The organism is Paracoccus sp. DMF-8 (assembly GCF_029309835.1).
GTDB lineage: Bacteria > Pseudomonadota > Alphaproteobacteria > Rhodobacterales > Rhodobacteraceae > Paracoccus.
This window is the reverse complement of record NZ_JARJHL010000014.1, coordinates 279069-387557: the sequence shown is the minus strand read 5'-3', so window position 1 is coordinate 387557 and position 108489 is coordinate 279069. Positions and strand designations below refer to the sequence as shown.

General features: G+C 64.0%; 137 protein-coding genes, 1 tRNA gene, 4 pseudogenes and 2 riboswitches (2 of these 144 running past the window's edge). Of the genes and pseudogenes, 78 read left to right on the top strand and 64 right to left on the bottom strand.

What is annotated here, in order from left to right; translation table 11 throughout:
* Positions 1-244 carry the 5' end (the start) of a hypothetical protein gene (locus PE067_RS16370; protein WP_276190761.1) on the bottom strand. Its footprint begins 323 nt before the window's first position, so only the first 244 of its 567 coding nucleotides appear in the window; the start codon lies at positions 242-244; the stop codon falls past the left edge of the window.
* A 189-nt stretch (positions 245-433) separates the two neighbouring features.
* On the opposite strand from PE067_RS16370, the gene hemB reads away from it, so the two are divergent.
* Both hemB and PE067_RS16360 read left to right on the top strand, forming a co-directional pair.
* A complete protein-coding gene (gene hemB / locus PE067_RS16365) occupies positions 434-1441 on the top strand; it encodes a porphobilinogen synthase (RefSeq protein ID WP_276190760.1) in 1008 nt (335 codons plus the stop codon).
* A gap of 57 nt (positions 1442-1498) precedes the next feature.
* The gene (locus PE067_RS16360; protein WP_276190759.1) at positions 1499-2074 is read left to right on the top strand and encodes a YSC84-related protein; all 576 of its coding nucleotides are present in this window, start codon (positions 1499-1501) and stop codon (positions 2072-2074) included.
* A gap of 57 nt (positions 2075-2131) precedes the next feature.
* On the opposite strand, the gene PE067_RS16355 is transcribed toward PE067_RS16360, so the two are convergent.
* Complete coding sequence (locus PE067_RS16355) at positions 2132-2779, bottom strand: transglycosylase SLT domain-containing protein (RefSeq protein ID WP_276190758.1); 648 nt, start codon at positions 2777-2779, stop codon at positions 2132-2134.
* Between the two features lie 239 nt (positions 2780-3018).
* On the opposite strand from PE067_RS16355, the gene ssb reads away from it, so the two are divergent.
* Positions 3019-3498, top strand: coding sequence for a single-stranded DNA-binding protein (ssb, locus tag PE067_RS16350; RefSeq protein ID WP_276190757.1), 480 nt, complete (start codon positions 3019-3021; stop codon positions 3496-3498).
* 18 nt (positions 3499-3516) lie between these two features.
* On the opposite strand, the gene PE067_RS16345 is transcribed toward ssb, so the two are convergent.
* Positions 3517-3681 (bottom strand): hypothetical protein, encoded by a 165-nt coding sequence (locus PE067_RS16345; RefSeq protein WP_276190756.1) that lies wholly within the window; start codon positions 3679-3681, stop codon positions 3517-3519.
* A 473-nt stretch (positions 3682-4154) separates the two neighbouring features.
* Between PE067_RS16345 and PE067_RS16340 the strand changes: the two genes are divergently transcribed.
* Together PE067_RS16340 and PE067_RS16335 are read left to right on the top strand one after the other, a co-directional pair.
* Positions 4155-4673 (top strand): hypothetical protein, encoded by a 519-nt coding sequence (locus PE067_RS16340; protein ID WP_276190755.1) that lies wholly within the window; start codon positions 4155-4157, stop codon positions 4671-4673.
* Positions 4670-5089 (top strand): integrase core domain-containing protein, encoded by a 420-nt coding sequence (locus PE067_RS16335; RefSeq protein ID WP_276190754.1) that lies wholly within the window; start codon positions 4670-4672, stop codon positions 5087-5089. The genes PE067_RS16340 and PE067_RS16335 overlap by 4 nt, the downstream gene beginning before the upstream one ends.
* Positions 5090-5457: 368 nt before the next feature.
* Here the strand turns inward: PE067_RS16335 and PE067_RS16330 are convergent.
* A pseudogene (locus tag PE067_RS16330) lies at positions 5458-6214 on the bottom strand (IS5 family transposase).
* Positions 6215-6602: 388 nt separating this feature from the next.
* On the opposite strand from PE067_RS16330, the gene PE067_RS16325 reads away from it, so the two are divergent.
* The 4 genes from PE067_RS16325 (at position 6603) to PE067_RS16310 (ending at position 8886) form a co-directional block, all read left to right on the top strand.
* On the top strand, positions 6603-6893 hold the full coding sequence (locus tag PE067_RS16325) for a hypothetical protein (protein ID WP_276190753.1): 291 nt from the start codon (positions 6603-6605) through the stop codon (positions 6891-6893).
* Entirely contained in the window at positions 6890-7510 is a 621-nt protein-coding gene (locus tag PE067_RS16320) for a hypothetical protein (RefSeq protein ID WP_276190752.1), read from the top strand. The genes PE067_RS16325 and PE067_RS16320 overlap by 4 nt, the downstream gene beginning before the upstream one ends.
* Positions 7511-7855: 345 nt before the next feature.
* Positions 7856-8356 (top strand): hypothetical protein, encoded by a 501-nt coding sequence (locus PE067_RS16315; protein WP_276190751.1) that lies wholly within the window; start codon positions 7856-7858, stop codon positions 8354-8356.
* Positions 8357-8481: 125 nt separating this feature from the next.
* On the top strand, positions 8482-8886 hold the full coding sequence (locus tag PE067_RS16310; RefSeq protein WP_276190783.1) for a DUF6283 family protein: 405 nt from the start codon (positions 8482-8484) through the stop codon (positions 8884-8886).
* A gap of 214 nt (positions 8887-9100) precedes the next feature.
* Here PE067_RS16310 and PE067_RS16305 read toward each other — a convergent pair whose 3' ends face one another.
* The 14 genes from PE067_RS16305 to PE067_RS16240 all read right to left on the bottom strand — a co-directional run bounded on the left by PE067_RS16305 (position 9101) and on the right by PE067_RS16240 (position 18158).
* Entirely contained in the window at positions 9101-9319 is a 219-nt protein-coding gene (locus PE067_RS16305) for a hypothetical protein (protein ID WP_276190750.1), read from the bottom strand.
* 3 nt (positions 9320-9322) lie between these two features.
* Positions 9323-9889: a glycoside hydrolase family 108 protein gene (locus tag PE067_RS16300; RefSeq protein WP_276190749.1), complete on the bottom strand. Its 567-nt coding sequence runs from the start codon at positions 9887-9889 to the stop codon at positions 9323-9325.
* Between the two features lie 53 nt (positions 9890-9942).
* Positions 9943-10212, bottom strand: a complete 270-nt coding sequence (locus PE067_RS16295) for a hypothetical protein (RefSeq protein WP_276190748.1) — start codon at positions 10210-10212, stop codon at positions 9943-9945.
* Positions 10202-10615, bottom strand: a complete 414-nt coding sequence (locus PE067_RS16290) for a hypothetical protein (protein ID WP_276190747.1) — start codon at positions 10613-10615, stop codon at positions 10202-10204. The genes PE067_RS16295 and PE067_RS16290 overlap by 11 nt, the downstream gene beginning before the upstream one ends.
* A complete protein-coding gene (locus PE067_RS16285; RefSeq protein WP_276190746.1) occupies positions 10608-10916 on the bottom strand; it encodes a hypothetical protein in 309 nt (102 codons plus the stop codon). Before PE067_RS16285 ends, PE067_RS16290 begins: the two co-directional genes overlap by 8 nt.
* Positions 10913-12082 (bottom strand): hypothetical protein, encoded by a 1170-nt coding sequence (locus tag PE067_RS16280; RefSeq protein WP_276190745.1) that lies wholly within the window; start codon positions 12080-12082, stop codon positions 10913-10915. The genes PE067_RS16285 and PE067_RS16280 overlap by 4 nt, the downstream gene beginning before the upstream one ends.
* A 68-nt stretch (positions 12083-12150) precedes the next feature.
* Entirely contained in the window at positions 12151-13254 is a 1104-nt protein-coding gene (locus tag PE067_RS16275) for a hypothetical protein (RefSeq protein WP_276190744.1), read from the bottom strand.
* On the bottom strand, positions 13254-13496 hold the full coding sequence (locus PE067_RS16270; RefSeq protein ID WP_276190743.1) for a hypothetical protein: 243 nt from the start codon (positions 13494-13496) through the stop codon (positions 13254-13256). Before PE067_RS16270 ends, PE067_RS16275 begins: the two co-directional genes overlap by 1 nt.
* Before the next feature lie 2 nt (positions 13497-13498).
* Positions 13499-13768: a hypothetical protein gene (locus PE067_RS16265; RefSeq protein ID WP_276190742.1), complete on the bottom strand. Its 270-nt coding sequence runs from the start codon at positions 13766-13768 to the stop codon at positions 13499-13501.
* A gap of 185 nt (positions 13769-13953) precedes the next feature.
* Complete coding sequence (locus PE067_RS16260; RefSeq protein ID WP_276190741.1) at positions 13954-14931, bottom strand: DUF5309 family protein; 978 nt, start codon at positions 14929-14931, stop codon at positions 13954-13956.
* 13 nt (positions 14932-14944) lie between these two features.
* A complete protein-coding gene (locus PE067_RS16255) occupies positions 14945-15859 on the bottom strand; it encodes a hypothetical protein (RefSeq protein ID WP_276190740.1) in 915 nt (304 codons plus the stop codon).
* The gene (locus tag PE067_RS16250; RefSeq protein ID WP_276190739.1) at positions 15846-16097 is read right to left on the bottom strand and encodes a hypothetical protein; all 252 of its coding nucleotides are present in this window, start codon (positions 16095-16097) and stop codon (positions 15846-15848) included. Before PE067_RS16250 ends, PE067_RS16255 begins: the two co-directional genes overlap by 14 nt.
* Positions 16097-17491, bottom strand: a complete 1395-nt coding sequence (locus PE067_RS16245) for a hypothetical protein (protein ID WP_276190738.1) — start codon at positions 17489-17491, stop codon at positions 16097-16099. Before PE067_RS16245 ends, PE067_RS16250 begins: the two co-directional genes overlap by 1 nt.
* Positions 17421-18158, bottom strand: coding sequence for a hypothetical protein (locus PE067_RS16240; protein ID WP_276190737.1), 738 nt, complete (start codon positions 18156-18158; stop codon positions 17421-17423). Before PE067_RS16240 ends, PE067_RS16245 begins: the two co-directional genes overlap by 71 nt.
* A 75-nt stretch (positions 18159-18233) precedes the next feature.
* Between PE067_RS16240 and PE067_RS16235 the strand changes: the two genes are divergently transcribed.
* Positions 18234-18641, top strand: a complete 408-nt coding sequence (locus tag PE067_RS16235; RefSeq protein ID WP_276190736.1) for a hypothetical protein — start codon at positions 18234-18236, stop codon at positions 18639-18641.
* 184 nt (positions 18642-18825) lie between these two features.
* On the opposite strand, the gene PE067_RS16230 is transcribed toward PE067_RS16235, so the two are convergent.
* The 30 genes from PE067_RS16230 to PE067_RS16085 all read right to left on the bottom strand — a co-directional run bounded on the left by PE067_RS16230 (position 18826) and on the right by PE067_RS16085 (position 36602).
* Positions 18826-20418: a hypothetical protein gene (locus tag PE067_RS16230; protein WP_276190735.1), complete on the bottom strand. Its 1593-nt coding sequence runs from the start codon at positions 20416-20418 to the stop codon at positions 18826-18828.
* Entirely contained in the window at positions 20415-22025 is a 1611-nt protein-coding gene (locus PE067_RS16225; protein WP_276190734.1) for a phage tail tip lysozyme, read from the bottom strand. Before PE067_RS16225 ends, PE067_RS16230 begins: the two co-directional genes overlap by 4 nt.
* Complete coding sequence (locus tag PE067_RS16220; protein WP_276190733.1) at positions 22025-23161, bottom strand: hypothetical protein; 1137 nt, start codon at positions 23159-23161, stop codon at positions 22025-22027. The genes PE067_RS16225 and PE067_RS16220 overlap by 1 nt, the downstream gene beginning before the upstream one ends.
* Positions 23158-23646: a hypothetical protein gene (locus PE067_RS16215; RefSeq protein ID WP_276190732.1), complete on the bottom strand. Its 489-nt coding sequence runs from the start codon at positions 23644-23646 to the stop codon at positions 23158-23160. Before PE067_RS16215 ends, PE067_RS16220 begins: the two co-directional genes overlap by 4 nt.
* The gene (locus PE067_RS16210; protein ID WP_276190731.1) at positions 23646-23996 is read right to left on the bottom strand and encodes a hypothetical protein; all 351 of its coding nucleotides are present in this window, start codon (positions 23994-23996) and stop codon (positions 23646-23648) included. The genes PE067_RS16215 and PE067_RS16210 overlap by 1 nt, the downstream gene beginning before the upstream one ends.
* Positions 23993-24286: a hypothetical protein gene (locus tag PE067_RS16205; protein ID WP_276190730.1), complete on the bottom strand. Its 294-nt coding sequence runs from the start codon at positions 24284-24286 to the stop codon at positions 23993-23995. Before PE067_RS16205 ends, PE067_RS16210 begins: the two co-directional genes overlap by 4 nt.
* A complete protein-coding gene (locus tag PE067_RS16200; protein WP_276190729.1) occupies positions 24283-24480 on the bottom strand; it encodes a hypothetical protein in 198 nt (65 codons plus the stop codon). The genes PE067_RS16205 and PE067_RS16200 overlap by 4 nt, the downstream gene beginning before the upstream one ends.
* A complete protein-coding gene (locus tag PE067_RS16195; protein ID WP_276190728.1) occupies positions 24477-25931 on the bottom strand; it encodes a hypothetical protein in 1455 nt (484 codons plus the stop codon). The genes PE067_RS16200 and PE067_RS16195 overlap by 4 nt, the downstream gene beginning before the upstream one ends.
* Complete coding sequence (locus PE067_RS16190) at positions 25928-26539, bottom strand: hypothetical protein (RefSeq protein WP_276190727.1); 612 nt, start codon at positions 26537-26539, stop codon at positions 25928-25930. The genes PE067_RS16195 and PE067_RS16190 overlap by 4 nt, the downstream gene beginning before the upstream one ends.
* On the bottom strand, positions 26532-26729 hold the full coding sequence (locus PE067_RS16185) for a hypothetical protein (RefSeq protein WP_276190726.1): 198 nt from the start codon (positions 26727-26729) through the stop codon (positions 26532-26534). The genes PE067_RS16190 and PE067_RS16185 overlap by 8 nt, the downstream gene beginning before the upstream one ends.
* 5 nt (positions 26730-26734) lie before the next feature.
* Positions 26735-27112, bottom strand: coding sequence for a hypothetical protein (locus tag PE067_RS16180; RefSeq protein WP_276190725.1), 378 nt, complete (start codon positions 27110-27112; stop codon positions 26735-26737).
* Positions 27109-28410 carry a phage terminase large subunit gene (locus tag PE067_RS16175; RefSeq protein ID WP_276190724.1) on the bottom strand — a complete coding sequence of 434 codons (1302 nt, stop codon included), beginning with the start codon at positions 28408-28410 and terminating at the stop codon, positions 27109-27111. Before PE067_RS16175 ends, PE067_RS16180 begins: the two co-directional genes overlap by 4 nt.
* Entirely contained in the window at positions 28397-28831 is a 435-nt protein-coding gene (locus tag PE067_RS16170) for a hypothetical protein (protein WP_276190723.1), read from the bottom strand. The genes PE067_RS16175 and PE067_RS16170 overlap by 14 nt, the downstream gene beginning before the upstream one ends.
* Before the next feature lie 572 nt (positions 28832-29403).
* Positions 29404-29928, bottom strand: coding sequence for a hypothetical protein (locus tag PE067_RS16165; RefSeq protein ID WP_276190722.1), 525 nt, complete (start codon positions 29926-29928; stop codon positions 29404-29406).
* On the bottom strand, positions 29925-30140 hold the full coding sequence (locus tag PE067_RS16160; protein WP_276190721.1) for a glutaredoxin family protein: 216 nt from the start codon (positions 30138-30140) through the stop codon (positions 29925-29927). Before PE067_RS16160 ends, PE067_RS16165 begins: the two co-directional genes overlap by 4 nt.
* A 226-nt stretch (positions 30141-30366) precedes the next feature.
* On the bottom strand, positions 30367-30957 hold the full coding sequence (locus PE067_RS16155; RefSeq protein ID WP_276190720.1) for a hypothetical protein: 591 nt from the start codon (positions 30955-30957) through the stop codon (positions 30367-30369).
* Positions 30954-31202 carry a helix-turn-helix domain-containing protein gene (locus PE067_RS16150; protein WP_276190719.1) on the bottom strand — a complete coding sequence of 83 codons (249 nt, stop codon included), beginning with the start codon at positions 31200-31202 and terminating at the stop codon, positions 30954-30956. Before PE067_RS16150 ends, PE067_RS16155 begins: the two co-directional genes overlap by 4 nt.
* Positions 31199-31471 carry a DUF6378 domain-containing protein gene (locus PE067_RS16145; RefSeq protein WP_276190718.1) on the bottom strand — a complete coding sequence of 91 codons (273 nt, stop codon included), beginning with the start codon at positions 31469-31471 and terminating at the stop codon, positions 31199-31201. Before PE067_RS16145 ends, PE067_RS16150 begins: the two co-directional genes overlap by 4 nt.
* Positions 31468-31821, bottom strand: coding sequence for an NUMOD1 domain-containing DNA-binding protein (locus PE067_RS16140; RefSeq protein ID WP_276190717.1), 354 nt, complete (start codon positions 31819-31821; stop codon positions 31468-31470). The genes PE067_RS16145 and PE067_RS16140 overlap by 4 nt, the downstream gene beginning before the upstream one ends.
* Positions 31818-32222 carry a helix-turn-helix domain-containing protein gene (locus PE067_RS16135; RefSeq protein WP_276190716.1) on the bottom strand — a complete coding sequence of 135 codons (405 nt, stop codon included), beginning with the start codon at positions 32220-32222 and terminating at the stop codon, positions 31818-31820. The genes PE067_RS16140 and PE067_RS16135 overlap by 4 nt, the downstream gene beginning before the upstream one ends.
* On the bottom strand, positions 32219-33667 hold the full coding sequence (locus PE067_RS16130) for an AAA family ATPase (RefSeq protein ID WP_276190715.1): 1449 nt from the start codon (positions 33665-33667) through the stop codon (positions 32219-32221). The genes PE067_RS16135 and PE067_RS16130 overlap by 4 nt, the downstream gene beginning before the upstream one ends.
* A complete protein-coding gene (locus tag PE067_RS16125; RefSeq protein WP_276190714.1) occupies positions 33664-34014 on the bottom strand; it encodes a hypothetical protein in 351 nt (116 codons plus the stop codon). The genes PE067_RS16130 and PE067_RS16125 overlap by 4 nt, the downstream gene beginning before the upstream one ends.
* Positions 34001-34822 (bottom strand): hypothetical protein, encoded by an 822-nt coding sequence (locus PE067_RS16120; protein WP_276190713.1) that lies wholly within the window; start codon positions 34820-34822, stop codon positions 34001-34003. The genes PE067_RS16125 and PE067_RS16120 overlap by 14 nt, the downstream gene beginning before the upstream one ends.
* Positions 34819-35310 (bottom strand): hypothetical protein, encoded by a 492-nt coding sequence (locus PE067_RS16115; protein ID WP_276190712.1) that lies wholly within the window; start codon positions 35308-35310, stop codon positions 34819-34821. The genes PE067_RS16120 and PE067_RS16115 overlap by 4 nt, the downstream gene beginning before the upstream one ends.
* Positions 35294-35470, bottom strand: coding sequence for a hypothetical protein (locus tag PE067_RS16110; protein WP_276190711.1), 177 nt, complete (start codon positions 35468-35470; stop codon positions 35294-35296). Before PE067_RS16110 ends, PE067_RS16115 begins: the two co-directional genes overlap by 17 nt.
* Positions 35467-35817 (bottom strand): hypothetical protein, encoded by a 351-nt coding sequence (locus tag PE067_RS16105; RefSeq protein WP_276190710.1) that lies wholly within the window; start codon positions 35815-35817, stop codon positions 35467-35469. The genes PE067_RS16110 and PE067_RS16105 overlap by 4 nt, the downstream gene beginning before the upstream one ends.
* Positions 35814-36014, bottom strand: a complete 201-nt coding sequence (locus PE067_RS16100) for a hypothetical protein (protein ID WP_276190709.1) — start codon at positions 36012-36014, stop codon at positions 35814-35816. Before PE067_RS16100 ends, PE067_RS16105 begins: the two co-directional genes overlap by 4 nt.
* Positions 36011-36166: a hypothetical protein gene (locus PE067_RS16095; protein ID WP_276190708.1), complete on the bottom strand. Its 156-nt coding sequence runs from the start codon at positions 36164-36166 to the stop codon at positions 36011-36013. Before PE067_RS16095 ends, PE067_RS16100 begins: the two co-directional genes overlap by 4 nt.
* The gene (locus PE067_RS16090; protein ID WP_276190707.1) at positions 36163-36339 is read right to left on the bottom strand and encodes a hypothetical protein; all 177 of its coding nucleotides are present in this window, start codon (positions 36337-36339) and stop codon (positions 36163-36165) included. Before PE067_RS16090 ends, PE067_RS16095 begins: the two co-directional genes overlap by 4 nt.
* On the bottom strand, positions 36336-36602 hold the full coding sequence (locus PE067_RS16085; protein WP_276190706.1) for a hypothetical protein: 267 nt from the start codon (positions 36600-36602) through the stop codon (positions 36336-36338). The genes PE067_RS16090 and PE067_RS16085 overlap by 4 nt, the downstream gene beginning before the upstream one ends.
* Between PE067_RS16085 and PE067_RS16080 the strand changes: the two genes are divergently transcribed.
* From PE067_RS16080 to PE067_RS15990, 19 genes are all read left to right on the top strand, one after another.
* Positions 36601-37059 carry a helix-turn-helix transcriptional regulator gene (locus tag PE067_RS16080; protein WP_276190705.1) on the top strand — a complete coding sequence of 153 codons (459 nt, stop codon included), beginning with the start codon at positions 36601-36603 and terminating at the stop codon, positions 37057-37059. The two genes, PE067_RS16085 and PE067_RS16080, sit on opposite strands and share 2 nt — an antisense overlap.
* A gap of 251 nt (positions 37060-37310) precedes the next feature.
* Positions 37311-37520 carry a hypothetical protein gene (locus PE067_RS16075; RefSeq protein WP_276189089.1) on the top strand — a complete coding sequence of 70 codons (210 nt, stop codon included), beginning with the start codon at positions 37311-37313 and terminating at the stop codon, positions 37518-37520.
* 510 nt (positions 37521-38030) lie between these two features.
* On the top strand, positions 38031-38366 hold the full coding sequence (locus PE067_RS16070) for a hypothetical protein (protein ID WP_276189088.1): 336 nt from the start codon (positions 38031-38033) through the stop codon (positions 38364-38366).
* Positions 38367-39032: 666 nt separating this feature from the next.
* Positions 39033-39296 (top strand): hypothetical protein, encoded by a 264-nt coding sequence (locus PE067_RS16065; protein WP_276190704.1) that lies wholly within the window; start codon positions 39033-39035, stop codon positions 39294-39296.
* Positions 39293-39484 carry a hypothetical protein gene (locus tag PE067_RS16060; protein ID WP_276190703.1) on the top strand — a complete coding sequence of 64 codons (192 nt, stop codon included), beginning with the start codon at positions 39293-39295 and terminating at the stop codon, positions 39482-39484. The genes PE067_RS16065 and PE067_RS16060 overlap by 4 nt, the downstream gene beginning before the upstream one ends.
* On the top strand, positions 39481-39717 hold the full coding sequence (locus tag PE067_RS16055; protein ID WP_276190702.1) for a hypothetical protein: 237 nt from the start codon (positions 39481-39483) through the stop codon (positions 39715-39717). Before PE067_RS16060 ends, PE067_RS16055 begins: the two co-directional genes overlap by 4 nt.
* Positions 39714-40052 (top strand): hypothetical protein, encoded by a 339-nt coding sequence (locus tag PE067_RS16050; RefSeq protein WP_276190701.1) that lies wholly within the window; start codon positions 39714-39716, stop codon positions 40050-40052. Before PE067_RS16055 ends, PE067_RS16050 begins: the two co-directional genes overlap by 4 nt.
* Entirely contained in the window at positions 40052-40204 is a 153-nt protein-coding gene (locus tag PE067_RS16045) for a hypothetical protein (RefSeq protein WP_276190700.1), read from the top strand. Before PE067_RS16050 ends, PE067_RS16045 begins: the two co-directional genes overlap by 1 nt.
* Positions 40204-40518 (top strand): hypothetical protein, encoded by a 315-nt coding sequence (locus PE067_RS16040; protein WP_276190699.1) that lies wholly within the window; start codon positions 40204-40206, stop codon positions 40516-40518. The genes PE067_RS16045 and PE067_RS16040 overlap by 1 nt, the downstream gene beginning before the upstream one ends.
* A 59-nt stretch (positions 40519-40577) precedes the next feature.
* Positions 40578-40847 (top strand): HU family DNA-binding protein, encoded by a 270-nt coding sequence (locus PE067_RS16035; RefSeq protein WP_276190698.1) that lies wholly within the window; start codon positions 40578-40580, stop codon positions 40845-40847.
* Between the two features lie 86 nt (positions 40848-40933).
* Entirely contained in the window at positions 40934-41173 is a 240-nt protein-coding gene (locus PE067_RS16030; RefSeq protein WP_276190697.1) for a hypothetical protein, read from the top strand.
* Positions 41128-41820 (top strand): ribonuclease H-like domain-containing protein, encoded by a 693-nt coding sequence (locus tag PE067_RS16025; RefSeq protein ID WP_276190696.1) that lies wholly within the window; start codon positions 41128-41130, stop codon positions 41818-41820. The genes PE067_RS16030 and PE067_RS16025 overlap by 46 nt, the downstream gene beginning before the upstream one ends.
* 1 nt (position 41821) lies before the next feature.
* On the top strand, positions 41822-42403 hold the full coding sequence (locus PE067_RS16020) for an ERF family protein (protein WP_276190695.1): 582 nt from the start codon (positions 41822-41824) through the stop codon (positions 42401-42403).
* Positions 42400-42813 carry a single-stranded DNA-binding protein gene (locus PE067_RS16015; RefSeq protein ID WP_276190694.1) on the top strand — a complete coding sequence of 138 codons (414 nt, stop codon included), beginning with the start codon at positions 42400-42402 and terminating at the stop codon, positions 42811-42813. Before PE067_RS16020 ends, PE067_RS16015 begins: the two co-directional genes overlap by 4 nt.
* A 253-nt stretch (positions 42814-43066) precedes the next feature.
* On the top strand, positions 43067-43465 hold the full coding sequence (locus PE067_RS16010) for a recombination protein NinB (protein WP_276190693.1): 399 nt from the start codon (positions 43067-43069) through the stop codon (positions 43463-43465).
* Positions 43462-43800 (top strand): DUF2493 domain-containing protein, encoded by a 339-nt coding sequence (locus tag PE067_RS16005; RefSeq protein ID WP_276190692.1) that lies wholly within the window; start codon positions 43462-43464, stop codon positions 43798-43800. The genes PE067_RS16010 and PE067_RS16005 overlap by 4 nt, the downstream gene beginning before the upstream one ends.
* Positions 43797-44186 (top strand): nuclease domain-containing protein, encoded by a 390-nt coding sequence (locus PE067_RS16000; RefSeq protein WP_276190691.1) that lies wholly within the window; start codon positions 43797-43799, stop codon positions 44184-44186. Before PE067_RS16005 ends, PE067_RS16000 begins: the two co-directional genes overlap by 4 nt.
* Positions 44187-44277: 91 nt before the next feature.
* Positions 44278-44469: a hypothetical protein gene (locus PE067_RS15995; protein ID WP_276190690.1), complete on the top strand. Its 192-nt coding sequence runs from the start codon at positions 44278-44280 to the stop codon at positions 44467-44469.
* Entirely contained in the window at positions 44466-45548 is a 1083-nt protein-coding gene (locus PE067_RS15990) for a tyrosine-type recombinase/integrase (RefSeq protein ID WP_276190689.1), read from the top strand. The genes PE067_RS15995 and PE067_RS15990 overlap by 4 nt, the downstream gene beginning before the upstream one ends.
* A gap of 8 nt (positions 45549-45556) precedes the next feature.
* Here the strand turns inward: PE067_RS15990 and PE067_RS15985 are convergent.
* From PE067_RS15985 to phaC, 4 genes are all read right to left on the bottom strand, one after another.
* Positions 45557-45646, bottom strand: a tRNA-Ser gene (locus PE067_RS15985).
* Positions 45647-45698: 52 nt separating this feature from the next.
* Positions 45699-46283: a polyhydroxyalkanoate synthesis repressor PhaR gene (gene phaR / locus PE067_RS15980; RefSeq protein WP_276190688.1), complete on the bottom strand. Its 585-nt coding sequence runs from the start codon at positions 46281-46283 to the stop codon at positions 45699-45701.
* 168 nt (positions 46284-46451) lie between these two features.
* Complete coding sequence (locus PE067_RS15975; RefSeq protein ID WP_276190687.1) at positions 46452-46928, bottom strand: Phasin; 477 nt, start codon at positions 46926-46928, stop codon at positions 46452-46454.
* Positions 46929-47090: 162 nt separating this feature from the next.
* Positions 47091-48779, bottom strand: coding sequence for a class I poly(R)-hydroxyalkanoic acid synthase (phaC, locus tag PE067_RS15970; protein ID WP_346429712.1), 1689 nt, complete (start codon positions 48777-48779; stop codon positions 47091-47093).
* Positions 48780-49774: 995 nt separating this feature from the next.
* Here phaC and phaZ point away from each other — a divergent pair.
* Positions 49775-51139: a polyhydroxyalkanoate depolymerase gene (gene phaZ / locus PE067_RS15965; RefSeq protein ID WP_276190685.1), complete on the top strand. Its 1365-nt coding sequence runs from the start codon at positions 49775-49777 to the stop codon at positions 51137-51139.
* Positions 51140-51214: 75 nt separating this feature from the next.
* On the opposite strand, the gene PE067_RS15960 is transcribed toward phaZ, so the two are convergent.
* On the bottom strand, positions 51215-51979 hold the full coding sequence (locus PE067_RS15960) for an alpha/beta hydrolase (RefSeq protein WP_276190684.1): 765 nt from the start codon (positions 51977-51979) through the stop codon (positions 51215-51217).
* 130 nt (positions 51980-52109) lie between these two features.
* Between PE067_RS15960 and thrS the strand changes: the two genes are divergently transcribed.
* From thrS to PE067_RS15910, 10 genes are all read left to right on the top strand, one after another.
* Entirely contained in the window at positions 52110-54059 is a 1950-nt protein-coding gene (thrS, locus tag PE067_RS15955; protein WP_276190683.1) for a threonine--tRNA ligase, read from the top strand.
* Positions 54060-54264: 205 nt separating this feature from the next.
* Positions 54265-54471: a cold-shock protein gene (locus PE067_RS15950; protein ID WP_017998352.1), complete on the top strand. Its 207-nt coding sequence runs from the start codon at positions 54265-54267 to the stop codon at positions 54469-54471.
* Positions 54472-54587: 116 nt separating this feature from the next.
* A complete protein-coding gene (locus PE067_RS15945; protein WP_276190682.1) occupies positions 54588-56063 on the top strand; it encodes a class I adenylate-forming enzyme family protein in 1476 nt (491 codons plus the stop codon).
* Positions 56060-56758, top strand: a complete 699-nt coding sequence (locus PE067_RS15940) for a class I SAM-dependent methyltransferase (protein ID WP_276190681.1) — start codon at positions 56060-56062, stop codon at positions 56756-56758. Before PE067_RS15945 ends, PE067_RS15940 begins: the two co-directional genes overlap by 4 nt.
* 50 nt (positions 56759-56808) lie before the next feature.
* A complete protein-coding gene (locus PE067_RS15935) occupies positions 56809-57450 on the top strand; it encodes a DsbA family oxidoreductase (RefSeq protein WP_276190680.1) in 642 nt (213 codons plus the stop codon).
* Positions 57447-57917: a metal-dependent hydrolase gene (locus PE067_RS15930; protein WP_276190679.1), complete on the top strand. Its 471-nt coding sequence runs from the start codon at positions 57447-57449 to the stop codon at positions 57915-57917. The genes PE067_RS15935 and PE067_RS15930 overlap by 4 nt, the downstream gene beginning before the upstream one ends.
* A 46-nt stretch (positions 57918-57963) precedes the next feature.
* Positions 57964-60198 (top strand): adenosylcobalamin-dependent ribonucleoside-diphosphate reductase, encoded by a 2235-nt coding sequence (locus tag PE067_RS15925; protein WP_276190678.1) that lies wholly within the window; start codon positions 57964-57966, stop codon positions 60196-60198.
* Positions 60199-60319: 121 nt separating this feature from the next.
* Positions 60320-60736, top strand: coding sequence for a transposase (locus tag PE067_RS15920; RefSeq protein ID WP_119752218.1), 417 nt, complete (start codon positions 60320-60322; stop codon positions 60734-60736).
* Positions 60736-61089 carry an IS66 family insertion sequence element accessory protein TnpB gene (gene tnpB, locus PE067_RS15915; protein ID WP_119752217.1) on the top strand — a complete coding sequence of 118 codons (354 nt, stop codon included), beginning with the start codon at positions 60736-60738 and terminating at the stop codon, positions 61087-61089. Before PE067_RS15920 ends, tnpB begins: the two co-directional genes overlap by 1 nt.
* Before the next feature lie 68 nt (positions 61090-61157).
* Positions 61158-62723, top strand: a complete 1566-nt coding sequence (locus PE067_RS15910) for an IS66 family transposase (protein WP_276190677.1) — start codon at positions 61158-61160, stop codon at positions 62721-62723.
* A gap of 297 nt (positions 62724-63020) precedes the next feature.
* Here PE067_RS15910 and PE067_RS15905 read toward each other — a convergent pair whose 3' ends face one another.
* Positions 63021-63590: a hypothetical protein gene (locus PE067_RS15905; protein ID WP_276190676.1), complete on the bottom strand. Its 570-nt coding sequence runs from the start codon at positions 63588-63590 to the stop codon at positions 63021-63023.
* Here PE067_RS15905 and PE067_RS21935 point away from each other — a divergent pair.
* The 6 genes from PE067_RS21935 (at position 63508) to gltS (ending at position 66963) form a co-directional block, all read left to right on the top strand.
* On the top strand, positions 63508-63936 hold the full coding sequence (locus tag PE067_RS21935) for a DUF6634 family protein (RefSeq protein WP_346429710.1): 429 nt from the start codon (positions 63508-63510) through the stop codon (positions 63934-63936). The two genes, PE067_RS15905 and PE067_RS21935, sit on opposite strands and share 83 nt — an antisense overlap.
* Before the next feature lies 1 nt (position 63937).
* A complete protein-coding gene (locus PE067_RS15895) occupies positions 63938-64489 on the top strand; it encodes a metallophosphoesterase (protein WP_276190674.1) in 552 nt (183 codons plus the stop codon).
* Between the two features lie 63 nt (positions 64490-64552).
* A complete protein-coding gene (locus tag PE067_RS15890; RefSeq protein WP_276190673.1) occupies positions 64553-64756 on the top strand; it encodes a hypothetical protein in 204 nt (67 codons plus the stop codon).
* Between the two features lie 7 nt (positions 64757-64763).
* Positions 64764-65165: a hypothetical protein gene (locus tag PE067_RS15885; RefSeq protein ID WP_276190672.1), complete on the top strand. Its 402-nt coding sequence runs from the start codon at positions 64764-64766 to the stop codon at positions 65163-65165.
* A gap of 40 nt (positions 65166-65205) precedes the next feature.
* Positions 65206-65553, top strand: a complete 348-nt coding sequence (locus tag PE067_RS15880) for a hypothetical protein (protein ID WP_276190671.1) — start codon at positions 65206-65208, stop codon at positions 65551-65553.
* A gap of 204 nt (positions 65554-65757) precedes the next feature.
* Entirely contained in the window at positions 65758-66963 is a 1206-nt protein-coding gene (gltS, locus tag PE067_RS15875; protein ID WP_276190670.1) for a sodium/glutamate symporter, read from the top strand.
* Here the strand turns inward: gltS and PE067_RS15870 are convergent.
* Positions 66941-67312, bottom strand: coding sequence for a hypothetical protein (locus tag PE067_RS15870; RefSeq protein ID WP_276190669.1), 372 nt, complete (start codon positions 67310-67312; stop codon positions 66941-66943). The two genes, gltS and PE067_RS15870, sit on opposite strands and share 23 nt — an antisense overlap.
* 175 nt (positions 67313-67487) lie before the next feature.
* On the opposite strand from PE067_RS15870, the gene PE067_RS15865 reads away from it, so the two are divergent.
* The 7 genes from PE067_RS15865 to PE067_RS21925 all read left to right on the top strand — a co-directional run bounded on the left by PE067_RS15865 (position 67488) and on the right by PE067_RS21925 (position 74229).
* A complete protein-coding gene (locus PE067_RS15865; protein WP_276190668.1) occupies positions 67488-68057 on the top strand; it encodes a TetR/AcrR family transcriptional regulator in 570 nt (189 codons plus the stop codon).
* 133 nt (positions 68058-68190) lie between these two features.
* Positions 68191-69258, top strand: a complete 1068-nt coding sequence (locus tag PE067_RS15860; protein WP_276190667.1) for an efflux RND transporter periplasmic adaptor subunit — start codon at positions 68191-68193, stop codon at positions 69256-69258.
* Positions 69255-72032: a ribosome-associated ATPase/putative transporter RbbA gene (gene rbbA / locus PE067_RS15855; protein ID WP_276190666.1), complete on the top strand. Its 2778-nt coding sequence runs from the start codon at positions 69255-69257 to the stop codon at positions 72030-72032. Before PE067_RS15860 ends, rbbA begins: the two co-directional genes overlap by 4 nt.
* Positions 72033-72036: 4 nt before the next feature.
* Positions 72037-73149, top strand: a complete 1113-nt coding sequence (locus PE067_RS15850; RefSeq protein ID WP_276190665.1) for an ABC transporter permease — start codon at positions 72037-72039, stop codon at positions 73147-73149.
* The gene (locus PE067_RS15845) at positions 73146-73286 is read left to right on the top strand and encodes a hypothetical protein (RefSeq protein ID WP_276190664.1); all 141 of its coding nucleotides are present in this window, start codon (positions 73146-73148) and stop codon (positions 73284-73286) included. The genes PE067_RS15850 and PE067_RS15845 overlap by 4 nt, the downstream gene beginning before the upstream one ends.
* Positions 73283-73768 carry an alpha/beta hydrolase gene (locus PE067_RS21930; protein WP_346429709.1) on the top strand — a complete coding sequence of 162 codons (486 nt, stop codon included), beginning with the start codon at positions 73283-73285 and terminating at the stop codon, positions 73766-73768. The genes PE067_RS15845 and PE067_RS21930 overlap by 4 nt, the downstream gene beginning before the upstream one ends.
* Positions 73765-74229, top strand: a complete 465-nt coding sequence (locus PE067_RS21925; RefSeq protein WP_346429708.1) for an alpha/beta hydrolase — start codon at positions 73765-73767, stop codon at positions 74227-74229. The genes PE067_RS21930 and PE067_RS21925 overlap by 4 nt, the downstream gene beginning before the upstream one ends.
* Before the next feature lie 250 nt (positions 74230-74479).
* Here PE067_RS21925 and PE067_RS15835 read toward each other — a convergent pair whose 3' ends face one another.
* Positions 74480-75511 (bottom strand): hypothetical protein, encoded by a 1032-nt coding sequence (locus tag PE067_RS15835; protein ID WP_276190663.1) that lies wholly within the window; start codon positions 75509-75511, stop codon positions 74480-74482.
* A 24-nt stretch (positions 75512-75535) separates the two neighbouring features.
* A complete protein-coding gene (gene miaB, locus PE067_RS15830) occupies positions 75536-76855 on the bottom strand; it encodes a tRNA (N6-isopentenyl adenosine(37)-C2)-methylthiotransferase MiaB (RefSeq protein ID WP_276190662.1) in 1320 nt (439 codons plus the stop codon).
* Between the two features lie 112 nt (positions 76856-76967).
* On the opposite strand from miaB, the gene PE067_RS15825 reads away from it, so the two are divergent.
* Positions 76968-77297, top strand: a complete 330-nt coding sequence (locus PE067_RS15825) for a TfoX/Sxy family DNA transformation protein (protein ID WP_276190661.1) — start codon at positions 76968-76970, stop codon at positions 77295-77297.
* Between the two features lie 148 nt (positions 77298-77445).
* A complete protein-coding gene (locus PE067_RS15820; protein ID WP_276190660.1) occupies positions 77446-78807 on the top strand; it encodes an aminotransferase in 1362 nt (453 codons plus the stop codon).
* 30 nt (positions 78808-78837) lie between these two features.
* On the opposite strand, the gene PE067_RS15815 is transcribed toward PE067_RS15820, so the two are convergent.
* Positions 78838-79107 carry a DUF3572 domain-containing protein gene (locus tag PE067_RS15815; RefSeq protein WP_276190659.1) on the bottom strand — a complete coding sequence of 90 codons (270 nt, stop codon included), beginning with the start codon at positions 79105-79107 and terminating at the stop codon, positions 78838-78840.
* A 123-nt stretch (positions 79108-79230) separates the two neighbouring features.
* Here PE067_RS15815 and PE067_RS15810 point away from each other — a divergent pair, with 123 nt between their 5' ends.
* On the top strand, positions 79231-80646 hold the full coding sequence (locus PE067_RS15810) for a diguanylate cyclase (protein ID WP_276190658.1): 1416 nt from the start codon (positions 79231-79233) through the stop codon (positions 80644-80646).
* A gap of 46 nt (positions 80647-80692) precedes the next feature.
* Here PE067_RS15810 and PE067_RS15805 read toward each other — a convergent pair whose 3' ends face one another.
* A complete protein-coding gene (locus tag PE067_RS15805) occupies positions 80693-81235 on the bottom strand; it encodes an isochorismatase family protein (protein ID WP_276190657.1) in 543 nt (180 codons plus the stop codon).
* Positions 81236-81452: 217 nt separating this feature from the next.
* Here PE067_RS15805 and PE067_RS15800 point away from each other — a divergent pair, with 217 nt between their 5' ends.
* The 8 genes and pseudogenes from PE067_RS15800 to PE067_RS15765 all read left to right on the top strand — a co-directional run bounded on the left by PE067_RS15800 (position 81453) and on the right by PE067_RS15765 (position 87790).
* Positions 81453-81839 carry a hypothetical protein gene (locus tag PE067_RS15800; RefSeq protein WP_276190656.1) on the top strand — a complete coding sequence of 129 codons (387 nt, stop codon included), beginning with the start codon at positions 81453-81455 and terminating at the stop codon, positions 81837-81839.
* The gene (locus PE067_RS15795; RefSeq protein WP_276190655.1) at positions 81809-81940 is read left to right on the top strand and encodes a thiosulfate oxidation carrier protein SoxY; all 132 of its coding nucleotides are present in this window, start codon (positions 81809-81811) and stop codon (positions 81938-81940) included. Before PE067_RS15800 ends, PE067_RS15795 begins: the two co-directional genes overlap by 31 nt.
* 9 nt (positions 81941-81949) lie before the next feature.
* Positions 81950-82276, top strand: coding sequence for a thiosulfate oxidation carrier complex protein SoxZ (gene soxZ, locus PE067_RS15790; protein WP_276190654.1), 327 nt, complete (start codon positions 81950-81952; stop codon positions 82274-82276).
* Positions 82277-82490: 214 nt separating this feature from the next.
* Positions 82491-84095 carry an ABC transporter substrate-binding protein gene (locus PE067_RS15785; RefSeq protein ID WP_276190653.1) on the top strand — a complete coding sequence of 535 codons (1605 nt, stop codon included), beginning with the start codon at positions 82491-82493 and terminating at the stop codon, positions 84093-84095.
* A 75-nt stretch (positions 84096-84170) separates the two neighbouring features.
* Positions 84171-85178, top strand: coding sequence for an ABC transporter permease subunit (locus PE067_RS15780; protein ID WP_276190652.1), 1008 nt, complete (start codon positions 84171-84173; stop codon positions 85176-85178).
* A pseudogene (locus PE067_RS15775) lies at positions 85175-86081 on the top strand (ABC transporter permease subunit). Before PE067_RS15780 ends, PE067_RS15775 begins: the two are co-directional and overlap by 4 nt.
* Positions 86082-86084: 3 nt before the next feature.
* The gene (locus PE067_RS15770; RefSeq protein ID WP_276190651.1) at positions 86085-86936 is read left to right on the top strand and encodes an ABC transporter ATP-binding protein; all 852 of its coding nucleotides are present in this window, start codon (positions 86085-86087) and stop codon (positions 86934-86936) included.
* Positions 86933-87790 (top strand): ATP-binding cassette domain-containing protein, encoded by an 858-nt coding sequence (locus PE067_RS15765; protein ID WP_276190650.1) that lies wholly within the window; start codon positions 86933-86935, stop codon positions 87788-87790. The genes PE067_RS15770 and PE067_RS15765 overlap by 4 nt, the downstream gene beginning before the upstream one ends.
* A gap of 154 nt (positions 87791-87944) precedes the next feature.
* Here PE067_RS15765 and PE067_RS15760 read toward each other — a convergent pair whose 3' ends face one another.
* Positions 87945-88946, bottom strand: a complete 1002-nt coding sequence (locus PE067_RS15760) for a bile acid:sodium symporter family protein (RefSeq protein WP_276190649.1) — start codon at positions 88944-88946, stop codon at positions 87945-87947.
* Positions 88947-89103: 157 nt separating this feature from the next.
* On the opposite strand from PE067_RS15760, the gene PE067_RS15755 reads away from it, so the two are divergent.
* On the top strand, positions 89104-90570 hold the full coding sequence (locus PE067_RS15755; protein WP_276190648.1) for an MFS transporter: 1467 nt from the start codon (positions 89104-89106) through the stop codon (positions 90568-90570).
* Between the two features lie 117 nt (positions 90571-90687).
* On the opposite strand, the gene tssI is transcribed toward PE067_RS15755, so the two are convergent.
* Positions 90688-92736: a type VI secretion system tip protein TssI/VgrG gene (gene tssI, locus PE067_RS15750; RefSeq protein ID WP_276190647.1), complete on the bottom strand. Its 2049-nt coding sequence runs from the start codon at positions 92734-92736 to the stop codon at positions 90688-90690.
* 205 nt (positions 92737-92941) lie between these two features.
* Between tssI and PE067_RS15745 the strand changes: the two genes are divergently transcribed.
* The 4 genes from PE067_RS15745 (at position 92942) to PE067_RS15730 (ending at position 95810) form a co-directional block, all read left to right on the top strand.
* Complete coding sequence (locus PE067_RS15745) at positions 92942-93934, top strand: MDR family oxidoreductase (protein ID WP_276190646.1); 993 nt, start codon at positions 92942-92944, stop codon at positions 93932-93934.
* Between the two features lie 130 nt (positions 93935-94064).
* Positions 94065-94190, top strand: a riboswitch (cobalamin riboswitch).
* A 50-nt stretch (positions 94191-94240) separates the two neighbouring features.
* The gene (locus PE067_RS15740) at positions 94241-94426 is read left to right on the top strand and encodes a CbtB domain-containing protein (protein WP_276190645.1); all 186 of its coding nucleotides are present in this window, start codon (positions 94241-94243) and stop codon (positions 94424-94426) included.
* A gap of 1 nt (position 94427) precedes the next feature.
* Positions 94428-95204, top strand: coding sequence for a CbtA family protein (locus tag PE067_RS15735; protein ID WP_276190644.1), 777 nt, complete (start codon positions 94428-94430; stop codon positions 95202-95204).
* A 6-nt stretch (positions 95205-95210) separates the two neighbouring features.
* Positions 95211-95810: a hypothetical protein gene (locus tag PE067_RS15730; protein WP_276190643.1), complete on the top strand. Its 600-nt coding sequence runs from the start codon at positions 95211-95213 to the stop codon at positions 95808-95810.
* Here the strand turns inward: PE067_RS15730 and PE067_RS15725 are convergent.
* Both PE067_RS15725 and cobO read right to left on the bottom strand, forming a co-directional pair.
* Complete coding sequence (locus tag PE067_RS15725; protein ID WP_276190642.1) at positions 95789-97258, bottom strand: cobyric acid synthase; 1470 nt, start codon at positions 97256-97258, stop codon at positions 95789-95791. The two genes, PE067_RS15730 and PE067_RS15725, sit on opposite strands and share 22 nt — an antisense overlap.
* Before the next feature lie 30 nt (positions 97259-97288).
* On the bottom strand, positions 97289-97903 hold the full coding sequence (cobO, locus tag PE067_RS15720; protein WP_276190641.1) for a cob(I)yrinic acid a,c-diamide adenosyltransferase: 615 nt from the start codon (positions 97901-97903) through the stop codon (positions 97289-97291).
* 104 nt (positions 97904-98007) lie between these two features.
* A riboswitch (cobalamin riboswitch) is annotated at positions 98008-98209 on the top strand.
* A gap of 77 nt (positions 98210-98286) precedes the next feature.
* Here cobO and PE067_RS15715 point away from each other — a divergent pair.
* The 7 genes and pseudogenes from PE067_RS15715 to cobJ all read left to right on the top strand — a co-directional run bounded on the left by PE067_RS15715 (position 98287) and on the right by cobJ (position 106248).
* Positions 98287-98655, top strand: a complete 369-nt coding sequence (locus tag PE067_RS15715; RefSeq protein ID WP_276190640.1) for a DUF1636 domain-containing protein — start codon at positions 98287-98289, stop codon at positions 98653-98655.
* Entirely contained in the window at positions 98652-99662 is a 1011-nt protein-coding gene (gene cobW / locus PE067_RS15710) for a cobalamin biosynthesis protein CobW (protein ID WP_276190639.1), read from the top strand. The genes PE067_RS15715 and cobW overlap by 4 nt, the downstream gene beginning before the upstream one ends.
* Complete coding sequence (locus PE067_RS15705; RefSeq protein WP_276190638.1) at positions 99662-103090, top strand: cobaltochelatase subunit CobN; 3429 nt, start codon at positions 99662-99664, stop codon at positions 103088-103090. Before cobW ends, PE067_RS15705 begins: the two co-directional genes overlap by 1 nt.
* Positions 103035-103307 (top strand): annotated as a pseudogene (locus PE067_RS15700) (hypothetical protein); the annotation flags it as partial. The gene PE067_RS15705 and the pseudogene PE067_RS15700, both read left to right, overlap by 56 nt.
* Before the next feature lie 813 nt (positions 103308-104120).
* Positions 104121-104750, top strand: a complete 630-nt coding sequence (locus PE067_RS15695; RefSeq protein WP_276190782.1) for a precorrin-8X methylmutase — start codon at positions 104121-104123, stop codon at positions 104748-104750.
* Positions 104751-104752: 2 nt separating this feature from the next.
* Positions 104753-105508, top strand: coding sequence for a precorrin-2 C(20)-methyltransferase (locus PE067_RS15690; RefSeq protein ID WP_276190637.1), 756 nt, complete (start codon positions 104753-104755; stop codon positions 105506-105508).
* Complete coding sequence (gene cobJ / locus PE067_RS15685) at positions 105505-106248, top strand: precorrin-3B C(17)-methyltransferase (protein WP_276190636.1); 744 nt, start codon at positions 105505-105507, stop codon at positions 106246-106248. The genes PE067_RS15690 and cobJ overlap by 4 nt, the downstream gene beginning before the upstream one ends.
* Here cobJ and PE067_RS15680 read toward each other — a convergent pair.
* Positions 106215-106964: a cobalt-precorrin-6A reductase gene (locus PE067_RS15680; protein WP_276190635.1), complete on the bottom strand. Its 750-nt coding sequence runs from the start codon at positions 106962-106964 to the stop codon at positions 106215-106217. The two genes, cobJ and PE067_RS15680, sit on opposite strands and share 34 nt — an antisense overlap.
* A gap of 10 nt (positions 106965-106974) precedes the next feature.
* On the opposite strand from PE067_RS15680, the pseudogene cbiE reads away from it, so the two are divergent.
* Together cbiE and PE067_RS15670 are read left to right on the top strand one after the other, a co-directional pair.
* Positions 106975-108131 (top strand): annotated as a pseudogene (gene cbiE / locus PE067_RS15675) (precorrin-6y C5,15-methyltransferase (decarboxylating) subunit CbiE).
* A protein-coding gene (locus tag PE067_RS15670; RefSeq protein ID WP_346429707.1) for a cobalamin biosynthesis protein crosses the window boundary here: on the top strand, positions 108116-108489 show its 5' portion. The gene runs 25 nt beyond the window's last position; the window shows 374 of its 399 coding nt (coding positions 1-374); it begins with the start codon at positions 108116-108118; the stop codon falls past the right edge of the window. The pseudogene cbiE and the gene PE067_RS15670 overlap by 16 nt, the downstream one beginning before the upstream one ends.

Genomic DNA, 108489 nt, shown 5'->3' with positions numbered 1-108489 from the left:
ACACCCCCTCGCGCGGGTCAAGCCGCCACCGTGGCAGGACCAGCGACAGCCAGTCCAGCAGCACCAGCGCCTCGGGCGTGTCGGGGCCTTGCGGGTCGCGGGGCACGCGGCGAATGACATCGGGCGGCACGCCCAGAACATTGCGCCCCACCATCGTCCAGACCGTTGCAAGCATGACCCAGAACCAGATGGTCGCAAAGGACCGGCTGTCCAGAATGCTCAGGATGTCTTTCAGTAAACCCACGCGGCCGCACTGCATTAAATCAGGTGAACGGCACCCTAACCGCAGGCGCCACAAAGAGGAACCGCGAAACGGCCTTTTCGGGCCGGGGTTGCTCCGGCGCAACCACGGGTGCAGATTGCGGCCGGGTGCCGGAATGATCCATCCCGGAACATGACCCATCCCGGACCGCCCCTTCGCCAAGGACATGCCATGACCGATCGCCCCATCATCGCCCCCTTTCCCGCCACGCGGATGCGCCGGTTGCGCCGCACCCCTGCCCTGCGGGCGCTGGTCGCGGAAAGCACGCTGTCGCCCGCGAACCTGATCTGGCCGGTCTTTGTCACCGAAGTCGCGGGGGCCGAGGGCGAAATCCCCTCGATGCCCGGCGTGGAACGGCTGACGCTGGACGGGGCGAAGCGCGCGGCGGAAACCGCGATGCGTCTGCGCATTCCGGCGATCTGCATCTTTCCCCATTCCGACCCCGACCTGAAAACCGAAGATTGCGAGCGGGCATGGGATCCCGAAAACATCGGCAACCGGGCGATCCGCGCCATCAAAGAGGTCGCGCCCGATCTGGCGGTAATGACCGATATCGCGCTGGATCCCTATAACATCAACGGCCATGACGGTTTCGTCCACGACGGCGTGATCGTGAACGACGAAACTGTCGGCGCGCTGGTCCGCATGGCGCTGGCTCAGGCCGAGGCGGGCGCCGATATCCTTGGCCCCTCGGACATGATGGACGGCCGCATCGGCGCGATCCGCGATGCGCTGGAGGATCACGGGTTTTCCGATGTCGCGATCCTGTCCTATGCCGCGAAATACGCCAGCGCCTTCTATGGGCCGTTCCGCGATGCGGTCGGTGCCTCGGGTCGGCTGGTCGGCGACAAGAAGACCTATCAGATCAACCCCGCGAACCGGGACGAGGCCCTGCGCTGCGTCGCGCGCGACCTGTCCGAAGGCGCCGACATGGTCATGGTCAAACCCGGCATGCCCTATCTGGACATGTGCCGCATGGTCCGCGACCGCTTTGCCGTTCCGACCTTTGCCTATCAGGTCAGCGGCGAATATGCGATGCTGGAAGGGGCGATCCGCAACGGCTGGCTGTCGCGCGATGTCGTGCTGGAAAGCCTGCTGGCCTTTCGCCGCGCGGGCTGCGACGGCGTGCTGACCTATTTCGCCCCTTGGGCGGCCGAAGTGCTGGCACAACAAGGGTAACTGCCCTATCATCCCGCATCAAAGGCGGGGAAACCGCCACTTCGGGACGAGGCGAAAATGAACGAAATCAATACCCTCTCTCGCAGGAGCCTGCTGACCGGCGGGCTTGCTGCGACGCTGGTGGCGGGGTGCTCGAACGCGGTCGGGCAGAATGCGGCGGCGCGTCTGGATGCGCGCGTCAACGCGACCAGGACCTATCTGCTGCAGACCTATCCCAATGTCGCGCCGATGATCCAGAACGCCAAAGGGGTGCTGTATATGCCCCTGATGACCGAAGCGGGCTTTGGCGTCGGCGGCGCCTATGGTCAGGGCGCGCTGCGCATCAATGACGCGACGGTCGATTACTATTCGGCGACACAGGCCAGCGTCGGCTTTCAGATCGGCGCGCAGCAATATGCCCATGTGCTGGTTTTCCAGACCGCGGAATCGCTGGCCAATTTCCGCCGCTATCCCGGTTGGGTGGCCGAGGCGGGCGCCTATTACGCCCTGCCCGCCGGCGGGGTCGCGATGGGGGCCGATACGATCAGTTCTCAGCAACCGGTGGTCGCGATGATCTTTGGCCAGTCCGGGCTGATGGCGGGCGCGACGATTGCGGGGACGAAATACAGCCGGATCATCCCCGCGTCCTTCTAGGGCGACGCGGGGCGAATGAAAAAGGCGCGGGCCAGTCCCCGCGCCTTTTCTTTTGTCTCAACCGCCGTGGATGATGCGGACGTAATTCGTCGTTTCGCGATAGGGCGGGATGCCGCCGTATTTCGCCACCGCCCCCGGCCCCGCGTTATAGGCCGCAAGCGCCAGCCGCCAACTGCCGAAGGTGTTATACATCTGCCGCAGATAACGCGCGCCGCCGTCCAGATTCTGGACCGGATCGCGCGGATCGACCCCCAGCTTGGCCGCCGTGCCCGGCATCAGCTGCGCCAGACCATGCGCCCCCTTGTGCGAGCGCGCATTCGGATTCCACCCCGATTCCTGCTGGACCAGACGCAGAAACAGATCTTCGGGGATGCCATGTTTGCGCGCGGCGGCACGGGCATGGGGCAGATACTGGCTGCGCATATTGCCGCGATATCGCGGGATCGCCCCCGAGGCGATTTCGGGCGCCGCCCTCGAGGTTGAAACCCCGTTCGGCCGCAGCCGCGCAGAGCGTTGGTATTGCCCCGACAGCCGCGAATCCATCAGCCGGGTCTGGCGCTCGAACTGGGCCTGCCGCGATTTCGACCCGCCGCCCGACAGCCGCAGCCCGTCCGCCCATGCTGGCAGCGCAACGGCAAGCGACAGGGCCGCCAAAACGCCCGCACGCGCGGTCGCCCGCCACATTCCGATCCGGTTCGGTTTCATGAAGACTGCCCTCTATACGTCGGTCTGCTTTTTGCGCCGAAATATAGCCATTTTCCGTGTGGCGCCACGATCACGTTTCAGGTGCAATTTTTACATCGGCAGTTTTTCGCCGATCCAGCGCCTCGCGGAACCCGCCCGGACCCGGCAGGTTGGGCTTGCGACCGGGTTGGACTTGCGACGGGCAAGCCTCCCGCGCTACACGGGACGCCAGAATTGGATCGGATGCAGAGGACCGACAGATGGCAGGCAGCGTGAACAAGGTAATTCTGGTCGGCAATCTGGGTCAGGACCCCGAGGTCCGCAATTTCCCCAGTGGCGGCAAGGTCGCGAACCTGCGCATCGCGACATCGGAAAGCTGGAAGGACCGCAACAGCGGCGAACGCCGCGAGCGCACCGAATGGCATACCGTCGCGATCTATTCCGAACCGCTGGTGCGCGTCGCCGAACAATATCTGCGCAAGGGCAGCAAGGTCTATGTCGAAGGCCAGCTGGAAACGCGCAAATGGCAGGACCAGAACGGCAACGACCGCTACTCGACCGAGGTCGCCCTGCGCCCCTTCCGCAGCGAATTGCACATGCTCGACAGCCGTGGCGGCGGCGGTGGCGGCTCGATAGGCGGCGATTCACGCGGCGGCTATGACGACGGCGGCTACGGCGCCCCTGCAAGCAGCGCCCCCGCGCGGCAGCAACCGGATTTCGACGACGATATTCCGTTCTAGGTTCCATCCCTATTAATTTCAGATCCAGAAGATGATGATTGCGGCACGGGTCAGCGGGCGCTGATAGCGATCGTCGATCACCAGCTGCCGGATCGGGATCCAGTCGAGCACGGGCGCGGCCTGATCCGCCGGTTCAAGCGCGGGCTGGCCCGATACGTCGATCGCGCGGAAATGAGGGGTCATGGCAAAAGCTCCTGCAGCTTGCCCGGCCGGAAGCCCCGGAGGGGATGGGTCTGAAAGACAACCTTCTCCACCACCTAAATCATTGTTTTATAAGATGCGGATGATGGTTTTAATGGTCATCTGGTTCAGTCGCGACTGACAGCGAACCGGATGATCGGGGCTATTATAGCTTCATGGAGAGATCGACTGACCTGTCTGCAGCGGCGCGTCAAGGTGTCTTGACGGCCATCGTCCGTCCCGCGCGCTTTTGGTCTTCCTGAGCGGGGTGCCAAAATGTAGGCACGCCTCATCGCATTGACATGACGGCAATTTTTAAGGGCCGTGCTGGGGCCCGGCAAGATGAATTCGTCGTTCTCCCTCCTTATGGTCTTCCCTGGCCCGGTTCTTCATGCCGCGGCACAACGCGCAGATGCGGCTGCTCGAGGCGCCAGATCCATATTCTGCGGGCCCGCATCCCGGCGCAAAGGATAATCTTGTCGCCCGCCGAGAAAGCCGAGCTTCTGCGCATCGGGGAGGAGTGTGGGCACGATATCGACGGGATCATGGAGGTGGCTAGGCCCGCGACCTACAAGCGCTGGCTTGCCCAGATGCGCAACGGGCGCCCCTTCAAACCCGTGGGCAGGCCGCGCCTGACGCAGGAGCTGCGCGATGTCGTCATCCGCATCGGGTCGGAAAACCTCCTCTGGGGTTACAAGCGGATCGCCGGGGAGCTGAAAAAACTCGGGCTCTATGCCGGCGCCAATTCGGTCAAGCGCATTCTTGATGAGGCGGGCATCCACCCCAGCCCCGAGAAGCGGCGAAAGAAGCCGGCCCTGCCATGGACCACCTTCATCAGGGCGCATATAGAAAGCATGGTCGCCTGCAATTTCTTCACCAAGACCGTGCTGACCGCCCGTGGGCCGCTGACGGCCTATGTGCTGATCTTCATCCATCTCGGCAGCCGCCGCGTGTTCTGCAGCGCCCGACCTATGCCCCGGGCGCGGCATGGGTGACGCAGCAGGCCCGCAATACGCTGATGTGGTGCGCGGAACAAGGGATCACGCCGCGCTTCCTGATCCGCGACGCCGACACCAAGTTCAGCGCCAGCTTCGATGCCGTCTGGGCGTCGGAAGCTGCCCGGGTCATCCAGATCCCGCACCGGGCGCCGAACGCCAATGCCTTCGCGGAATCCTTCATCGGCACCATCAAGCGCGAATGCCTGGATTTCTTCGTCTGCTTCAGCCGGTCGCAGCTCGATTACATCCTGCGCACATGGGTGCGCCATTACAATGTCGAGCGTCCGCATCGAGGCCGGGACATCGGGAACAATGTGCTTCAGGTCGACTTTCGTCCTGCCCGTGACGGCCCAATCCGCTGCCGACGTCAGCTTGGCGGCATCATCACCTCCTACACCCGCGATACGGCGTGATTGGCGGCTGTCCACGCACTGATGGATGCCGCACCATCGGCCACGGCGCGCTGAGCCGGTCCGCCGCCAGGTCGTTGAAGATGGTCGCCGCCGCGGCGGCGAACTTGCGACAATCCTTGGCATACTTACGCCCCCGGACCCGCATCGGATCAAGGCCGCTCGCCGCGCCCATGAAGCCCGGTGGGCTGCGTTGGATTGGGGGCGCGGCGGTTTGACCGCCGGCCATATACTGAGGAGCGCCGAGGTAACGGCGGCGATGCCGAGGGAACGACCCTAGCTTCGATCGCCCCGCGAGCGGGCAGTCGTCCATGAAGCTAAACCCGTACAACCTGCAGCAATCATGTCCTAGGGTCTGGACTCATTGAGTTTCAAAGCCAGTAGATGACGAGGGCAGCAAGTGCGATTGCTGACAAGAATACCTTGGGGCAACGGTCGTACCGGGTCGCCACACGCCTCCAATCCTTGAGCCTGCCGAACATGATCTCGATCCGGTTGCGCCGTTTGTACCGGCGCTTGTCGTACTTGACGGTTTTCTTCCGCTGCTTCCGGCCTGGGATGCAGGCGCGTATCCCTTTGTCTTTCAACGCTTCTCTGAACCAGTCGGCGTCATAGCCGCGATCCCCGAGCAGCCAATCGACATCCGGCAGGCTGCTCAGCAATGCCCGCGCGCCGATGTAATCGCTGACCTGTCCGGCAGTGACGAACAGGTTGAGGGGGCGCCCTGGCTGTCGCAGATGGCGTGCAACTTGGTGTTCATGCCGCCCTTGGTGCGACCAATCAGGCGCCCACGCCCCCCTTTTTCACGCCCATGCTGGTCGCGGTGCGGTGGGCCTTCAGGTAAGTGGCGTCGATCATCACGGTCTTCTCTTCGCCGTGCCCGGCCGCCAGACCCGCCATCATTTGGGCAAAGATGCCCTTGTCGCTCCACCGCTTCCAACGGTTGTATAGTGTCTTGTGCGGGCCATAGGCTGCCGGGGCATCGCGCCACCGTAAGCCATTGCGATTGATGAAGATAATCCCGCTTAACACGCGTCGATCATCGACGCGAGGCTTGCCGTGGGACTTGGGGAAGAAAGGCTCAAGACGCGCCATCTGCGCGTCCGTCAACCAAAAAAGATCAGACATGGTCACCGCTCGCTTTTCGAACCGTGAATCACGCCGCCAGTCGGAAATCAATGGGTCCTGAGCCTAGGGCCAAACAATCATCTGTAGGGCACACTGTAAGGTGAAATGTAGGGTATGTATTTTGTCCAACAAGTCAGGCCTTCGAATTATCGACGTAGATCAACGACTTAAAGAATATACGGGAGAGATAATGGCGGACAGTGAGGGACCGCAATAATCACGGCAAATCATACGCTTGCGATGGAAAACCGGGAACGGACGGCGCAATAAACATCAATGGGTTGGCAGATCGCGTGGAAAACCACCCCACCCGAGACGCCGGGCCTGCGACCGCGCACATGACGCCGGGTGATGCGCCTGCGTTCCCCATCACCGCAGGAGAGAGAGTATGAAGAAAGCAATGAGCAAGTTTTTCGCGGACGGCGGTGGTGCGCAGCATTTCAGCCTGTCCTACTATTCGCCGGACGTAGATGCGCTCTGGACCATCGACATTGAGGCCGATGACAGCCTGCAAGTGATCTACCAGCGCAGGGATTTGCCGCAGACCTACGATCCCGAAACCAAGGGGCCGAAGGACAATCCAGACGAAAATTTCTGGCTTTACCTGTCCCCGCATGACGCCGCCGTGATCGGTGTGGCTCTTTGCGCATGGGCAGCGGCGCATGGAGAAAAGACATGACCGCCGACACCACGACCGCGCCGGAGCGGATTTGGGCCGACATGGACAACCTGACGTGGGTTGAAGAATGCCCCGATGAACGGATGAAGGATGATGAGGTCGCATACATACGCGCCGACCTCTGCCGCGCCCCCGTGGCGCAGGACGCTGAGCCGGTGGCGTGGATGAGTCGGGGCGGCAATTTTGTGTATGAGCCGCTGCGAGGTTTCACCCCCCTTTACGCCCACCCCGCCCCACAGCCGAGCGATGAAGCCGCCACCCTGCGCTACGATGCTCAAGACTTGCGAGCAAAAGGCGGTCACGGCCCTAAATGGGTTGAAATGGTGCAAAGGCTTTGGGATGTGAATGACACCCTGCGCGACCGTGCCGAAGCTGCCGAGGCCGCGCTTGCCGCCGCAGAGGCTCACGCGGACGTGCTAGCGGAGGCGGTTCGGCCATTCGCCCGACACGTTGATAAAGCAACCTGCGCCATAACCGTGATCTGGACAGATGGTGATTACAGGTCAACGTATAGCGGGACTTTGAAACCCGCCGACTTCTACGACGCATCGTTAGCCCTCGCCGCCCACCAGGCTAGGAGGGCGGCTGATGCTCCCGCGACAGAAGGGGAAGAATGATGCCATCAACGGTGAAGCTCCGTATTGAAACCACAGGCTCTGGCGACAGCCGACGCATCATGGACGGAGATACGGTGATCGGGATGGCGGAGAGATACACCAACGAGTTCTGGGCACCGCATGATCTTAATGGTCGGCGCCTTGGTTTGGCGGTCCACAAAACACCGGCGGGTGTCCGTAAGTGGTTCGAGGAGTCCCGCCCATGACCCACCCGCATTGCGACGACAAGCTGAAAGGGGAAGAATGATGCAGACCAAAAACGTCTGTCCAAATTGCGGGACGCATGATGGCGCGACCATCCGCCCAAACTGCTGCAATCATCCCGGGCGCGAGGTCAGTTTCCCGATGGACTTCCCGCCCGATCCTGTTGCGCCGCTACAAGCCGAAATCGCCCGCCTGACCCGCGAGCGTGACGAGGCGCTGGCGGAGGCAAAAGCCGCCCGTGCTGCGCAGATTGCGGCGGGCCATGTCTTTGCCGACACCAACCCCGAGGCCAAATGGATCGAGGACAGCGACAACGCATGTCCAGCCTGCGGTGGATCAGGGCACAAGGATGACGCCAAAGCCTATGAGGATCGGGCGATGGCTAAGGTGGTGATGATCTGCCGCGCTCTGGAAGATTCGATAAACAGCCCTAAAGGCGTTGTGCCGATCAGCGCCGAACCGTTCTATGACGGGTTTCAAGGCCGCATTCGCGTCCCCGCCGACGCCACCGCAGCCCTGAACCGCGTCCAGGCGGATGCGTATAGGGAGGCGGCGGACCTGTTCCCGGCTGGCAGTAGGGACGGAGACATGATCCGCTCTACCATCATCGCGCGGGCCGATGCGGTCGAGAGGGGCGTGTGATGGGATACGATGAGGACCTCTCAGGCATGGTCGAGCGCCTCGAGCGGTGACGGCATGACACAGATCGCACCCCCAAAGGTTCCCTGCGGATCGTGCCCCTATCGCCATGACGTGCCTTCGGGGATCTGGGCCCAGAAGAATATGCCAAGCTGCCCGCCTATGATCGCGAGACATGGCAGCAACCGCTTGGCCTGTTCATGTGCCACCAGAAGGACGGTTGCCTGTGCGGCGGCTGGCTGATGGCGCATGACCGCGACGAGTTGCTTGCGCTGCGCCTGCATGGGCGCGGGCTTGCCCCCGAGGTCTGGGATTACGCCCCGGATGTTCCTGTCTTCGCCAGCGGCGCAGAAGCGGCGGCGCATGGCCTGTCTGGCGTCGGAGATCCTTCACCGGCCGCGCAGCGGAAAATCGCAGGACTGATGCGTCAGCAAGCCCGGCGCGGCCGGATGGTCGAGGCGCTGAATGACGAAGGTCCAGACGACGAGATGGCCCGGATCGAAGAAGCACGGCGGGAAGCGGAGGACCCCTAGGCAGCTCTACCTATGACGAAACCGCCAACTATGCCCGTCGCGCGGGAGTTGCTAAACTGGCGGGGTAACGAGTGACGCTGATGATTGTGATGCTGAGCCAGCGGGCCGGGTCTTGTGCAGATCGGCCCGCTTTATTCGTCCGGCCTCTGCCAGCCCCCTTTCAGGACCAGCAGGACCACGATCGCCGCGATGATGCCGCCGACAGCCATGGTGATCACGTCACACCGCCCCGGCGCTTGGCGATGCGCGACCAAATAAAGGTCAGGACGCCAAGACTGCCACCAGCAGCCAGCCCGACGCCACCGCTGATGGCCTCTGCCAGCGCGGGGATGTTGAGGCAGGCGTTATCCGGCCCGGTCATTGTAATCGCGCCGGTCCATGCGGTCGCGCCTGCGACGGCGTAAAAGACGATGCGGATGATGAGTGCCAGCATGGGCTATCCTTTCAGGATCTTGCGGATTGCGGAAAGAAGGGATGCGAGGAAGCCGCCCCCGGTCGTGGTGGTGGCCGGTGCGGTGGTGGCCATGGCCAGCGCCGTTGCCCGCACATCCTCGACACGGCGGGACCAGCCTTTGCCGAAGGTCGGCCACGTCCCAAGCCCGCGCAGAAAGGCCATGCGGTAATCGCAGGCCCGGTTGATCGCGGTCTTGGCGTCGGAGGCTTTGGCAGCGGCCAGAGTGGCGGGGCCGACCTTGCCGTCAGCAGACGCGCCCACGGCCTGTTGCAGCCACTTGGCCCCCCTGCCCGGCCCGCTGTTGACCGCTGCGTCAAAGGCCACCAGATCCAGCCCGGCAGGCAGATCATCCCCCCGCACAGCGTCCCAGTAATCGCGCCGGTAGATCTGCGCGGCGCGGGCGCGGGTCATTCCCCGGATATCTTCGTTGGGATATGACCGCTTGCTGATTCCGTAATTGGTTTCCCCGCCGGGGTCCTGGGGGTGGTTGATGTATCCCCCTTCGTGGGCCAGCACTTTTGCAAGGCAGGCGTCAAAGTTGTCTTTCATGTCGATTTCCCATGAAAAAAGCCCGCGACAAGGCGGGCGGTTGTTAGGCGGGACTAGCGCGGAGGGTGTGTCCGGTCCGCCACCTCTTGCAACGTCTCCAACCGGGTCAGCCGCAGGTTCATTTTCTGGTTGGACGCTTTGACGTCCTTCACGTCGCCCTTCACCTCGCGCAGATCCTCGGCCAGATCGTCAAGGCTGTTCATCACGTCGCGGGCCGGGTCGGATTGCGGCTTGTTCTTCCAGAGGTTCCAGAGGATCCAGACCCCAAGGCCCGAAACCGGGCCGAAGGTGGCGACCAATTCTTTCAGGGTGTCACTTGTCATAGGTCGCGGCCTCGGTCAGCAGCCACAGATTGAGTGGCAGGAAAATGATCCCGGCATAGAGACCGATCACCGGATCCCCGCCTGAAAAAACGACTGACCAAGCGAGCGCGGCATATTGACAGCAGTTGATGCCTGCCCCGATCATCACCAGCCGGCAACGGACGGGCTTGGCCAGCCCCACAACCGTCATTGACGACGCCGACATATTCAGCAGCGCCCAGAATTTTGCCGGGACGGAATAGGCCATACCGCCCCAGACATCTTCTCGGAATGTCCCGGGATTCGACATGAGCACATAGAAAATGCAGCCCACCAGAAACGCGCCGATCTGCATCGCCATCAGCAGCGGGCGATACCTGTCCAAGTGATTACGGGCGAGCCACCCGATTGTGCGATCAGCCATTGCCCCTCCTGACATACCATCCGAACAGAGCGATGCTCAGGACGGCCAGCGCCGCCCATATTGATCCGATTGCGACGGACAGACCGCCGAGAACGACGGCGACGATATCCAGCACCGAGTCCCAGTAGAGCGCCCGGCGCGCACGGACGGCCTGCACGACCTCGAACGCGATGTAGACCGGGAGGAACCACCAGCCCATGAACATGACGCCCACGCCCCCGATAAAGGCGTGGGACAGCAGCACAGCGGCCCAGACATAGCCGTCTTGATGGGCTTCGGGGGTCAGTAGGTCGCGGATCATGGCGCCACCTCGAACGGCGTGCCGTCCAAACGCTGGACCTGATCGCCGTCGAACAGGACGTGGAACGACGGCAAGGACCGCCACAGCGTCTCACCCGGATAGAACCGGCTGGCCCGCGTTTCGGACGGGAACAGCGTGGTGCGATGTGCGGACTGGTTATAGGTCAGCGCGCCATCTGGCACCCCATAGGCCATCACGTCCTGCCGCTGCATGGCGAACCGGAACCATGATGCCGATGCGCTGGTCAGCGTGACGACGACCGTGTTGCCGTCCAGATCGGGGACCGCCGACACGATGCCGCCGTCTGCCTCAAAGCCGAAGTTGGGCGCGGTCGCTGCCCCGCCGTGCGCGTCGTAAAAATCCGCCCGGTTGACCAGCGTCTCGCCGGGCCGCAGGTCGAACGCCACCGTGACCGTTGCGCCGGACTTGGTGATGCTGGCCCATGGGGTCCATTTGCGGCCCGCGTCCCGCTCCTCGCGGCACCAGTCAATGACCTCGCCAATCATCACAGACACGTCAATGTCGGTGTGGATATTGTTGTCGTTGATCGTCCAGATACGCTGGCTGGTCGCAATCTCGCCGCCGCGATCCCGGACAGCATCATACTGCGCCATGGTCACGTCGTAGGGATCGGGCGCGGTGTTGCAGTCGCCGCCAGTCTGGCCCGCGATGATGCCGAGGATCTGCCCCCATGTTGTCTCGCACCAATCCTGCTGTTGATCCCAGACCAGATTGATATTGCCGAGCGCGACGGCATAGGATTCGCTTTTGCTCGATGTGCCGATGTAATGGATGATTTCCGGGCAGGTGACGGTCAAATCCTGATCCGCAGCCAGCCGCGCGACCTCGGACAGCATGTAATAGTAATTATCGCCCTGCAACTGGCCGATCAGCATCTTATCGAGATTCAGCCCGCCGACGCCCGCATCCATGACCAGCGCGCCCTGATCCGGGTCTGCGCCGATGGTCCGGTGCAGATAGCAGGACTGCGCCGCCAGCAGGATGCCGCCTCGACCGCCAAGCGCGGGGGCGATATCGGTGATACTGGTGGCGGGTATCGACGTGTTCAGCGGCTGGTCGCCCGGCCCCCAAGGCGCAACCGTAGCCCCGCCATCGGTGCGCAGGCCAGCAAGATAGGTCATCTGCCCGTCAAGCCCGTCGATCATCGCCGTCCCTGTCCCGCTCCGCGCTCCACCTTCCGATTGACGGTTGTGGAGAGACACGCGCAAAGCGGTTAGGGAAAAGGGGGCGTCACCGGGGCGCCGAGTTCTGACAGCGCCTGCTCGAAGGTGACGGCCTGCGAAGCCCCAAGGGTCTCGAACGTAAAATCTTTGATCGCACCATCAATGAAGTTGGTGGCAGCTTGGTCGCGGCCAAGGCGCAGGATGCTGGTTTCAAGCGCGCCAGAGGCACCAAGCGCCTTGGACGCAAAGGCCGTGCCGTTCCACGTCCGCACCGTCCCCGCAACCGGGTCCACCTCGACGCCGAACACGACAGGCGTTCCGATGGTGAGCGATGGCATTGCACCGCCATCGCTGTTGGTCGCAGTGCCGTAATTCCAGTTGGCCTGGAGGTTGCTTCCGTTGCGGCGGATCTGCATCACGTTACCGACCGACGTCCGAAGGTGGGCGAAAACCGGCCACGTCTGCGACCCGACCAAGCCGTCCCATGTGGCGATCCCGACCATGTAATAGCCGCTGGAAATGTCCACATCGTTCAGGATCAGGCCATTGGTCCCGTCGAACTCGATGCCACGCGGCGACGATTGCAGCGTGCCGCCGCCCGCCGTCTCTGCGAAGTTGGCGGCAAGGCGGCCTTGTGCGACCAACGGCAGGGTGAGGTCGGCGGCCGGGTCACTGGTGTCAGGGATATAGATCGCCGCGTCCGACAGGTCCACGCCGGGCGACGGGGCGTCCTCAACCTCGATCACGGCAGGCGTTGCAACCGTGCTGCCCGTGTCATTGGACCACGTCACCGCCAGAGTGAGAGTTCCAGCCGCCGTGGCCTCATAGGCCAGCGGATCGCCAATCGCTTGCGCGGTAACGTCAGTCGATCCAAGCATCAGCGTCCACGTCGGCGGTCCATCTGCGCCCGTCGCCGCGCCCAGGTTGATCGTCACGCTGTCCCCCACCGTCGCGCTGGACGGGGTGATGCTCGGCTGCTGCGTGATGACGGGGGCCGCGCCAGCCACCGGGACAAACGCATCCGAAGGCGCAGACAGCCGGTAACAGATGTAGGATGTGCCGTTAGACAGGCCGGAAAGCACCGTCGAATTGTGGATCACACCATTGGACAAATCATCGCCATCAGCGGCGGGGACGGTCAGAAATTTGGGCATTATGCCACCTCTGGGTCATCGGCCACATGAATGACCGGGGCGTCAGGAGAGGGTTCGGCGAAGGCGACGACATAAGCCACGGTGTCGCCCGGCACGATCAAAGGGGTTGGGGGTTCGTTCGGCGCAGACAGAATTTCCGCGCCGCCATTCTCGGGGTCGATGCGCCAGCCGGGTTCTGCGCGCCCGGACTGATGGAAAATCATCGGCGTCAGGCGCCGGGTCAGAAACGGCTGGATGAACATGGTCAGAACTTCCCGATTGCGAGTTTCGAGAACTCGCCGTCTTGCAGCTTGCGTTGCAGGTATTCTTTGAAGCCCGCGGTGCCGATCCGCTCGCCGCACTCGCGCGACCATTGCTCGGCAATCACCATCGGCACCGTGCCGACGTGGCGCAGGTCAGACCCCGCGCGCAGGTTTTCGCGAAGCCTTGCGGCGCGCTCCAGATCCGCCGTCACGTCCTGCGTGCGCAGAAATGTCGTTGTCTTTTCGTCCGTCAGAATCCGGTCCTGAATCATGTTCCGCGTGTCCATTTCCGATGATGATCAGCGCCTCGTCGTCGGGCGCGTCGATGACCTCGCCAAAGGCGCGAGGCGCGCCGTGGACCCAAGGCCCGGCGTCTGTGGTGATCTTGATGCGCATGGGGTTCCCCCAATGAAAAAGGGGCCGCCGAAGCAGCCCCTTTCGTTGCGATTGATGGCGATCAGAGCGAGCCGTCGATGTCGGCGATGACGCCCTGCGACTTCTGGCTTTCGACCATCAGCGTGTATTCCGCCGAGATCAGGCGGCTTTCGGCGTGGCCGGTTTTCGCCAGCGGCTCCTGCTTGACCGACTGCAGGAAATCGACCGAGATGAAATCCGGGTCCAGGACGAACACGTCGCGCGCGCGCTGGAAGCGGTTAGGCACGACCTGCAAGGTCCCGAAATCGCTCACATAAACGTCGATTGCCGTATACAGCGTTTCCTTGTCGGCCACGCCGTTCCGAACCATACCGTTGCCGGAAAGGGTCGAAATCTTCTGCTTCACCAGACCGCCGCACATGATGGTGGTCGGGGTGGCGCCGTTCTGCCACGCGGTCTGGATCACCGCTTTCAGCATGTTTTCCGTCAGCGCCCGCAGGGTGCCATCGGTCGCCGCAGCGTTGGGATAGCCCGCGCCGGAACCACCGCCCGAGGTCGTCGGGTTGGCCCCGGTCGCGCCCCGGTTGGTGTTGGTGATGAGGAACGCCGGAAGGCCCGCCGATGCCCGCGCCGTGCCAGCAGCGCCGGGGTTCGCGGCGGTGTTGGTCAGCAGCATGGATTCCACGTCGCGCTTGAACTCTTTCAGTTTCAGCGCGACCTGCTTGGCCATCTTGCCGGTGTCGCCCGCCGAATTGGAGGCGTTCGACGTGCTGGACACGATGACGTGCTTGTCGGACAGCTGGCAATAGTTGCCCTTGCGAACCGACAGGGTGGCCGCGTCAACGGGCGGGTTTGCCTCGCCTTCCAGAACGCGGTTGGTGGTATCGACGGCGGCAAGGTCAAGCTCATGCCACTCGTGATAGACCGCAGCGGACTTGCCTTTTCCGACCAGCGACTGGAACGGGCTGTCCGTGGGCGAAATCGAGGCGTAGGCCTCTTTCAGATCTTCGCGGATGACCGCGTTCGAGTAGGTCAGCGCGGTATTGGCGGTAACTGCCATGGGATTTTCCTTTTCAGGTCAGGAGATACTTGGCAACGTCGTCGACGCTGCCGGTTTTGTGCATCTGGGCGCGGGCCTTCTCGGCCTGCCCTTTGCGTCCAGTGGATTCGGCGGCTTTCGCCCCCGGCTTGACGATGGGGCGGGCCTTCTGGGCCTTTTCCTCGACCGTCTTTTTCGCCCCTTGCAGCGCACGCCATTGCATCGCGTCGTGCAGCACGCGGATCGCGCGGGCATCCATGACGCCACCAATTTCCTCGGCGCTGTAGCCATAGGCATCGCCAGCCGCGACCAGCTTTTTCCCGAGCGCGCCTGCCTTCTCGGCGTCGGCAAAATCGGGAATGTGGCGCGACAATTCGCGGGCCTGTTCGGCGGCATAGACCCGCATCGCGTGCTCATCAGCCTGCGACTGCTGGCCGATCGCCTGCTGGATCTGGGCTTGCTGCTGCCGGTATTCCTGCAACTTCACCTCGAACGCCTCCTTTTGGCGCAGATAGCCAAACGGGTCGGTGTTGATCAGTTCAGGGTCCGGCGGGGTGGGTGCCAGGGCCAGTTGGCCCGCCTGCATCCGCTGATAAAGGGCGGCAACCGCGTTGCGCCCCTCCTGGAGTTGCTGAAAAACCGCCTCGGCCTGTTTCTTGGCCTCTGCGGCTTCCTGCATCCCCTTCTGGATATACGCCTGTCCCGAATAGGAGCGTTTGAGGTCGTCGAGGGTCACCTCGCGTTCTTCACCGTCAACCTTGACGATGATGCGTTGTTCCTGCGGACCTTCGTCCTGTTCGTCGTCGTCATCCTCGTCGCCTTCATCGGCGGCGATTTCCTCAGGGGCTTCTTCAACCTCGAGGGCTTCTTCTTCCATCGCCTCGGGGGCGGGTTCCGGCGCTTCTGCCGGTTCCAAAATCAGGGAGGTGATATCGTCAGTCGTGTCCACGGTGCTGACCTTTCTTCTGCTCAAATGCCCAATCCGTTTCAGCGGATTTCAGGGCTGCCTCGATTTTCCCGACCGCCCGAATTATGGCGTGGGCTTCGTCGCGGGCCTCGGATGAGGATTCCGCGTTCAGGAACACGTCAACTTGACGGCTCCGAACCTCTTGAATGAACTCGGCAAATGCCGGATCTTCGCGCAGGGCCTTTGCCCGCGCGGCTTTAGCTTGAACTGGGCTGGCCATCAGAACCTCGGCTGCGCTTGCAGATCACGGATTTCCTGCGCATCAGCGGCGCGCGCCTTGTGCGCGAACTCGCCCGCGATCTTCGCCACGTCGATGATGGCTTTCTGTTCCAACTCGTCCCGTTTCAGATCGTCAGCCATGGCGGCCTTTTGCATATCGACCTGCGCCCGCACCATGTCGCCCTGCTGCTTCGCCTGCGCCGCGATCTGGGCCTTCTGGACCTCGGCTTGCGCCAGCATGGCGTTCGGGTCTTGCGGCTGGCCTTGGGCCTCCATGGCTGCCTGCTGCTGCTGTGCGATCTGCTGCTCGACTTGCGGGTTCATCGGCGCGTAATAGCGATCCGAATTGTGGATGCCCGCCGCCTGCTGCATGTCGGCCAACGTGTTGCGCAGGTTGGTCATGGATACCAGCGGACTGCCCATCTGCATCAGCATCAGCTGCTGTTGCAGGGTGAATTGCAGCGCCATCATGCGTTCCTCGGCCCGGTTGGTTCCCAAGCCGACGTTGATTTCCATGTCCATATCGACGCGCCATGACCGGGGGTCGATTGCGACAAAATTCCCGTCCAGCCGCATATGCTCGCCGGGCTGGACGTGCTGCGAGACGATTTGCAAGATCAGCCGGAAAAGCTGCTTCATGCCCCCTTCGGCAAGATTGCGGGCCATGACCTCGACCTGCCCGGCTGCCCCGCTGATCGTGGCGTTGACCGCCGCCGCCGTGGTGGCCTGCAAAGCGTCGGGGTTGAGGCCCAGAGACGCGCGGGAAACGCCGGTCTTGCCCTCAATTACCGTGTCGAAATAGGTCAGCGCGCCCATGGCGGAATCGCCCGTGAAGGGCACAACCAGAGGCGCGATCTTGTCCATGGGCGTGCCCTTGGTGCGGATCAGCGCCCCGATTTCATTGTTCAGCAGATCATCAACATTGACCTGCTGTTCATCGAACGACAGGCGCGGATTGTTCGACATGTGGACGTTGTCCAGAAGGCCGCGCAGCATGGACGTTGCCGCGTCCCGGTCCTCGATCAGCAGATCGACCAGCGACCGGCCAAAGAAGGCGTGCGGCTCCGGGTCCACCTCGAACACCGCAAACGGGACGTAATCCGCCAGATCGTAGCGCAGCAGCTTCTTCGCCGCCCCTGCAAGGATCAGGGCATACATGCGGGGAACGCCCGTCCCTTCGACGTCCATCCGCATATAGGCCTCGTAGACCGTCACCGGCTTCATGGCGGGGTCTGTGCCGCCTTCCTCGTCGTCCAGGGTATAGCCGCGGCGGTTGGTTTCCGCGTCCTCGTCGTCGTCATCGGTGCCCAGATCCGACACGTCGTCAAAGTCGAACCCCATCGCGACCAGATCGCCAACCCGCATTTCCGAGCGATGGCCGATGACATAGCGCATCCTCGATGCAGGTCGCGTTGCTATCGACAAAGAAATCTTCCGGCGGGATTGGCTTGATCGCCAACTTGCCCTTGCGATTGATCCGCGCCAGCTTGACGTCGTGCAGCGTGACCGGGACAAGCTGGCCCATCGGGTCGGTCAGCATGTCCTGCGTGGCGGTGTGCTCGATGATTTCCACCTCGGGGTCGGCCCCGATCATCGCGAAAACGTCGTCCGTCAGGCCCGAATATTCGTCAATCTCGATATCTTCGGACTCGTCCCACCACGCTTTCAGAAACCCGGTCTTTTTGACCAGCGCGTCGTGAAAGGCCGAGTTCAGCAGCTTATACCCACCGGCGCGCTGAAACGCATAGCGGGCGTAATTGGTCTGCTGTTCGGCTGCGGCCACATCCTCCGGCCCGGTCGGGATGTATTCGACCGGCTTTGATGTCGTCATAAACGCGCGCATCAGCGACGGCTTGACCTGCCGCACCGCGTCCCGGCACTTCGTCGCAATGACCTTGCTGCGGCCCTCGGTCGAGCGGATATCGGTCTGGCCGTCGAAATATCGCTGCGCCTTCTGGCGTTCGTCCTCGATATCCGAGCGGATGAAATCCAAGGCGGACTCGACGGCAGAGGCCGCGATCTTCTGGATTTCATCGTCCGACATGGGCTTGGGTTTGGTCATGGTAACTCCCACGAAAAAACCGCCCCGAAAGGCGGCTTGCGTGCTATTCAGAAAGTGATTCTTGCGGAGGTTGTGATGAAGCGTCTGATGTTGCCCATTTTCGGGCTGTTTCTTTTTGGTTGTGCTGCACCATCGACAAGCACAGTGACCGGCCCGAGCGGCGAAAATCTATTCACGTCGAAATGCAACAGATCGGCGGAAGGGTGTTTTTCCGAAGCCGCAAATCAGTGCAAAGGTCCGTATCAGGTTGTTGACAGCCACAGCAAAGCGGGCAGGACTGCTGCCGATCTGCTCCCCGGCCCGGTGACGTGGTATTACATGACCTATCAATGCGGCAGATCAGACGGGCGGATGCCGCAGTTCCCATTTAGGGGTCAGCAATACACGCCCGCGCCGGTAGTTGTTCAGCCCTACACCGCGCCCCGCATGACCACGACGAATTGCTCTCGCTTCGGACAATCGGTGAATTGCACGACGTTCTGATCCTTCCCGTGCCCCGCATCAGCGCCTATATTGCGGGGCATGAACGGCTCACAAATCTTCACCGCAGTCATCGCTGCAAACGCCATATGCGTGTTCTTTGCCTATGCGATGTTTCGATTGCGCAGAAATGAGCATGACGTAAAGGCAATGCTGATCGTCATATTCTGCGCTCTCGCCGTCGGCCTCACGGCTTGGTCATCTCGGTCGACAACACAGGCAGCATCCCAAGCAGACCCGTATTCGTCAGCCGTTCAGGACGCTGTCCAGCGATAGCCAAGGCTTGAGCCAGGACGCCATTGTTCAACCTGCCGCTGGCAATAGCCGCGCGGGCCATTTCTGCATTGCGCATGGTGACAGCCTCGGCCAGCTTGCGTTGCCCCGCTGCTGCCGCCATTCCCAAAAGCCCGCCGACAGGTCCGCCAGAGTAAATACCGCCGCCGATTGCACCCATCTGCGCCAACCCGCCCCCGGCAAGGTTGATAAGCTGGTCCAGCGTGCTGCCGTGCGTGACCTGACGAAGCGCCGCGCGTTCTGCGGCGGTAAATCTCGCTGCCAGCTTCTTGTTTTGCAGAATGTTCTTGAACTGGTTGCGAACGCCGCTGGCAGCGCCGGAAAGGTAGTTTTCGCTCCGCTCCATGGCGTCATCGACAAGCTGCGACTTGGACATGCGCGACCAAACTTCACGCGCTTTAGGGATCGCCGTCTTGAGAGCTTCGACGTCGCCGCCCACCACATCATCGGGGCCGAGGCGCTGAACAAAATCGTCCAGTTGCTGAATGACCGCCGTTCCCGCTGCTTTGTCGGTTTTGTTGGTCACATTGCCCGCTGCTGCCCCTGCCTGACGGCGCATCTGGTCGAGACTGCGAAACGGCAAGGCTGCGGTTGGCTCCTGCGCCATTTTCTGCCCTGCTTCGTCCATGATCTGCATGACGCGGCCTGTGTTGGGGGTCAGGCTGCCGGGGCCGGGCAGTTCGTCAAAGCCGGTGTTAGCGCGAAGGTAGTCCAGCAGCCCCCCGCGCATTTCATCGAACGCTTCCGGCTTGATCTGCACCCCTGCGTCGTCAATTTGGCGATACAGGCCGTTGCCGATGGCGCGCAGTTCCTCGGTGGATGGTGCATTTCGCGCAGCCTCTCGGACGGCTTTGCGGGCAGCGCGGCCTCTTGCCGCTGACCCAATCACCCCGCCGACAGCGGGGATTGCTGCGCCCGCTGCCAGCCCGATAAGCCCGTTGTTCCGTGCGTTTTCAACGCGCCCACCAATGCCGCCCTCGCCCTCGCCGAAACCATAGGCCGCGCCCATTGCACCACCGGCCGCCGCGCCGCGCCCGATCTTCGACCAGATATTCGCGCCCTGCCCCACGGCGCCCACGCCAACCGCCGCAGGAAGCATCGCGCCCGCGAACTCCGCGCCAAAGCTGGCAACAGGGTGATCCTCGCGAAACTGCCTTTCCTGACCGCGAACGGCTGCAAGCTGGTCGTCGTAGGTGGTGCCCCAATTGCCATAGGTGCCGGTGTTGGCATCATAGCCGGTCATTGCGTTCAGGCGGGCACTGATTTCATCACCGAAGCCGAAGAAAACGCCGTCGCCTGCGGCCTGCGCCATATTGTTGCCGTATCCCTGCCCCTGCGGCTCTGCCGGGGCCTGCTGGACCGGCTGCGAAGCGGGCGCCTGCTGCGGCGCGCCATAGACCTTCTGCATGGCGGTCGTGATGACAGCATCGTCTGTCCCTGCGGGGAATTCGTAGATAACGCCGTCCGGGCCTTCAATCTCGATCATTCAAAGCCCCCTGTCTGCGCGTTATATCGGCGGCGCTGCGGCGCGGCTTGCGTCGGTGGCGCTTCTGCCGGTTGTGCCTGCTGGGGTCCGCCGCCGTTGCGCGTCGCGCGCGCCATGCCTTGACGCACGATCTTTTCGTAATCTGCCAGCGCCTCCATGAAACCTTCCTCTGTCGAAGCGGTGTTCATGCGGGTAATTGCCTGCGTCGCTGCCGTGCCCTCATTGTTCGACAGCGCGCCGAGGCCCTTCATGGTCTGAACAGCCGTCAGGAACGCCCCGCCTTTGGCCTGTTCGACCTTCTGCTGGAAGTCAGATCCACCAGTGCCGGGGATAGCGTTGAAGATGGACGATTTCCCCGTGCCGCTCCGCCGGTTGGGGTCGTTGCGAATGCTTTCGATCAGATCCAGCGCGTTCTGGGCCGTCTGGTAATCGCCCTCTGCCGACGCTGCCGATGCGCCCGCCGCCGATCCGATAGCCTTCGCCTCAGCGGCCAGTCCAGCGCCGCGGGTGGCCATGAATTGCTGATACTCCGGCGAACCTGCCGGAAAGCCAGCCGCTTCCGCCTGCATGTGCAGCGCCTGAAACGCAGCCGGGCCACCATCATCACCTGGCCGCCCACCGTTCAGAATGAACTGCTGATATTCCGGCGTCCCCGGCGTCAGCCCGGCCTGCTCCGCCCGCCAACGCAAGGCCTCGATTTCGGACGGCGTTTTCTGGTCCTGACCATTCGCCGCGTTGAACGCCTCACCGATCGGCAGCGCGCCCGAAGCCGCAGCTTCCGCCAGATCATCCCGGCCAATCGACCGCAGCCATTCAATCGTCTGGTTCTTCTCCTGCGCCTGCTGCTGGCCCTGCATCATCGTCTGCATGGCCGCGCCGCCTTCCATCAGCCCGGCTTCGATGGCCGCTGCCAGATCCTCGCGACCCTGCGCCCGCAGCCATTGCGCCGTCTGGTTGATCCGGCGCTCGTCCTTGCGGCCCTGCATCCGGTTTTGCACCATCGACGCCAGCCCGTGATCGGCCTCTGCCCCGCGCATGGTGTTCAGCCCCATGGCAATGGCGTCCCATGTGCTGCCGTCGCGCATGCCGTCCCTGAAACGCTGCCCGAAGGTGCGCTCGTCTTTGGGCTGGGCCATCATGCCAAGAATGCCGTTCATGGGCGTCTCCGGGGATTTGGTGGATGCGGCGACATTCAGAAGCCCGCCGCCCAGATAGTCGCGCTCTCGCCGCGCGCGGTGCTGTTCTGCCGGGCGCAGAAATGCGTTGACGATGGCCGCACCCGCCTCGCCCGGTGTGGTGGCCTGCTGGATGCGGTTCCATGCCGATTTCTCCGGCCCCTGCAATTCGGACATGAGAAAGTCCATCTGCATGTCGGGATCTGAAACCGCCGTGCCGCGCTGTCCTGCGAATGCCTCAAGCTGGCGACGGCGCAGGCCGGTCCATTGCAGCAGGCCGAAGCCGCCCCGCGATCCGGGAACCAGCGGCTTTGCCTCGTTGATGCCGGGGTTCAGGCCGCTTTCGTTCTGGGCGTTCATCAGGAATCCCTGCGCGATATGCTCGGGCAGGCCCCGCTGGATCAGCCCCCGCAGGAAATACGACGCATCCATCACGCCACCTGTTTACGCGCGCGGTCCATGAACGGGCGGATGATCCGCTTAGCCCATGCGTTGCGGTCCAGCCATTCAGCCGCAGCCGGGCCATGCTTGACATAGGCCGTGAACAGCCAGTCAGGCGCCCGCAGCAGCAGCCACTTGCGGAATTGCAGCCACTTGCCGTCCTCTGTGCCGTAGACACTCCGCGCGACCCAGCACAGCGCCCCAAGGATCGACGCGCCGCCTGACAAGATGCCGAGCAGGCCAGGGTTGCTGGATGTCGTGGTCGATTGAGGCACAGGCGATCCGCCGATTGCCGAGAGAATCCCCGCCAGACCCTGCGCGCCTGCGCCGGTGTATCCGCCGTATTGCTGGCGCCCCGCGTCAAGCAGCGACTGGATAAGCTGCTGCTGCTGCGTGCCCGCCGCGTTCAGGCTGCTGTTGATCTGCTGGCCCATGCCGAAACCGAGGTTCGACAGGTTGCCAAGCTGCGAACCGGCCTGCAACTGCGTGTTCATGCCCGCAAGCCGGTTGCTGGCGTTCGTCTGGTTCGTGGCAAGCTGGTTCGCCGCGTTCTGCGACCGCACGTTCAGCATGTTCCCGGCGTTGAACTGGTCCGCCTGCGCCTGCAAGTTCGCGTTCTGCGCCCGCGTGTTCAATGCGTTCCCGATGTTGAACTGCTGCGCCTGCATCCGGTTCGCGATATCGCTCTGTGCCGCCGCCTGCGCCTGCTGGTAATTCGACTGGTTCAGCCCCGCGACCGTGTTCGCGACGTTCTGCTGATATGCGTTCGCGGCCTGACCCATCGCAACGCCATGCCGCGATCCGCCAAAAGCGCCCGCCGCCGTTGCCTGCGCGTCCAGATCGTTCTGCTGCTGCTGGAACTGCTGACCCATCGTGTTCAGCGTCGAGTTGATGACGCCTTGCGTGTAGGGGTTCATGTAGGGCTGCAGGTTCGTGCCCGACAACTGCCCAGCCGATGCGTTCAGCCCTGCCCCGAACTGGATCTGCGGCGCGCTGACGTTCTGCCCCGCCCCCCATGCGATCTGCGGCGCGCCGAAGCCGAGGTTCTGCCCGGCCTGCCCGGCGACATTGCCCGTGGTGCGGATCGCCCGCGTCAGGGCGTTGGCGGACTGGTTGAATACGCTCATCGGTTGCTCCCCCGGCCAAAGAAGTTTCGGGCCAGCGACTCCCGGTCATATGCGGGCGTCGGCGATCCCGGTGCCGTCGGCTGCGTCGGTTGCGTCGGACGCGGGTTGACCACCGCCGACGTGGGCGCCGCGCCCGTCTGCGGGTTGATGAACAGCCCGGAATAAGCGTCATACTGGCCGGGGTTGCGGCGCTGCAATTCGGCAAGCGCCTGATCGTAGAGCGACCCCGACGAATAGCCGGTGATGCCGTTTTGCGTCATGGCCTGCGGCATCTGCACCTGCGCGCCCTGCATCCCGAACGCCGACGCCATGTCGTTCACGCCCTGAAACGCGGCCTCCTGCTGCGGGGTAAAGCCCGCCACGTCGATGCCGTAATAGGGCATATATCCGATGCTGGCCTGTTCCTGCGCGCGCCGGATCGCGTCCTGCGAGGCGTCCTGAATATATTGCGGGATTTTGACCGATGACGACTGCTTGCTGCTCATCACAATTCCTTTCTGACCGCCACCGAGGATTCGCGATAGCCGAGGCCGTGCAGCGCCCGGACCCAACCGCGCCTGCCGTAGATTTCCGTTCCGTCGCAACCCTGCGATCTGCCCCACGCTTCCATCGCCGGGGCCATTTTCTTGAGCGTGTCCATGTTCCCGCCTGCAAAAACGCAGGTCAGGATGGTGCGCCGGGGATAGACCGAGATTTCCGTGACCGCGCAGGCGTCATCTGCGGGCCAAAGCTGCATCCGGCCATCCGCGATGCGCTCCTGCACGTCCTCGAAAGCGTATGTGCCGCCGCAGTATTCCAGCGCCGCCTCGATCCACGGGCGGCATCGGTCAATCACGCCGCCACCGCGAAACGATTGCCGATGACCAGCCATCGCCCCTCAAGGTCGGACAGGCCTGCCCACCGGGCAGCGCCAATGCCAACGACACCATGCAGGCCCAAGAACCGCCAGTGACGCGGCCTGACAGGCGCGGGAAACGTGCCAAAGCGGATCGCCATGCCGTCATTCCCGCCCGCCGCCGTCGCGCCCGGCCCAGTCACGACCTCAGCCTGTTGAAATTCCATGTCGCGCTGGAAACGCCGGTTTAGCGCGCCCATGCTGCTGGATTGCTTGATGACCCGGATCATGCCGCCACCGCCGAAACCACGCCCGCATTGCTGACCGCCAGCCGCCATGCGCTGCCATCAGGTGACCGCAGGACTGCCTCCGCCACCTCGATCCACTGGCCGCCGACGCTGACCACGATCTTACCATCGTCAAACATCAGCGTGCCGTCGCGCGCCGCGCTGTCACGGCTGCGCAGGTGATTAAGCTGCGTCATCGCATCCCCCGCTGTCGAACATCGAGCCGCATCACGCCGACGCGCCAATCGTCCTCGTTCAGGCCCTCGACGCGCATCTTGAACTGCCGCCCCGTGAACCGGACGTTGGTCGGCTCGCCCATCTGGTAAGGCCCGTGGCTGGTCTGCGCCGCATTCGGATACAGCTTGGCCGAAAACGTGGCCTGCACCTGCCCTTGCGTCTTTTCGTCAGGGATCAGCATGGTTGCCGTCATCACCCCATCGCCCAGGGTGATCGGCCCGGTTTCAGCCCATGCCGTCATCCCGCCGTAATCATAGCCGCTTTCATGGTTGTGCAGCCCGCCATCGACGCCACACCAGACTGGCGACCGAAACGCGCCCGCGTCAAAGCCGCAGGTCCGGCCAAGCTGCCCGACATACCAGACCTGATCCGCATAGTTGAACACGACGTAGCTGTCGCACTCCATCGACCCTTCGGACGGGTAGAACCACCAGATTTCATTCCAGCGGGCGTTCGTAACCGCCGCGACTTTGGACGCCTGCCCCCGGTTGATGATGCCAAACACGAAGTCCGACACATCGCACGAAAGCTGTTGGACCGCGCCACCGGCGTAGGTAAAAAACCCGTTGTGCCCCATCCAGAACACGCCGGAATCAACCGCAGCAACGGCGTTGTTGGCGATCAGCCCGCAGGACGAACCCACCCGGTCGAACCGATAGACATAGGGCGGCGCGATATATGTCGCTGTGTGCGCGTCCTGATCTGTCAGAATAACCGCCTGCCCCTTGCCCCGGATGCCCGCCATGATGCGCCCCTGCGTCTGCAAGAGCATATCCCCGGCCTCGTTCGTCGCGTCCGCCGTCCAGACCGTGTTGTTTTCGCGGTCGCTCCAAGCCACCTTGCGCGGATCTTCATCGGCCCCAAGCGCGAACAGAAACCGCTCATCCGTGACCATTGCCGCCGTGCAAAGCGGGGAATTTGTCACCCTTGCAGCGAGACCGGACAGCGGCCATTCAAGGATGCGCTTGTCCGCCGTGCTGACCGCGATCAGGTTCTGGCCCCACGTGTCGAGTGACCATGTGTCAACCGGCAGGCTCGCCGTGCCCTCGTCGGCAGACACGCCGAACGGCCCCGCGCCATAGAAGCCGCTGCCGAAGCCGCCTGATGCCCCCTCATTCGCCCGGCCCGCTACCAGATTTGCCGGGTTGATTTCGACCAGGGCGCCAACCGGCTGCATCGCGTAAAGACGATCCCGCGTCCCGATAGCTGCGCGTTTTTGCCCGGTATTGTCGACCCACGAAATCGCCCCTCGGGCCGGGCCTGTCATCGTGACACCGCGCGGCACCCAACCGCCGACCGGGCGCAACACTCCATCCTTCCAGCGCACCAGATTGCCGTCGTGCCAGCGGCCCGAGGCTTGCAGATCGGTGCCGTTCCGGAACATTCCGGGCGGCAGATCAAGCGCGATCATGGGATATCGCTCACCTTGACGAAGATCGTGGCCGTGTTGGGTAGAACATAGCCGCGCGGAACCCATTGGCCCGTCATTTGGGATGCCCCTAGGCTGCGGATCACCTCGCCAGTGGCTGCAACCGACGCGGAGCGCAGATCGCTACCAGGAAAGACCGTGCCCGGCCCGCCCGAGTTTGGCCCTACGTTCAGCGCGAAAATGACCGATCCGATCTGATTGTGCTGCAAATTCGGGTTGTAGTCGTTCGTCAGCACGCGCGATCCGTTGACCAAAACGTCGCCATTCTCGGCAAGGACAATGGTCGAGCCGGGGCCGCGAAGGTTATGGATGACAAGATCGCCCGGCCCCGTGTTATACCGGATTTGGCCCTGCATTGAGCCGCCCACGGACTCGAAATAGACCGACGCATCGCCGCCCGCAGTTTCAGCGGCAACAGTCACGGCCTGCCTGATGGTTTGAGGGACGGTGAAACCGTTGTTTGCGCCCCGCAGCGCAACTTGGCTGTCCAGCAGGTCCATGTTGTCGTTGATCTTGCCGCCCCAGGTGTTTTCACTGGCGCCGACTTCGATCTTGGTCAGCCCGAGGTTCGGGGTTGTGGTATCAGGCATTGTGCATCACCAGTTTTCCGGGCCAGCGACCAGCACGGCCACCAGCGTTCAGGGCGGCCACAGCAGAGGCGTAGAGTTCCGCCCACACCGTCAGCCGCGAATCCTCTTGCAGATAGGGCGCAGAGGCGATCAGCGACCCATACAGATACGCATCGGGCGCGCGGTCCAGCATCCAGTTCGTGACGTTCATTTCCGTCAGCGGGGGATGGCGGCCCGGTAAGCCATGTCCACATCGTCGGTCGTGTCCGGGAAAAACTCCGCCTGACCGCCGACGACCGCCCAGAAACTGGCCTTGCCCGTCGCGCCGGGATAACTGTCGCGCTTGACCTGCAAATCGTCCTGCGTCGTCAGAACAACCGGACCGCCGCACCAGACGCGCGTTGCCGCGATGTAATCCGCAGGCAGGTCACGGACACCGCCGCCGGTCAGGGTGACGCGCTTTTCGCCTGCCCAATGGTCCACGTCACGGTCAAGCCGCGCCTCGGCCAGCCGGATGAACGTCGGGATCTGCGCCGTCAAGTCGTCGCGGTTCAGGAAATCCGCGATGGCCGTGGTGAGTTCGGGATAGTTCATGCAATGCTCCCCAACCCTCGCTTGAGGGGCTTGGACCAGTCGGATTTCGTCGTGTTGTTCAGGAACGCCAGACACATCAGCCCGAAAGCATCCGCCGCGTGGCTGGACCAGTCGTGTTCCGGCCCAAAGCCGATGTTGCGCTTGTCGTCGCGCTTCTCATGGTAATGCGCCAGCGCGTCGCGGCCTGCCTCGGTCCGCACGCGATCGAACCAGATCGAGCCGAAGCAGCGCCGCCCCGCCTCGACCCTCTGCATGGCTGCCCCTGCCCCTTGGTTCTTGACCACGATGGTTGAAAACCCGGCGTCGTTCAGTGCGCCCTGATATGTCGTGGCGTAGACCTTTTCAGCATTGCCGCCGTCATGGGGCAGGACGCAAACCGCCCGGCTGTAACCGCGATCCTTGAGCCAGTTGACGTGCGCAATCAGCGGCTGCCCGACCGCCTCGTAATAATCGACCACCTTGATCGTGGTCCCGACGAACTGCGCAACCCAGATCGCGGTAGCGTCAGACCGGGCGCCGGTGCCGCCGATATCCCAATAGGCCCGCGTTTCCATGAGAGGATCGGGCCGCAGGTCAGTGATGCGCTCATCACGCTCGGCATCGGCCAGCGCCAGCGCGTAATAAGCCCCCTCGAATGAGGTGGCGAAATCGCCCTCCCAGATGTGGGCGTATTGGTCCGGGCGCTTTTCCCGATCCTCCAACCGCTCACGGTCAAGCACCGAGGGGAACCACGGGTTGTCATACCACTGGACCGGGACGATCTTCGCATCCTCGGGCGGGTTTTCGCGAAACCGGCGATGCGTGGCGCTGTGCTTATGCTCCGGGTTCCATGTGACCCAGATTTCCGATCCTTCCTCGCGGACAGTCGGCACCAGCTTGCGCCATGCAATCTCACTGACCGCCTCGGCCTCATCCACCCAGCACAGCAGCAGCCGCGCCTTGGATTTCAGGCTGTCGATGTTGTGGCGCAGGCCCGCAAACACATAGCGGATGCGCCCGTCCTTGGATCGGATGAATTTCTCCCCGACCTCGTAATAATCCGCCAGCCACGGGACCGACCGGATCGCCGCCTTGACCTCTTCAAGCGACGATCTGTCCAGGCTGTTGAGATGCTCACGGGCGCAAAGGATCTGCCCCGCCTCGCCTGCCATTCCGCAGCGATAGCCATGGACCGCAGACATGAGGGCGAATGTCCTGGTCTTGCCTGATCCGCGGCCCCCGTAAGCCCCGCGGTATCGCGCCTCTCCCTGAAAGACCGGCACCAGCTTGGGCGGCAGTTCGATCCTAGCCGTCGTCACGGGCCGGGCCTGCCACCAGCTGGATGACGGTCGGCTTGAGCGATCCGTCCGGGTTGCTGACGTTCATGTCCAGCTTGTCACCGTAGACCTTCGGAGCCAGCTTGCCAGCCCGCCATTTGCGCGCGTCGATCTGCAGCTTTGCAACCGCCACCGTTTCAGGCTGCGCGTTCTCTGCGATCTGGCGGATTTCGTCGAACTCACGATGCGCCTGTGCTTCTCGCGCGCGGGCGTATCTCTGTGCAAAGCCATCATCGCTCGACAGATGCTTGTAGAACGTCACCTCCGAGGGAAGCCAGTCATCGCGTGTCGTGGCGCAGATCGTGGCGACGCTCTCCCCCCGCATGATGCGCGTCAGGATCTCGTCCTCAATCTCACGCGTCCATGCGAACGGCGGCCTGCCGGTGGGTTTCTTCTTGGTCATGGGGTTCTCTTGATTTCTGGCCGAGGCCGTCGAAATCGAAAACGCCCCGCTATGCGTGATGCACGGCGGGGCGGGTGGCAACGGTGGAGGGAGTCGAACCCCCGACACGCGGATTTGGAAGCCGCTGCTCTGACCACTGAGCTACACCGAACTGTTGAGCGTGACCCGTTATCGCAGCGTCCGGGCCGGTCCATTGCGGGGCTTGCGCAACCGCTCTGCGTGTGACCGCGCTCAGGAGGCATATCCGGCAGTCAAGCCGCTCACCCGTCTAACCGGGGGATATGCCACCAAAGAGCGGTTGATCGCGACCATTACCCGAAGGTGTGCTGCCGCATTACGTCGCTCGGCTTGGCATATTGTTTTGCTATGCTGGCGGTGTGGCCTCCCCGCCTATGACCACTTGCCGCGATCAGGAGGATCATCTGGCGCTCTAGGCGCTCGACCGGGGGGAGCGTTCCACCAACGCCCCGGTAGATGATCCGCCAAAGAGCGGAATCAGAAAAGCGCCAAGGTTACCCAAGGCGCAATTCTTGCGATTATGCTGAAAATCTAACCAAGATTGTCTCACTTGTCTAGCGCATTTTCTCAATATCTTTGATGCCTTCCCAGATATCGCGCATTGCCTCGTCTCTCGCCCTATACAGCGATGCTCGGGAAATGCCGGTGCGGCTGCGGATCACCCGGTATGATAGGCCGCAACCCATGCAATAAACCGCCTTGCGCAACATGCGGCGCTTCCCCTTGCTCTTGAGTGCGAACTGATGCCAGAGGAACAGGACATGCTCTGAACGCGTGATCTCGTCTGCGGACGGCCTGACCATCGCAACGCCCTGATCCGGCATTTCTTCGATCTCTCCACGCAGATAGTCCATCGCCTGCGCCCATGCGCTGCGCTCTGACGGCGCTTCCGGCAGGCTGGACTTGCTGGGGTATCCCAACCGGGGCGGTCCAGAATACGACCGGCTGACCCGGCACGCCTCACGGAACAGCTCCCACATGACATGCTCCGGCCCCAGCTTTTGGTCGGCCCGCGCATTTTCCACCGCCATGACCTCGCCCTTGCGCAATGCGCGCTGCCAGTCAAATGATGCTGTCATTGGTTCAGCCTCCGCAGTTGATCGGGGTCAAACCCGTGGATGACGTGATCCCCGTCCACGATGACAGGGGCGGAACGGGCGCCGATGCCTTCCAGATAGTCCAGATGATCGGCTGCGTTGCGTTCCTCGAATGCGATGCCATCAGCGGTCAGCAGCCGCTTGACCATGTTGCAGGGCGGGCAGTTCGGTTTCGTGTAGACGATGATGGTCATTCCAACTCCTCGTATTTTGCGCTGTGAGCGGCCTCTAAGCTCTGCCCGGTGTCTCGGTATCGTTTTTCCCGTCATCGCCCGTCCTGCACCCCTTCCACGGCCTCTCTGCGCATATCTAGGGCCACCTGCTGCTTGTCCCTGCGTCTCGCTGCCCGTTTGGCTTGGACATAGGCCGCGCGACGTGCCGCGATCTGGCGGCGCTTCTTGCGTCCGGGGTGATCGGGCCTCATGCGGCTGCCTCCATCTTCAGCCCGCCCCATTGCGCAGCCATAGCAGCGGCTATGCCGGGATACGTCCGACTGCGCTCTTTCCACCGATCCGGGCCGGGGGATGCGAGGTGGCAATCTGCCCGCGCATCTGACGCCTGCATGTCACTGGTCGGCGTCAGGGGCGGCAGGCCGCGCGTCCAGAAGCATGTCCGTTTTTTCGCCGGATCTCCAAACTGCCATGGCTGGACCGTGAAATCAGGGCCGCGACCGACGATTTCACGGGCGTATCGGTGCATCACAGGGTTTTCGACGGCGACCATTGGGGCGTTGGCGTTCAGGCACTCGAGGAAGAACGCGGCGCCCTCTCGCATATCCTCCCACAGGTCGCGTTCAGCGAGCCAGCGGACACCGCTGTTGCACAGCCGGGTGCAGGGCGGATGCGCGATGACCAGATCCCACGGCTGGCGCAGCATGTCGCGCACATCGCCCTGGTAATGCGGGCCGGGGGTTTCGGACGGCAGCAGATCGGCGCTGATAGCGTCGTGGCCGAGGGCAATGAATGCGTCGCGGACGCGGCCCGAATATTCGCAGGCTACCAGAACCCTCATGCCCCTGCCCTCGCCTCTGCGGCGCGGACGCCGTGCATGACCGTGGTGTGGTCGCGGTCCCAGAACCAGCCGATCACGGGATAGCTGAAACCCGCCTCGCGCTGACGGCGCATCGCCTCTTGCCGGGGCTGTGCGATGAACTGGCGACGTGACGGCGACGTGATTTCATCAAACGTCATGCCGTGTTCCGCTGCCGTTTCCTCGGCTATGCGGCGAAGGGTGGCGCGGCTCTTGAGGATGGTCATGCCTGCGCCTCCGTTGCCAATTCGCCACCACAGGCGGCATATCCGGCCAGATCAACCCAATTGTCGGCGTGCCCAGGGTTGCCCCATGCCCGGCAGGTTTTCAGGTCAGCCAGCAAAATGCAGACCTGCGCAGGGGTCAGGTTGACGCCGAGGCGCGCGCTCCAAACGCTGGCGATCATGCCAAATGTATCTTCGGGGCGACCGTGTGTTGCGCTTCGGTCTGTCGTGGTGATGCGTGCAGCCTCGGCGCAGATTTCAGATCGGTTCATGCCTGCACCCTCCCTGCCTCTGCGCGCATCATTGCAGCCATCAGCATATCGCGCATTGCGGCGCTGGCGTCTGGACGGGTCCAGCGATTGAATTGGCTGATGCTGATGCCAAGGTGCTTTGCAGCTGCAACCCGCGACGGGAACTCGCGACCGAAAATCACGGTGACCTTTGAAGCGTTCTGACATCCGGGGCGTGCCTTGCCGCGTCCGAGGCGGGACAGATCGCCATAGGTGTCGAGATGATAGGCCACGGTTCTGCGGCTGACACCATGGGCGCGGGCGGCTGCGCGGATCGAGGGGTGCACGGTGTTGGTAGCGTCGATGGTGCGGACGTAGAGCGGATGCGTCATGCGTTCACCTCTGCACGAATGACGTCGATCACGGATTTCACCGAGACGCGACGGCGCGGCGATCTGATCGGCGGCAGGCGCGGCGTCGTCTCGTGGCGCGGATCATGGCCGGTCTCGACCTCCCACGGGGCGCGGTGCAGGCTGATGCCACGCGGGGCAGCAACGGGCGTAGGGGGCGCGACCTCGGGCTTGGAAAGCAGGCCCTCACGGCGGGCGCGGCGCATCAGATCCTTGAGGGTCTGGACGCGGATATCCAGAGCGGCAGCGATAGCCTCGGTCGAGTGGCCAGCGGCCAAGGCTTGCTCGATCCATGCCAGACGGTCATGCGCGCGCTGGACGACGTGGGGGGCGCTGCCGCCGGGCATGTAGCCGGTGATGTGTGCGGGGGCGGTGAGGGTCATGCTGTCTCCTTCCTGCGCTGAAAGGCGCTGTCGTCGTGATATTGCGAATAGGTCATCATCTCGCCGTGGAAGGTCAGGCGCATCGCCCCGGTCTCGAAGCCGTAAAGCTGCGTTTCCCGAACCTTCCACGTCTGGACCTTGACCCAGGCTTTCCCGGCGTCTTCATCGGTTTCGCGATGGACCGAAAAGCCTAGCGCGGGCTTGTTGAAAAACGCGGCGCTGTCGGCAATGTCGTAGCCGGTCGGGCAACGCATCTGACCGCCGTCGGAAGGCATCTTCCGGGGGTGTGCGATCAGGCAAATATGCGTGTCAAACTGCTGCGCCCATTGCCGGATCTGTTGCAGGGCGAAGTTGATGTAGCTGGTCATCGACTCGCCCGGCTCGGGCAGGTGCTCAAGTTCGTTCCACGGGTCGATGATGATCAGTTTGCACTCATCGCGGACGGCCAGCGTATAGACCATTTCGCGAAGCCATTTCAGGTTGTGCCGTTCGTCACCGTCGAATGTCCTGTGGACGATGCGGAAATGCTCGTCGGCATAGGTCAGGAAATCCGCCCGGCGCTGACCTGACATTTGGTCGAACGGCAGCTTGCCATAGAGTCGCGCAAGCTGGTCGCGTGTCCGGTAAGGATGGGTTTCGAACCCCATGATGCCGACACGGATTTGCTCATGCTGCGCGATGTGATGCGCCATGAAGGTCGTGAAGGTCGATTTGCCCGAACCCGGGGTTCCAGTGCCAACGGACATGGTGCCGACCTCGAACGCAACCTTGCCATCGTAGGGCTGCATCCCCAAGCGCAGGACGCGCCGGGTTGGCATGGGCGGCAGATCGGAAATCGACGTAATGAATCCGCCCTCGGGGTCGATGCGCCGGGCCTCGGTCAGGCATCGGGCAATCTCACCTTCCCCGAAGTTGACCAGAACATCATTTGCATCCTTGCAGCCATCTGGCCACGTCACGAAACGCACGTCATGGCCGATCAGGATATTGGCGACGGTGCGGGGCAGGCTGGCCCCCACCTCATCCGCATCCCCTGCCACGATCACATAGGGCGCGGCCCGAAATGCGGCCTCTGCGTCGATCAGGACTTGCCGCTTGCCGCCTTCCTCGGTCCAGCCATCAGGCAGGCTTACCGCCCGGCTGTATCCCGCCTGAATGATCGACAGGGCATCAATTTCGCCCTCGGTGAGGACCACCGGGCCGGTGCCGCTGCGCAAGCAATCCTCGTTGAACAGGGACCGGGAAACACCCTGACTGGATCGCCATTCCTTGCGATCTGCCGCGCGGAATTTGCAAGCGTAGGTCTTGCCATCCCTACGATAGGGCAGCGCGGCAGCGCGACCGAGTTGCGGGTGATCGACCGCCTGAACGCCCATTGCCACCAAAAGCGCGGCGTCCAGCTTGCGGTCCTCGGTCAGGTAGCGGATCGGATCTGCGGTCGTCATACGATCCCCCACCCTTGAACGAGCAATGCCAGCAAAACCACACCAGACCATCCGGCTTGCGCGAAATGCTGAGACACGGATCGGTCTTTTTGCGCCGGGTGCTGCTGCACGCCGGGCAGATCGTTCGCGCCTCGTTGCCGTGCCACCTCGGGGTCGGTATCCCCGCCTCTCGAAGGATGTCCGCTTCCGTTCGCATCCGCTTGCCCCTTGATGATTTGCAGCGCCTGCCAGCGGGCAAGCCCCTGTTCCTGCGCCGCCGCCGTCTCTGCGTCGAAACGGCTCATTCCGCCGTCGAACTCGCAGATTGCCGCCCGCTCTACGAACTGATCCACGTCAAGCCTCGGCATAGGCGGGCGCCCTCCCGACAAAGCGCGGGTGACGCTCGGCCTCGTCGGCGCTGTAGTCGCTGGTGTTTTCCCAATGACCATCCCAGAACATCTGGACCTTGGTCGGGCTAAGCGTGCGGATGTCGCCCTTTTCCCACTTCGGAGCGGCCCTTTTTTGGAACCTGAAACACCCTTCGACAAACGCCACCGGGTCAATCGCCCCCTCACGCTGTGCACGCCCCAAGGCAGCAACAACCGCCTCGTCCCCGTGATCCCTGCGCCACTTCCCGAGAATGCCCCGTGACGCTCCTGACGACTTTCCAGACGCCATCAGCAGCTTCAGACCGCTGGAAAAAATCACCCCCGCAGCGTCAACCGGCTGCGCATCAGCGCCGCCCGACGAAGTCGGAATATTGTTTATTTGTTTATCTTGTTCTTTTGTTGGCCCTTCTTTGGCCCTTTCTTGGCCCTCTTTTGGCCCTTCTTTGGCCCCGACCTCTTGATATTTGTCGTAATTACAGAAGGTTATTATGGCCCTGCTCTTGGCCCCTTTTTGGCCCGGCCTTGTCCGAATGGCGCCCTCTGCTTTCAGCAGGTCCAAGAAACCCCGAAGCTGCTTTCTGGTCATGCCGGTGATTTCTTCCAGCATGGCTTGCGAGGCGCACAACTCCCCGCGCGCGACGGTGATGATTTCCCCGCCGATGTTCTGCCGCGTGTCAGCCCATGCGGCCTCGTCCAGCATGGCGATCCATGCGCCAAGCCGGTCAGGCCGTCCTTTGAAAATCGGGTGCTTGCGAATACCGTGTTTGACAGAAAACCAACCGCTCATGCCGCGCCCCTCTCTTTGTCAATTTCAGCCATGAAAACAGGCTGCGTCCGAAGATCCCCAAGAAGCGCCGACAAGAGGTCCGTTTTCGTGGGCGTGGTGGCGTCAAGCACCCGCTTGCAGACGGATCTTGCCTCCGACCACTCCGTGTCCGGGCAAGCCGATTGAGCGGCGATCAGAAGCATCAGGAGCCACGCCGCGTCCGCCTTCTCCGCTTGATTGTTCAGGTCGAAGCTATCCACCACGCACGAGGCGATTTCCTCGGCCTCGCTCGGCATGACACTGGCGAGTAAGGCTTGGGCCATAAGATCAGCAAAATGGTCCTGGTCGTTTGACAGCTTCGCCAATGCGTAAATGTTGCTTGGCTTGATCTTTTCGATGGCGCTGCGCAGGTAAAATTCTGTCTTCATTTCGGTGTCCAGCGGCGCGCTGAACTCTGCTGAAGACGAAAACCATTGCGCTAGAACGCTATCGTCAATATGATTGGTCATCGCCATTTTCCTTTTGTTGTTGGCGGTCATTGCCCGGAGCGTTGCTGCGCTGCCGGGCGTTTTCTTTGACGGCGGCAAGGGCAAGGTCGCCAATGCTGCGCCAGTTTTCACCGGGACCGGCTGGCCGATCCTCTGGCGGGATTTCAGTCAGGGCGTTCATTGCGCCTCCGATACGGTGATGATGACGGCGCCGCCCTTAACTACAGGGCCGCGTGACAGGGCCAGCGTCCACCGGCTGTCGTCGATGCCGGTCGCATCAGACAGGCCGTCCAGCAGGCTCTTGCAGCGTGCTACGGCATTGTCCAAATCGTAGCGGCGCGCGCTGGCGGGCTGGAATTCGATAGCGACGTGCATCCGGTCCCACGGCAGCGCGCGGACGCATGCGCCTTGGCACAGATAGCAGGCGTCCTTGCGCACCTTGGCGGCGATGCGAGCCTTGGCTGCCCAATGGACGCGGGCGTTGGGGGACAAGGCCGATGGGGGCCACGGCAGGGTGACGGATTTCATGCGACGACCCCCACATAGCGAAAGCCCGGCAGGTCGTCGCGGATCATCAGGCGCCCGGCCTTGAAACCCTCTGCCCAGACCTGCAACACGCGGTCGAACGGGACGCCGGATGCCTCGGCAATCTCTCCGAACATCATCTGATTGCGCTGCACCACGTTCCAGACGGCGCGCTTTTCCTCGGCGGTCGCGGGCTTCATTTGCGCCCCCGGATTTCTGCGCGCATCAGATCCAGCGTGACGCGGCGCAGGCGCTCGGTCAGGACGGTGTGATTGCGGCTGTGGGGCTGGCACAGGGCCAACCGGGCCATGATGCTGTCGCGGTCTGCGCGCAGGCGGTCGATCTTGGTCATTTCGCTCTCGCCTGCCGGATGATGGATTTCAGCACGCCGGTGCTGCGCAGTCGCTCGACCAGCGCGCGAACCTCAGCGACGGTGAAGCCGCCGCGAACGGCGATGTCCTCGACACCAAGGCCCGCCAGCAGGCCGCGCGCCGTCTCGATGTTGATGTGCGGGGGGCGTGTCATCGCTGCACCACCCGCGACCGCTTGACGTTTTGGTCAGGTTGATGCGTGGGGGATATCTCCCCACATGGCAAATCATGTGCCACGTCATCCTTGCTCATGTAGCCCCGGACTCTATCCGCGACCTTCATCGTGGGGCTGGATTCGCCGGTTTTCCACTTTTGCCACTGGCCCCACTGGGCGTTGATCGCGTCCCGAAGAAGCTTTTGGGGGGCGATCCCCGTGCGCTGGCAATAGGCTTCAATGTCTGAGATAAGCTGTTCCATGCCGCGCATTATGGGGTATTATTACCCCAATCAGCAAGAGCAATTTTACTCCATTCATCACACCAATCCAATGGGGTATATTTGCCCCATGGAAATGACGTTCAGAGAAGCACTTAGCCACGCCAGAACCGTCACTGGGCGGGGAAAATCTCTTCGCGAGATTGCGACAAGTGCGGGTGTTTCCTATGACATTCTCAAGAACATCAACCAAGGAAAGTCCGAGATGCCCAACGCCGAGTTCGCGGCCAAGGTCGCGGAGTTCTTTGGCGCGTCTCTTAAGGATTTTCTTGCTGGACGAGTGCGGAAACTGAGCGAAGAGGAAGCGGCTGAGATTGCCGAAGATGTTGCCAAGGTTTCGGACATCATGAGGAACCTTGAGAAGGCCCATCGCGATCAGGTTCGGGCTTTTTCTCTGGCACTTTTCCAGACCGAAGAAGCTGAGAAGCAAAAGAAATAACCTGCCGACGCGACTCGTTGCTAAGGCGCATGAAGACTTTCTCGATCCAATCACAATCCCTCATCCCGCCCCCGACTCATAAGAACAATCCAAGAACACCTTAGGCAAGAGTCCGCCGCCGTGTCTACTGACGGGAAAGATAGTTGACAGGGGCGATTTCGGTGTCGCGCGGGTAGCGTCTAGGGGCTGCGGTTGACCGCGATATAATGGCGGGCGAATCGAGGCGGATTGTTGGCTGAAAGGACAATGGGATGACCTACGATCCATCAATGGACGATGCGACTGCCCTGCGCAAATTCCTGCTGGAATTGCTGATCGAGGTTCCGGCCGAATTGCTGAACACGCCCGAGGGGCGGGCGCAAGCCATGGCAACCTATGAGGCGCAGGCCCAACGCGCCCATCCGGCGGTTGCGGCGGTGCTGAGAGAGGCTGCGGGCGTGGTGCGCCGGGGCGATGGATGAGTGGGCGGAGAGGGTCGAGGGGATGGGGAAGGGGTGAAGTCGCAACCTTGACCTGAGCGTTCAGGCTTGCGATATATAGGCTAATCGCGGCAGAATTTGGTGAAGCTATGACGGTTTCTGTGAACGCTGCTGCACAGTTCATTTGCCAAAGGTCCGGCTGGACTGTCACGCAGCTAAAACTTCAGAAAATACTCTACCTTGCCCACATGGTCCACTTGGGCCGAGGCAATGGTCCGCTAGTCCCTGGCGCATTCGAGGCTTGGGACTATGGCCCTGTTCACCCTCAGTTGTACCAGAAGGTGAAGGCGTTCGGATCAAAGCCGATACCCAACGTGTTCTGGTCCTCCGAGAACCTCGGGCCATCTGCCTTTGATGTGCTATCCGAGGCCTGCGACAACCTTCTTCACCTGACGCCCGGACAGCTAGTCCAGAATACACACTGGAACAACGGGGCTTGGGCCAAAAACTACACAAAAGGCATTCGCAATACGGTAATTCCAGAGGAAGATATTGTCAGAGAATACCAAGCCCGAGTGGCTCCCGCCGCAGCTTGACGGGGGTCGCGACGGCTTGGCTCCAACGGCTCTTGACCGAAGTGCAGCCCAGCTTGAAGCCGATCTTCAAAACGAGAGAGACGCGCGGAAAGAGGAGAGGTTCTACTGGATTCTCGCGCTTGTGATTGTGGGGAATGTGCCCCTACTCAACAGCATTGAATCGTCTTGGGCGCTGGTCCCGCTCTTCCTCTTGGAACTGGTTTTGCTGATCGGGATAGCTGACTGGCTAGGCGTGGACAGGGTTAAGGTCTTGCTTGAAAAAGTGTTCGCGAGGTACTCAAAAGACGAATAACCCAAGCCCCGCTCCGGCGGGGCTTCTTCATGCGCCGGGACTCGACTCCTGCGCGAATGGTGCGGCACAATCCCTCACCCGCCTATGAAACCCGCGACTCGGGCACGTCGGATGCGGTCAGGGGGTGGCTCCCCTATGTGGCCCCGCTCGGGCTGCTAAGGCAGAACGTAACGAAAGGGCCTCATAAGCCTCGTTCTGTCGCCGGGCTGTCGGTGAGCGCTCACCTAGGCCAGGCCGCCGCGTCGGGCGGGATATAAATACTGGGTATGGCTTCAACCATGCCCGACCGGTCGGGCAATGCTTTGGAAACTCCCAATGCACAACCGATTGAAGGTGGCTGAACGGCTGCTGGTCGCACTCGCTGCGATCATCACCATTCTGGCCGGGCTTATCGTCATAGCTGAAAAGCTGTTCTGAAAGCCAAGGGGAGGTTCACGCCTCCCCTTCCATACCCCGAATCACACCCCCAAATTCACGCCGTTCATCGAGTCCCGGCCCCCGCAGCATAGCACGGGGGAGGCGGGTGGGAAAGCTTAAGGGGTTATTTTACTCTTTCTTGTTGACATGGGGTAAGTTTACCCCTTACATTCATCCCATACCCGACGACGACCCCTGACCGCGAGATGCAACGAGGGTGAGGCTCGGGACAACAAAGGGATGAAACAGATGAAACTCACCAGCCTTACCATTGCACCGCAGAACTCATGGCAAGCCGTGGGTCCCAACAACAAGCTTCGCGCCGTTGTGAAACTGAGCAACGAGAACAGCACTGTCGAATGCGTCCTGTCGGACGATGCTACCCGTCGCATGATCGACCTCTGCGCCGAGGAAATCGCTGCCAACGCCGAGCGAAATGTTCGCGAATTCGTTGCGGCAGTGAATGCGATTGACGTCGGCAAGGCTGCGGCCTTGATCGGTGACGCCCAATGACCGCCATTCACCAGCAGCCCGCCGCTCTGTCGGCATGGGATCGACTGAACGAGGGTCAGGCGCTTGAGGTGTTCGGCATTTTCGCCAGCGCCCCGACCACGCCCGCAGCCCCTTGGTCCAGCCGGATTGATGGCATCGAGATCGACCCCGTTATCGCAGACATGATGATGAACGGGGGTGTGAAATGATCACCGCAGACGAACTGCTATCTTCTTTGGATAGGTCCGCCATGGCGGCGAGGATCCTAGAGAACGCAGAATTTCTAACCCGCAAACTGATCGCTGCTGCGGATGTGGTTCAGGCTGCGGAACGGCTCGCGGATTCGGCGCAACTGGAGTGGGGGAACGACTGGCCGGAAGGCGCTGACCCGATCAGCGCCCTGCGTGAAGCAATCACCGCATACCGCGAGGTCACCAAATGACACTCACCCTCGACACCGCCCGCGCCATCGTGCGCCAGCCCGGCCTGCACCTGTCCTCTGTCGTGGACGACGCCATTGACCGCATGATGCGCAGCCCCGACTGGACCGACCAGAACGAGGCCACGGCCCTGCAACGCGCGATCCGCCGCGAAGGCCGCCCGGTCAGCCACGAAGAAGCGCATGACTTCCGCAACGGCAATATGGATGCGCTGCACTGGCCGTCCGTGCTGGTGTGGGGCGCTATGGCTATCGGCGTGTTTGCCGCATGGGCCTACGCCCTGCCCCTCGCGATCCACGGCCTGCGCGCCGTCGCCCGCTTTGTCTGGGGGCTGTGATGACCACAGCCATGCGCATCGCCCTCTCGGACCTGCTGGTCCAGACCAACGCCGCCTTGGATATCGCCAAGGACGAGGGGGCCAGTCAGGACATCCGCGTCACGCTGAAAACCTACGCCCACAACCTCGCCCTGCTGCTGGAGGGGAAATGATGGACTACCACCGTGGAAGCCTGACCATCGACACCGACGACGTGCTGATTGACGGCGTGGACGCGGAATACGTGGTCGACGCTGTCTGGTCGCGCCGCAACTCCCGAAACCTGCGCTCGGTCGATCACGTCCACAGCGTGACCCTGATGTGGTGGGGAAAGTCCCGCTATTCCCGCGCCGTTGCGGTCAGCATTGCCGGGGAAACCGCCATCAAGGCCGAAGAACAGCGGGCCTACGAGGAATGGATCGCCACCGCCGTCATGGATGATGCCAACGCCTATGCGGATTACCGCATGGACATGGCCGCCGAATGAGACACCGCGCCGGGCGGCCCCCGGCATCCCCGGCGCTTGATGCGCGCAAGGAGACAAAAATGACCGACATGAACAAATCCGCCCTGATCGAAGCTGTCGCGGGCAAGACCGCGCTGACCAAGGCGCAGGCGCGCGAGGCGCTGGACGGCATCATCGCCGCCATCAACGCCACGACGCGCAACGGCGGCGCGGTGAAGCTTCCCGGCTTCGGGCTGTTCCGCGAGAAAACCCGCCCGGCCCGCACCGCCCGCAACCCGCAGACGGGCGAGGATGTGCAGGTGCCCGAGCGCCAGGCGCTGCACTTCCGCCCCGCGAAACTGAAATCCTGATACCGCGCGCCAATCCCTCGCGCGGGACGCCTGCCGGGCATCCTTCCTCCTGCCCGGCAGGCACCAATCACCGAAAGGATCGTGAAATGAAGCCGTATCACCGCCTTCACCTCGACGGCCACATCAGCGCCTTGGAGTCCTTGGCGTGGCAGTGGGACGAAGAACTGGCTGAGGCGCGCGCCGATCTGGCCGAGTGCCGCGCAAAGAGCCTGCCTGTCGGCACCGAATTCACCCGCCGCCGCGTCGTGCGGATCTACCTGAACACCCGCCGCGCCCGTGAATGGCGGTCGCCGCAGCTTGCAGAATACAGGATCGCAGCAGAATGACCGATTACATTTACCTCGACATCGAAACGCTGCCTGCGCAGGCCGATGCCACGATTGATTACCTGACCCGCTCGGCAAAAGCCCCGGCGAACATCAAAGACCCGTCGAAGATCGAGGCCGCAAAGGCAGAGGCGGCGACCAAGGCGGTAGCCTCCAGCAGCTTCGACGGCTGGCTTGGGTCCATCTGCTGCATCGGCTTCGCAGTCAACGACAACGACCCGATCACGTTGACCGCTGTGGAATGGTCCGAGGCGGATATCCTGCGCACGTTCTTCAGGCGGTTCAGCATCTACGACCGCCCCGTGATCGTCGGGCACCACGCAGCCGGGTTCGACGTGCCATTCCTGACCCGGCGCGCAATCGCGCTTGGTGTTGCCCTTCCGCCCGCCGTTGCATGGCCCCGTGACCCGAAACCGTGGAGCGACAAAATCGCTGACACAATGGTTATGGCCGCTGGCAGCCGCGACACGATCAGCCTGGACAAGCTGTGCTTTGCGCTCGGCATCCCCGGCAAGGCGGGCTTCGACGGCTCGATGGTGGCGGAAGCGTGGAAGCGCGGCGACCATCACATCATCGCGGAATACTGCGCCGACGATGTGCGCCGGGTTCGCGAAATTCACAAACGCTTTCTGAATGTGGGGTGGTGACATGACCGCGAAGAACATCCACCAGCGCCTCGCCGCCGTCATGGCGGAAGTGACCTATATCCGCAAAGAGAAAAAGACGGGCATGAACTACACAATCGTGTCGCACGACGCGGTGACCGCCAAAGTCCGGCCCGCCCTGCTGAAACACGGCATCGTCTATTACCCGGTGCGGTGCGATCACCACCACAACGGCAACCGGGCCGAATGCAGCCTGACCGTGCGCTTTGTGAACGTGGACGATCCGGCCGATTTTTTTGACGTTCCTACCTTCGGATACGGCATCGACGGGCAGGACAAAGGGCCGGGCAAAGCCATGTCCTATGCGGTCAAATATGCGCTTCTCAAGGCTCTCGGCTTGGAGACCGGCGACGACCCGGATCAGGACAGCGTGGATCACAGCCCGGTCGATGTTGCCGGAGGTGCTGCTGATGACGCCAAGGCGAAACTGATGGGGTGCACCAAAATCGACCAACTTGCCGCCGTTTGGAAAGCCCTGCCCCCCGAACTTCGCGGCATGCCCGAAATCGAAGCGGCCAAGGACACCCGCAAGGCTCAACTCACTGAAAGCAAGGAAGCCGCATGAAGAACATCACCATTGCAGGCCGCATCACGCGCGATGCGGTCACCCGCACCACACAGCAAGGCGATAAGGTCACCGGCTTCTCGGTCGCCGTGGACGATGGTTTCGGCCAAAACAAGCGCACGCTGTTCTTCGATTGCAGCCTCTGGGGCAAGCGCGGCGAAAGCCTGTCGCAATACCTGATGAAAGGCGCATCTGTCACCGTCGCGGGCGATCTGTCCACGCGCGAACACGAGGGCAAGACCTACCTGACGATCCGGGTTTCGGAAATCACCCTGCAAGGCGGAAAGTCTGGCGGCGGATCGCGCGACGACGACCAGCGCGGCAATCGCCAGCAGTCGAGCCAGAGCGGCGGCTATGCCGGGGGCACCACGGGCGGGGCGCCGGATTTCGACGACGACATTCCCTTTTAGGAGGCAGCCATGAGTTGGCCTGACGCCGCTGTCGCCATCGCCATCTTTGCCTTCGCGGCCTTTGCTATCACGAGGATACCATGACCATCCGCCACGAGAACGCCATTGTCGATGCGATCCACCAGACGCTGGTGGAGCACCCCAAATCCGACGACCAGACGATCATCACCGAGACGGCCGACCGGACGGGCTTTCCGCTGGCCAGCGTGCTTGCCGTGTTTGACGCCCGGTTTCGGATCGTGGACGCCGGACGATGGCCCGACACGCGATCACCATACATGCCGACAGCCGCGAGCCGCAGGACCGCGCCCGGCTTGCCCATTGGTGCGCCAATGTCCCGACGGGGTATCGCGTGGAGTTCAAGGAAGCCAAGCGCAGCCACGAGCAGAACGACCGCATGTGGGAACTGCTCGGCCGCGTCTCGAAGCGCATGACGATCAACGGCGCCAAGTTCCAGCCGGAACAGTGGAAAGCGATCTTCATGCAAGCAATGGGGCGTCAGGTGCAGGTTCTGCCCGCGCTTGACGGCTCGACGTGGTTCCCGACCGGGTTCCGTTCATCTGATCTGTCGGTTCGCGAAATGGCGGATTTGCAGACGTTTATCGAAGCACATTGCGCCGAACAGGGCGTGGATATCTGGGGGCAGGAATGAGGGTTTTGGTTTGCGGTGGCCGCGATTTTAACGACAAAGAAAAGGCATTCGCTGTGCTGAACCAGATCCGCCCGACGTTCATCATCGAGGGTGGCGCGAAAGGCGCCGACACGCTTGCTTGGTTGTGGCGCAAACGGAACCTGTCGTCCGATAACCACCTGACTATCGAGGCCCGATGGGACGTAGACGGCAAGGCTGCTGGTCCGATCCGCAATCAACGGATGATAGACGAGGGCAAGCCAGATCTGGTGGTGGCGTTCCCCGGCGGTAGGGGAACCGCAGATATGGTGCGGCGGGCCAAGCGCGCTGGCATTGAGGTCAGGATAATCAAATGACCATCCGCATCGGCGACCTATCCGGGCGTGGGCCGCTCGGGCTGAAACAGGACCGGCCCGCCACACGCAAGCGCAAGCCGGTCGGCCAGTGTGACGCGATCCGCCAGAGCGCGCGGGGCGAACCCTGCACCCTGCGCCTGATCGGCACCTGCAACGGCGATTGGACGACGACCGTGTTTTGCCACCTGCGCATGTTCGGAGCGGCTGGCATGGGCCAGAAGCCCGCCGACTACGCCGGGGTCTATGGTTGCAGCGCCTGCCACGACGCGCTGGACCGCCGCGATACATCGGGCCTGTGGGGCTTTGAGGATGTGCTGCGCGCGCTGATGGAGACGCACCGCAGACTGGCCGCAAAGGGCCTGCTGCACATGGGCAAGATCGAATGACGAACCCGCCGCCAGCTTTTCACTGTTTCGGGGCGGCGCAACTGGCCCCGGTGGTCAACCGGCCATCGGGGCGCTTTTGGAGGATGAGGAAATGGGTGCTGCAAGACCGACGCCAGCCGCAATTCGCCGCGCCATCGAAGCCATGAAAAGCGCCGGCCTGCCGGTCGAGGGCTGCCGCGTCATGCGTGATGGTAGTGTCTTGATCCTTGCCAATGCCGACAGCGGCGCAATAGCGTCCCCGAAAAGCGAGGTGGACGCATGGGACGAGGCAACGGGCCTGTGACGCTGATCGGCATTAAGGTCGTCGTTCGGCGGGGCAAGGAATACCGCTATTTCCGGGCCAAGGGGGCGCCTATGGTGCGCCTGCCGGATCTGCCGATGGATCACCCGGATTTTCTGCGCGCCTATGCTGATGCCCGCAAAGCCGTGCCGGAAAAGGCGCCAGTCACTGCCGGATCGTTTGCAGGGCTGGTCAGATCCGCGCTGTCATCGGCGAAGTTCAAGGAGGCGCAGCCCGCCACCCGCGCAATGTTCCGGCGCCATTGTGACGATCTGGTTGCGGAATTCGGAAAGCTGCCAGCGCGAGGCCTGCGCGCAAAGCACATCCGCGCCAACCTGCCAAAGGCAACGGCGCAAGGCCACCGACTGCGGACTTGGCGGTTCCTTTGTGCCTACGGGGTCACGTCCGGTCTTTTGGACCGCAATGAGGCGCTGGACGTGGCGATGCCCAAACTGAAAAAGACCGAAGGGCACCCGCCTTGGACCTTGTCTGAAATCGAGCGGTTTCGCGCCCGCTGGCCGATTGGCAGCGCAACGCGCGCGGCGATGGAGTTGCTGCGCTTCACTGGCGCGCGGATCAGCGATGCTGTTCGGATTGGTCCGGGCATGGTGGCACGGGATGGCGTTCTGACCTATCGCCAGGTCAAGACCGGCGGTCTGGCGCATATCCCCTGGACCTGCGCCCTGCCCGACTTCGCTGCTCACTTGGGGCATGACCGCGACTTGATGCACCAGTCCCTTGAGGCACTAAGCGGGCAAATGACCTACCTTGCTGCCAAAGGTCGGACCCGATCCGAAAAAGCGCTTGGAACAATGATTCGCGAGGCGGCAATAGCGGCGGGCTTTCAAAAGTCAGCCCATGGCTTGCGCAAAAGCCTTGCGACCGAATTGGCCGAGGGCGGCGCCACAGCGCACCAGATCGGCGCGTGGACAGGGCACGAAACCTTGCGCGAGGTCGATCACTACACCAAGTCGGCAGATCGGCGCCGCGCGGTCAAAGGAACGGAACAGAACCAGAACGTAGGAAAACATCCTGACACAGGTGGAAAACCTGAAATAAATTCTGCAAAATCATCACGTTAAAAGAGGAGTGGCGGACAGTGAGGGATTCGAACCCTCGAGACGGTTCCCCGCCTACACACTTTCCAGGCGTGCGCCTTCGACCACTCGGCCAACTGTCCTTGGCGGTTCGTCTAGCCTGCTATTGCGGGCAGTGCAAGCCGCCAAGGGGCTTCACAGTTTGGAAATCTTCTTTTGCAACTCGGTCAACTGGCGGCGGATTTCGTTCATGTCGTCGTCGCGCCCGCCCTTGCCGCGCGTCTTGTCGCCGTCGTCCTCGTCCTCCAGCTCGGGGCCGCTGCTGCCTGCGACATCCCAGCCCGAACGCATCGCCTTGAGAAACATTTCCTGCTGGCGCTTGAAGGCCTCGAAGCCCGGCATGCCCGCCATCGGGCTGGGAAAGGCCGAGAAGTTTTCGATCAGCTGGGACTGGCTGTCGCGCAGCATCTGAAAGCTGGTGGCCAGGAATTGCGGCACGATGGAATGGGATTGCGGCGTGTAGCTGCGCACCAGATCGGTCAGCACGTCCAGCGGCAAGACGGCTTCGCCGCGGCTTTCGTGTTCGGCGATGATCTGCAGCAGATATTGGCGCGTCAGGTCGTCGCCGGATTTCAGATCGACGATCTTGACCTGCCTGCCCGACCGGATGATGCCGGCGATATCCTCCAGCGTGACGTAATCGCTGGTTTCGGTGTTGTAGAGACGCCGGCTGGCATAGCGTTTGATCAACAGCGGCGCAGCATTTTCAGGCTCGGTCATTTCCCCCCCGGCGTTGCATATGCAGCATGATGGAAAAATGAACGCGGAATTGCAAAGAAAATCAATCATTGTCCGGGCATTCGGACAGCGCAGCCGCAGAACGCGGCCAGGGCCATGAAAAAAGGGGCGGTCGCCCGCCCCTTTTTCCAATCAGTGACCTGAAAGCGATCAGGCTTTCGCGGCGGTCGCGGTCGCGCTGGTGGCAGCGGCGGTAGCTTTCTTGACGGCGGCCTGGGTTTCGCGGGTCGCTTTTTCAGCAGCTTTCTGGGCGTCGGCAGCCAGATCCTTGCCAGCGGTCAGCATCAGGTCGACGGTGTCCATCTGAACTTTTTTCGCGATTTCGGCATAGGCGGCCATGTGTTCGGCAGCGGCTTCGGCAGCGGCCGAAGTGAAATCGCTGACGGCTTTGGCGTATTCGGCCGGCTCGTCTTTCGAGGCGGTCAGTTCGCCGAAGCGCGCGATGGTGTCTTTCGCCCACTGGGCCGAGATTTCGGTCGAACGCTCGGCGGCAGCCAGCGAGATCCGGGTCAGCTTTTCGCTGAGCGCGGATTGCGATTTGAACGCATCCTGGAAGGACGAGGTGTCAACCGGGAATTTCGCGAAGATTTCCTGGAAGGTCTTGGTGAAGTCGGGGGTCTTGGCCATGTCTGCTTCTCCGTCTGTGGCCGTTGCCTGGACATCTGCGTCGGGTCGGCCGTTGCGATTTGCTTCTGTGATCGGGATATAGATGCTGCACCGCAGCATTGCAAGCATTTTTCGCTGCATTGCAGAAAAAAGGCCCGGACATCGCCGGGCCCCGCCGTTTTTCTAGGGACGTTCGTGGACATATTCGCCGGGCGCGGGGCCAAAGCCCTCGCCCGGATCACGGGCGGGAACCATCGGACCGGAACGGCCCGCCAGCCATTCGCCCCACCTGCCCCACCAGCTTCCTTCGTGCTTTTCGGCGCCAGCCAGCCATGCCGCGCTATCGCCGTCGAAACCCGCATCCGAGGTGTAATGACCATATTTCTTCTTGCTGGGCGGGTTGATGATCCCGGCGATATGGCCCGATTCCGACAGGATGAAGCTGCGATCGCGCGAACCCATCTGGGCAATGCCGCGCCAGCTGTCCTTCCAGGGCGCGATATGGTCGGTTTCGCAGGCGATGGCGCAGACCGGCAGCGTCACATCCGACAGCCGCACCATCTGCCCCAGCACCGGGAAACCATCGCGCGCAAAGGCGTTCTGCTGGCACAGCCCGCGCAGATATTCCATCGCCATGCGGCCCGGCAGGTTGGTGCTGTCGCCGTTCCAGAACAGCAGGTCAAAGGCGGGAGGCGCCTCGCCCAGCATGTAGCTGCGGATCGCGGGCGCCCAGACCAGATCATTGGCGCGCAGGAAACTGAAGGTGCGCTGCATCAGGGTCGACGGCAGGATGCCATAATCCCGCACCTCGGTTTCGATGCCCGAGACGAAATCCTCCTGCAGAAAGGTGGTGAATTCGCCCTGATCGGAAAAATCGGTCAGCGTGGTGAAAAAGGTCGCGGAATTCACGCGATTGTCCCCGCGCTGCTTCATCAGCGCCAGCGTCAGCGACAGGGTCGTGCCCGCGATACAATAGCCGACGGCGTTCAGCCGATCCTCGCCGGTCAGGTCCTGAATGCGGTCCATGATTTCCAGATAGCTGCCGACATAATCATCCATGCCGGTCGCGGCATAGCTGACATCGGGGTTCTTCCAGGCCACCACGAACAGGGTAAAGCCCTGATCGACAATCCATTTGATCAGGCTGTTCTGGGGTTTCAGATCCAGAATGTAGAATTTGTTGATCCAGGGCGGAAAGATCACCACCGGGGTCTTGTGGACCTGTGCGGTGGTCGGGCGATACTGGATCAGCTCATACAGGGGTGCGCGGGCGACCACCGTGCCGGGGGTCGCGGCGATGTTTTCGCCGATCCGAAAGGCGTCGCGATCCGACAGCGACACGATCATTTCGCCGCCATGCATCTCGACATCGCGGACCAGATTGTCCAGGCCCCGGACCAGGCTTTCGCCCTCGGTCTCGATGGCTTTTTCCAGCGCGTCGGGATTGGTCGCCAGAAAATTCGTCGGCGCCATCATGTCGATGATCTGGCGCGTGAACCAGTCGATCCGGCGCCGTTCGGTCATGTCTTCGATATCCAGATCGCTGGCAGCGCGCTGCAGCGCATCGGCGTTGATCTGATATTGCCGCTTGATGAAGTTGAAGAACGGATGCGTCTGCCACAGCGGATTGGCAAAGCGCCGGTCGGCCGGGCCGTCGTCGGGCGGGGCGGTCAGATTGCCGCCGGCCAGCGCCGATTGCGCCTCGGCGAAATGGCGCAGAGTCTCGCCCCAATAGCTGACCTGCTGTTCCAGAATGCGCGAGGGCTGTTCGGCCAGAAGCTTCAACCAGGCCGAGGTCGCATTGACATAAAGATCCGGCCCCGGCCCTTCGACGCCGGGCGTGTGGCTGCGGCGCTGCGTCAGGGCGCGCATCAGCCTTTGGGTCAGGCTCTCGATCCGTTCGATATTCTGCAGCAGCTTTTCGGGCAGCTTGCTTTGCGCACCAAAGGCCGCATCCAGAAAGGCGCTGACAGAGGGGGGCGTTTCCGCCCCTGCGCCCGCTTCGGGCTGCGGCGTGGCAGGTTCGATGGTCGGCTGGCGTGCCGGTCCGGTCCGTTCGGCGGCCAGTTCGGCCGGGGTGGGCGCGGTCACCGTCTTGCCGCGCGGCGCGGGCTTTTTGCGGGTCGAGGTGCGGGTGTCGCTGCGGCTTGCCGTGCGGGCACGCACCGCCGAGACGCGCGGTTTTGTCGCAGGCTCTGCCGGTTTGGCGGGGCGCTTTTCAGCGGGAGAGACGGTCTTTTCAACAGCGGTGTCGACGGAATCGGCCGCCTTGGCCGCCGCGCGACCCGAGCGCGCCCGGTCTGCAGCTTTCGTCGCAGTTTTGGATTCGACTTTAGTCGTGCCCGCCGCAGATTGCTGCATCGCAGCATCACCGCCAGTCTTTTCGGCAGCCGCCGCATTTTTTCTGGTCACGCCCTTGGCCCGGGACGCCCGGACAGGCTTTTCCGCCGCCGCCGCGGTGGTCGGGGACGCAGAGGTTTCGGGGGCCTTGGCAGCCGGTTTCGCTGCCGTTTTCCGTGCGGAAGCGGCGGGTGACTTTGGCGCCTTATCAGAAGTTTGCGCGGGGGTTTTTACCTGCTTTCCAGCGGCGGATACCCTTTGTTTCACGGGTTTGGCCGTCGGCGCCGAATCGCCCCCCGGCGCCGCGCCCCCGGTGCTGCCTGCCCCGGAGGTACCTGTTGCTGCACTGCCGCGCCGCTCCGTGTTTCCGCGCGTCCCAGAGGCCCGTGGCGCCGAAGACCCGTTGTCTCCCTTGCTTGTCATCGTGTTAATATCCCCATAACAGTTACTCCATTATGCCTAGCGTCGACCGCAGGTAAAGCGGGACAAGGCCATACGGCGCGACTAGCCAGGAAAGTAAACGTCTCATGGTGTACAAAGGTCTGAAGCCCACGATCAGCGCAAAAGGCATCGTCAATTACGATGCGATGGAAACTATTCGCAACTCTTTCGAATGGTGGGGCGCAAGCGCCCGGGCCATGGCATCCTATCCTGCATTCGCCCTGATCCCCCATCCGATCTTCAAACTGATGTCCGCATGGGGCCGCGTCACCGAACGCAGCTTTGCCCGCATGGTCATCAAACCCGACTGGAACATCCCCGCCATCATCGGCGAAGACGGCCAGGATCACGTCATCTACGTCGAAAAGGAACTGGAACGTACCTTTGGCGACCTCATCCGCTTCCGCGTCGCCCGCCGCGACCCGATGCCGCGCAAGGTGCTGCTGGTCGCGCCGATGTCGGGCCATTATGCGACGCTTGCGCGGTCCACAGTTGCATCCCTACTGCCCGATTGCGACATCTATGTGACCGACTGGCACAATGCCCGTGACATTCCGGTCAGCGCGGGCAAATTCGACATCGAGGATTACACCAAGTATTTGGTCGACTTCATCCGCCATCTGGGGCCGGACACCAATGTCATGGCGATCTGCCAGCCCGCACCGCTGGCACTGGCCGCCGCCGCCATTCTGGCCGAAGAAGAACCCGATGCGCAGCCGCGTTCGCTGATCCTGATCGGCGGCCCGGTCGATCCCGACGCCGCCGCGACCGAGGTCACCGATTTCGGCAACCGCATCACCATGGGTCAGCTGGAACACATGATGATCCAGTCCGTCGGCTTCAAATATCGCGGCGCGGGCCGGATGGTCTATCCGGGGCTGGCGCAGCTTGCATCCTTTATCGCGATGAACGCCGAAACCCATGGCAAGGCTTTCATCGACAAGATCTTTGCCGAGGCGCGTGGCGAAGGCTCTGAAGACGACAAGCACAATAAATTCTATGACGAATATCTGGCCGTGCTGGACATGACCGCCGAATTCTACCTGTCCACGGTCGAGCGGATCTTCAAGGGGCTGGAAATCGCGCAGAACAGGTTCACCGTCGATGGCAAGCATGTCGATCTGGGCAAGATATCGAATGTCGCGGTGATGACGATCGAGGGCGCGAATGACGATATCTCTGCCCCCGGCCAATGCGTCGCGGCGCTGGATCTGTGCACCGGCGTTCCCGACAGCAAAAAGGTCCAGCATCTGGAACCCGGCGCCGGTCATTACGGTATCTTCGCGGGCAAATCCTGGCGCCTGAACATCCGCCCGCTGGTTCTGGACTTCATCGACGAACATTCCGCGCATCAGCCGTCGCGCCGCCGTCGCCGCAAGGGTCATCAGGAATCCTGCGTCCCCGCCAACTCGGGCAATGATTTCGCCGACGATCCGCGCATGGCCGTGTGATCGCAGCGCGGAAAACGGATGCGACGCCCGCCCCTTGCGGCGGGCGTCATGCGTTTCCGCCGCTCCCGGTCCGGCTCAATTCCTGTCACGGCCCCGGGCGTGCTCCAGCACCTCGCCCACCGTCAGCGCGATCAGCTCCAGACATTCCGGCGTCGAAAAGCGGTGATCTGCGCCCTTGACCAGCGTCAGGCGCAGATCGTCGCCCTGCGCATGGCCGAGCAGCCGCATCGCCCAATCGACCGGCACATCCTGATCCGCCGTGCCCTGCAGAAAGCGCACCGGGAAGGGCAGCGGCAGCGGCTGGTCCAGAACCAGATTGTCGCGCCCGTTCTCGATCAGGCGGCGGGTGATGACATAGGGTTCATCGCTGTATTCGCTTGGCAAATCGACCCGGCCGTCGCGCAGCAATGCCGCGCGCTGCGCGGCGTCGAAGCCGTCCCAATAGCCGATCTGGGTGAAATCCGGCGCGGCGGCAATCGTCACCAGACCGGCCACGCGTTCGGGCATTGCGCGGGCGCAAAGCAGCGAAATCCAGCCCCCCATGGACGAGCCGACCAGCACCTGCGGCCCCCGCGTCAGTGTGGTGATCGCGGCGCTGGCATCGGCAAACCAGTCGCCGATGCTGCCATCCAGAAAATCGCCGTCGCTTTCGCCGTGACCGGAATAGTCGAAACGCAGGAACGGCACCCCTGCCCGCGCCGCCCAATCCTGCAGCGCAATCGCCTTGGTGCCCTGCATGTCGGACCGGAACCCGCCCAGAAAGACGACGCCGGTGCCGCGCCCCTCCAACCGGTTATAGGCGATGCGGCGGCCCTGCGGCGTGTCGAGATATTCGGTCATCTGTCTGGCCTTCACGATCTGTTATCCATGCTCTCGATAGTCGGATTGACAGCGCCGGTCAAAGCGTCCATCTGGGTCGCATAACCCGCAACCGGGCGTTCCGTGGGCGCCAAACCGACGAGGAGCCGATATGGCCGACCAGATTTCCCTGTCTTTTCCCGATGGCAATTCGCGCGACTACCCGGCTGGCGTGACCGCGGGCGAAGTCGCGGCCTCGATCGCCGTCAGCCTGGCCAAGAACGCGATTTCCGCGACGCTGGACGGCCAGCACATCGACCTTGCCTGGCCGATCAACCGCTCCGGCGCGCTGCGCATCAACACGATGAAGGATGCCGAACCCGCGCTGGAACTGATCCGTCACGATCTGGCCCATATCATGGCCCGCGCCGTTCAGGAAATCTGGCCGGATGTGAAGGTCACCATCGGGCCGGTGCGCGACTACGGCTGGTTTTACGACTTTGACCGCGCCGAGCCCTTCACCCCCGAGGATCTGGGCCAGATCGAGGCGAAGATGAAACAGATCATCGCCGCCCGCGACCCGGTGCGCACGGAAATCTGGTCGCGCGATGCCGCCCTGTCCTATTACGAAAAGCGCGGCGAACCCTTCAAGGTCGAGCTGGTCGAACGCATCCCCGGCGATGAGCCGCTGCGCATGTATTGGCACGGCGACTGGCAGGATCTGTGTCGCGGCCCGCATCTGCAGAACACCGGCCAGGTGCCCGCCGATGCCTTCAAGCTGACGCATGTCGCCGGGGCCTATTGGCTGGGCAACAGCGACCGGCCGATGCTGCAGCGCATCTATGGCATCGCGTTCCGCAACCGCGATGAGCTGAAGGCCCATATGACCATGCTGGAAGAGGCCGCGAAACGCGACCACCGCAAGCTGGGCCGCGAAATGGACCTGTATCACATGCAGGAAGAGGCGCCGGGCCAGGTCTTCTGGCACCCGAACGGCTGGACGATCTATACCGTCCTGCAAGATTACATGCGCCGCCGCCAGCGCGCGGGCGGCTATGTCGAGGTGAACACCCCTCAGGTCGTCAGCCGCAAGCTGTGGGAACAGTCGGGGCATTGGGAAAACTATCAGGAAAACATGTTCATCGTCGAAGTGGACGAAGATCATGCCCGCGAAAAGACCGTCAACGCGCTGAAACCGATGAACTGCCCCTGCCATGTGCAGGTCTATAATCACGGGCTGAAAAGCTATCGCGACCTGCCGCTGCGCATGGCCGAATTCGGGTCGTGCAACCGCTATGAGCCCTCGGGCGCGCTGCATGGCATTATGCGGGTGCGCGGCTTTACCCAGGATGACGCGCATATCTTTTGCACGGAAGACCAGATCGAACCCGAAACCAAGCGGTTCATCGAATTCCTGTCGCGCATCTACAAGGATCTGGGCTTTGACGATTTCCGCATCAAGTTGTCGACGCGGCCCGAAAACCGCATCGGCAGCGACGAAAGCTGGGACATCGTCGAGGCGGCGCTTGGCAATGCCTGCAACCACGCGGGCTACGACTATGAACTCAGCCCCGGCGAAGGCGCCTTTTACGGCCCGAAACTGGAATTCGTGCTGCGCGACGCGATCGGCCGCGACTGGCAATGCGGCACGCTGCAGGTCGATCCCAACCTGCCCGAACGGCTGGATGCCAGCTATATCGGAGAAGACGGCGCCAAGCACCGCCCCTATATGCTGCACCGCGCCGTTCTGGGCAGTTTCGAGCGGTTCATCGGCATTCTGATCGAATCGAGCGCGGGCAAACTGCCCCTGTGGCTGACCCCGCGTCAGGTCGTCGTCGCATCCATCGTCTCGGACGCGGATGATTACGTCACGGAAGTCGTGGAAATGCTGCAAAAAGCTGGCATTCGCGCCGAGGCCGATATAAGAAACGAAAAAATCAACTACAAGGTGCGCGAGCATTCGCTTGCGAAAGTGCCCGTCATCATGGCTGTCGGGCTCAAGGAAGTCGCCGAGAGAACCGTCTCGGTCCGCAGGTTGGACCGTCAGGGAAGCGAATCACTTTCGCTTGCGGAAGCAATTGACGCATTGAAAGCCGAAGCGACACCGCCCGATCAGCGGTGAGCTGCCAGAAATTCAGGTTTCCTGCGCCGGGATATGAATTTTCCGGCGCATTCGACTTGTTTTTTTCGGCAGATTCCGCATTCTCGATTTCGTGAGCAATACTTTCTACCGCCTTACCCCTCATAGGGCAGCCGGCTGGATCAAGGAAAGGGCTGCACGGCCCGGGGGCAATCTCGCTTTCGGGAAATTCTGAGGAGAGACGGTAATGGCCACCGGCACCGTAAAATGGTTCAACGCCACCAAAGGCTATGGTTTCATCGCGCCCGATGATGGCGGCAAGGATGTGTTCGTGCACATCTCTGCGGTCGAGCGGGCAGGTCTGACCGGTCTGAACGACAACCAGAAGATCGCCTATGAACTGCAAGCCGGTCGCGACGGTCGTTCCTCGGCAAGCGATCTCAAGCTGCTTTGACCGAATTCCCCGCCGGAACGCGGGGTGCATGACGGAATAGGGCGGCCCGCCAGCGGGCCGTTTTTTGTTTGCGCGGCCTTGTCATCCGCAGAAAGCCACTTGATCCGGGGGCCGGAATGTCCAGCGAATTCAACCTTGCCGCCCATGTCCTGAACGCGGGCGCGGCGACACCTGAAAAGGCGGCGCTGGCCGTGATCGGTCCGGCCCGCGCCGAACGCTGGTCCTATGCGCGGCTGATTCAGGCGGTGCGCGGCACCGCGACCGGCCTGCTGAACGCGGGGCTGGCGCCGGGTGATCGGGTGCTGTTGCGCCTTGGCAACCGCCCCGCCTTTCCGGTCGCCTATCTGGGCGCCATCGCGGCGGGAATCGTGCCGGTGCCGACCTCGTCCCAGTTGACCCGGCCCGAGGTGACGCGCATCGCCCGCGACATCGCGCCCGCGCTGATCATCGCCGACGATGGCATCGCCCTGCCCGACCATCCCGCCCCGATCCTGACCGCCGCAGAGCTGGCGACCTTCGAAAACCTGCCCCCCGCCGACTGGCAGACGGGTGATCCGGAACGGCTGGCCTATATCGTCTATACCTCGGGGACATCGGGGCAGCCGCGCGCCGTCATGCACGCCCATCGCGCGATTCTGGCGCGGCGGATGATGTTTCAGGGCTGGTATGGGCTGGTGCCGCAGGACCGGCTGATGCATGCCGGGGCCTTCAACTGGACATTCACGCTCGGCACCGGGCTGATGGACCCGTGGACGCTTGGCGCGACCGCGCTGATCCCCGCCGAAGGGGTCGATCCGCAGCAGCTTCCGCTGCTGGCGAAACGTCACGGCGCCACGCTGCTGGCCGCCGCGCCGGGGGTGTTCCGCCGCATGCTGCGCGCCGATTGGGCACCGTGGGAGGGGCTGCGCCACGGGCTTGCGGCAGGCGAAAGGCTGGATCCGGCGCTGCGCGACGACTGGCGGGCGCGCACCGGCAGCGATCTGCACGAGGCGATGGGCATGTCGGAATGTTCGACCTTTGTGTCGGGCAGCCCCGCCCGCCCGTCGCCGCGCGGCAGCGCCGGTTTCGCGCAGCCCGGCCGTCAGGTCGCGCTGCTGGACCCGTCAGGCCAGCCGCTTGGCGAAACGGGTCAGCCCGGCCGTCTGGCGATCCACCGCACGGACCCCGGCCTGTTTCTGGGTTATCTGGACCAGCCAGAGGAAACCGCGGCGCGTTTTGCCGGCGACTGGTTCGTGACCGGCGACATGGGCATCCTGACCCCCGAGGGCGCGATTGCCATTCTGGGACGCGACGACGACATGATGAACGCCGGCGGCTATCGCGTTTCCCCGGCCGAGGTCGAGGATTGTCTGGCCCGCGTCCCCGGTGCGGGCGACGTCGCCGCGACCGAGATCCGCGTCGGCCCCGCGACGACGATCATCGCCGCCTTCTGGACCGGAACCGCCACGCCCGAGACGCTGCAGGCCGCCGCCGATGTGGGCCTTGCGCGTTACAAACAGCCGCGCAGCTATATTCCCGTGCCCGCCCTGCCCCGCACGCCGACCGGCAAGATCAACCGCCGCGCCCTGCGCGACAGCCATTCGACCGCATGAGCAACGGCTGGGACCAATCCGCCGCCGCATGGATCGCCGATCAGCAGGGTGGCGGCGATTTTTCGCGCCGCCATGTCATGGACGCGCCGATGCTGGCACGCATCCGCGCGCGGCAGGTCGGCACCGCGCTGGATCTGGGCTGTGGCGAGGGGCGGTTTTGCCGGATGATGCAGGACCTTGGCATCGCGACCACCGGCATCGACCCGACCGAGGCGCTGCTGACCGAGGCCCGCCGCCGCGATCCGCAGGGCCGCTACATCCGCGCCGGGGCCGAGGACCTGCCCTTTCCCGATGCCCATTTCGATCTGGTGGTCAGCTACCTGACCTTCATCGACATCCAAGGGATTGATGCCGCGATCACGCAATCCGCCCGCGTGCTGAAACCGGGCGGGATCTTTCTGATCGCGAACCTGACCAGCTTTGCCTCGGCCGGAGGCTGGACGGATGAGGAACCGCGCCGCTTCACCATGGACGACTATCTGCGCGAACGCGATTCGCGGGCCGAATGGCGCGGCATCCGTATCCGCAACTGGCACCGCCCGCTGTCGCGCTACATGCAGCTTTTGCTGGCGGCGGGGCTGAACCTGAAGCATTTCGACGAACCCGCGCCCCTGCCCGCCGATCATCCCCGCGCCGAACGCTATCGCCGCGCGCCCTGGCTGATGCTGATGGAATGGCAAAAGCCGCGCCTTTGACATGGCACGCCAAGGGGCTATCTGTAGCGCGACATCACCCGGAGAAGCCCATGACCACCGCCCCCGTTCGCCTTGACATCTTTGCCGACCCGGTCTGCCCCTGGTGCCTGATCGGCAAGGCCGAACTGGACCGCGCGCTGGAAAGCCGCCCCGGCCACCCCTTTCAGATCACCTGGCACCCCTATCGGCTGGACCCGTCGCTGCCACGCGAAGGCGTCGATCACGTCAGCTACATGAAGGGCAAGTTCGGCAGCGAAAAGGGCATCCTCGACGCGATGAAACCGGTGATGGAGGCGTCCGAGCAGCTTGGGCTGTGGATCAACCCCTCGCTGATCGAACGGGTGCCGAATACGATGGATGCGCATCGCCTGATGCATTGGGCCGGGCTGGAAGGCGTGCAGACCCCGGTCATGGCGGGGCTGATGCGGGCGCATTGGCGCGACGGGCTTTTCATCGGCGATGCCGATGTGCTGGCCGATATCGGCGCCGGGGCCGGGATGGACCGCCAGATGATCCTGCGCCTGCTGGCCACGGATGCCGACGAAAACCACGTTCTGGGCCGCGAGGTTCACGCCCGCCAGCGCGGCGTGACGGCGGTTCCGACCTTTATCATCGCCGATACCCACGCGGTTTCCGGCGCCCAAACGGCCAGCCTCTGGCAGAATGTCATCGACGAATTGACGCAGGGATGATCCTTGCGCATCTGCCCTCGGGCTATCTGTCGGGGCGGGATCGGCGGCGGGCGGCGGTGATGATCGGCAGCGTCGCGCCTGATCGGGACATGCCGTGGTTCTGGCTGGTCGATCAGGGACAGCCCCATCACCACCGTTTCTGGCCGCATATCCCCGCCATCTGGGCGCTGATCGCGCTGGCGGCCCTGCCGCTGACCCATTGGCTGGCGCATTCGTGGTTGCCTGCGGTCGCGGGTTTTCTGGCCGCGATCCTGATGCATCTGGTGCTGGACACATGGAACGGCGGCATCATGTGGCTGTTGCCCTGGTCGAACCATCTGCATGAGCTGTTCACCGTCCCCGCCACAAGGTCGCATTGGGTGCTGTCTTTCATGCTTCACCCCTCATTTCTGGCCGAAGTCGCGATCATCATGGCCGCGCTGTGGCTGATCTGGCGCGACCTGTCAGGCTGGAAAATACCCGCCTGATCGCTTATCTTGTGGCTCTGCGCTGCCAAGCCCCAAGGATATCGTGATGAGCCGATTTTCCGCCGCGATTGCCGAACAGATCTGGGACATGAAATACCGCCTGAAGGACGGCGACGGACAGCCCATCGACCAGACGGTCGAAGACAGCTGGCGCCGGGTGGCCCGCGATCTCGCCTCGGTCGAGGCCGACCCCGCCGCGTGGGAGGATCGCTTTTACGACGCGCTGGCGGATTTCAAATTCCTGCCCGCCGGCCGCATTCTGGCGGGCGCGGGCACGGGGCGCGATGTCACGCTGTTCAACTGCTTCGTCATGGGCACCATCCCCGACAGTATGGAGGGCATCTTTCAGGCGTTGAAAGAGGCCGCGCTGACCATGCAGCAGGGCGGCGGCATCGGCTATGATTTCAGCACCATCCGCCCCAGGGGCGCCGAGGTCCGGGGCGTTGCCGCCGATGCCTCGGGGCCCTTGTCCTTCATGGATGTCTGGGACGCGATGTGCCGCACGATCATGTCGGCGGGCAGCAGGCGCGGCGCGATGATGGCGACGATGCGCTGCGATCACCCCGACATTCAGGACTTCATCGCCGCCAAGCAGGACAGCGCGCGGCTGCGCATGTTCAACCTGTCGGTGCTGGTCACGGATGATTTCATGCAGGCGGTCAAGGCCGGCGCGCCCTGGGATCTGCGCTTTGACGGCCGGACCTATGCCACGCTGCCCGCCCGCGAGCTGTGGGACCGGATCATGCGCGCGACCTATGATTACGCCGAACCCGGCGTGATCTTTATCGACCGCATCAACCAGCTCAACAACCTGGCCTATGCCGAGACGATCGCGGCCACCAACCCCTGCGGCGAACAGCCCCTGCCCCCCTATGGCGCCTGCCTGCTGGGTTCGGTCAATCTGGCGCGGCTGGTGCAGGATGCGTTCACCCCGCAGGCGCGGCTGGACATGGCCGCGCTGGATGATCTGGTCCGCGTCGCGGTGCGGATGATGGACAATGTCGTCGATGCCTCGCGCTTTCCCTTGCCCCAGCAGGCCGCCGAGGCGCGGGCCAAGCGGCGGATCGGGCTGGGGGTGACGGGGCTTGCCGATGCGCTGCTCATGCTGGGGCTGCGCTATGGCGCGGCGGATGCCGCAGACCAGACCCGCGACTGGATGCGGGCGATTGCGCGCGCGGCCTATCTGGCCAGCGCCGATCTGGCGGCGGAAAAGGGCGCCTTTCCGCTGTTCGATGCCGACGCCTTTCTGAATTCCGGCTTCATGCGCCGCATGGACGATCAGGTGCGTCAGGCGGTGCGCGACAAGGGTATCCGCAACGCCCTGCTGACCTCGATCGCGCCGACCGGGACGATCAGCCTGTATGCGGGCAATGTTTCGTCCGGGATCGAGCCGGTCTTTGCCCATAGCTACACCCGCAAGGTCCTGCAAAAGGACGGCACGCAGCGCGAGGAAGAGGTCGTCGATGACGCGGTCCGGATCTGGCGCGATCTGAACCCCGACACCCCGCTGCCCGATCATTTCACCGATGCCCAATCCCTGCATCCGCTGGACCATGTCGCCATGCAGGCCGCGGCGCAGGAATGGGTGGACAGTTCGATTTCCAAGACGATCAACTGCCCCGCAGATATCCCGTTCGAGGATTTCAAGGATGTCTATCTGGCGGCATGGGACCAGGGCTGCAAGGGCTGCACGACCTATCGCCCGAACGCCGTCACGGGCAGCGTGCTGTCGGTGGGCGTCAGCGCCACCGGGGGCGGCGGCGGCTATCTGGCCGAACCGCTGGACCGCCCCACGGCATTGCAGGGCGCAACCTACAAGCTGAAATTCCCCGGCAGCGAACATGCCATCTACATCACCATCAACGATATCATCCAATCGGGCCAGCGCCGCCCCTTCGAGGTCTTTATCAATTCGAAAAACATGGAGCATTTCGCCTGGACCGTCGCCCTGACACGGATGATTTCGGCGGTGTTCCCGCGCGGCGGCGATGTCAGTTTCGTCGTCGAGGAGTTGAAGGCCGTTTTTGATCCGCGCGGCGGCGCCTGGATCGAGGGGCGCTATGTGCCCTCGATCCTCGCCGCCATCGGCGGGGTGATCGAACGCCACATGATCGCCATCGGCTTTATCGCGGGCGAAGGCATGGGGCTGAAATCCGACCCCAGAGCCGAAATCACGACGGGCGCAATCGGCCCCCTCTGCCCGAACTGCAGCCAACCGGGAATGCATATGGCCGAAGGGTGCATGACCTGCCTGAACTGCGGCTATTCGAAATGTAGCTAAGGCTTTGACCTGAATTGTGTGTAAGCGCGACGCCGATCCCCTCCTGCCATTTTTGAGTTGATGCCTTCATTCTCCACGCACATGTGCGGCGGAGGTTTTGGATTTGGAGAGAGACGGCAAAATGGGCGTCCAATTGGACGGCTCTATAGGCGTCGGGGTCTCGCGGCTTGAGGTGATCGGGGGGCCAAGCGGTCGTCGGCGGCGGACGAAGGCAGAGCGGGCGCGGATCGCGGCGGAGAGCATGATGCCCGGGGTGACGGTCGCAGATACTGCGCGCAAGCACGGCACGACCCGCTGGCAGATTTACGATTGGCGCAAGCAGATACGCAAAGGTAATTTGGTGGTGCCCGAAAGCGTGGCGGCCTTGCCGTTCTTCGCGGAACTGGTGGTTGATGACAGCGCGACTGAGGCTTCGGCGGCCGTCCCCGGGTCTGATCTCGAAATCGTGGTGGGCGACATCGTCATCCGCGCGGGTCCTGGTGTCGACGAGGGCCAACTGACCCGGGCAATCCGCGCGGCACGGGCAGCGGCGTCGTGATGTTCGGCCAGGGCGGCCCGGTGAAGGTCTTCGTGGCGACCCGGCCTGTCGACTTTCGCAAGGGGATCGACGGTCTGGCACTGGCGGTGCAGGAGATGTTCGGGATGGACCCGTTCTGCGGAGCCGCCTTTGTGTTCCGAGCGAAGCGGGCGGATCGGATCAAGCTCTTGATCTGGGATCAGACCGGGATGGTGCTGGTTCACAAGCGGCTCGAGGGCGGCAAGTTCGTCTGGCCACAGGTGCGCGACGGGGTCATGCGCATGTCCGGAGCGCAGTTTGCAGCGCTGTTTGAGGGCGTGGATTGGCGGCTGGTCCGACCCGAACGGGCGCGGCGCCCGCTGGCGGCGGGGTGACTGGCAGGCTGCGTCGAAACGCCTGTTTTTGCTGGCCTGCAAGGGCATCCTGTGATTCACTTCCCGCCATGGAAACAGCTGATCTTGCGCGCGAAAACGCCCTGCTGAAGGCCCGCCTCGCCGAGGTGGAGGCGACGCTGGCCGAGACGCAAGAGGCCAATCGGCGGCTGCAGGATATCCTGCACGCGGCGCAGCGCGAGAAATTCGGCAAGCGCTCCGAAAAGCTCTCGCCCGACCAGTTCAACCTGCCCCTGGAAGATGCCGAATTTGCTCAAGGTGTGCTCGAGGCAGCACAAGAAAAGGCCGAAGCGGCGATGCAGCGGGCGCGCGGGGAAACACCCCGCAAGCCCAAGCGCAACCGCGGGCATCTGCCGTCCCATCTGCCTCGGGTTGAGCGCGTGATCGAGCCTGCCAGCACGCTCTGTCCCTGCGGTTGCGGCGAGATGTCCAGGATCGGGGAAGACGTGTCCGAACGTCTCGACGTGATCCCCGCCCAGTTCCGGGTGCTGGTCACGCGGCGCCCGAAATACGCCTGCCGCCGTTGCTCGCAAGCTGTCGCGCAGGCCCATGCCCCCGAGCATGTCGTGCCCGGCGGGCTGCCCACGGAACTCTTCATCGCCTGGATTATCGTCTCGAAGTTCGGTCACCACCTGCCGTTTTATCGGCAGGCCGAGATCTTCAAGCGGCAAGGGATCGATCTGGACCGCGGCACACTCGGCAACTGGGTCGGGCGCGCCTGTTTCCACCTCATGCCGGTCATCAACCACATGCGCGCCCATCTGCGCAGTGCCGACCGCATCTTCGTGGATGAAACCCGCGCGCCGGTGCTGGAACCGGGCCTGAAACGCACCAAGAGCGGATTCTTCTGGGCCGTCGTATCCGATGATCGCGGCCATGGCGGGGCTGGCCCACCCATCGTGCTCTTCCACTATGCCCCTGGCCGGGGTAAGGCGCATCCGCTGAACTTCCTCGCCGGATACCACGGCCGCTTCCTGCAATGCGACGCCTACCAGTCCTACAACGCGATGACCGAGATCGCGCGCGACAATGGCCCGTGGCAACTGGTCTATTGCTGGACCCATGTCCGCCGCCGCTTCGTAAAGCGCTTCGAGAGCGATGGTTCACCCATTGCCGAGGAAATGCTGCGCCAGATCGCGCTGCTTTATCAGATCGAGAAGTCCGTGCGGAGCAAGGAGGCCGCTATGCGCCTTGCTGCCCGGCGTGAGCATTCGGCCCCGATCATCGCGGCGCTGAATCCCTGGCTGGAAGCCCAACTCTCGCGCATCCCGCAGAAATCCCAGCTTGCCGAAGACATCCGCTACTCCCTCGCGCACTGGCCCGGACTGATCCGCTTCCTCGAGCACGGCATGCTGGAACTCGACACCAACCCGGTCGAGAACCAGATCAGGCCGATTGCCCTGACAAGAAAAAATGCACTCTTCGCCGGGAATGAAGTCGGCGCCGAAAACTGGGCTATGCTCGCCTCGCTGGTCGCTACCTGCAAGATGTCCGACGTGAACCCGGTCGACTATCTCGCCGCCACACTGCGCGCCATCCTCGACGGTCACCCACAAAGCGGTATCGAAGACCTCATGCCATGGCGCTTCAACCAGCCGTCAAGCCTCGCAGCATAGGGCCGCAACGTCGCGCTTACAATTGTGTGCGGCCAAGCATAAAATGAGCCTTACCCGGACTGTTTGAGCCTTTTTGCAAGCATAAAGTGAGCCCTGGATTTTTCTTGGCTCGCTTTATCTTTATTTATCAGTGCGCTGATAAATTTGTCCCTTCAGGACCTGCGATAGCTTCGCGCTTGTCCGACTTGAGTGCGGTCCCATTGACGAGTTTTGGATGACTGCGCATCGTCAAGGCATCCGCTCCATGATCGGTTGCCGGTCACGATCCGTTTCTGTCCCGCTGCCAACCTTGGAACATCACCACTCGTCACTCTCCACACCAGAAAAGCTCCCGCTTTTCCGGACAGCCCAGATTTGTCTCTGAAAAGGAGCCCGTCTCCATTCCTCTCTCGCAGTCGGGTCACCCCCGGCCGATAGCCCCCGCATGCCCGGAGCAAACCCATGTCCACCATCCCCTTCATCGAGGCCCGCTTCTTCGACCCGGCCGAGGGCCGCATTGAACTCGAAGCCCGCTTGATGCGGCATCTGCACAAGCTGCATTGCAGGAGGATCCCGCCGGACCTTCCGGCCCCGCCCGGCGAGATCGACGCGCCAGGCAAGATCCCGGACGCGGATCTGATGGGGATCATCAGGTTCAGCGATGACGACGAGAGCCGCGTCAAGCGCCGGGTCAAGCGAATCCTGGAATGTCGCAAGGCAGCCTCCGGCCTCGAGCACCTGAAGCGCGATGACCGTGAGCGGCTTGAAGTTCTGAAAGACGGTGCCCGGCTGATCTCCATCCGGAATGAGCATCACGCCGACGAACTGGCCGCAGCCTTGCACGAGGACATGCCCTGGATGGCCCCGGCCACCGAACTGGTCTGGCACGCCATGCGCCGCTCGGCGCGCGAGGGCTGCCGGTCACCCCATTCTGGGCACGAGCAGCATTACCACCTCGCAACTGATCGCCATCAATCCCGAGGCCGGCTGGGCCCGGACGGCATCGCGCTGGTATCGGCTGGGCCGGCCCATCGACGCGCTCGTGGCGGAACTGGCGGAACTGGCGGAATCCCTCAATGGGATGAAGGCCCTTGCCGGTTCCATCAACTTCATCCTTCCCGGATTCACCAATATCGACGACCCGGAGCTGCTTCAGAACCTGCTGGCCACATATATCGCGCAGGTGCGCGAGATCGACGCCGCGGACCGGACCGCCTTCGGCGAGGAGGGCTGACATGCATTGGTTCACCGCCGATCCGCACTATTCGCACGGCAACATCATCCGCTTCTGCGCCCGCCCCTTCCCGGACGTGGCCGCGATGAATGCCCACCTGCTGGCCGAGTGCCGGGCACGGGTCAAGCCCAATGACGACCTTTGGATTCTGGGAGATTTCACCGCAGGAAGATCAACCGATGCGCAGCGGCGTGAGGTGCGGAGTATCTTCCATGCCCTGCCGGGCCGCAGGCACCTGATCCGGGGCAATCACGATGAAGACTGGGGCTGCGATCTGCCCTGGGACAGCGTGGCGGAAACGGCCGATATCGTCGTCAACAAGCGGCGCCTGTTTCTCTGCCACTATCCGATGATTACCTGGCCTGGCGCGCGGCATCAGGGGCTGCAGCTCTTCGGCGATGTCCATCAGAACTGGCGGGGCAGCCGCAACTCCGTGAACGTCGGCGTAGATGTCTGGAGCTTCAGACCGGTGACGCTGCCCGAAATCGAGCGCCGCGCGGTCGGCCTGCCCGTCAATCCTCTTTGGGACCGGGTCGAACCCGGCCGCGCCTAGCCCACCGCTTCTTGCGCGGGTTGCGGCCGGAGCCTCGATCCGGCGCTGGTCTCGGGCCATGCCGTGGTGCGCAACGGGCGGATCGTGGTGGCCGCGACCAACGAGACGATCGTCCTCATCGGGAAGGCGATGCGCAAATGGCTGCCGGAAGGCCGGCATGTCTGCCCGGAATGCATCGGCGGCTATCTCTCCGTCAGCGAGGTCACGCTGCCGGCCGGGTTTGCCCTCGACGAGACGCGGAACCGGGCCGTTCCTCAGGAGAAATAGAATACCAGTGAGAAACTCCTCCCACAATGCCAACGTCGAGGAGCGCCTCCTCGCGGGCATCGACCTGATCGACGCATCACAGGCCTGCGCGCTGCTGCGCATCGAAACGGATGACCCGGAAGATGCCATCCAGTCCATGGCCCGCGATGGCGTCATCATCACCCTGGTTCAAAACGGCAAGACCATGTTGCCGCTCTTCCAGTTCGATGTGGTAAATGGCCGTGTCTTTGATGTCGTTCGTCATATCCTGAATCTCAGACCGGCCCGCATCAGCAACCTGAGGCTGTGTTACTGGCTGACCCGCGCCCATGTAGATTTCGACTGCGCGCCTGCTGACCGGCTCGGGAGAGAGGACGCGGCAATCGTAGCCGCATTCCGGCGATATGTGGAGCCTGTCCGTCATGGGTAACCGTCGCAGACCAATCGGGGATGAGAGGCCTGACCGTCCGATGCGCCAGCTGATCGACCTCCCGGAAGACGGTGACGGGGCCAAGGCCGAGGCCGGACTGGAAATGATGCGTCGCCGCGCCCAAAGGGGCGATCCGGAAGCCGCCCTTCATATCATGAATCATGTCGCCCTTCCCCTCCGACCGGCGGACCCTTCGCAGGGCGTGGCTGGGCAAGGAGGTGGAGGAGATCCGCTCGAGGTTCTGAACGCGACGGTGGATTTCGAGATCTTCCGCCCGATCCTCGATCAAGCTGCCGGTGCCGGATTGCAGGACATCGTCGAGGAGGGGTTCGAGGCGCTGGTGAAGGAAAAGAGCCAGATCAAGATCTTTGTGTGCCCGGCTGACTGAAACCCGATGGATTGAGAACCCGCGCGACCCGGCCCGAATGCCGGGTCGCGCCCTGACCGGGACGCAATCCCCGCGAAGGAACTGCCCCGGTCCGGCCCCGCCGAGACAACCGCCGGGCGGGCAGGCCGGCGCGGCTTGACCCGGCGCTGAAAACAGGCAAAAGCGGCGTCAACGCTGGTTGACAAGCTTTGGCGGACGAATTTCGTGGAAACCTTTTCAGTTCACCCCTTCCTGTCGTTCAACCTTGCGGTTGTGCTGCTGATCCTCGGCAAGATCCTGACGCTCAATCTGGGGGTATTGCGCCGATATTCGATCCCCGAGCCGGTGGCGGGCGGCTTTCTGTGCATCGCGGTAACGGGGCTGCTGTGGGCGGTCTGCGATCTCAGGGTCAGTTTCGATGTCGGGGTCCGGGATTTTCTGCTGCTGGTGTTCTTTGCCGGAATCGGGCTGAAATCGGATATCCGCACGCTGCTGGCGGGGGGCAGGCCGCTGGTCATCCTGCTGATCCTTGCCGCAGTGTTCATCCTGCTGCAGAACTTCGTCGGGATGGGGCTTGCGGGCCTTTTCGGGATAGAGCCGAGGGCGGGGCTGATGGTCGGGTCGGTTTCGCTGACCGGGGGCGTGGGCACCACGCTGGCCTGGGCGCCGATCTTTGCCGAACGCCTGGGCATCGCCAATGCGATGGAGCTGGGGGTTGCGGCCAATACGGTCGGACTGATCGCGGCCTGCGTGATCGGCGGGCCGGTTGCCGCTTTCCTGATCCGGCGCAACGCGCTGAAGACCCCGGGGGGAGGCGAGCTTGATGTCGGGGCCTCGCACGAGGGTCGGGCGGTGCGGATCGATTATTTCTGCATCCTCTGGGCGATCCTGGTGCTGAACATCACGGTCATGCTGGGCCTGGGGCTGCATCATGCGATCACGGCGGCGGGCGTCACGCTGCCGGCTTTCGTCAGCTGCCTTGTGACCGGGATCGTGCTGCGCAACCTGCTGCCGCTGGCGCCGGGGCGAGCGGTGCGCCGGGTCTGGCCGGGCGTGGACGATGCGCTGGCGCTGGTTTCGGATCTGTCGCTGGGGCTTTTCCTGATCATGGCACTGATGGGCCTGCAGATCTGGGAACTGAACGGCGTCTTTCTCTTCATCGCGGCGGCGCTGGTCGTGCAGGTTCTGCTGGCGGTCCTGTTCACGCTGGTCGTGGTCTTCAACGCGATGGGCCGCGATTACGAGGCGGCGGTGATCTCGGCCGGGTTCGGCGGCATCGCCTTGGGATCAACCGCCACGGCCATCGCCAATATGACCGCGGTGGCACAACAGCAGGGCGCGGCGCACCGGGCGTTTGTCATCGTGCCGCTGGTCTGCGGCTTTTTCATCGATATCGTCAATGCGCTGATCATCTCGGCTTTTGTCGGCTGAGCACGCAAAGCAGAACGGAGAAGGAAAAGCTGAACGGCTCCGAAGCGCAGACACGGTTGCTTCCCCTGCTGGAAAAGGCCCGGTCGAACGGGGGCTGGTTCGTGCTTCTGGGCGCGGCGCTGCTGGTTCCGGGGCTGCTGATTGTCGGGCAGTCGGTGCTGTTCACCATGGCGGCGATGATGCTGATCGGGGTGGCGATGCTGAGGCAGGCCATGATAATGACTGTCAGGATCAGCAGCGGCGGCCACATGAAGCGCAGCCACGCCGTCGCGATCCGACTTGTGCAGCCGCAGGATCTGGACGCATCGGCCTTTGCCGCCGGCTCGATGGCGCCCAAGGTCAGGGCCACTTGCCTTCGCCTCCCGCGCGCCGGCCGGGTCTCGGCGATCGGACGGCTGGAGGACGCCCGCGCGATTCTGGAAGGGGGCAGACACCCTGACAGGCAATGCCCGCTGCCCCCTGCGACCGGCCGGCCGCCGCATCCGGTCTTGCTTTGCGGCCGACAGGGCTGATAACGGACCTTCATGCCCAGCAAAGCCCCCGCCGCCCGGACCCTGCCTGCCAAGACCCGCATCCTGCGGGCGGCGATGTTGCTGTTCGCGCGGACCCCGTTTTCCGAGACAAGCCTGCGCGACATTGCCGCCGAGGCGCAGGTCGATGTGGCCTATGTCCATCGCGCCTTCGGGTCCAAGGCCGAGATTTTTCGTCAGGCGCTGAAAGCCGCCTCGCCGCTGGACGACCTGTTCGCGCAACCGGCGGATCCCGATACCGTGCTGGAACGGCTGTGCGAACGCGCCTTCACCCGCGATCCCGATTGCGTCGAGGATGTGGAAATGCTGCATCTGGCCATGCAGTCCTGCTCTTGCAGCGAGGCGCGCAGCATATTGGAGGATCTGATCAGAACCGAAATCGCCCGGCCTCTGGCGGATGTGTTCGGTCACAAGGATACCGGTCGCGCGATGCTTGCCACAAGCTTTCTGAACGGTGTCATCACGATGCGCCTGCTGTTCGGCAGCGAAAGCATGCGAAACATGCCGAAAGACCAGATGAAGGCCCTGCTGGTTGCGGCATTGCGCGGCGTGATGTCGGGCTGAGCCGCGCCTGCCCCGGCGGCGCAGGCACCGGCATGGCCGGGCTTTGCATTGGTCATCTCTTGTTGACAACGCGCGATTTCGTGATGCAATGAAAGGGCGCGATCGCAAGCCAGTTTTGACCGGGACATCCAGAATGCCGAAATCGCCGACACAGAAATACATCCCGCTCGCGATACTGGCCGCTGCCGCGCTTGGCTATTTCGGCTGGTCGCAGTTGCAGCCTGCGGGACTGCCCCAAGGGATCGCCGGCGGCAATGGCCGTATCGAGGCGACCGAGATCGACGTGGCCGCCCTGACCGGCGGTCGAATCGCCCAGATTACCGCCGCCGAAGGGGATTTCGTCAGAACCGGCGATGTGCTGGTGCAGATGGATGTGGTGCAGTTGAACGCCCAGAAACGTGAGGCCGAGGCCCAGTTGCGCCGCGCGCAGATCGGGATTGAAACGGCACGCGCGCTGGTGACACAGGCCGAGGCGCAGGAGCGTGCGGCGATGGCTGCGGTGGATCAGGCCGTATCGGTGGCGGATGCGGCCACAAGGCGGCTTGCACGATCCGAACGGCTTGCCGGAACCAATACGGTTTCCCAGCAGGTTCTGGACGATGACCGCGCCAGCGAGCGTCAGTCGCGGGCCGGGGTCGCCTCGGCCGAGGCTTCGCATGCCGCCGCCCTGGCGGGTATCAGTTCGGCGCAGGCGCAGGTCGTCGATGCCGAAGCTGCTGTCGAGGCGGCGAAGGCGTCGATCGACGCGATCCAGTCCTCGATCGACGATGCGACGCTGATCGCGACGCGCGACGGGCGGGTGCAATATCTGGTCGCGCAAGAGGGTGAGGTCGTCGCCTCGGGTGGGCGGATCCTGAACCTTGTCGATCTGTCGGATGTCTATATGACGATCTTTCTGCCGACCGCGCAGGCCGGGCGGGTGCAGGTCGGATCCGAGGTGCGGCTGGTGATGGATGCCGTGCCGGATGCGGTCATTCCCGCCACCGTCGCTTATGTCGCGGATGTGGCGCAGTTCACGCCGAAAACGGTCGAGACCGCCGATGAGCGCGAAAAGCTGATGTTCCGCCTGCGCGCCCGGATCCAGCCGGAATTGCTGACGCGCTATATCGAATATGTCAAAACCGGCCTGCCCGGCATGGCCTATGTCAGGATTGATGCGGACGCGGAATGGCCCGCCTTCCTTGCCAATGTCGTGCAATGAGCGGCGCGGGGACGGCCGGGGACGCGGCTCCGCCGGTCGCCACGGTCGCGGACCTGACCCTGCGCTATGGCAAGACGACCGCGCTGGATGATGTGACGCTGGAGATTCCCGCAGGCCGCATGGTCGGGCTGATCGGGCCGGACGGAGTCGGCAAATCCAGCCTGCTGTCGCTGCTGGCTGGCGCGCGGGTCATTCAGGACGGTGCCGTGCAGGTTCTGGGCGGCGACATGCGCGACAAGGATCACCGCAACCTTGTCTGCCCGCGCATCGCCTATATGCCGCAGGGTCTGGGCAAGAACCTCTATCCCACCCTGTCGGTTCAGGAGAATCTGGATTTCTTCGGCAGCCTTTTCGGTCATGACAAGGCCGAACGGGACCGGCGCATCGCCGATCTGCTGGCCTCGACCGGCATGTCGCCCTTCCGCGACCGTCCGGCGGCGAAACTGTCGGGCGGGATGAAGCAGAAGCTGGGCCTGTGCTGCGCGCTGATCCACGACCCGGATTTCCTGATCCTTGACGAACCCACGACCGGCGTTGATCCGCTGTCACGCCGGCAGTTCTGGGATCTGATCGACCGCATCCGCAAGGATCGCCCGGGCATGAGCGTCATCACCGCCACCGCCTATATGGAAGAGGCCGCGCGTTTCGACTGGCTGGTGGCGATGAATGCGGGCAAGGTGCTGGCGACCGGCACCACCGCCGAATTGCTTGAACGCACCGGCGCGGCCGATCTGGACGCCGCCTTCATCGCGCTGCTGCCCGAGGCTGACCGGGGCGAGGATGTCACCGTGATGATCCCGCCCCGCACCGGCGGTGACGACGAGATCGCCATCGAGGCCGTGGGGCTGACCCAACGCTTTGGCGATTTCACCGCGGTGGACAATGTGACCTTCCGCATCCCCAAGGGCGAGATCTTCGGCTTTCTCGGCTCGAACGGCTGCGGCAAGACCACCACGATGAAGATGCTGACCGGCCTGCTGGAACCGACCGAGGGGACGGCCCGGCTGTTCGGGCATGAGGTCGATGCCCGCAACATGGCGGTGCGCCGCCGCGTCGGCTTCATGTCGCAGGCATTCTCGCTTTATCCCGAACTGACGGTGCGCCGGAATCTGGAACTGCACGCGCGGCTGTTCGCGATGGACCCTGACAAGATCCCGGCCCGCGTTCAGGAAATGCTTACCCACTTCGATCTGGCCGATGTGACCGACGCGCTGCCCGAGGCGCTGCCTCTGGGCATCCGGCAACGGCTGTCGCTGGCGGTGGCGCTGATCCACGGCCCCGAGATCCTGATCCTTGATGAACCCACCTCGGGGGTCGATCCGGTGGCGCGCAACGGTTTCTGGCAGATCCTGGCGGAATTGTCGCGCAAGGATGGCGTGACGATCTTCGTTTCGACCCATTTCATGAACGAAGCCGAATGGTGCGACCGCATCAGCCTGATGCATGCGGGCAAGGTGCTTATCAGCGACACGGCCGGGGCGATCACCAAATCAAAGGGCAGCGCCACGCTGGAGGATGCCTTTATCGCCTATCTGGAAGAGGCGATCGGCGAGGCTGCCCCTGACGCGCAACCCGCCCCGGAACCGGAACCGGATGCGGCGCCGGTCCCGGCCAAGGCCGCGCCGGCCAGCCACGCCGACCGCCCGGGCTTCAGCCTGCGCCGTCTGCTCAGCTATTCCCGCCTTGAAAGCCTGCAATTGCAGCGCGATCCGATCCGGCTGACCATGGCGCTGATCGGTTCGCTGCTGCTGATGGTGGTCATCGGCCTTGGCATCAACATGGATGTCGAGGATCTGACCTTCGCCGTTCTGGACCGCGACCAGACCACCACCAGCCGCGATTATGTGCAGGATATTGCCGGGTCGCGCTATTTCACCGAACAGGCACCGCTGACCGGCCATGACGACATCGACGCAAGGATGCGCGCCGGCAAGATCAGCCTTGCCATTGAGATCCCCTCGGGCTTTGCCGCCGATATCGCGCGCGGTCGCGACGTGCAGGTCGGCGCCTGGTTCGACGGCGCCAATCCGTCGCGCGCCAATACCGTTCAGGGCTATATTCAGGGGATGCATGGCGACTGGATCCAGCGTCAGGCGCGGCAGATCCATGGCGATGCGGCGCTTGCCGGCAATTTCGAACTGGTGACCCGCTATCGCTATAATCCCGATGTCAAAAGCACCGTCGCCATGGTGCCGGCGGTGATCCCGCTGCTGCTGTTGATGATCCCGGCGATTCTGACCACGCTGTCGGTCGCGCGCGAGAAAGAGCTTGGCTCGATCATCAATTTCTACGTCACCCCCGTCACCCGGCTGGAATTCCTGCTGGGCAAGCAACTGCCCTATATCGCGCTGGCGATGCTGAACTATTTCCTGATGATGGGCATGGCCGCCTTTTTCTTTGGCGTGCCGTTCACGGGCAGTTTCGCCGGGCTGTCGCTGGCGGCGCTGGTTTATGTGACGGCGACCACGGCGCTTGGCTTTCTGGTCTCGGTGTTCATCGCCAGCCAGGTGGCGGCGCTTTTCGCCACCGCGATGCTGACCATGATCCCGGCGGTTTCCTATTCCGGGCTGATCGACCCGGTGTCCTCGCTGTCCGGCTTTGGCCGGGTGATGGGCGAGATCTATCCGACATCGTGGTTCGTGACCGCCGTCCGGGGCGCCTTTTCCAAGGCCTTCGGTCTGGCCGAGATGATGCAGCCGATCATCGCCATGGGAATCGCGGTGCCGGTCATTATCGGCACAGCCGCCTTCTTCCTGAAGAAACAGGCGAGGTAGGGCGATGAACCTGAAAAGCGTCTGGCATCTTGGCATCAAGGAATTGCGCGGACTTTTGCGCGACCCGATCATGCTGGTGCTGATCGCCTATTCCTTCTCGCTGTCGATCTGGACTTCGGCCAATTCCTCGCCCGAGGCGCTCAGCAAGGCGGCGATCTCGATCGTGGACGAGGATCAGTCGCAACTGTCCTCGCGCATCATCTCGTCGTTCTATGCGCCGTATTTCGTGCCTCCGCAGATGATTACCACGACCGAGATGGACAGCCGGATGGACGCAGGCATGGATACATTCGCGCTGAACATCCCGCCGGATTTCGAACGCGACGTGCTGGCCGGCAAAACCCCCGCGATCCAGCTGAACATCGACGCGACCCGGATGAGCCAGGCTTTCACCGGTGGCGGCTATATCCAGCAGATCGTCACATCCGAAGTGTCGGAATATGTCGCGGGATACCGGGACGCCGCCGCCCTGCCGGTGGAACTGGCGCTGCGCGCGCGCTATAACCCGTCGCTCTCGCCAAGCTGGTTCGGGGCGATCACCAGCGTGATCCAGTCGATCACCATGCTGTCGCTGATCCTGACCGGCGCCGCGCTGATCCGCGAAAAGGAACATGGCACGGTCGAGCACCTGCTGGTCATGCCCGTCACCGCGCCCGAGATCATGCTGTCCAAGATCTGGTCGATGGGCGGGGTCGTTCTGCTGGGATCGGCCTTCGCCCTTGTGGTCGTGGTGCAGGGTTTGATGGCGGTGCCGGTGCAGGGTTCGGTGCTGCTTTTTCTGGCGGGGGCGTTCCTGATGATGTTCGCCATGACCGCGCTTGGCATCTTCATGGCGACCATCGCCGGCACCATGCCGCAATTCGCGCTGCTGATGATGCTGGTGCTGCTGCCGCTGCAAGTGCTGTCGGGCGCCATGACGCCGCGCGAATCCATGCCCGAGATCATCCAGACCATCATGCTGGCCGCCCCGAACACCCATTTCGTCATCCTGTCGCAATCCATCCTGTTCCGTGGCGCCGGGCTTGATGTGGTCTGGCCGCAATTCCTTGCGCTGGCAGTGATCGGGGTCGTGCTGTTCTGGCTGGCCCTTGCGCGGTTCAAGAAATTCCTGAAGTGATCATGCCCTTGCGGCGGATTCTGCTGGTTGTGGCTCTGGTGGCGGCGGGCTGCACCGCGCGTCCCGGCCCCGAGGTGCTGATCCCCGACGCCGCCCCTTTGCCCGCCGGGCGCGCAGCGTCAGGGTTCTGGCGGTGACGACCCGCGCGCCCGATGCCGATGCTCCCGATGCTTTCGGCGCCGCCCCTGCGGCCCGCCCGACCTGGCTGGAATATGATGTCTCGGTTCCTCCCGGCCACCAGCCCGGCAAGATCGAATGGCCCGATGGCGGCAGCGATCCCGCGCGGAATTTCACCGTCCGCAGCCGCACGGCCCTGAGCCGCGACGCCTTTGCCCACAAGGTTGCCGGCATGCGGGCGGGGCTTTACATCCATGGCTTCAACACCCGCTACCCCGAGGCGCTTTTCCGCACCGCCCAGCTTTCGGCCGATGCGCATATGGAGGGCAAACCGGTGCTTTTCACCTGGCCCTCGGCGGGACATGCGGCAGCCTATCTGGCGGATCGCGACGCGTCCGATTTCTCGCGGGCGGCGCTGGCGGACCTGCTGGAGATGCTGACAAGGGGGCGGCGCCTGTCCGACCCGGTGCCGGTTCTGGCCCATAGCTGGGCGCGCGGATGACGATGGAAACGCTGGTCCGGCTGCGTCTTGCCGGACGCGGCGATGTGCTGGACCGGATCGAACTTGTCCTTGCCGCGCCCGATATCGACATCGACCTGTTCGGAGCGCAGATGGTGACGCTCGGGATGATGAAACATCCGATCACGGTTCTGGTGTCCTCCGACGATCCCGCGCTCAAGGTCTCGTCCAGGCTTGCCTCGCGCCGGATGCGGCTGGGGCTTGCCGATGTGCATGATCCGGCAATCCAGAAATTTGCACTCAATACCGGTATCCGCATTGTCGATATCACCCAGATGGCAACCGATGACCCGGCCCATAGCCGCTATATCGGGATGATCTCGGGCGAGGCCGGTATCAGCCCGGGCAACAACCCCTTTGACGGGATGCGCAATGCCGGGGCCTTCGTCTTCAACCAGGTCGGCGGCGTCTTTCAGGGGATCGGCGGCGTGCTGGCAGAATGAGGCGGCAGCCGGGCCGGCTGTCAGGACAGATGTCCCGACGCGTGGCTCGCCGGAAGGTGCAGTATCCCGGCGAGACCGGTTCCGGGAACCGTTTCTGCGACATCTGTGAGAAGATTACCAAAAATCGATCCTCCGTTTCCTAATGAGCCTTACCCGGACTGTTTGAGCCGTTTTGCAAGCATAAAGTGAGCCTGGGATTTTCTTGGCTAACTTTATTATTATTTATCAATAAGATGCCGAGTTCGCCCCTTCAGGACCTGCGATAGCTTCGCGCTTGTCCGGATTGAGCGCGGTCCCATTGACGAGCTTTGGATGACTGCGCATCGTCAAGGCATCCGCTCCATGATCGGTTGCCGGTCACGGTCCGTTTCAGGTCATCACCGTCAATCTCCGCTTCAGTTCCGGCCCCAGATCTGTCGCGCGATGCCCGGCCTGCTGCACCTCTGCCGCCTGACGCAGCCAGCGCAGCCCTGATCCACGCCGCCAGAGGCGTAGAGTGTGATAGGATATCGCCCCCAGATCGACGCCCCTGCGCGGCCTTGTCCTGCATCGCACGGCCCAGCCCCTGCAAGAAGCGTTCCGGCCCCACCGGATGCAGCAATCTGGTCAGCGAGATGCCATAGCGGCGCAACACGCCAAGGCTGGATTTCACGCCAAAGCGTTGGGCAAAGCGCAGCAGCTTGCCTGCATCGGTCGGCCCCGGCACGCCGATCCGCACCAGATTGTCGAAACCGCAGGCGCGCAGATCGGCGATCCAGTCGATGACCGCCACCGGGTCCAGCCCGAATTGCGTCGTGATTTCAAAATCGACGCCGCTCTTGCTCAGAAAGGCGCGTTTCCATTCCAGCGCATCCCACAACATCTCATCCGTGGCCTTTGGATGGCCTTCGGGATGGCCCGCAATCCCGATCCGGGTGATGCCGTGACGCGCCAGAATTCCCGATTCCATCAGCCGCATCGCATTGTCATAAGGCCCCGCCGGCATCGCCGGATCGCCGCCGACGATGAAAAACCGCTGCGGTTTCCCGGCCGCCAGATAGGCCCTGATCAACCCGTCCGCCTCTGCCTGCGACGAAAGGCGGCGCGCCGAGATGATCGGCTCCGGCGCAAAGCCGCATTCGTGGATCACGCGGGCGGCGTTCAGGCGCTGTTCATGGGTTTCATTGCCCAGAAAGGCGATCTTGACCGGCGTTCCCGCCGGGATCAGATTGCGGGCACCCGATATCTGGGCAATATCCTTGCCCGTGATTTCCATGGAAAAAGACAAGCGCTTTCGCCCCATCAAGTCATGTCGGAAAGCGCGCGGTCAGGCCGCCAACTCTCCGGCCAGCGAATTCGGCGCGCTATAGGTGATGCGGACGCGGACCAGATCCCCGACCCTGGCCTGCGGCGCTTCGACGAAAACGGCATGCAGATAGTCGGATTTGCCCACCATCTGCCCCGGCAGGCGGCCCGGCTTTTCGAACAGCACAGCCATTTCACGCCCGACCATGCTTTCCTGCGCGGCCTTTTGCTGGCGCGTCAGCAGCGCCTGCAATTCCTGCAGACGGGCATCGGCCACGTCGCCGTCGACCTCGGGGCGTTCATAGGCGGGCGTGCCGGGACGCGGCGAGTATTTGAAGCTGAAGGCCGTGCCGAAGCCAACCTGTTCCACCAGCTTCAGCGTCGCGGCATGGTCCGCATCGGTTTCGCCGGGAAAGCCCACGATGAAATCGCTGGTCAGCATGATATCGGGCCGCGCGTCGCGGATGCGGTCGATCAGGCGCAGGTATTCATCGGCGGTGTGCTTGCGGTTCATCGCTTTCAGGATGCGGTCGCTGCCCGATTGCACCGGCAGATGCAGATAGGGCATCAGCTTGGGTTCATGGCGATGCGCCTCGATCAGGTCATCGGCCATGTCATTGGGGTGGCTGGTGGTATAGCGAATACGGTCCAGCCCGTCGATTTCGGCAATCGCGCGGATCAGCCGGCCAAAACCCCATTCGCCACCATCGCCCTGCCCGTGCCAGCCATTGACGTTCTGGCCCAGCAGGGTGATTTCGCGCACCCCGCGCGAGACCAGATCGCGCGCCTCGGACAGGATGCGGCTGACGGGGCGGCTGACCTCGGCCCCGCGGGTATAGGGCACGACGCAGAACGCGCAGAATTTGTCGCAGCCTTCCTGAACGGTCAGGAAAGCGGCGGGGGCGCGGCGGGTGGCTGCGGGTTTCGGCAGGTGTTCGAATTTGTCCTCGGCCGGGAATTCGGTATCGACGCCGCCGCCCTTCCTGACCATCGCGGGCAGGCGGTGATAGGCCTGCGGGCCAACGACCAGATCGACGATCGGCATGCGGCGCTGGATTTCCTCGCCCTCGGCACGGGCGACGCAGCCCGCGACGCCGATCTTCAGATCGGGGCGTTCGGCCTTGAGCGGCTTCAGGCGGCCAAGGTCGGAATACAGCTTTTCGGCGGCCTTTTCGCGGATATGGCAGGTGTTCAGCAGCACCATGTCCGCCTCGGCCTGATTTTCGGTCAGGACATAGCCTTCGGCGCCCATGGCCTCGGCCATGCGCTGGCTGTCATAGACATTCATCTGGCAGCCATAGGTCTTGATAAAGAGCTTCTTGGCTGCTGCCTGTTCGGTCATGTCGCGTCTTGCCCCGGAAAGTTCCGCCCGGATTACCCGATTGCGACGAAATTGGAAAGCGCCGCATGTCTGACCGCCTTGTGGCGCCAGCCCCCGGCCCTACCCTGCGGTGATGAGCAGCGACCTGACCAGCATTCCCAATATCGGCCCCGCGACCGCCAGGGCGCTGATCGCGGCGGGCATTTCCGATACGGGCAGGCTGCGTGAAATGGGGGCGGATGCCGCCTATGCCGCGCTGGTCAGCAACGGCGAAAAGCCCCATTTCATCGGCTATTACGTCCTGCACATGGCTTTGCAGGGGCGTCCCTGGAACGATTGCCGGGGCGCGGAAGAGGACGCGCTGCGCGCCCGTTTCGACGCCCTGATCGCCGCAACCCGCGCCGCGCCGCTGTCGGGGATCGAAGCCGCGCTGAACGAAATCGGCCTGCCGGCCCCGCGCTGAGCCTGCGGGCGATTTGCCCGCTGTCCCCGGCTTTTCACCAGGTTTTAGGATCTTCCGTGGCAGAGTGCCCGCAACGTGATCGCGCCCATTGAACCGGCAGAACCGCAAGGCTAGCCTGACAGCGACATTTACTGGTGGAGCATATGCCATGAACAAGCCGCAAAGTTGGGAAGCCCGCGCCGAGGAATATTCGCTGTATGGCTTTACCGACATGCCGTCCGTCCATGAACGCGGCACGGTCGTTCTGACCCATGGCGAAGGCCCCTATGTCGTCGACGTCCATGGCAAGCGCTATCTGGATGCCAATTCCGGCCTGTGGAACATGGTCGCCGGTTTCGACCACCCCGGCCTGACCAAGGCGGCGCAGGACCAATATGCGCGTTTCCCCGGCTATCACGCCTTTTTCGGCCGCATGTCCGACCAGACCGTGATGCTGTCGGAAAAGCTGGTGCAGGTGTCACCCTTTGATCGTGGCCGGGTGTTTTACACCAACTCGGGGTCCGAAGCGAATGACACCATGGTCAAGATCCTGTGGTTCCTGCATGGGGCCGAAGGCAACACCAAACGCCGCAAGATTCTGACCCGCTGGAACGCCTATCATGGCGTCACCGCCGTTTCGGCATCCATGACCGGCAAACCCTATAACGAGGTCTTTGGCCTGCCGCTCGACGGTTTCATCCACCTGACCTGTCCCCATTACTGGCGTTTCGGCGCCGAGGATGAAACCGAGGAGCAATTCGTCGCCCGTCTGGCGCAAGAGCTGGAGGATGTCATCGCCCGCGAAGGCGCCGACACCATCGCGGGCTTTTTTGCCGAACCCGTCATGGGCGCGGGCGGGGTCATTGTCCCGGCGAAAGGTTATTTTCAGGCGATCCAGCCGATCCTGAAAAAACACGGCATCCCGCTGATCTCGGACGAGGTGATCTGCGGTTTCGGCCGCACCGGCAACACCTGGGGCTGCGAGACCTTTGGCTTTACCCCCGACGCGATCATTTCGTCCAAGAACCTGACCGCCGGTTATTTCCCGATGGGCGCGGTGATCCTTGGGCCGGACCTGTCCGACCGCGTGCAGGCCGCCATCGAAAAGATCGAGGAATTCTCCCATGGCTTCACGGCCTCGGGTCACCCGGTCGGCTGCGCGGTCGCGCTGAAAGCCATCGACGTGGTGATGAACGAAGGTCTGGCCGAAAACGTCAAGCGGCTGGCCCCGCGTTTCGAAGAAGGGCTGAAACGTCTGGCCCAGCACCCGAACATCGGCGAATATCGTGGCGTCGGCTTCATGTGGGCGCTGGAGGCAGTCAAGGACAAGGCCACCAAGGAACCCTTCCCGCCGCATCTGTCGGTGTCCGAACGCATCGCCAATACCTGCACCGATCTGGGCCTGATCTGCCGTCCGCTTGGCCAGTCGATCGTGCTGTGCCCGGCCTTCACCATCACCGAAGACCATATGGACGAAATCTTCGACAAGCTGGAACAGGCGCTGAACAAGGTCTTTGCCGAGGTCGCCTGACCCCGGCCGGATCACCGGTTTCGGGCGGGTTCAGAACGGATCGAACCCGCCCAGAACCGCCCGCGCCATCTGGATACGTTCCGGGCGGATGCCTTGGGCCTGCGCGAAATCCATCACGCGCTGGTCGTTTTCCATCAGGAAATCAAGCACAAAGACCGCGAATTCGGGCCGTTTCGCCATCTCGCGGATGGCCTGGGGATCGGCACCCGCCTGGTCCAGCATGGCCTGAACCAGTTCAGGGTCGCCCGCGATATGGCCAAAGCCCGCATCCGCCAGATCCTGCGCTTCGTTTCGGGTCATCTCATTCATCCACTGTTCTAATTTTGTTCCCAAATCGGCGTAAATCTCGCGCGCTGGAAACGCTTTGTTAACCTTTGGGGCGCAAACTGCCGTCTCAGGTGCAGCGTGTAAAGCGGGGGCGGAATGTCCGGGCGGATACTGATCGTCGACGGTGTCGCGACAAATCGCATCCAGATGAAGGTGCGGCTGGCTTCGGCCTGCCATGAGGTCGTGGCCGTCGGCTCGGCCCAGCAGGCCATTCATCTGCTGCAAAAGGACCTGCCGGAAATCATCCTGCTGGGCATATCGCTGCCCGACATGTCGAATATCGACCTGTGCCGCCTGCTGCGCAGCCAGCCGGGTTGCCGCCGCATCCCCGTGCTGATGCAGGTCCCCGAGGCGCAGCGCCTTGCCGCGCTCAGCGCGGGGGCGACGGCGATTGTCGACGGGCCGGGCGACGATCTGACCTTGCTCGCGCGGATCCGGGGGCTGCTGCGCAGCGCGGGCCCCAATCCCGACGACACCCCCGAAATGGACAGCACCATGCGGGTTGGCACCATGCAGGAAACCGCCGCCACCTATCGCACGGCAGACGATCCGCAGATCGTTTTCGTCACGAATCAGAACCCTGCCAGTCTGGGGTGGCGGCAGGCCCTGCAGCGCGAACTGGACATGCCGGTTCTGATCTGCGACCCCGAACGCGCGCTGGTCGAGGCGCAATCGGGGCAGGTCGCCGATATCTACCTGATCGCCGCCGACATCCACCAGTCGGGCGACGGGCTGCGGCTTTTGTCCGAACTGCGCTCTCGCAGCCAGTCGCGGCATGCGGCCTTTGTCGTCGTCCTGCGCCCGGAACGGGAAGACATGACCGCCGTGGCGCTGGACCTTGGCGCGGGCGATGTGCTGTCCAGCACGCTGTCGACCCCGCGCATGGCGGCTGAAGCCGCGATCATCCTGCGCGCCCAGCTGGAACGCAAACAACTGGCCGACCGGCAGCGGCGCGAAACCCAACGCAATCTGATCTGGGCGATGGTCGATCCGCTGACCGGCATTCACAACCGCCGCTATGCCATGCCCCAGCTTGCCGAAATGACCGGCCAGATCGCCGGGGATCAGCGGTCCCTGGCCGTGATCGTGATGGATATCGACCATTTCAAACAGGTGAACGACCGCCACGGCCATGCCGCAGGCGATGCCACCCTGATCGAGGTCGCCGGCCGCCTGCGCGACTGCCTGCCGGACGGCGCGCTGCTGGCCCGCATCGGAGGAGAGGAGTTTCTGGCCGCCTTTCCCGTCCGCACCACCGCCGAACCGGTCGAGATGGCCGAACATCTGCGCCATACCATCGCAAGGCAGCCGATCCGCCTGCCCTCGCTGGCCGGGGGGGATTCGCTGCATGTGACGATATCATTGGGCGTCGCGACGATGTCGGCCCAGCAGGCGGCCCGAGGTGCCCTGACCGCCGAGGGGCTGATCGCCCGCGCCGATCACGCGCTGCTGTCGGCAAAGTCGCAGGGCCGCAACCGGACCGTCGTGGCGGGACCGGTTCTGGCCGCCTGACTTGCCGCCCTCATGTGCGATGGCCGGGCCGCGATCCCCCGGCGCGTTACTTGATCAGCGCCACGATCTCGCGAAAGGCCGGGTCTTCGGCGCTGCCCAGCCATTCGAAAACAACCATCTCGGTCGTGACGATATCGGCCCCCATGGCCCGCATGCGGTCGATCGCGGCCTGATGATTGGCCGGGGTGCGGGAACCGATGGCATCCGCGACAACCTGGACCTGATGCCCGCGCGATATCAGGCTGGCGACGGTTTGCAGCACGCAGACATGCGCCTCCCACCCCGCAACGATGAAACCGGGACGTCCCTGAACAGCGGCTGCGACAGCGGGATCGCCAAGCGCGTCAAAGCTCATCTTGGGCAGGACGCGTTCCAGATCACCCGGCTCGGGGGTCAGATCGGGGATGGTCGAACCAAGCCGCGCGGGGTTCTGTTCGGTGAAAAGCCGTGGCACCGCAAGCCGCCGGGCCGCAGCCAGAAGGCGCGCGGCATTGGCGGCCGTGGCCGGGCCGTTGTCGATGGCGGGCATCAGCCGGGCCTGAAAATCGACCAGCAGCAGTTCGCTGTCCTCGCGCGCGATGATCGGCATGGTTCCTCCTGTATTCCCCCGGGGCAGGATGCGCAGTCGCACGGTCTGGCGCAAGGGCCGATCCGCCAGCCGATGACCTGCGCGGCGCCCTTGGCACTTGACCCGACCGGTCAGGTCATCCAGACCCGGAAAGGAACGCCCCGCCCCACCGATCCGGCCAATCGGTCGCCGGGGCGCATGATTCGGGGCGAATGCCTAGCTCTGGCCCGGGACGGGGATGAACCGAACGCGCATAAACGATATCTCGCGCCGCGACCTGATGGCCGGGGCGGCCCTGCTGGGGCTGGTCGGCACGGTCCGCGCGCAGTACCCGCAGGTCGATGCCGAACTGGCACCAAACCCGCAGGAGCTTGCCCGCGTGATCGCGGCATTTCTGAACGGCGCGACCCCTGCGACCGAAGGCATCGCGCTGGAACTGCCGCCGATCGGCGACAACCCCGCGCAGGTCCCGCTGCGCGCCCATGTCACCCTGCCCCTGCAAAACGGGCTGTATTGTCCCGGAGATGATCATCCTGGCCGAAGTCGAACCCCCATCCGCTGGCCTGCCGGGCGCGCTTTACCCCGGCGATGGGGTTGGCCGATATCGGCACGCGGGTGCGGCTGACGCAAAGCCAGCATGTCTCGGCCTATGCGCGGCTCAGCGATGGGCGGGTGCTGCTGGCCCGGCGGGAAATCACCGTGACCGCCGGCGGTTGCGGGCTGTAAGGGTCAACCATGTCGCGCCCGCCCCGGATCTGGATCAGCAACCGCAGCCCCGCCCAGGGCGAGACCGTCCATGTCCGCACCATGATCACCCACCCGATGGATGCGGGCCTGCGCCGGGACGCGGACGGCCGCCCCCTGCCCCGCAATATCGTGAACCGCGTCCAATGCCTGCTGGACCGGACGCCGCTGTTCGAATGGTTCCTCGAAACCGCGATTTCCCAGAACCCCTATCTGGAGTTCAGGTTCCTGGCCGATGCCCCCGGCCCGCTGCGCCTGATCTGGACCGACGATCAGGGCCAGATCACCGAGATTGCGGAAGAATTCACACCGATCTGATCGCGCCAGCCATCTACGACGAAAGAATCACTTTGGCGCAAGGCGCGACAGGCCGTGCGATGCTGCGGCGCGGCAGGCCCGGCAGGCCGCCGGAACCTGTCGAACTGTCGTATTGACCCGGCGTTCTGACGCAATGACCCCCTGCCCCTCTTGACCTGCACCGGGCTTTGGTCTGCATCTGTTGTATAGACAATATAACGAAAGGGGAGGCATCATGCCTGTATTCTCGACCCGCTTCCTGGCCGCCTCGACACTGGCGATCATGGCCGCCGCACCGCTGCACGCAAAGACCTTCGTCTATTGCTCGGAGGGTTCTCCCGAAGGGTTCGACCCCGCGCCCTATACCTCGGGCACGACCTTCGACGCCTCGGGCCATGCGATCTACAACCGCCTTGCCCAGTTCAAGCCCGGCACGACCGAGGTTGAACCCGCGCTGGCCGAAAGCTGGGACGTGTCCGAAGACGGGCTGGAATACACCTTCCACCTGCGTCAGGGCGTCAAGTTCCATTCGAACGACAAATTCACGCCAAGCCGTGATTTCAACGCCGATGACGTGATCTTCACCTTTGAGCGCCAGGCCAATGCGGACAACCCCTTTCACGCCTATATCCCCGGCCTGACCTATGAATATTATTCGTCGATGGAAATGGACAAGCTGATCAAGTCCATTGAAAAGATTGACGATTACACGGTGAAATTCACCCTGAACCAGCCCGAGGCGCCCTTCCTTGCCAATATCGCCATGCCCTTCGTGTCGGTGCTGTCGCAGGAATATGCCGAAACGCTGCAGACCTCGGGTTCGCTGGAAGATCTGAACAACGCGCCCATCGGCACCGGCCCCTTCCGCTTCGTCGCCTATCAGAAGGATGCGGTGATCCGCTACCAGAAGAACGCCGATTACTGGGGCGAAGCTCCCAAGATCGACGATCTGGTCTTTGCCATCACCCCCGATGCCGCCGTGCGCCTGCAAAAGCTGAAAGCCGGCGAATGCCACCTGATGCCCTATCCGGCACCCGCCGATATCGAAGGGATCAAGGCCGATGCGAACCTGAAACTGGACGAACAGCCGGGGCTGAACGTCGGTTATCTGGCCTATAACACCACCGTCGCGCCCTTTGACAATCCGCAGGTCCGCCACGCGCTGAACATGGCGCTGGACAAGCAGGCGATGATCGACGCCGTCTATCAGGGTTCGGCCGTGGTCGCCAAGAACCCGATCCCGCCCACCATGTGGAGCTATAACGACGCCGTTCAGGACGACAATTACGACCCCGAAGCCGCAAAGAAGCTGCTCGAGGAAGCGGGCGTCACCGATCTGTCGATGGAAGTCTGGGCCATGCCGGTTCAGCGCCCCTATATGCCCAACGCTCGCCGCGCGGCGGAAATGATTCAGGCCGATTTCGCCAAGGTCGGCGTCAAGGTCGAAATCGTGTCCTATGAATGGGGCGAATATCTGAAGAAATCCATGGAGGAAGGCCGCAAGGGCGCCGTCATCCTGGGCTGGACCGGCGACAACGGCGACCCGGACAACTTCCTGTCGGTGCTGCTGTCCTGTGCAGCGGCAGCCGGTGGCGGTGCGAACCGCGCCTTTTGGTGCAATGAGGAATTCTCGGACATCCTCGCCCGCGCCAAGGCCGCTTCGGACCACGAAGAACGCGTGAAACTGTATGAAGAGGCACAACTGCTGTTCAAACAGGAAGCGCCCTGGGCCACGCTGGCACATTCGACCCAATATGTCCCGATGGCCAAGAACGTCACCGGTTTCGTGCAATCCCCGCTTGGCGATTACGCCTTTGACAACGTAGACTTGGCCGAATAAGGCCCGCAGCCGTTTCAACCATACCAGCCGTGCGGGGTCCCCGGGCCCCGCACGCGCGCTTTGGGCAGGGGTTCAATGCTCAGATTCATCCTTACAAAGATCCTGTATCTGATCCCGACTTTTCTGGGGATCACGCTGATCGCTTTCGCCTTCATCCGCGTCCTGCCGGGCGATCCGGTGCTGCTGATGGCGGGCGAAAGGGGCGTTTCGCCCGAACGCTATGCGGAAATTTCCGCCCAGCTTGGCTATGACAAGCCGATCTGGCAGCAATATCTGACCTATCTCGGCAATCTGCTGCAGGGCGATTTCGGCAATTCCATCGTCACGAAAAAGCCGGTGCTGACCGAATTCATGTCGCTGTTTCCCGCGACCATCGAACTGGGCGTCTGCGCCATCCTGATCGCGACGCTGATCGGCGTTCCGGTGGGCGTGATCGCCGCCATCAAGCGCGGATCGTGGTTCGACCAGATTTCCATGACCGGCGCGCTGGTCGGCTTTTCGATGCCGATCTTCTGGTGGGGCCTGCTGCTGATCATCTTCTTTTCCGGCTATCTGGGCTGGACGCCGGTGTCGGGGCGGATTTCGCTGATGTATTTCTTCCCGCCGGTGACCGGCTTCATGCTGATCGACAGCCTGCTGTCGGGCCGAAGCGGCGCCTTCAGATCCGCCGTCAGCCACCTGATCCTGCCCTCGGTCGTGCTGGCCACGATCCCGCTGGCCGTCATCGCCCGCCAGACCCGTTCGGCGATGCTGGAGGTGATGGGCGAGGATTACGTCCGCACCGCCCGCGCTAAGGGCCTGCCCCCCTCCCGCGTCATCGGCATCCACGCCCTGCGCAACGCCATGATCCCGGTCATCACCACCATCGGCCTGCAGATCGGCGTGCTGATGGCGGGTGCGATCCTGACGGAAACGATCTTTTCCTGGCCCGGCATCGGCAAATGGATGATCGATTCGATCAGCCGCCGCGACTATCCGGTCGTGCAATCGGGCCTGCTGCTGATCGCCGCCATCGTGATGATCGTGAACCTGATCGTCGACCTGACCTATGGTCTCATCAACCCGAGGATCCGGCACAAATGACCGATACCACCGCCAAGGTTTCCGACGCGGCCATCCGCCGCCGCATGATCGCCGAATTCTGGTTCTATTTCAGCCAGAACCGCGGCGCCGTCGCGGGCCTGGTCGTCTTTGTCCTGCTGGTCCTGATCGCCGTCCTGGCGCCGCATCATCGCGCCTCACGAGCCCGACCGAACAATACCGCGACGCCATTGCTGCTGCCGCCCGTACTGGCAGGAAGGCGGCCGCGCGGGCTATTGGCTGGGTACGGATGCGGTCGGCCGCGACATCCTGTCCCGGCTGATCTTCGGCGCGCAATATTCGCTGTTCATCGGCATCGTCGTCGTGGCCATCGCCCTGACCGGCGGGATCATCATCGGTCTCCTGGCCGGGTTTTTCGGCGGCTGGGTCGATGCGCTGATCATGCGGCTGATGGATATCGTGCTGGCCTTCCCCTCGCTGCTGCTGGCGCTGGTGCTGGTCGCCATTCTGGGGCCGGGGCTGACCAATGCGATGATCGCCATCGCCATCGTCTACCAGCCCCATTTCGCGCGCCTGACCCGCGCCGCCGTGATGTCGGAAAAAAGCCGCGAATATGTCACCGCCGCCCGCGTCGCGGGTGCATCCAACCTGCGGCTGATGTTCAAGACGATCCTGCCGAACTGCCTTGCGCCCCTGATCGTGCAGGCGACGCTGTCGTTTTCATCCGCCGTTCTGGACAGCGCGGCACTGGGCTTTCTGGGCATGGGCGCACAGCCCCCCGCCCCCGAATGGGGCACCATGCTGGCCGAGGCGCGCGAATTCATCCTGCGCGCATGGTGGGTCGTGACCTTCCCGGGCCTCGCGATTCTCGTGTCGGTGCTGGCGATCAACCTGATGGGCGACGGTCTGCGCGACGCGCTCGATCCCAAACTCAAGCGGAGCTGAGCCATGCCCCTGCTGAACATCCGCAACCTCACCGTCCGCTTCGCCACCTCGACCGGCAGCTTCACCGCAGTCGACGGCATCGACGTGACCGTCGACCGCGGCGAGGTGCTGGCCATCGTCGGCGAATCCGGCTCGGGCAAATCGGTGTCGATGCTGGCGATGATGGGGCTTTTGCCCGACGCCGCCACCGTCACCGCCGATCAAATGACCTTCGACGGCCAGGACATGCTGAAGATGACGCCGGCGCAGCGCCGCAAGCTGATCGGGCGCGACATCACCATGATCTTTCAGGAACCGATCGCATCCCTGAACCCCTCCTTTACGGCGGGTTACCAGATCGAGGAGGTGCTGCGCTACAATGCCGGCCTTGACCGCCGCCGCGCCCGCGCCCGCGCCATCGACCTGTTCCACGCGGTCGGCCTGCCCGACCCCGAACAGAAGCTGAAGGCCTACCCGCACCAGATGTCGGGCGGCCAATGCCAGCGCGTGATGATCGCCATGGCGATTGCCACCGAACCCCGGCTGCTGATCGCGGACGAACCGACGACCGCGCTGGACGTGACGGTGCAGAAACAGATCCTCGACCTGCTCATGGATATTCAGGAACGCGTCGGCATGGCGCTGATCCTGATCACCCATGACATGGGCGTGGTGGCCGAAACCGCCGACCGCGTGCAGGTGCAATACAAGGGCCGCAAGATGGAAGAAGCCGACGTGCTGACCCTGTTTGAATCGCCAAAGAACCCCTATACCCGCGCGCTCCTCTCCGCCCTTCCCGAAAACGCCACCGGCGACCGCCTGCCCACCGTGGCCGAATTCGTCGCCGGACTGGAACAAGCCGAGGTCCAGCCATGAACCCGTCCCGACCCGTCGTCGAAGGCCGCGATATCATCCGCGACTATCACACCCCCGGCTCGATGACCCGCCGCGCCACCACGATGCGCGCGGTCAAGGGCGTCAGCTTTTCGGTCGAACGCGGCAAGACGCTGGCCATCGTCGGTGAATCCGGCTCGGGCAAATCGACGCTGGCCCGGATCATCGCACTGATCGACCCCGCGTCGGGCGGCGAGCTGCTGTTCGAAGGCACGCCCATCGACATCAGCAAACAGCGCCCCGACCGCGCCATGCGCTCGCGCGTCCAGATGGTGTTCCAGAACCCCTACGGCAGCCTCAACCCGCGCCAGAAGGTCGGCGACGTGCTGATGGAACCGCTTCTCCTGAATACAAATACCCCCTCCGCGGAGCGGCGCGACCGTGCCGAAGCGATGCTGGTCAAGGTCGGGCTCGGCCCTGAACATTTCAACCGCTACCCGCATATGTTTTCCGGCGGCCAGCGCCAGCGCATCGCGATTGCCCGCGCGCTGATGCTGAACCCGGAACTGCTGGTGCTGGATGAACCGGTTTCGGCGCTGGACCTGTCGGTTCAGGCGCAGGTCCTGAACCTGCTCAATGACCTGCAGGACGAATTCAACCTGGCCTATGTCTTCATCAGCCACGACCTGTCCGTGGTGCGCTTTCTGGCCGATGACGTGCTGGTCATGCACAAGGGCGAGGCGGTCGAACAGGGCAGCCGCGATCAGGTCTTTTCCGCCCCCGGCCACCCCTATACCCGCGAACTTTTCGCCGCGACCCCGGTCACCGATGTCGAGGCGATCCGCCAGCGCGTGGCACGCCGTCAGGCCAGCCGCGCGGCGCTTCAGGACGGATAGGGCGGCGGCCCTTCCGGCGGGGCGATCCGGCGCGTTCCGGCAAAGGCCTCGGATCGCCCCGCCAAAGGGCATCCGCGCCCCGTCGGGGACTGGGCCAAGATCGGGGACTGGGCCAAGATGACGCTGGCCCGATGATGACGCAGGCCGTGCGCACCTAAACCGCGACGCGCAGCGCCAGCCGTTGCGACACGATTGCGCAGACGAACAGTTGCAGCAGGTGAAACAGCATCAGCGGCAGCACGATCATCGCGACATTCTGGCCGGCGAACAGGATGCCCGCCATCGGCAGCCCCGTCGCCAGCGACTTGGTCGAACCGCAGTAATACAGCGCAATCGTATCGGCCCGCATCATGCCACCAAGCCGCGCCATGACCAGCGACAGCCCCATGACCAGCGCCAGCAGAACCGCAATGGCCGCCATCAGCGCCGCCAGTTGCCCGGGCGCGACCGCCGACCAGATCCCGTTGACCACGCCTGCGCTGAAGGCGGCATAGACGATCAGCAGGATCGACCCCCGGTCGACGATGATCGTCGGCAGCTTGTGGCGGTTCAGGAAACCGCTCAGCAACGGGCGGCACAACTGCCCAAGCGCAAAGGGCAGCAGGATCTGCCGGGCGATTTTCCAGATCGCGCTGGCGTCGACATGGACGCCGCCCTGCGCCCCGACCTCTGCCGGGATCAGCAGCATGAACAGCACAGGCGCCAGCAGCACCCCCAGCACATTCGAGATCGAGGCCGCACAGACCGCCCCCGCGACATTGCCCCCCGAAACCGAGGTAAAGGCGATCGAGCTTTGCACGGTCGACGGCAGGCAGGCCAGATACAGCAGCCCCGCGACAAAGGCCGCCGGCAGCCAATGCCCGACCACCGGCTGCATGGCGATGGCCAGCAGCGGGAACATGACATAGGTGCAGGCCAGACAGCCCAGTTGCAGCTTCCAGTTCGTCAGCCCCGACAGGATCGTCGCCGTGGCCAGCTTGGCGCCATACAGAAAGAACAGCAGCGCGACGGCCCAATAGGTGACATGGCCCAGTATCCGTGCGAATTCGCCCCGCGCCGGGCAAAGACTGGCCAGCAGCACCGTCCCGACCAGCAGCATCATGTAACGGTCAAGACCGACGCGGCGCAGGGCGGCTTCGACGCGGGCAATGGGCATCTGCGGGATTTCCTTATCCTGTTCTTTCGTCTTTTACGGGTTCTGGCGGCCAAGCCAAGACCGACGCCGCCCGCCGGAACCGCAGGGCCGACATGCGGCTGGCAGCGCCCCGCGATCCATGCGATCAGGCGACAGGCAGAAAATCGACGGGTTGGTCATGACACATGCAAACCGCTGGCTGGTCCACGCCATCGTCTCCAGCGCCCTGTTCCTGATCGTGATCGACATGACGGTGCTGTATACGGCGCTGCCGACCCTGACCCGCGATCTGGCGGCGACCGCGTCGGAAAAGCTGTGGATCCTGAATGCCTATTCGCTGGTCGTGGCGGGGCTTTTGCCGGGGTTCGGCACGCTTGGCGACCGTTTCGGGCACCGGCGGATGTTCGTGATCGGGCTGGTGGTCTTTGGCATCGCGTCATCCATCGCGGCATTCGCGCCTTCGCCCGCCGTGCTGATTGCGGCGCGGGCGCTGCTAGCGGTGGGCGCGGCGGCGATGATGCCCGCGACGCTGTCGATCATCCGCCTGACATTCGAGGATGACGACGAACGCGCCTTTGCCATCGGCATCTGGGCCGCCGTCGCATCGGGCGGCGCGGCATTGGGGCCGGTCGTCGGCGGGTTGCTGCTGGAATATTTCTGGTGGGGCTCGGTCTTTCTGATCAACGTCCCGATTGTCATCATCGCCCTGATCGCCGCGCTGGTGCTGATCCCGGCGCGTGCCGGGCACAAGGGGACGCCCTGGGACATGTTCAGTTCCGCGCAGATCATGCTGGGTCTGGTCGCGCTGTCCTGGGCGCTGAAGGAATCGGCGACGCGCCAGCCCGACTGGGGACTGGTCGCGCTGGCAACCGTCATCGGCGGGGCGGCCTGCACCGCCTTTGTCCGCCGCCAGTTCCGCCTGCGCCATCCGCTGATCGACCTGTCGCTGTTCGGCAGTCGCGATTTTTCCGCAGGCGTGATCGGCGCGCTGATCGCCGCCATGGTCATCGTGGGCATGGAACTGGCGCTGAGCCAGCGGCTGCAACTGGTGCTGGGCCTGTCGCCGCTGCAGGCCGCGTGGTTCATCCTGCCGATCCCGCTTGGCGCCTTTGTCGGCGGGCCGCTGGCCGGACGCTACCTGCCACGGATCGGGGGGATGAAGATGCTGCTGACCGGATTCGTGCTGTCGTTGGCCGGGCTGATCCTGTTCCTGGCGCTGCTGCACGGCCCGAAACCCGTGCAGATCGTCGCGCTGGCCCTGCAGGGGCTGGGTCTGGGCGCGGCGATGACGGCAGCCTCCAGCACAATCATGCTCAGCGCGCCGCGCGAACGCGCGGGCATGGCCGCCGCCGTCGAAGAGGTGTCCTATGAGTTGGGCGGGGCGCTTGGCATTGCCGTTCTGGGCAGCCTGATGTCATTCGCCTATACGCTGAACATGCCCGACCTGCCGGGGATCGCGGCGCAGGCCCATGACGGTCTGGACGAGGCGCTGATGATCGCCGCCACCCTGCCCGAACGCGCGGCGCAAGACCTGTCGGACGCCGCACGCGGCGCCTCTGATCGGGCCTTTGTCTGGGTCACGCTGGCCGCCATTCTGATCACGGCGGCGCTGAGCGCCTATCTGGCGACCCGCGCAAGACGCTGAACCGGCCGGGCTTTCACGTCACGGGCGACCCGATGACAAAAGCCGGGCGGCAAGCATGGCCCCTGCCCCCAAGCCCCTAGCCCCCGGCCCATTCGTCGCACCCTGACGCAGCCCGCCTCAGGCGTCGTCGAATTTCGCGCATTCCTCGCACAGGGGCAGGCCTTCGCGCGCGGCCATCTGCAAGGTCGGCACCTGCGCGCCGCCGGATCCGCCCATGATGACATTGCCCTTCAGCCAGATCGTCCCGGCTTCCAGCGTGATGCCGGATGCGTCGATGGTGATCTTGCCGCCTGGCCCCTTCACCTGCATCTTTTCATAGGCCATCAGCGTATGGATACGGGTGTTGTTGGTGATCGTCTCGCCGACATCCAGCGTATAGCGGCCAAAGACCTCGCCTTCGAAATTCCGGCCGACCTCATAGAGGTGATCGGCAAAGACCGCCTGCTTGTGGATATTGCCGACGCGGTGGATATGGTCTCGGCCGTAGTTTTCCTGCTGGTTCTGGCCGACATCGTAATACATGTCGTTGCCGATCGTCTCGCGGTGGTCATTGCCGACGCTGATCACCTTGTCATGGCCGATCGCTTCGCTTTGGTCATTGCCGACGGTCTTGGAGCGGTCATGGCCGATGGAATGCGATTCGTCGTTTTCGATGATCGTATTGTGGTCCTTTTGCGCATGCATGAAGACCTCTTCCCGGCCCGCCTGATCCTCGAACCGGAATTCATTATAGCCAGAACCTTCATGCGTATCGGATTTGAAGGTGCTGACGGTCTTGTTCGCGGGCAGCGGATAGGGGACGTTGTTCTTGCCGTTGTAGACGCAGCCGGTGACCAGCGGCCTGTCGGGGTCGCCTTCCAGAAATTCGACGACGACCTCCATCCCGATGCGGGGGATGACCATGCCGCCCCAACCGGCGCCCGCCCAGTTCTGGCTGACCCGGCAGCGCATCGAATAGGCGCCCGCCAGATCCCAGTGAAAGCGCACCAGGATGCGGCCATATTCGTCGCAGTCGATTTCGCCGTCACCCACGACCATCGCGGTCTGTGGCCCCTGCACCACCGGCACATGGGTCCGCAAAGGCGGCGCCATCGGCGCGCTGACCGGCATCAGGGTCCATGCACCGGTAAAGGCGTAACCGTCGGTGACCGGCGTGCCCGACCCATAGGCCTCGGACACGAAATGGTAGCTGGCCGACAGGCACAGGAAGGCTTCGCCCAGACCGGGCACCGGATCGCCCGACAGCGTGACCTGCATCCCCGCGCCCAGACTGGTGCAATCGCCCGCCGCGCGGTGGCGGCGGTCGGCGCCGCGTTCCTGCAGGGTGCGCAGGCTGACGACGCCCTTGCCCTGTCCCCGGTCCAGATAATCGCCCGGATAGTCGAAACTTTCGATCTGGCCCTGCGCATAGGCGGCATCGCCGACGCGGTCCGCCTCCATCGAGGCCATGGGCGTCTTGAAGTTGTAATCCGTCAGCCGCATCGCGCCGGTGGTCAGGTTGCGTTCGGGCGCCCATTCCCAGAAATGTTCGCCCTCTGACTGGTGGTGCGCGTCATAGGCCTTGTAATCGCGCGACCCGATGCTGTCGTGGCTGGCGATGTCATCGGTCAGGACCAGCGTATGGCTGCCTTCCTGATGGCGGAAATGAAAGCTGATGCCGTGCCGTTCCATCTGGCGGCGCGCGAAATCCAGATCGGATTCGCGATATTGCACGGTATATTCCAGAACCGGGTAATCGCCGGTCAGTTGCATGTCCAGCGCCGGATCGCCAAGGCCCGCGTAATCCGACAGCAGGTCTTTCAGGATATCGGTGACGGTCTGGTTGTGGAAAATCCGCTGGTTGCGGCGGCGCCCGGCCAGCCAGAACCACGGCCGCAGGACCAGATCATAGCGGTGCCCGTTTTCGCCCACCCCCGACCAGCGCGCCTGCGTCACGATGCCGTCGAAATGGCGCGGCCCCTCGCGCCCCTCGATGGTGACGGTGGCATGGGTGCCGACCAGCGCGTCGAAATCCAGATCGTTGCACGCCGACAGCGCCTCGACCCGGTATTCGAACAGGTCATTCAGATGGTCGGTTCCGTCGAAACGCAGCAGGACAAGGACATCCTGGCCAAGAACCGTGGTCAGACGGCCAAGCCGATCTGCCTGACGAAGAGCAGCGTTCATCGAAAGACCACCTGTTTCAAACATGCAGAAATAACTGATTTTTACCGCAGGCAGCGCCGCGTGGCAAGTTGATGCGGACGGTATCGCAGTCATAACAGGCGATTTCCCCTGGCCGCGGGGCGGGCCGGGACAAACCGGTTGACGCGGGCGCGGGAATCGCCCCCACTGGCAGGCGGCCACCCCGCGCGCAAAGGACCCCGATCAGATGAGCTTTACCGCATTGGTCGTCCGCAAGAACGGCGACAACCTGTCCGAAAAGATCGAAGTGCTGCCAGACGACAACCTGCCGCAGGGCGATGTCACGGTCGCCGTCGAATATTCCACCGTGAACTACAAGGACGGGCTGTGCCTTGCGGGCATGGCGGGGCTGGTGCGCAACTATCCCCATGTGCCGGGGATCGACCTTGCGGGCCGGGTGGTTGCCTCGGACGATCCGCGCTACAGCCCCGGCGATGCGGTCGTGCTGACCGGCTGGCGCGTCGGAGAGTTGCATTGGGGCGGCTATGCCACCCGCGCGCGGGTCAGGGGCGATTGGCTGGTGCCCCTGCCCGCAGGCCTGTCCCCGCGTCAGGCCATGGCCATCGGCACGGCGGGGCTGACCGCGATGCTGGCGATCATGGCGCTGGAACATCAGGGGCTGGACCGCGACGGCGGGCCGGTGCTGGTCACCGGCGCCTCGGGCGGGGTTGGGTCGGTCGCCGTCGCGATTCTGGCCAATCTGGGCCATGAGGTCGCGGCCCTGACCGGGCGGCCCGACAATGCCGATTACCTGCGCCGTCTTGGCGCCAGCCGGATCGTCGACCGCGCCGATCTGGCCGAAGCCAACCCCCGCCCGCTTGAAGGCGAGACATGGGGCGGTTGCGTCGATACGGTCGGGGGGACGGTGCTGGTGCGGGCGCTGGCGCAGATGAAATACGGCGCTTCGGTCGCGGCGGTGGGGCTTGCGGGCGGGGCGGATCTGCATACGACCGTCATGCCCTTCATCCTGCGCGACGTGAACCTGCTGGGGATCGATTCAGTGATGCAGCCCTATGCGCGGCGCGCCGACGCATGGCAAAGGCTTGGCCGCGACCTGCCGATGGACCTGCTGGACGACACCATCACCGAAATCACGCTGGCCGAGGTGCCCGCCACCTGCCGCGCCATTCTGCAAGGTCAGGTCAAGGGCCGCACCGTCGTCGCCCTGCCCCGGGACTAGCCCCCGCCCACACCATGCGGCAGGCACGGACCACGACAAAGGTCGCTTGCCGCTGGCGTTTTCGTGATTAATCCTTGCCTGACGCCTGTGCTTTCGGCACAAGGGAAGCGACAGGGAAGTCCGCAAGGACATGGGAACCGGGTCCGAAACCCGACCGCCCCCGCGACTGTGAGTGGTGAGCGCCACGGAAACAGCCACTGGTGCATCCGCACTGGGAAGGCCCGCAAAGCGCAACGATCCACGAGTCAGGAGACCGATCCCCGTCACGCAACGAACCACCGTCGGGTGTGACGGTAAGGAGACGACATGAACAAGACCCTCTCGCCGGCGCTGTCCGGCGCCTCGACCGCATCGGGTTCCCTGACCGGGACGATCGTTCTGGCCGCGCTTGCGGGCGCGATCCTGATCTTTTTCACCGGCATGGCCCAACCCGAAGCCCTGCATGACGCGGCCCATGACGTGCGTCATGCGGCAGGTTACCCCTGCCACTGAGATGAACATGAAAGCTGTTGCCAGCGCGGTGATCGCTGGCGCTGTGGCAGGGCTGATTGCCGCCCTGCTTCAGCTTTGGCTTGTCCAGCCGGTGCTTTTGCATGCCGAGCTGTATGAATCGGGTGAATTGACCCATGTCGCGGATGCCTCGGGGCATCATCATGGTGACGAAGACGGCCATGACCACGCGCATGACGCCGCAGGTGATGCGGCGGTCACGCCCGCCGCCGATCACGCGGCCCCTGCCCATGGCGGTTTCCAGATCGACCCGCCGCGCGACGGGCTGTCGGTGCTGTTCTCGATCCTGCTTTATGCGGGCTATGGCCTGCTGATGCTGGCCGTGGTGCTGTTCACCATCTCGCGCGGGCGCGAATTCACGCTGCGCGACGGCATCCTGTGGGGTGTCGCGGGCTTTCTGGCGGTGCAGTTCATCCCGGCCATCGGTCTTGCCCCGGAACTGCCCGGCATGGCGGCGGCAGATCTGGGCGCGCGCCAGCTTTGGTGGACCGGCACGGTCGTCGCCAGCGCCGCCGCGCTGTGGCTGATCGCCTTCGGCCGCAACTGGGCGGCATGGGGCGCGGCGATTGTCCTGCTGCTGTTGCCCCAGATCATCGGCGCCCCGGCCCCGGCCGAATTCACCGGCCCGACCCCGCCGGAACTGGCCGCCGAATTCGGCGCCCGCGCGCTTGGCGTCGGTCTGGCCGGTTGGGTGACCCTGGGCCTGATGCTGTTCTGGCTGCTGTCCACAGACCGGCAGACCGACCGCCGCGACGCCTGATCCGGCATGGCGGGCACGGCAGGCCACCCGCCCGAAACGCTCGTCAAGGCTCTGGCCCTCGGCTGGAGCCTTGCCATTTTCGACGGCGCGACAACGCTGGTGCTGCAAGGCCCGCCACGCATCCGGGGCCGGGTCCTGCGCGGCGATGACTGGCTGCTGGCGCTGCCGCAAGGCATCGCCCTGATGGGTTTCCAGAGGATTTCGCGAAACCCGACCGCCTGCAATCACGGCATGGCCCTGTCGCTGCCCATGGGGACCTGCGCCCCGCGCCTGCTGTGGCGCAACCGCGGCTGCATTCCCGTCACCGGCAAGCCCGCGCCCAGACTGCCCGCGCTGCCGCCGGGCCATCGCGCCATCGGCCTGACCATGTCGCCCCGCGCCAGTGCCCTGGGCCATCCTTTCGCGCAAACCCTGCCGCAAGACTGGCAGGATCAGCGGCACGCTGCGGAACGCGCGATCCTTGGCGGGCAACCCTTGCCGCATGGGCTGCCGCGCGACCTGCTGCGCTGCGTGCTGCGCGATCTGGCCGCAAGCGCGCCGGGCAAGGGGCTGAGCGAACTGGCCCGCCTGCACGACCGCCCGCTTTACCGCGCGTTGACAGGGTAAGGCGGCAGCCCCGCCAGCGCCAGCAGATCATCCACGCGCAGGTGGCGTTCGATATGGTCGGCCAGTTCGTCCAGAACCGTATCGACGGTGGTTTCAAAGCGCATCGCCGATGCCCCGCCAAACCCGCGCAGATAGCTGTCACGAAAGCCGTCGTCGGAAAACAGCCCGTGCAGATAGGTGCCCTGCACCAGCCCATCCGCGGATATCGCGCCATCCGCCCGGCCCTCCACACGGGCAAAGGGGCGCGCGGCATCCGGCCCGTCGCTATGGCCCAGATGGATCTCATACCCCGTCAGGCGCGCACCCGAGGCCAGATGTTCGGCCCGCACCTGCCGCAGCACCTTGTCCCCGCCAAGCGTGGTTTCGATGTCCAGGTGACCCAGCCCCGGACTGCTGCCCGCAGGCCCCTCGATCCCATCGGGATCATGCACGGCGCGGCCCAGCATCTGATAGCCGCCGCAGATCCCCAGCACCCGGCCACCCCGGCGCAGATGCGCGGCAAGGTCGATATCCCAGCCCTGCGCGCGCAGAAAGGCCAGATCGGCGCGGGTCGATTTGCTGCCCGGCAGGATGACCAGCCCGGCATCGCCCGGAATCGCCTGACCGGGATGAACCGCGATCAGTTCGACGCCCGGCTCGGCCCCCAAAGGATCGAGATCGTCGAAATTCGCGACGCGGGAAAAGACCAGCCATGCGATTTTCAGCCCCTTGCCTTCGGTCTTGCGGGCAATGTCCTGCGCATCCTCGGCGGGCAACAGATGGGCGCGATCAAAGGCGGGCAGAATACCCGCGCCGCGCCAGCCGGTGCGGTTCTCGATATAGCCATATCCATCAGAAAACAGATCAGGATCGCCGCGAAATTTATTGATGATGAAAGATTTTATCAGGCTGTTGTCACCCGCCGACAGCACCGCCTGCGTGCCGACGATCTGCGCGATCACGCCGCCCCGGTCGATATCACCCAGCAAGACGACCGGAACGCTCGCCGCCTCGGCAAAGCCCATATTGGCGATGTCCGCGCCGCGCAGATTGACCTCGGCCGCGCTGCCCGCGCCTTCGACCACGACCAGATCATGCGCTGCTTCCAACCGGTGGTAACTGTCCAGCACCACGCCCAGCAGTTCGGGCTTTTTGCCCCAATATTCCCGCGCCTTGAAGGTGCCAAGCCGTTGCCCGCGCAGGATCACTTGCGCCCCCATGTCGGATCTGGGTTTCAGCAGCACCGGGTTCATATCGACATGCGGCGCCAACCCCGCCGCCCGCGCCTGCAGCGCCTGCGCGCGACCGATCTCGCCCCCGTCCGGCGTCACGGCGGCATTGTTCGACATATTCTGCGGCTTGAAGGGCGCGACACGGAAACCCCGCCGCCGAAAGGCACGGCACAGCCCCGCCACCACCAGCGATTTCCCGACATTCGAGCCGGTGCCCTGAAACATCAGCCCCGCCATATCATCCCCGTCATATCGCGGTTTCCGGCATCAGAACTCGATACCCGGCTGCCCCTTGATCCCGGCGCGCCAGGGATGTTTCACCAGCGTCATTTCGGTCACCAGATCGGCCATTTCGATCAGTTCAGGCTTGGCATTGCGACCCGTCAGGATGACATGGGTCATTTCGGGCTTTTCGTCGCGCATAAAGGCGCAGACCTCGGCGATATCCAGATAGTCATAGCGCAGCGCGATATTGATTTCGTCCAGCAGGACCAGACGGTTGCGTTCGTCGCGGATCAGTTCTCTGGCCTTGTCCCAGCCTGCGCGCGCGGCGGCGATATCGCGGTCCTTGTCCTGCGTTTCCCAGGTAAAGCCCTCGCCCATGGTGAAGAACTGGCACAGGTCGGGGAAATGCTGCGTCAGCAGGCGACGCTCGCCCGTGTCGCGATTGCCCTTGATGAACTGGACGACGGCACAGGGCATCTGATGGGCGATTGCGCGCAACACCATCCCAAAGGCTGAGGACGACTTGCCCTTGCCCGGCCCGGTATGGACGACGATCAGGCCCTTTTCGCCCTGACGATCGGCGTTCATGCGGTCGCGCGCGGATTTTATTTTCTTCATCTTGTCAGCATGTTGCTGACTGTCATTGCGATTTTCCACGAACTCCCCTGCCGATTGGATCCCGACGCGGAGATTGGCTCCGCCCGCCCGTGTATTCAACCGCGAAATGGCGGTCCGGCTTGACTTCGCGCGCGGCTTGGCGGCACAAGGACGGCGGCAAAGGTTCCTGCGGCAACGCAGGCTAAGAGGGAATGCGCCACCAAGCGCAGCCGCCCCCGCGACCGTGACCGGAAAACGCCGCCGCACCGCCACTGGACCTGTTCCGGGAAGGCAGCGGGGGCAACGCAAGGCAACGCCTCGCGTGTTCCGCAAGCCGGGAGACCTGCCTTGCCCGAAGTGACCAAGACACGAACGGGGTGTTTCGTGGACGGACGGCAGCCCGCCTGCCTTTCGCCGCGACATCCCCCAGAACAGGACGCGCCATGGCGGTGACGCTGTATCTTTGCCAGACCTGCCGGATGGGCCAGCCCGTCCCCGATGACGGCGTCGTGCCCGGCGAACGGCTGCTGAGCGCGGTCATGGCGGGCGAGTTGCCCGGCGATATCCGGCTGGAACCCGTCGCCTGCCTGTCGGCCTGCGCGCGCGGCTGCGCCGTCGCGCTGTCGCGGCCCGGATCCTGGACCTATGTGCAGGGCGGCCTGACCCCCGATGACGCGGCCGAAGTCGTCACCATGGCCCGCCAATATGCCGAAACCGCCGATGGCGTCGTGCCCTGGCGCGAACGCTCCGCCCTGTTTCGCAAGAACACCATCGCCCGAATTCCCCCATTTCCGCCAAAGGATCCCCTATGAATGCGCTAGCCAAGACCCCCGTTACCGTCATCACGGGCTTTCTGGGCGCGGGTAAAACCACGCTGATCCGCCATCTGATCGCCAATGCCGGCGGGCGCAAGCTGGCGGTTCTGGTCAATGAATTCGGCACGGCGGGCGTGGACGGGGATATCCTGAAATCCTGTTCCAACGCCGATTGCCCGGAAACGAATATCCTTGAGCTGGCGAATGGCTGCATCTGCTGCACCGTCGCCGATGATTTCATCCCGGCGATGGAACAGTTGCTGGCCCTGTCTGACCCGCCCGATCACATCCTGATCGAAACCTCGGGGCTGGCGCTGCCGAAACCCTTGCTGAGGGCATTCGACTGGCCCGCCGTTCGGTCGCGGATCACGGTGGACGGCGTGATTGCGCTGGCCGATGCCGAGGCGCTGGCCGCAGGCGATTTCGACGAAGGCGAGGCTGCGGGCGAAGGCGCCGACCACGACAGCCCGCTGGCCGAGGTCTTCGAGGATCAGGTGAACTGCGCCGATATCATCCTGCTGACCAAATCCGACCTGGCCGATGCCGACACCCGCGCCGCCGCCCGCGCGAAACTGGCCGGCATCGCGCACCGCGAATTGCCGGTGATCGAGGTGTCCGAGGGCATCGTCGATCCGCGCGTCATTCTGGGCCTTGAGGCCGCGGCCGAGGGCGATCTGGCCGCCCGCCCCTCGCATCACGATGGCGCCGACGACCACGAACACGAGGATTTCGACAGCGTCGTGATCGAACTGCCCGAAGTCACCGACCCCGCCGACCTGACCGCCCGGATCGAACGTCTGGCCCGCGAACAGCACATCCTGCGCGTCAAGGGCCATGTCGCGGTGCAGGGCAAGCCGATGCGCCTGCTGGTGCAGGCCGTCGGCGCGCGGGTGCGCCAGCAATACGACCAGCCCTGGACCGGCGCGCGCGTCTCGCAGCTTGTCGTGATCGGCGAACATCACGACATCGACGAAGCCGCGATCCGTCAGGTCCTGCTGGGCTGATGCATATCCTCTTTCGCGAAAGCGGGGGGCTTGCGGAAAGCTCGGTGCCGCAGGATCTGGGGCAGACGCCCGCGGATCTGGTGGTGCTGTCCTTTTCCGACAGCGACCTTGCCGCTTTCGCGCGGGGGTGGCGGCAGGCGCCCGGCCTGCCCTCGTTGCGGCTGGCGCCGCTTGCGCGGCTGACCCATCCGGTTTCCGTCGATCAATATGGCGATGCGGTGCTGTCCCATGCCCGCGCCGTTCTGGTCCGCCTGATCGGCGGTGCGGCCTGGTGGCAGCAGGGCGTCATGCTGTTGCAGGATCTGGCACGCCGGCGCGGGATCCGGCTGGTCCTGCTGCCGGGTGACAGCGGGCAGGACCGGAAATTGCGCGATCTGTCCACCGTCGACGGCGCGTTGTGGGACCGGCTGAACCGGCTGTGCGCCGAGGGCAGCCATCAGGCGGCGCGCGTGGCCTTGCACCTGCTGTCGGGTCAGGATGCCCCGGACCCCGCCCCCCTGCCGCAGGTCGGCTGGCTGGATGGGGCGCCCCATGACATGGCGCACCGTGACAAGGCGCACCGTGACAAGGCGATCAGGGGCAACGGGATCGAGGGCAACCGGATCGGGGGCGGCTGGATCGCGATACCGCTATATCGGTCCTGGGTCATGGCGGGCGATACCGATCCGATCCACGCAATGATCGCGGCCTTTGCCCGGCGTGGGGTCGAGGCGCGGGGCATCTATCTGCCCTCGCTGAAATCGCCCGAGGCACAGGCCTTTCTGCACGATGCCTTTGCAGCCCGCCCGCCCCTGGCCATCGTCAACACCACCGCCTTTTCAACCGGAGAGACGGGCTGCGCCCTGCGCTCCGGCCCGCCGGTCTTTCAGGCCATCGTCTCGACCGCGCCGGCGCATCTGTGGCAGCAGGACGGGCGCGGGCTGTCGCCCGCCGATCTGGCCATGCATGTCGTTCTGCCCGAGGTCGACGGCCGCATTCCCGCACAGATCATTTCGGTCAAGCAAGAGGCGGCGACCGATCCCGCACTGGAATTCGCGCCCCTGCGTCACCACCCGCTGCCCGACCGGATCGAGGCATTGGCCGATCGCGTCCTTGGCTGGATCGCCTTGCAGGGCGCCGATCCGCGTCACGGCGCCCGGCCATCCGATCCGAAGACCGCCCCGGCAACGGCAACCATGCCGGACCCGGATTCCGGCTGCGTCAGCCCCGGCGCTGCCCAAGCTGCCCAAGCTGCCCAAGCTGCCCAAGCTGCCCAAGCTGCCCAAGCTGCCCAGACATGCGCCGCGACCACGGGCAAGGACAAGCCACCTGATGGCCGCACAGCGCAAAATGCGCTCGCCCTTGTTCTGTCCACCTATCCCGGCAAGGCCTGGCTGGACGCCCATGCCGTGGGCCTTGACGCCACGCAATCGGCGCTGGCGATGCTGCGCCATCTGGGCCAGACCCCGCCCCCTCTGGCCGGTGCCCTGCGCAGCCAGACGCTGGACTGGCCGCTGGCGGATTACCTTGCCGCGCTGAACGCCCTGCCCCAGCCCCTGCGGGACAGCCTGACCGCGACATGGGGCCAGCCGCAAAACGACCCGCAGATCACGGCCAGTCACGTTCAATTCCACGCCCTGCGCGTCGGGCCGCATCTGGTCGCCCTGCAGCCCGAACGTGGCCGCTTTGATGACCGCGAAACGGGTTACCACGACCTGTCCGCCCCGCCGCGCCATGCCTATGTCGCCTTTTACCTGTGGCTGCGCGCGCAAGACATCCGCGCCATCGTCCATATCGGCGCGCATGGCACGCTGGAATGGCTGCCCGGCAAGGCCGCCGCCCTGTCCGCCACCTGCTGGCCCGAGGCCCTGACCGGCGCCCTGCCGGTGATCTATCCTTTCATCGTCAACGACCCCGGAGAGGCCGCCCAGGCCCGCCGCCGCCTTGGTGCGGTGACCATCGGCCACCTGCCTCCTGCTCTCAGACAATCACAACTTCCCGAAAAATTCGTTAATCTGGAACAGATGCTGGACCGTTATTCCACCGCCGATGGCATAGACCCTGCCCGCCGCGACCGGCTGGCGGGGATGATCGGGGATGAGGCGCGGGCGCTTGGCCTGTTCGACACGCTTGGCCTGCACAGCAGCGGTGATCTGGACGCGCTGACCACGCTGGACCGTTTCGTCTGCGAACTGAAGGAAAGCCGCTACAGCGACGGGCTGCATGTCTGGGGCGACAGCCCCGGCGAATGGCAGGGCTTCGATGCGGCACTGTCGGGGCGTCATGTCACGCCCGGCCCTTCGGGCAGCCCGTGGCGCGGTGCGGGCGATGTGCTGCCCACGGGCCGCAACCTTTACGCCGTCGATCCCCGCGCCCTGCCCACGCCCGAGGCCGAGGACAAGGGCCGTCAGATGGCCGCCGAACTGATCCGCAGCTATCTGCAGGATCACGGCGATTACCCGGCCGAGGTGATGATCGACCTGTGGGGTTCGGCCACGATGCGCACGGGGGGCGAGGATCTGGCGATGGCCATGGCGCTGGCCGGTCTGCGGGCGCTGCGCGACCCCGGCACGGGCCGCGTCAACGGGGTCGAGGTCGTGCCGCTGGCGGAACTGGGTCGCCCGCGGATCGGTGTCAGCCTGAAGATCTCGGGCCTGTTCCGCGACAGTTTTCCGGTGCTGTTGCAACTGTTTACCCTTGGCTGCCAGATGCTTGCGCGACGCGAGGAAAGCGCCGCCGACAACCCCTATACCGATGCGGCGCGGATCTTTGGCCCGCGCGAAGGCATCTATGGAACCGGCATCGACATCGAGGCCACGCCCGATCAGGTCGGCGCGGCATGGCTGGCGAATGGCGCATTCACCCATGACGGCACACACCCGGCGCAACCCGATGCCCCGGCGCTGGAACGCGCGCTTGGCCGTCTGTCGGCCCATGTCCATACGCAGGACCTGCCCGAAACCGATCTGCTGATGTCCGAGGATTACGCCGCCCATATCGGCGGGATCGCGGCGGCGCTTGGGCGGCTTGGCCGCGATGCGCCGCTGTATCATCTGGACAATACGCGGGCCGAACAGGTGACCATGCGCGAACTCGAGGCGGAACTGGCGCGCATCACATGGACCCGCGCCGCCGCCCGCGACTGGATCCTGGGGATGATGCGCCACGGCGCGCGCGGCGCCGCCGAAATCGTGGCCGGCACCCGGCATCTGGCGTCGTTTTCGCGGCTGACGGGGCGGGTCACGCCGCAGCTTTTCGACGATATCGCCCGCGCGACCCTGCTGGACGATGAGGTGCTGGAGTTCCTGCGCGACCAGAACCCGGATGCCCTGCGCGCGCTGCTGGACACGCTGCGATCACTGCGCGAAGACGGGCTGTGGCCGACGCGGCACAATGCCATTGCGGCATTGCTGGACGCCGAAACCGGGGATGCCGATGCCGGGCTTTGAAATCAAGGGCTGGTGCCCCGCCCCAAGCCGCCCGATGCGCAGCGGCGATGGCTGGATCATGCGGCTGAAACCGCTTGGCGGGCGCATCAGCGCGGCGCAGGCACGGGGCATCGCCGCCATCTCGCGCCGCTACGGCAATGGCCGCATGGAGCTGACCAATCGCGGCTCGCTGCAATTGCGCGGCATTCGCGATGATGCGCTGACGGCGGCGCAGGACGATCTGGCGGCGCTGGATCTGGATCAGGCGGGTGCGCTGGCCGCCGTGCTGCTGGCCCCCGGCGGCGACGACGACGCCCTCGCCCGCGAATTGGCGCAGGTGCTGGCCGCCCATCCCGGCCTGCCCGCCAAATTCGGGCTGGCGATCGACACCGGCCCGCAGCGGCTGCTGAGCGATGCCATGGCCGACCTGCATGTGCAGGCGCATGGGAACGGGCTGGCCCTGCGCCTGTCGGGCCGCGCGCGGGGTATCGCCGTCACGCGCGACAACATCGCGAGCAGGCTGGACGACCTGCTGGCGCATTTCATAGCCCAGGGCACGCAAGGCGGCAGGGGCCGGATGCGTGACTGGGATGCACCGCTTGACGAAACCGCGCCACCGCCACCCCTGACCACCCCCACGCCCGGCCCCTTTGGCGGGCTGGTCCTGCACGGGCTGGCCTTTGGCGCGATCACGGCCGATCTGCTGGAAACCTGCGCGGAAACCGGCCCGCTGGTGCTGACGTCCTGGCGGATGATCGGGCTGACGGCGGCGCTGGATCACCCCGACCTGATCCTTGACCCCGCCGATCCCATGCTGCGCGCACATGCCTGCGTGGGGGCGCCGGACTGCGAACAGGGGCATGGCCCGGTGCGCGATCTTGCGCAGGCTCTTGCGCCGCGCCTTGGCATGGGCGAAAGCCTGCATGTCTCGGGCTGTGCGAAACATTGCGCCTGCCCGCTGCCCGCAACCCATAACCTGACCCGGACCCCATCGGGGCTGATCTACGAACACCCGGACGGCCCGCCCATTCCCATCCGATCCAAGGACCAGATGACCCATCAATACGAAACCGACGGTGCCGCGATCTACGCCCGCTCTTTCTCGATCATCCGCGCCGAAGCGGATCTGGCCCGCTTCACCCCCGAGGAAGAGCGTGTTGCCGTGCGCATGATCCATGCCGCGGGGCTGGTCGGGCTGGAACGCGACATCCGCATGACCCCGGATTTCGCCACGGCGGCGATTGCGGCCCTGCAGGCGGGCGCGCCGGTCCTGTGCGATGCGCGCATGGTGTCCGAAGGGATCACGCGCAAACGCCTGCCCGCCGCCAATCAGGTGATCTGCACCCTGAACGACGCGCAGGTGCCGATGCTGGCACAGGCGATGGCAAACACCCGTTCCGCCGCCGCGCTGGAACTGTGGCGCCCGAATCTGGCGGGTGCGGTCGTGGCCATCGGCAATGCCCCGACCGCGCTGTTTCACCTGCTGAACATGCTGGAGGATCCCGACTGTCCCCGCCCCGCCGCGATCATCGGCTGCCCGGTGGGTTTTGTCGGGGCCGCAGAATCGAAGGACGCGCTGATCGCCGCGCCGCCCGTGCCGTCGCTGGTGGTGCTGGGCAGGCTTGGCGGATCGGCGGTGACGGTTGCGGCCGTCAATGCGCTGGCCTCGGCACAGGAATAGCCATGCGCCCTGACGACAAACCCAGGGGCCGGATCATCTGCGCGGGGCTTGGCCCCGGCGCGCAGGATCTGATGAGCCTGCGCACCGCCCGCGCCATCGCAGCCGCGCGCCACATCGCCTATTTCCGCAAGAAGGGCCGCAAGGGCCGCGCCCGCGCCACGGTCGAAGGCATGCTGCCCGCAGGCGTCACCGAACATGCGATGGAATATCCCGTCACGACCGAGCTGCATTTCGGGTCCGATGGCTACCGGCAGGCGCTGGCGGCCTTTTACGACGATTGGGCGGAACGCCTGACCGACCTGACCCGGACGGATGATGTCGTTGTCCTGTGCGAGGGCGATCCGTTCTTTTACGGATCCTTCATGCACCTGCATCTGCGCCTGCAGGACCGCGCCGTGATCGAGGTCATCCCCGGCATCACCGGCATGTCCGGCTGCTGGACCGAAACCGGGCGCCCGATCACATGGGGCGACGATGTGCTGACGATCCTGCCCGGCACCCTGCCGCAGGACGAACTGGCCCGCCGTCTGTCTGACGCCGATGCGGCGGTGGTGATGAAGATCGGGCGCAACCTGCCCCGCATCCGTGCAGCCCTGGAAACCGCCGGGCGGCTGGATGACGCCTGGCTGTGTGTCGAGGGCACGATGGCCGGCCAGCGCATTGCACCGCTGGCGCAGGTCGATCTGGCCGATTGCCCCTATTTCGCGACCGTCATCCTGCATGGCAATGGCCGCCGCCCGCTGGCGGAGATCGAATGACCGGGCGGCTGACCATTCTGGGCCTTGGCCCCGGCGCCGCGGGCCTGATCGCGCCCGATGCGCAGGCGGCGGTCGATGGGGCGACCGATGTGCTGGGCTATGCGCCCTATGTCGCGCGCATCCCCGCCCGCCCCGGCCTGACCCTGCACCCGACCGACAACCGCGAGGAACTGGACCGCGCCCGCCATGCCATCGCGCTGGCGCAGGGGGGCGCGCAGGTCGCGGTGGTGTCCTCGGGCGATCCCGGCGTCTTTGCCATGGCCGCCGCCGTCTTCGAGGCGTTGGAGGATATTTCCCCCGCCGATCATCCCGATATCGCGGTCATCCCCGGCATCACCGCCATGCTGGCCGCCGCTGCCCGCTGCGGCGCGCCGCTTGGTCATGATTTCTGCGCAATCAACCTGTCGGACAATCTGAAATCCGCCGAAACCATCCGCCACCGCATCCGCCACGCCGCGCTTGGCGGCTTTGCCATGGGCTTTTACAACCCGCGATCCAAGGCCCGCCCCGATGGTTTCGCCCGCGCGCTGGAGGTGCTGCGCGAGACCTGCGAACCCGGCCGCATCGTGATATTCGCCCGCGCCGTGACCACGCCCGACGAATCCATCACCGTGACCACGCTGGCACATGCACGCGACGACATGGCGGACATGCGCACCGTGGTCCTGATCGGCAATCCCCAGACCCGGCGCGTCGGCAAATGGGTCTATACCCCGCGTTTCGCGTCCGAGGGCACATGACGCGCGATCCAGCCCATCGCCTGTTCGGGCGTTTCGGCAACCTCTCGCCGGGGGATGGCGGGGCGGTCGACCATCACGACCGGCAGGCGCAGCGCACGCGCCGCCGCGATCTTGGCATAGGCGCCGCTGCCGCCGGAATTCTTGCTGACGACGCAGGTGATGCGGTGATCGCGCAGCAGCGCCAGATCATCCTGCATCCGAAAGGGACCGCGCGCCACGACCCATTCCGCTCCGGGCAAGGGCGGGGTTTCGGGCGGATCGACCAGCCGCAGCAAAAGATGCTGGCTCAGCCCCTGAAAGGCGGCCAGCTCGCCCCGGCCGATGGCCAGAAAGACGCGGTCGCCGATCAGGGCGCGGGCTGCCGCCGCCATATCCGCGACACGGATCCAGTGATCGCCGGGCTGCGGCTGCCATGCCGCGCGTTCCAGCGCCAGCAGCGGCAGGCCCAGCACCTGCGCCGCCTGACAGGCATTGCGGCTGATCTGCGCGGCAAAGGGATGGGTCGCGTCGATGATCGCGGCAACCCGATGATCGCGGCACCAGCGCACCATCCCCCCGGCCCCGCCAAAGCCGCCGGTCCTGACCGGCAGAGGCTGAGCGCGCGGGCTGGCCACCGCGCCCGCATAGGAATAGACCGCATCCCGCCCCGCATCGGCCAGGGCAAGGGCCAGAGCGGCGGCCTCGGTCGTGCCGCCCAACAAAAGGATGCGTGACATGGATACCCCCATGAATTCCCGGTGGCTGACGATCATCGGCGTGCAGGAAAGCGGCCCCGCAGGCCTGACGGAACCCGCCCGCGCGGCGCTTCAGGCGGCCGATATCATCTTTGGCGGGCGGCGTCATCTGGCGCTGATCGGCGCGGGCACGCGGGGCCGCGAATGGCCGCGCCCCTTTTCGATCGCGCCGGTGCTGGAGGTGCGGGGGCAAGAGACCGTCGTCCTGGCCTCGGGCGATCCGTTCTGGCATGGCACGGGCACGGCGCTGGCCGCCGCCCTGCAGCCGGACGAATGGATCAGCCTGCCCGCGCCTTCGACCTTTTCGCTGGCGGCGAACCGGCTTGGCTGGCCGCTTGAACAGGCGACCTGCCGCGCCCTGCACGCCGCGCCGCTGGAAAGCATCGCCGACCATCTGCTGCCCGGTGCCCGGCTGGTCCTGCTGGTCCGCGACGGAACGGCGGTGCATGAGATCGCGCGCCAGTTGACCGACCGGATCACCGCCGAGCTGACGGTGCTGGAACGCGCTGGCGGGCCTCATGAACGGGTATCGCCCTATGCCGAGGGCGCCGAATATGCCGCGCCGGTCGCGCTGGCGGTGCAGATCCTTGATTCAGATGCGCTGTCGCTGGCGCCGGGTCGCGCCGCCGATGCCTTTGCCCATGACGGCCAGATCACCAAGCCGATGATCCGCGCGATGACGCTGGCGGCGCTCGCCCCGCGCGGGGGCGAGATGCTGTGGGATCTGGGCGCGGGGTCGGGATCGGTCGCGGTCGAGTGGTGCAGGCTTGGCGGCCATGCCATCGCCGTCGAAACGCGCGCCGACCGCTGCGCCAATATCGCCGACAACATTCACGGCTTTGGTCTGGCCGCGCGGATGCGCGTCGTCCAGGGCGACAACGCGGCGGTGCTGCCCGATCTGCCCGCCCCCGATGCGATCTTTGCCGGCGGCGGTTTCGATCAGCAACTGTTCATCGCGATCCGCCGCCACGCCCCCGATGCCCGGCTGGTCGTCAATGCCGTGACGCTGGAAACGCAGGCGCTGCTGACGCGGCTGTCGGCGGCCCATGGCGGCAGCCTGACCCGGATCGAACTGGCCCATGCCGCCCCCTTGGCACCCTGCGCGGCTGGCAGCCGACCTGGCCCGTCACGCAATGGAGCCTGCCATGATTGCCGCCGGAATTGCTGCGGGCATCGGCCTGCGCGCCTCGGCCACGATCGAGGATCTGCAGATCCTGCTGTATCTGTCCGACCGCCTGCCCGACCGCATCGCCATGCTGGCCGACAAGGCCGGACACCCGGCCTTGCAGGATATCCTGCGCCGCACCGGCCTGCCCCTGATAACCTATCCGCGCGACGCGATCCGGGGCGTGGCCACCCCCGGCCAGTCGGCCCGGCAAATGACCATTTTCGGCACGGGTTCCGTGTCCGAGGCCTGCGCGCTGCTGGCCGCGGGGCCGCAATCGCGCCTGCTGGGGCCGCGCATCTTCGCGCCTTCGGGGCGCGCCACCATCGCCTTTGCCATCGC

Coding starts and splice junctions, on each gene's coding strand:
- PE067_RS16265 (WP_276190742.1), bottom strand. CDS start 13,768: ATGATTCAGGACCGGATTCTGACGGACGAAAAGACAACGACATTTCTG.
- PE067_RS16150 (WP_276190719.1), bottom strand. CDS start 31,202: ATGACCATCCTCAAGAGCCGCGCCACCCTTCGCCGCATAGCCGAGGAA.
- PE067_RS16105 (WP_276190710.1), bottom strand. CDS start 35,817: ATGAAATCCGTCACCCTGCCGTGGCCCCCATCGGCCTTGTCCCCCAAC.
- PE067_RS15860 (WP_276190667.1), top strand. CDS start 68,191: ATGCCGAAATCGCCGACACAGAAATACATCCCGCTCGCGATACTGGCC.
- PE067_RS15960 (WP_276190684.1), bottom strand. CDS start 51,979: ATGACCGAATATCTCGACACGCCGCAGGGCCGCCGCATCGCCTATAAC.
- PE067_RS15920 (WP_119752218.1), top strand. CDS start 60,320: ATGGGCGTCCAATTGGACGGCTCTATAGGCGTCGGGGTCTCGCGGCTT.
- PE067_RS16200 (WP_276190729.1), bottom strand. CDS start 24,480: ATGACGCAGCTTAATCACCTGCGCAGCCGTGACAGCGCGGCGCGCGAC.
- PE067_RS16290 (WP_276190747.1), bottom strand. CDS start 10,615: ATGGCTGATCGCACAATCGGGTGGCTCGCCCGTAATCACTTGGACAGG.
- PE067_RS15945 (WP_276190682.1), top strand. CDS start 54,588: ATGTCCAGCGAATTCAACCTTGCCGCCCATGTCCTGAACGCGGGCGCG.
- PE067_RS16110 (WP_276190711.1), bottom strand. CDS start 35,470: ATGAACGCCCTGACTGAAATCCCGCCAGAGGATCGGCCAGCCGGTCCC.
- PE067_RS15880 (WP_276190671.1), top strand. CDS start 65,206: ATGCGCCAGCTGATCGACCTCCCGGAAGACGGTGACGGGGCCAAGGCC.
- PE067_RS16165 (WP_276190722.1), bottom strand. CDS start 29,928: ATGACAGCATCATTTGACTGGCAGCGCGCATTGCGCAAGGGCGAGGTC.
- PE067_RS15690 (WP_276190637.1), top strand. CDS start 104,753: ATGCGCCCTGACGACAAACCCAGGGGCCGGATCATCTGCGCGGGGCTT.
- PE067_RS21925 (WP_346429708.1), top strand. CDS start 73,765: ATGACGATGGAAACGCTGGTCCGGCTGCGTCTTGCCGGACGCGGCGAT.
- PE067_RS16240 (WP_276190737.1), bottom strand. CDS start 18,158: ATGACCAAACCCAAGCCCATGTCGGACGATGAAATCCAGAAGATCGCG.
- PE067_RS15975 (WP_276190687.1), bottom strand. CDS start 46,928: ATGGCCAAGACCCCCGACTTCACCAAGACCTTCCAGGAAATCTTCGCG.
- ssb (WP_276190757.1), top strand. CDS start 3,019: ATGGCAGGCAGCGTGAACAAGGTAATTCTGGTCGGCAATCTGGGTCAG.
- PE067_RS16270 (WP_276190743.1), bottom strand. CDS start 13,496: ATGTTCATCCAGCCGTTTCTGACCCGGCGCCTGACGCCGATGATTTTC.
- PE067_RS16360 (WP_276190759.1), top strand. CDS start 1,499: ATGAACGAAATCAATACCCTCTCTCGCAGGAGCCTGCTGACCGGCGGG.
- PE067_RS16315 (WP_276190751.1), top strand. CDS start 7,856: ATGGACTTCCCGCCCGATCCTGTTGCGCCGCTACAAGCCGAAATCGCC.
- PE067_RS15850 (WP_276190665.1), top strand. CDS start 72,037: ATGAACCTGAAAAGCGTCTGGCATCTTGGCATCAAGGAATTGCGCGGA.
- PE067_RS15780 (WP_276190652.1), top strand. CDS start 84,171: ATGCTCAGATTCATCCTTACAAAGATCCTGTATCTGATCCCGACTTTT.
- PE067_RS16225 (WP_276190734.1), bottom strand. CDS start 22,025: ATGGATGCGTCGTATTTCCTGCGGGGGCTGATCCAGCGGGGCCTGCCC.
- PE067_RS16250 (WP_276190739.1), bottom strand. CDS start 16,097: ATGGCCAGCCCAGTTCAAGCTAAAGCCGCGCGGGCAAAGGCCCTGCGC.
- PE067_RS15995 (WP_276190690.1), top strand. CDS start 44,278: ATGGGTGCTGCAAGACCGACGCCAGCCGCAATTCGCCGCGCCATCGAA.
- PE067_RS16120 (WP_276190713.1), bottom strand. CDS start 34,822: ATGAGCGGTTGGTTTTCTGTCAAACACGGTATTCGCAAGCACCCGATT.
- PE067_RS16300 (WP_276190749.1), bottom strand. CDS start 9,889: ATGAAAGACAACTTTGACGCCTGCCTTGCAAAAGTGCTGGCCCACGAA.
- PE067_RS16055 (WP_276190702.1), top strand. CDS start 39,481: ATGATCACCGCAGACGAACTGCTATCTTCTTTGGATAGGTCCGCCATG.
- PE067_RS15800 (WP_276190656.1), top strand. CDS start 81,453: ATGAACCGAACGCGCATAAACGATATCTCGCGCCGCGACCTGATGGCC.
- PE067_RS16080 (WP_276190705.1), top strand. CDS start 36,601: ATGCCGCGCATTATGGGGTATTATTACCCCAATCAGCAAGAGCAATTT.
- PE067_RS16095 (WP_276190708.1), bottom strand. CDS start 36,166: ATGACCAAGATCGACCGCCTGCGCGCAGACCGCGACAGCATCATGGCC.
- PE067_RS16140 (WP_276190717.1), bottom strand. CDS start 31,821: ATGACGCATCCGCTCTACGTCCGCACCATCGACGCTACCAACACCGTG.
- PE067_RS16170 (WP_276190723.1), bottom strand. CDS start 28,831: ATGACCAAGAAGAAACCCACCGGCAGGCCGCCGTTCGCATGGACGCGT.
- PE067_RS15815 (WP_276190659.1), bottom strand. CDS start 79,107: ATGACCCGAAACGAAGCGCAGGATCTGGCGGATGCGGGCTTTGGCCAT.
- PE067_RS16185 (WP_276190726.1), bottom strand. CDS start 26,729: ATGAACGTCACGAACTGGATGCTGGACCGCGCGCCCGATGCGTATCTG.
- PE067_RS15740 (WP_276190645.1), top strand. CDS start 94,241: ATGAACAAGACCCTCTCGCCGGCGCTGTCCGGCGCCTCGACCGCATCG.
- PE067_RS15770 (WP_276190651.1), top strand. CDS start 86,085: ATGCCCCTGCTGAACATCCGCAACCTCACCGTCCGCTTCGCCACCTCG.
- PE067_RS16220 (WP_276190733.1), bottom strand. CDS start 23,161: ATGAGCGTATTCAACCAGTCCGCCAACGCCCTGACGCGGGCGATCCGC.
- PE067_RS15715 (WP_276190640.1), top strand. CDS start 98,287: ATGGCGGTGACGCTGTATCTTTGCCAGACCTGCCGGATGGGCCAGCCC.
- PE067_RS16115 (WP_276190712.1), bottom strand. CDS start 35,310: ATGACCAATCATATTGACGATAGCGTTCTAGCGCAATGGTTTTCGTCT.
- PE067_RS16005 (WP_276190692.1), top strand. CDS start 43,462: ATGAGGGTTTTGGTTTGCGGTGGCCGCGATTTTAACGACAAAGAAAAG.
- PE067_RS16285 (WP_276190746.1), bottom strand. CDS start 10,916: ATGATCCGCGACCTACTGACCCCCGAAGCCCATCAAGACGGCTATGTC.
- PE067_RS16195 (WP_276190728.1), bottom strand. CDS start 25,931: ATGATCGCGCTTGATCTGCCGCCCGGAATGTTCCGGAACGGCACCGAT.
- PE067_RS16130 (WP_276190715.1), bottom strand. CDS start 33,667: ATGACGACCGCAGATCCGATCCGCTACCTGACCGAGGACCGCAAGCTG.
- PE067_RS15820 (WP_276190660.1), top strand. CDS start 77,446: ATGAACAAGCCGCAAAGTTGGGAAGCCCGCGCCGAGGAATATTCGCTG.
- PE067_RS15925 (WP_276190678.1), top strand. CDS start 57,964: ATGAGCCGATTTTCCGCCGCGATTGCCGAACAGATCTGGGACATGAAA.
- PE067_RS15695 (WP_276190782.1), top strand. CDS start 104,121: ATGACCCATCAATACGAAACCGACGGTGCCGCGATCTACGCCCGCTCT.
- PE067_RS16125 (WP_276190714.1), bottom strand. CDS start 34,014: ATGCCGAGGCTTGACGTGGATCAGTTCGTAGAGCGGGCGGCAATCTGC.
- PE067_RS15940 (WP_276190681.1), top strand. CDS start 56,060: ATGAGCAACGGCTGGGACCAATCCGCCGCCGCATGGATCGCCGATCAG.
- PE067_RS16075 (WP_276189089.1), top strand. CDS start 37,311: ATGACCTACGATCCATCAATGGACGATGCGACTGCCCTGCGCAAATTC.
- tnpB (WP_119752217.1), top strand. CDS start 60,736: ATGTTCGGCCAGGGCGGCCCGGTGAAGGTCTTCGTGGCGACCCGGCCT.
- PE067_RS15735 (WP_276190644.1), top strand. CDS start 94,428: ATGAACATGAAAGCTGTTGCCAGCGCGGTGATCGCTGGCGCTGTGGCA.
- cobW (WP_276190639.1), top strand. CDS start 98,652: ATGAATGCGCTAGCCAAGACCCCCGTTACCGTCATCACGGGCTTTCTG.
- PE067_RS15760 (WP_276190649.1), bottom strand. CDS start 88,946: ATGCCCATTGCCCGCGTCGAAGCCGCCCTGCGCCGCGTCGGTCTTGAC.
- PE067_RS21935 (WP_346429710.1), top strand. CDS start 63,508: ATGAGCATCACGCCGACGAACTGGCCGCAGCCTTGCACGAGGACATGC.
- PE067_RS16155 (WP_276190720.1), bottom strand. CDS start 30,957: ATGAGGGTTCTGGTAGCCTGCGAATATTCGGGCCGCGTCCGCGACGCA.
- PE067_RS16235 (WP_276190736.1), top strand. CDS start 18,234: ATGAAGCGTCTGATGTTGCCCATTTTCGGGCTGTTTCTTTTTGGTTGT.
- cobJ (WP_276190636.1), top strand. CDS start 105,505: ATGACCGGGCGGCTGACCATTCTGGGCCTTGGCCCCGGCGCCGCGGGC.
- PE067_RS16230 (WP_276190735.1), bottom strand. CDS start 20,418: ATGATCGAGATTGAAGGCCCGGACGGCGTTATCTACGAATTCCCCGCA.
- PE067_RS15865 (WP_276190668.1), top strand. CDS start 67,488: ATGCCCAGCAAAGCCCCCGCCGCCCGGACCCTGCCTGCCAAGACCCGC.
- PE067_RS16205 (WP_276190730.1), bottom strand. CDS start 24,286: ATGATCCGGGTCATCAAGCAATCCAGCAGCATGGGCGCGCTAAACCGG.
- PE067_RS16100 (WP_276190709.1), bottom strand. CDS start 36,014: ATGAAGCCCGCGACCGCCGAGGAAAAGCGCGCCGTCTGGAACGTGGTG.
- thrS (WP_276190683.1), top strand. CDS start 52,110: ATGGCCGACCAGATTTCCCTGTCTTTTCCCGATGGCAATTCGCGCGAC.
- PE067_RS16325 (WP_276190753.1), top strand. CDS start 6,603: ATGAAGAAAGCAATGAGCAAGTTTTTCGCGGACGGCGGTGGTGCGCAG.
- PE067_RS16295 (WP_276190748.1), bottom strand. CDS start 10,212: ATGACAAGTGACACCCTGAAAGAATTGGTCGCCACCTTCGGCCCGGTT.
- PE067_RS15825 (WP_276190661.1), top strand. CDS start 76,968: ATGAGCAGCGACCTGACCAGCATTCCCAATATCGGCCCCGCGACCGCC.
- PE067_RS16085 (WP_276190706.1), bottom strand. CDS start 36,602: ATGGAACAGCTTATCTCAGACATTGAAGCCTATTGCCAGCGCACGGGG.
- PE067_RS15730 (WP_276190643.1), top strand. CDS start 95,211: ATGGCGGGCACGGCAGGCCACCCGCCCGAAACGCTCGTCAAGGCTCTG.
- PE067_RS15705 (WP_276190638.1), top strand. CDS start 99,662: ATGCATATCCTCTTTCGCGAAAGCGGGGGGCTTGCGGAAAGCTCGGTG.
- PE067_RS15725 (WP_276190642.1), bottom strand. CDS start 97,258: ATGGCGGGGCTGATGTTTCAGGGCACCGGCTCGAATGTCGGGAAATCG.
- PE067_RS16145 (WP_276190718.1), bottom strand. CDS start 31,471: ATGAACCGATCTGAAATCTGCGCCGAGGCTGCACGCATCACCACGACA.
- PE067_RS16060 (WP_276190703.1), top strand. CDS start 39,293: ATGACCGCCATTCACCAGCAGCCCGCCGCTCTGTCGGCATGGGATCGA.
- phaR (WP_276190688.1), bottom strand. CDS start 46,283: ATGACCGAGCCTGAAAATGCTGCGCCGCTGTTGATCAAACGCTATGCC.
- PE067_RS15765 (WP_276190650.1), top strand. CDS start 86,933: ATGAACCCGTCCCGACCCGTCGTCGAAGGCCGCGATATCATCCGCGAC.
- hemB (WP_276190760.1), top strand. CDS start 434: ATGACCGATCGCCCCATCATCGCCCCCTTTCCCGCCACGCGGATGCGC.
- PE067_RS16050 (WP_276190701.1), top strand. CDS start 39,714: ATGACACTCACCCTCGACACCGCCCGCGCCATCGTGCGCCAGCCCGGC.
- PE067_RS15835 (WP_276190663.1), bottom strand. CDS start 75,511: ATGGGGCGAAAGCGCTTGTCTTTTTCCATGGAAATCACGGGCAAGGAT.
- PE067_RS16215 (WP_276190732.1), bottom strand. CDS start 23,646: ATGAGCAGCAAGCAGTCGTCATCGGTCAAAATCCCGCAATATATTCAG.
- PE067_RS16180 (WP_276190725.1), bottom strand. CDS start 27,112: ATGAACTATCCCGAACTCACCACGGCCATCGCGGATTTCCTGAACCGC.
- PE067_RS16035 (WP_276190698.1), top strand. CDS start 40,578: ATGACCGACATGAACAAATCCGCCCTGATCGAAGCTGTCGCGGGCAAG.
- PE067_RS16160 (WP_276190721.1), bottom strand. CDS start 30,140: ATGACCATCATCGTCTACACGAAACCGAACTGCCCGCCCTGCAACATG.
- PE067_RS16345 (WP_276190756.1), bottom strand. CDS start 3,681: ATGACCCCTCATTTCCGCGCGATCGACGTATCGGGCCAGCCCGCGCTT.
- PE067_RS16280 (WP_276190745.1), bottom strand. CDS start 12,082: ATGATCGACGGGCTTGACGGGCAGATGACCTATCTTGCTGGCCTGCGC.
- PE067_RS16305 (WP_276190750.1), bottom strand. CDS start 9,319: ATGCTGGCACTCATCATCCGCATCGTCTTTTACGCCGTCGCAGGCGCG.
- PE067_RS16260 (WP_276190741.1), bottom strand. CDS start 14,931: ATGGCAGTTACCGCCAATACCGCGCTGACCTACTCGAACGCGGTCATC.
- PE067_RS16045 (WP_276190700.1), top strand. CDS start 40,052: ATGACCACAGCCATGCGCATCGCCCTCTCGGACCTGCTGGTCCAGACC.
- PE067_RS16355 (WP_276190758.1), bottom strand. CDS start 2,779: ATGAAACCGAACCGGATCGGAATGTGGCGGGCGACCGCGCGTGCGGGC.
- PE067_RS16245 (WP_276190738.1), bottom strand. CDS start 17,491: ATGCGCTATGTCATCGGCCATCGCTCGGAAATGCGGGTTGGCGATCTG.
- PE067_RS16275 (WP_276190744.1), bottom strand. CDS start 13,254: ATGCCCAAATTTCTGACCGTCCCCGCCGCTGATGGCGATGATTTGTCC.
- rbbA (WP_276190666.1), top strand. CDS start 69,255: ATGAGCGGCGCGGGGACGGCCGGGGACGCGGCTCCGCCGGTCGCCACG.
- miaB (WP_276190662.1), bottom strand. CDS start 76,855: ATGACCGAACAGGCAGCAGCCAAGAAGCTCTTTATCAAGACCTATGGC.
- PE067_RS16090 (WP_276190707.1), bottom strand. CDS start 36,339: ATGACACGCCCCCCGCACATCAACATCGAGACGGCGCGCGGCCTGCTG.
- soxZ (WP_276190654.1), top strand. CDS start 81,950: ATGTCGCGCCCGCCCCGGATCTGGATCAGCAACCGCAGCCCCGCCCAG.
- PE067_RS15680 (WP_276190635.1), bottom strand. CDS start 106,964: ATGTCACGCATCCTTTTGTTGGGCGGCACGACCGAGGCCGCCGCTCTG.
- PE067_RS15805 (WP_276190657.1), bottom strand. CDS start 81,235: ATGCCGATCATCGCGCGCGAGGACAGCGAACTGCTGCTGGTCGATTTT.
- PE067_RS15910 (WP_276190677.1), top strand. CDS start 61,158: ATGGAAACAGCTGATCTTGCGCGCGAAAACGCCCTGCTGAAGGCCCGC.
- PE067_RS15745 (WP_276190646.1), top strand. CDS start 92,942: ATGAGCTTTACCGCATTGGTCGTCCGCAAGAACGGCGACAACCTGTCC.
- PE067_RS15935 (WP_276190680.1), top strand. CDS start 56,809: ATGACCACCGCCCCCGTTCGCCTTGACATCTTTGCCGACCCGGTCTGC.
- phaC (WP_346429712.1), bottom strand. CDS start 48,779: ATGCGCGCCCTGACGCAGCGCCGCAGCCACACGCCCGGCGTCGAAGGG.
- PE067_RS15785 (WP_276190653.1), top strand. CDS start 82,491: ATGCCTGTATTCTCGACCCGCTTCCTGGCCGCCTCGACACTGGCGATC.
- phaZ (WP_276190685.1), top strand. CDS start 49,775: ATGGTGTACAAAGGTCTGAAGCCCACGATCAGCGCAAAAGGCATCGTC.
- PE067_RS16135 (WP_276190716.1), bottom strand. CDS start 32,222: ATGACCCTCACCGCCCCCGCACACATCACCGGCTACATGCCCGGCGGC.
- PE067_RS15895 (WP_276190674.1), top strand. CDS start 63,938: ATGCATTGGTTCACCGCCGATCCGCACTATTCGCACGGCAACATCATC.
- PE067_RS16065 (WP_276190704.1), top strand. CDS start 39,033: ATGAAACTCACCAGCCTTACCATTGCACCGCAGAACTCATGGCAAGCC.
- PE067_RS15810 (WP_276190658.1), top strand. CDS start 79,231: ATGTCCGGGCGGATACTGATCGTCGACGGTGTCGCGACAAATCGCATC.
- PE067_RS16015 (WP_276190694.1), top strand. CDS start 42,400: ATGAAGAACATCACCATTGCAGGCCGCATCACGCGCGATGCGGTCACC.
- PE067_RS15950 (WP_017998352.1), top strand. CDS start 54,265: ATGGCCACCGGCACCGTAAAATGGTTCAACGCCACCAAAGGCTATGGT.
- PE067_RS16020 (WP_276190695.1), top strand. CDS start 41,822: ATGACCGCGAAGAACATCCACCAGCGCCTCGCCGCCGTCATGGCGGAA.
- PE067_RS15930 (WP_276190679.1), top strand. CDS start 57,447: ATGATCCTTGCGCATCTGCCCTCGGGCTATCTGTCGGGGCGGGATCGG.
- PE067_RS16190 (WP_276190727.1), bottom strand. CDS start 26,539: ATGCCTGATACCACAACCCCGAACCTCGGGCTGACCAAGATCGAAGTC.
- PE067_RS16040 (WP_276190699.1), top strand. CDS start 40,204: ATGGACTACCACCGTGGAAGCCTGACCATCGACACCGACGACGTGCTG.
- PE067_RS16000 (WP_276190691.1), top strand. CDS start 43,797: ATGACCATCCGCATCGGCGACCTATCCGGGCGTGGGCCGCTCGGGCTG.
- PE067_RS16030 (WP_276190697.1), top strand. CDS start 40,934: ATGAAGCCGTATCACCGCCTTCACCTCGACGGCCACATCAGCGCCTTG.
- PE067_RS16025 (WP_276190696.1), top strand. CDS start 41,128: ATGGCGGTCGCCGCAGCTTGCAGAATACAGGATCGCAGCAGAATGACC.
- PE067_RS15755 (WP_276190648.1), top strand. CDS start 89,104: ATGACACATGCAAACCGCTGGCTGGTCCACGCCATCGTCTCCAGCGCC.
- tssI (WP_276190647.1), bottom strand. CDS start 92,736: ATGAACGCTGCTCTTCGTCAGGCAGATCGGCTTGGCCGTCTGACCACG.
- PE067_RS16320 (WP_276190752.1), top strand. CDS start 6,890: ATGACCGCCGACACCACGACCGCGCCGGAGCGGATTTGGGCCGACATG.
- PE067_RS16010 (WP_276190693.1), top strand. CDS start 43,067: ATGGCCCGACACGCGATCACCATACATGCCGACAGCCGCGAGCCGCAG.